This is a genomic window from Candidatus Acididesulfobacter guangdongensis (assembly GCA_004195045.1).
In the GTDB taxonomy this organism is placed as follows: domain Bacteria; phylum SZUA-79; class SZUA-79; order Acidulodesulfobacterales; family Acidulodesulfobacteraceae; genus Acididesulfobacter; species Acididesulfobacter guangdongensis.
Map to the genome: position 1 here is coordinate 230,687 of SGBC01000001.1, position 115,343 is coordinate 346,029.

Here is a 115,343-nt window from a genome sequence, read left to right on the forward strand (position 1 = left end):
ATAGTGCATAATGCAAAAGCAAGTTTCCCCCTTATCTTTAATTTAATGTATCTGAAAGGCTGGGATGTTTACCCTCAGGTTTATCCTAAAAAGACAAACGTTAATTATTCAGAAAATAATTTTAATCATAATAATAATGTAGGCGATATGTCAACGCAGCCTGATAGCAATACTTATAAAAATACGATATTTCCGGGCAATAAATTTATCTCCAAAGATATAAACGGAACAGCGCAAAACAATAACATTCCAGACGGGCATATCCTGCAGACTTTGTTTGAAAAACCCCTTCCCGCCAAATATCATTTTGTTGCCGACGGCTATTCTAATTCGTGGTGGATTAATCTTAACTATATTAAAAAATTAGGTCGGCAGTATTATAAAGTAAACAAAAACGGAACGGTAAATTTTGAACTGATAATTGATTACTGGCCTCAAAGACTGCTGTATATAGGTTTGATTATTTCAGGTTCATCACTATTTATTATAATAGCTTATCTAATTTACGACGCTACAAGAAAAAGAAAAAATAAAAAGGGCATAAAAAATAATATTGAAAGTAGCAATGCAGATGAAGATATAAACGTTAAAAATACAAAAATTTAGCTAATTAATCAGTTAAATAAGATTAAAATATTAAATAATATCTGACACTTAAAAAAATATATTGTTTATTAGGCGATTATGAGCGTAGACAAAAAAATAATTTCAGACGTAAAAACTATACTTTCAGGGCTGTTTAAAACAGGTTTAAACGTATGGAAAAATAAACTTAAAATCGTTAAATGGGTTGCCATTATTCTTATTCTGTTTTTTGCCTACAGAGTTTATAAAATTTTAACGGTTCATAAAACTGTAATTCAAAATCATGTTGTATCTAAAATAATTCATGTAAAAAAAACCGGTTATTACAGGCTGTCGGTTTATATCAAACCAAAAACAGCCTACTTCCGTAAAAGGCAAATACTGGCCCAAATAAAAGGTCTCCATAGAATTTCAGGATTAACCGTCCATAATTATTTATACGCTTATAAATCTAAAATTTTATTAAATAAAGAAAATATTGATAAATTTAAAAAGGACAAATACCGTCATTTAATATTCAAGGCGAAGATAACAGGAAAAGGAAGTTCTCCTTTTATTCTATTTTATGTTTCTTTTTCTAATCCAAATTTGCCGGACAGAATCATTTATACGCCTGTTAATATTCCCGTAAAAAACGTGCTCAGAAATTATACCGCGCTGGGAAGATTCAGAAAAAACGGATATATTAAACTGACCAAAAATCCATATAAGAAAAAACCCGCTGTCGGACTGACAAAATCTCTATACCTTTATCCTAAATTTGCTATAAAAGGTAGAATTAAATACGTTAAAGCCTATATTGAATATGAAATAAAACATAAAAAATATTTTTCAAAATATTTTAGTCTGCCAAACGGCGGCTTAATAAATCTTTACAGCATAATTAAAAACAAAAAAATCAAACATTGGAGAAACGCTAAAATTGTTAAAATTGATTTTGTCGTAAAAAAATATAAAAAAATAAAAGGCGCTGTAAAATTTATTAATCTTGGTTTAATATATCCAAATTATGAACCATTGAAAAAAACGTTTGAAGATTTTATATATAAAAGATATTTAACGCGATTTACGCAAAAAAGCAAGCTGTTTAATAAAATGCTTTTAAAATATATCAGACATGTTAAAAAAAACGGAGCATTTGTTTCTGCGAAAATAATAAAGCAGAATTTAATCCATAAAATATTAGATAAGATATTTTTAATTGATTATAACACTAAAATAAAGCATATCGGTCATATTAAAAATAAAATAGTCAGACATTTTTACAGGTTTGTATATAAAAAATACTTGATAAAACAGAATCTATTAAGTCATTCGTTACCGCATTTTAATAAACCAAAATATTTTTATAAAAATATTTTAATCCCTATTCCTTCAAAGGATGTTTTGGTAATAAAAAGAGAAGGCTATAACGGAAAAAAATCTTATTACAGCAAAAAAATTTATGATGTATATGTATATTTCTACAAATTAAAATTTTATAAATATTGGTCTTCAGATAGACATATTTTAAAAGAAATACTTAGGAATTATCATATTAAAAGCAATAGCTTATTTAAACTTTTCATGCTAAGAGGAAGTAACGATGATTACTGGTACGGCAAATATTATTATGAGCGTTATCCAATATTGAAAAGTTTAAGGTTTTTTACTTTTGATAAAAAAATGAAAAAGATAAGCGGATATTTTTATTATAAAAGTCTCCCAATGAAATATCCTGAATTTTTAAAATTTCCGGCTAATTTATATTCAGGTAAAACAAAAAAAATTAATTTAATAAATTTTTTAAATTTGTCTCCCGAATTTGATTATCAAAATCAATTAACTTTAATAAATTTTTTCAGCACAAATCCGTTCAATTTTTTAAAGAATGTTTTTTTATTAACTAAAAATAAAAAAACGTTAAATATAAAGAGTAGTAGTAGTAGTAGTAGTAGTAGTAGTAGTAGTAGTAAATTTGGCGTGGCAGGCAAAAATCATGGAAAACTGTTTTTTAAAATAATCAAAACTAGCTATCGATTTTATAAAAAAATCTTTATTTTAAAATTTAAAACATACACTGCCCATAACTATAATTATGGATTAATTCGTTTTAGGACTAATATAAATTTAAGAAACATGAAAAAACTGGTAGTTAACGGTTTTTTGGTTAACCATAACGATACTAAAAAAATTAGAGTTCCGTTGACTTATTATTTGAGAAAAGATAAATTAGTTGTTATAATGTCGCATATAAAATCAATTAATTTAAGGAATTATAATAAATTTATCTTAATAATTAATAAAAAAAATATAACTCATTACGGCAGATTTAATTTTAAATTAATTAATAATAAAATCTATTTGATAAAATATTCTTTATCTCATATTGCATTAATGAACCTTTTATTAAATCAAACCTTGTTTAAAATTAATACTAAAAAATTATCTTTAAAAGATTTTAATTTATCTTCAGGACAGATAAATAAATTGTTTAGAAAATATGGTTATTGGTTGCATAAAAAAATATTTCTTGAAAGAGGCGTCTATTTCATTAAAAATATTACCTCTCAAAATTCAAATTTTACAATCTCTCTAATAAGCTTAAACAAAATTAGAAAATGAAAACACTGACAAATAATATTATATTTATCATATTACACATTGTAGGTATAGCTTTTGCCATAGATTTGATTTTTAGGATTGTCCACGGTAAACTGGGTTTCGGATTTCAATGGCTTGGATTAATTGTTGTTATCCTGTACGGGTTATGGGTGCGCTATATATTAAGAGAAAAATATTTTAATAAAATTGAATTTTTTAAAACAAGGCTGTCCGCCCCGTATTCTCTAGGGGCTGTTTTAATGCTTTTTATTGCCATGATTATTGATTTAGCCGGCAATGAAAGGCTTGCGAACGGTTTTGCAATTATTGTTTTTTATCTTTTAATAGCGACTGTGGTTATTGAAGGAACAGACTCTATTAAACAGAGGTTAAAACATCGAATGCAAAACTAATGCATATAAAATAAAATTCATATAAAAGTTAAGTCCATATTTTATTTTAATAAATTAATTATTAAAATTCCCATTAGAATTAATTCTTTTGAGAATAAAATTACATTGGCTGTTATAAATTATTTTAAATTTTCCTTTGTTTATAATGCCGTCAAGATCTTTAATCAGTTTTTTATCTTTTCTATGATACATTTGCCGATATACGCATGTTGAAATAATTATATATCTCACATTTTTATTAATTTGCGGAAATAAATATACCTTCTTTTCCTTAAAATCCCACGGATAAGCGAACATACTGACGGAAGTTACAGAATCTTCGGGTATCTTTTTTAATGCCGTTTTATAACTTTTTATATCAATATTTTTATCTAATTTGTAAATTTTTAAATTAAATATATTATCTAACACGTTGTAATTTAGCTGAGAATAATTCTGAATTATATAAGGAATTACGATAAGCATTGCTAACAGTGTGAAATTAAAAAGTTTACTGTTTTTGTCTAATTTTTTAACTAAAAAACTCTGCTTAAGATTTTTTATACCGTAAATACTTGCTAAAACAAAAAACGGAATAACGTAAAATGAATACTGTAATATAAATTCTGATTGAAACGAATAATTAACCAATAAATTCATCATTAATGCAGGAATGATTATTAGAAAATATCTTCCGGAAAACAATGGCAATAAAAGAAATGCTAAAAAAAGAAATAAAACAAATTTAAAATAGATAGTGATGTTGTTATAAAAAGGTAAAAAAATTGATTTCAAAAGTCCCGAAAAATTAAATTCATATAAATCCTTTAAACCATAACTAATCATAGGGAATCTGTTCGTATCCATATATGACCCACCATTTGTTACAAGTGCTTTATAGGTATCGTAATTCATATGCGGCAACATAATGAAAATTGCAGACAATCCATAAATTATGGAAATAACCGCCAAAACGTAGGCGTGTTTATTTCTATAATCCGTTAAAAACATAAATATACATACCCCGGTTGCATAAATAAAGGAATCTATTTTCGTTATTAAAATTAAAAAAAAGAATATATAAAGCAATAGATTTTGTTTTTTTTTTGCAAAATATAACGCAAAAGATATGAAAGGAACATAAAATACCGAAACATGAAAATCAAACATATTTCCGGTATGAAGCTGAGGATTTAAAAGCAGAAGCAAAGGAGCAAGGTAAGCCCCATTTTTTCCGATTATGTCTTTATAAAGCCAGTAGAAAGGAAAAGCGCTTATTCCAATTAAAAAAGACTGCAGTATAAGAAATAATGAAACATGAGGAATGATTTTGTATAGAAAACCTAAAAAGAAATATAAGGGTTCCAAATATCCGCTTCCATAAAAAATATGGGTTCCGTAACTCATAAAATGTCCGTGAGCAATGCGATAAATATTATGCATTTCAGCTCCAAAATCCATATAAGACGCGTGAAATGTTTCATATCTTAATATAGTTGCTGCTGAAAAAATAATTGTATATATTACGGCAAATACTAAGGGGGGATAATTTTCTTCTATTTTTTTAAAAAAAGTCATTTTGTTTTCAATATTCAATATTATTAAATTTTAATCATAAATAATACTTATTTCTATTTTTGATAATAGCAATATTTGTCATGTGTTTATAATGCAGGGTTTTTAATTCATAATCCCACTTTTGTTTGAATTTTTCTTTATTGCATACATTAACATTATTATTTTCATTTTTAGCATCATCATTAAATCTTATATTATTTCTATTTTTACTAATTGCTTTTTTCTTTCCATAGGTAACATTCTCATAATGTATTACTAACGATTTAGGCTGATAAACGACTTTGTATCCCCTTTTCCTTACTTCAAATGCAAGGTCCGCATCTTCATAATATGCAGGGGCATATCTTTCGTCAAACCCGCCTATATCTTTAAATAACTCTTTTCTGATCATTATACAGGCGCCTGAAATATAATCAGCTTCTTTAATGTAATTATATTCGGGTCTGTTTGGATTGTCTAATCTTCCAAATTGCCATGAATCGCCTTCTTGCCATATTATTCCTCCTGCCTCAAGAAGAACGCCGTTAGGATATATAAATTTAGGACCGACCATTCCTATGCTTTTATCCTTTTCTATCAATAGTAAAAGATTATTAAGCCAGTCTTTTTGGACCTTGGTATCGTTATTTAAAAACAGGATATATTTGCCTGACGCATGTTCAGCCGCATTATTGCAGTTTTTTATAAAACCAAGATTGTTTTTATTTCTGATTATTTTTACATTTTTCACATATTTTTCAATATTTACTGTTTCATCGGATGACTTATCGTCGGCTATTATTATTTCATAACTGCAATTAATATCCCCTATCTCATTATAGTCTTTTGATCTGCAATAATCCTTCGTATTTTCTAAAATGGACTTTAAACACATATAGGTAAAATTCCACTGGTTATAAACAGGAATTACAATAGATACTGAACAAGGGTATTTATGGGCAGACATTTCAAAAGTTGGGAAAATAAGCGGGGTGAAATTTTGTTTTAACTTTTTAAAATTTTTATTATAACTGCTGCTAAAAAATATTAAATTAATAGCGTTTATAAATACATTAAACCTGCACTTTTTTAAATAATACCATACCTTCATTATCCTATTTTTAGAAATTATCATGTTATAGTAAGATGTTAAGTTTTTTATATAATTTTTTTAACTTATTTTATTTGCAATTATATTATAATAGTAATTAATGCAATGTTTATGTACATATTTAGTAAATTAACAACAATAACAATAAGCTGTAACATTAATATTTTATAAAAAAGTTTTTACAATAGTTATGTAATTAATATAATTAATATGGTATCGATAAAAAATTATAACATATAAGTAAGTGAAATAAAAACCATTTTGCCATTAAATAATCTATCAAATAAACAAAGATTTATAAGAAATTTTTCGCTACTGCTAAGCTCCCGCGTTTTAACCGCAGTATTAACGCTTCTTGTCAATATTCTGCTTATTAAGAGACTTGGTACCTCTATCTACGGCGAATTCGCTTTCGCTCTTACTCTGAGCGGATATTTTTTGTCTATCGCCGATACTGGCTTATCGCCTTTCGGAGAGACGGAGGCTGCAAAACATAAAAGCGATATAAATAAAATCGTCGAAGATATATCTTCTGCAAGATTTTTGCTTTCATTAATTTCAACGGTTATTATTATCTTTATAGGACTATTAATGTTTAAAGATAGCCCGCGGCAAAAAAGCATGCTGATAGTTATTGCCTTTCTACCCCTAATATACTCTTCCAATTTTTCATGGGCGTTAAGAGGCATTGAAAAAAACCATGTAATTCTGACAACTAACCTTATAGGAGGATTAATTTATTTTCTTGGAGTTTTATTAATAGTTAAAAATTCAAAATGGTATTTAACCGCTGTTTTGTTATTTTTAGCCAGCAATATTATAACTTCCGCTTTTCAATTCGGTTATATTAAAAAATTAATAAAAAAAATAAAAATTAGTTTTTCATACGTTTCAGTTAAAAAAACCGTTAAGAATTCCCTGCCGTTCGGGATTTTTTCATGGTTCAGTGTTTTATATATAAGCTATCCTATTGTTTTTCTAAAAATTTTCAGCGATAATAAAAATATCGGATTATACTATATAACATACAAGCTTATGGTGTTTATCTTCGTTATATTCAATTTAACGGGCAATGCTTTCATTCCAGTCATTTCGGACGCTATAAAAGCAAAAGACAATGAAAAAGAATCAAAAATTTTAAGCGAACTCATTAAATTTACTTACACTTTTTCAATTCCTGTATGCTTCGGCGGTTTTGTAGTCAGCCACAATTTGATTGCCGAACTCTTCGGGATAAAAATTATTGAGAGCGCACTTCTTTTAAGAATGATGATATGGGCTGTTATTCCGGTTGGAATAAGTTCGGCGCTGATATCCTATCTTATGGCAAAAAACGCAAAAAAATCTCTGGTAAAATCTGCAGCTTTTGCATCAATAACCGGATTTATATTTTCAATTTTTTTAATTAAATATCTTGGAGTAAAAGGCGCGGCGTATTCGTTAAATTTTATTGAACTTATAATGGCAGGCGGTTTAATATATTTTACGTATAAAATTATAAAAATTAAATTTGATATAATAAACTTCATAAAAGTTTTGGCGGCATCCGCGATTATGGCGTATGCCGTTATGCTGACTCATCAGAAATTAATTTTAAGCATTTTTATAGGAATGGCGGTTTACGCCACATTATCGCTGATTTTAAAGACTATAACAAAAAAAGATATTAAAGAGCTTAGAAGTTTAATCGTAAAATAATACCCTCCCACTTCTCTTATATCTCATAAAATATCTTTTTACCTTCTTTTAAAGAGCATTAATTCTGGTTTTATCTCCTCGTCCTCAAAAAAATGAAAAGAATAAATCAAGAATTTAAAACCTTTTATTTTATATTTATATATTTTATTAAACACTCCTTATTCAGAAACTGAATTAATTTTCTGTGCTGAACCGTTTATTATTTTTTTTTAAGCAGTTTTTCTATTTTTTGAATGACGGATTCGACAGTTATCTCTGCAATATCAAACTTATCATCGTAGCCGTGCCCCGTCCTCTTTGTTGTTTTGATGTAATCGTCAATGTTTTTTTCTATTTCAGGATGAAAAACGGCTGCATAATTATTGCTGCCGGCAATTCCGGCGGGATAAGGAACAAAAAGACCGTATGGAGGTCCTCCGGTAGAAATTACAATTACGGCGGATTTTGCAAGAGCCATTGCTATGTGCGGCGCCATAGTTTCGTTTGAAACGACCAATGATGCGCCTTTAATTACGGAAAGAAGTTCTATAAGCGAAATTTTGCCCACGGTGTCCGTAAATGGAAACGGAAAATATTTTTTAAATTCTGAAGTATCGTTCAGTTCGTCTTTGCCGCCGCATAAAACTGTTTCGTAACCGTGTTTGTTCTTTAGATATGATGCAACCTCGGCAAAGTTTTTAGCAGACCACTTTCTATGTTTAACGCTTGCGCCGATAAAAAAGGCGGCGTAAGGAGGACGGGCTTTATCAGTAAAATCCAGATTTATAAAAGGTTTTTCAAGTTTTATTTCCCTGCCCGTCATTTTTTCAAAAAAGTTCCTGTTTTTATAAAATTCAAACCGTAAGCCTTCGGCGTCAGGTATTAAAATATCGTATATTTTTTCAAGTATTATTCTGCGGTACGGTTTTAAAAAACGGGAGCTTCTTATACTGCCTATTTTTTTGTCCGCTTTAATAAGATATGCCAAATCGTTGTCGGCGTTAAAAAATTCTCTGCCGAAAGGATGAATAAGAATATCGTATTTAACGGACGTTATTTCTTTAAATTTTTTATATCTGTAAAAAAAATCTGTTGTAATCCGTTTTTTGTCGAGCCAGATAAATTCATCGACAAATTCTTTGTCTAAAAATTCTGCCAAATCTTTCCATGCGGCATTGCCGAGAAGCGTGATTTTGTAATCCGAAAATGCTGGGGTTTTTTTTAATATTTCTAAAAAGTTTCTAAATAAAATATAATCCCCTATGCCGTCCTGACGAAATATAATGATGCGTTTAGTATTTAAATTGGGATTTGAGTTTGAGTTTTGATTTGGATTTCTATTTCGATTTGAAGGCTGACGTAGCAATATACGGAATAATGTTACGAATGTTAATAGCAATGAACGCAAAAAAATCAGCGCCGCAGCAGGCATGTATATAAAAAGCTTATTGTAAAGCTTATACAAACGCCTTTTTAACGTTTTTGCAATTCGTTTTATGTTAAAATCAGTCATAGTAATGTTATAAACAGTTGAATTATGTCATAAGTTAATTTTTTGTTTTATCTCTTTGATAATATCGGCAGGTTCTATTGAATTCATGCATTCGGGCGTACTTAACCCTTTGGGGCATGCGTTCATCCAGTCGTCGGCGCTCCACCAGCAATTTCCGCAAATACGCGGAGATATGTTTATATTTTCGGAATATGAACAATATTGAGCGTTTGTAGGCCCGAAAATGACGGCACTGACTGTTCCGAGACAGGCTGCTATGTGAACAAGTCCTGAATCTGTATCTATGTGCAGGCTTGCTTCCGAAATAACGGAAGCCGCCTCTTTTAAAGTAGTTTTGCCCCTTAGGTTTAAATCGACGCCTATTATATCTGAGCCGTTGCCGAGTCCCCCAAGCTGAACGATTTTATGGTGCGGAAAATTCAGCTTTAATAATTTGACAAGTTCGTTCCATTTTTCAAGCGGATACGATTTTGTAGAACTTTTGTTTTTGCTGCGTATTTTTGTGTTCTCATCCCATCCGTCGTGAACTGTAATAAATTTAACGTCTTTAAGCTTGAATTTTGAAAGGGCGGATAAATCTGTTTCAATGGGGATTTTGGCAGTTGTTCTGCGAATGTTAGAGATTCTTTCATTAACTCTTAAGGCGGATGCCGCGACATTTGAAAGGTTCTGTAAAGCGGTAGCGGTTGGTTCTAAGCCGATGCCCGCCGCCCAGTTTAAATACGACTCTCTAGAAAGTCCCATGTCCGTCACGGCTTCCGCTAATATCCCCTCGCTGAACGGACGTGTTTTAATATATTTTTCTATAGGTTTTTGGTTTGTTTTAATATTTTCTATAATTTTTAATAACGGCTTAAACTTTTGTGAAAGTTTCTTTTCGTTTCCGTTTGACCAGTTTATTTCCACTTTGATAAAAAAAGTGTTAAGTTTTAAATCTATATCATAAAATTTATGCAGATAAGAATAATCGGTCAAGCCCATTAGCTTTCTTATAAAAGTATGCGGAGATGTTATAAATTTTATAGAATCAGGAGTTCTGTAGAATATGTCGAACACAATTTTGCTTACGCCTTGAGGAAAGCCCGCATAATCAAAGTTCCCAAGCGGTAAGCTATCGCCCTGAAAACCATCCGCATATAAATAATAATCGGCAAGGTCTTTTAAAAATCTTATTGCGACAATAGCATCTCCTATGCCTGCGTTACCTATATTAACCGCTATAAAGCATGTGTCAGAGCCGACGGTATCAGCTTTGCCTGTTCTTCTTGTTCTCGTTTCTGTCTCTGTTTCTGTCTCTGTTTCTGTCTCTGTACCGGTTTTATCGCCACTATTAACTTTGTCTGTTCCTGTTCCTGTTCTTATCTCTGTTTCTGTCTCTGTACCGGTTTTGCCGCCGCTATCAACAATAACCGCCTGCAGACCCAATGCTGCATTGCATCTCTTTATACGCGTTTTTATTTTTTTAAAAGGTATTATAAAAATATATGCGAAAGAATATTTAATAAATTTATCTATCGGCATCCCGCCTTTTAAAAGATAGCAGATTTTTTTTATTTTTATTCTTAGCGGAGAAGCAGCAAGCTTTTCTATTTCATTTTTTTTCTTTAATTTTATTTCTTCCAATTCCATTTGTTTTTGAAAATAGGGAGTAAAAATATCGACAAAGACCGTTTTTTGAGAATAAATAAATCTGACAACTTTTTAAGCAACGAGGTAAAAATTAAGGAAGCGTTAGACATTTCGTGTCAGTCTGATTTTTTATTGGTTAATTTGTAAAAATTATATCATATTTTTTGTTTTTAAATTAAAAATATTTGCCGCCGTAATAAAAGTTGGTCAAGGTTAATCTACAGTTTTTTCAATAACGGTTTTTTGTTGTTGAAGAAATAAGGTCAACTATATTATTTAATCACTGAACCACTTGTCAAATCTGAAAATAAGGGGGGGGGGACAAATTAAAATTAAAAATTAAAGGCAGTAGACTTATTGATTTGTATTGGAAATCTCTTCTATCTGATAAGTCTTGAAGAAATCTATATGAGGATATTTCTCTGTTAAGTAGTCTTCGACTTCCGGAGCGTAAATATACCCTATCATAAAACCTTTGACTTCGGCGTTAAAATGCTTTTCTAATCTTTTAAGCATAAGGTCGAATTTATCGACGTCTTTTTTGCCGGGCTGAGCTTTGGATTCGCCTATGATATAAATCTTTCTGCCGTTTATTTCCCCTTCGAGATGAAGGTTGACCTCGTCATAAGACCCGTTTGCATACTTAACGTTTTTTCTTTCCACTTTATTAATAACGGCATTATATTGATTTAAGGCAAACTTTTTCATAAAAGGCATATATTTGTCTTCTATGCCGTAACCTACAGCCATTGAAAGACCGCCTAACTGTTTTTTAACGTCTGCCATATCTATAACGAGCTGTCTTACGGTTTCTTCCGTCTTCTTCTGCGCCTCAGCAAGCTCTTCGACTCTTACCTCAGTTCTCTTCTGCGCTTCAGCAAGCTCTTCGACTCTTGCCTCAGTTCTCTTCTGCGCTTCAGCAAGCTCTTCGACTCTTGCCTCAGTTCTCTTCTGCGCTTCAGCAAGCTCTTCGACTCTTGCCTCAGTTCTCTTCTGCGCTTCAGCAAGCTCTTCCATTATACGCTCAAGCCTGTTAAATTCAACCTTGGTTACTATGTTCGACTCGTCGATTATCACTTGAGATATAATCTTAGTAAGGGCTCTCGCCTGCTGTTCGCTGAACGAATCTTGAAGATCTTCGTAAATTTTAAATGTATTAGCCATATCGGTTTATGGGGTTGTATCTTTGCCTTTCGGTTTATTTATAAATTATTATTATAAAAAAAATATAATATGCTTTTATTAATAAATTTTAACATTTAAAACTGTTTTTTTCAAATTAAAAATTATGGATTATTAATCCGTAAATTATGAATAATAACTCATTTTAATATAAAAAATTGAATAAAAATTGTGCGATTAAAGGGCGATGATTAAATTCAACTATATTATTTATTCTATTTTTTTTAATTTTATTTCTTCCAATTCCATTTGTTTCTTACTCCAGCGTGCATTTTCAAATTATTTATCATATATTTATTCCGCTGCTGTTACGTTTTATATCGTTTATAACCGCATCTATGTCTATTAAATCCATACATTTTAAATTATATCGGCAGTCGCTTATTTTATAAAAAGAACACGGAGCGCAGTCTGAATGAGACCGGAAATAGCCTATATTGTTAAACGGCAGAGAGTTAGCCGGATTTGAATATCCGAAAAGGCAGTAGGTGTTGGTATTAACTAAAGAGGATAAGTGCATGAGTCCGGAATCGATGCATATGTTTAAAGCCGAATTTTTCAACAAAACCATAGCCTCTTCTATATTTTTGGTTTTTTCTATTGTTATGCCTTCTTTTTTTATGCGGTAGTTTTGTTGATTATTATCTCGTAACTTATCATGCCGGTTACAACGTCCGCCAATGTTACTAATGTTATCAGCAGTGTCGTTACTATTATTATCATAATCGCTGTTATCGCAATAGTAATCACAATCAACCTCTGCGGCATTTTTAATTTCTTCCAGACAAGCGTAATCGTCTGGTCCGCCTAAAAGACTTATATTACAGCCGTTAAATTCATTTCGGAGAAGTTTTATCAGCTTCACGGAACCTGCAAGCGGCAGTTTCCTATGCATAAGTCCTCCGCTGTTGCTTGATAGCACGAGGATTATGTTTTTCTGATTGCCTTTCTGATTGACGGCGGTTTCATTTTTATTTTCATTTTTATTTTTATTTTTATTTTTATTTTCTAATTCAACGGGTTTTAAGGTAAATTCTTTCACTGGCGGCAGATTAAAAATCTTAAATAGTTTAAGATAATTATCAAATATGTGTATATCTGCGTTTAAATCTTCAAGGCGGTCGTATATGCTTTTTTTAATCTTAAGCGTATTAAATCCTATTATATATGTTTTAGAGGTTTTTGCAAAAGCAAGCATCAGCGGTATATTTACCGGCATTCCGGTCGTATCGATAATGACGTCGTAGTTATTTTTGTTTATTGATTTTATCGTTTTTATATAATCCGACAAATTTAGCGGATTAATAAAAATAACGTTTACACGGTTTAAACCTTCAGTGTTTAATTTTTCTTCAGAATTCAAACTTGAAGCGAAAATTCGAAAAACGGGGACTTTAGCGGTAGTTAAAATGTCTATCTTTATTTTGGAATATTTTGTTTTAAGCCTGTTTATAATTTCGGTCAGATAAACTGCATCGCCCATTCCTTCGAGTTTTATTACGAGTATTTTTTCAATAGAATCTGACAAGGGAACGTTTTTGTCGTATTTGTTGCTTTTGCGTTTAAAAAGCGCAAGAATTTTAACAAAAATTAAATTATCTATCAATCTTGCAACAATACGGTTAAGTTTTTTATTATTCATATTTAAACAACAAAAATAAAAAGTGTCAGATTATTGCACAAATGCCAATAAGTCCTGAAATGCAGATTTGACAAGGGTTTAACAAATTAAATAATATAGTTGACTTTTCCTCTTTAGCAGCCTGATATAGTGTCTTGCCGTAACTGAGTTTTTCAATAAAACAATAGCATCTTCTATGCCGATTTATAAATTTCGGTTCCGGATTTTTTCACGGCTTTAATTAAATCTTCGTCTAATGTGGCTAAAGGAATATTTCTGCGCAAAGCTAATTCCAAGTAGGAAGCATCATAGGCGGATAGCCCGTAACGTCTGGCTAAATTCAAAATATCGTTTAATGAGTATAAATAAGTCTGCATATCCGGCTGTATATCAAGGTTGTTAAGCATTTGAATAAATAAGGTACTTCTTGACTCCGCTATTAAGCCTTTTGCTTCGGCTTTAGCAATAACATTAGAAACTTCAAGTCCCCATATTGCCGGCACCGATGCCTCAGCTTCTTTCATTGTTTCAAGAACGGCAATAGCATAATCTAAATCTTCCTTTTTTTCGTCTCCGAAAAGCCATCTCATAGTTATAGAATTATCGAGGACAAATTTCATGCCCTGCCCTCGGAAATAAGGTCTTTTATGTTAATGCCTTGCACCGAATTTTCTAACATAAGTGCTTTAATTTGTTCGATGGCTAGGTCTTTATTTTTTTTATCGAAATTTAAAATCGGTATAAGTTCGGCAATATCTTCTCCTCTGTTTGTTATTGTATAAGACTGTCCTGATTTTACTCTGCGCAGTATTTCCGGAAGTTTAGTCTTTGCTTCGTACGAACCTACTTTAATTTTCATAATGGCAATACCTCTTAATACAATTAAATTATATATAGACCATTATATAGACCGGTCTGTACAATGTCAAGAATTAAAAATTAGTTGGTTGCAGTCAACAAATTTGATATAATTTTGTATAGGTAGAAGTACGATTCAAATTAAAAAAATTAAATATAAATAAACAGAACAAATAATCAATGTTAGATTACCTTAAAGAACTATTTATAACTCTTTTATCCAATTTTAATATTCAATATAAAAGGTATTTGTTCGATTTAGTAAATTTTAACGACAAATTAATAGGAGTATTAGGACCTAGAGGCGCTGGAAAAACAACATTTTTACTCCAATATTTAAAAGACCTTGATCTGCCGTTAGATAAAAAGTTATATTTCAGTGCAGACAGTATAGAGGTCAGTGACGCCACTTTATTTGAAATTGCAAATGACTTTGCAAAAAACGACGGAGCGGTTTTAGTCATAGACGAAATACACAAATATCCTAATTTCGAAAAAGATTTAAAGCAAATTTATGATTTTTTGCCCATAAAAGTTATCTTTTCTGGATCATCTGCCGTTACTCTTGAAAATTCTAAAAGCGATCTAAGCAGAAGGGCAGTTTTATATAGAATAAACGGACTATCTTTTAGGGAATTTTTAGAATTAAAAACAAAAAATAAGTATAAACCATATAAAATAGAAGAAATTTTACATAATCATACAGAAATTGCTTATGAAATCTTACGTGAAATAAGGCCTCTGAAATTATTTAAGGAGTATTTGCAGAAAGGTTTCTACCCGTTTTATTTCGAAAATCCGGATACTTATTTTAAGAAATTAGAAGAAACGATAAATGTAGTAATAGAAACAGATTTGCCTTTCATATTCGGAATCGACATAAAAAATACGATAAAACTTAAAAAACTTGTGAAGCTTATTTGTCAGTCCGAACCTTTTGAAATAAATATAACAAAACTTGCCCAAAAAATGGAAATTGACAGAGCCACGTTATATCAATATATAAGTTATTTAAACAAGGGAAATATTTTTAATATATTAAAATCAAAAACAAGGGGCGATTCTATTTTTGTAAAACCTGAAAAAATATACCTGCATAATACCAATCTTAACTATTGCTATTGTGAAGAGCAAAAGATAGGCAATATAAGAGAAACCTTCATCATATCCCAGCTTATATATTTTCATGACATAGAGTATCCTAAAAAAGGCGATTTGATATTAGATAAAAAATATATATTCGAAATAGGCGGCAAAAATAAAGATTTTTCGCAAATAAAAGATGGCGGCTATCTAATATTAGACGACATCGAAATCGGGAGTAAAAGAAAGATTCCGATTTGGCTGTTCGGTTTTTTGTATTGAAACTCTTTTAAATAAAGGATTCAGATTTATTTAAAATAAAATAAAGAAAATAAAGGCAAATAAAGAAAATAAAGGGGTCTAAATAAAGGGGTCAGATTTATTTAATCTCTTACTCTTTACTGCATTTACAGGTTATTTGAATAAAAATAAAGAATAATTGAATCCGACACCTTTATTTTTGACACCTTTATTTTTCCAAGGATTAAATATCTATTTTTATATTGATAAAATTATTTTAATATCTTATAATACTATTAATAGTACTATTAAACAGGAGATTAAAATTATGATTATAAGCGCTAACGATATAAAAACAAAAGGTCTATCAAATATTGAAAAGATAATAGAAGACGGAGATGAAGTTTTTATATCTAAAAGAGGGAAAACAAAATTTGTATTGCTTTCATTAAAAGAATATGAAAGATTAAAAGAAGCCGATATTTTTAAGGCTATAATAGATGCGGAAACCGATTATAAAAACGGAAAATTTATAACCGAAAGTTCTGAAGAACATTTTAAAAGGCTCGGTATCTGATGTTTAAATTAATTTTCACGGAAAGTTATTTTAAAAAAGAAAAAACTTTTTTAAGAAAGCATGATGAATTAACAGATAAATATAAAAATATTTTAAAATTATTAGAACTTAATCCGAAACATCCATCCTTGAAACTTCACAAATTGCAGGGAAAATTTCAAGATAACTACGCTGTATCTCTAACGTATTCTTACCGAATACTTTTATCTTTTGCCGTGGTTGAAAATAAAATAATACTAATAGATATCGGAAGCCATGGGGATGTTTATTAAAATTAACGCCTTCCCTATATGTTAATTGTTTTATGCTGAAAATTTACACTTTCAAGAATTCTTATTGCAGAATTTTTAAATCTAATTCTTTCATCAGGGTCGTCAAACGTATAATATTTAAAGGATTTACCTATAGTTTTCGGAATAATATTTCTGCAAAGAGTGGTTTTGCCGGTTTGCCTTGCTCCGGTTATTGCAATAACGCGTCTTTGTTTAAATTTTGATATAATTTTATCGGTAATTGACCTTTCTATGTAATCCATAAAAACATTGTATCAACCATATTGCAAAATTACAAGGTATTTCTATTAATATAATGCAATAATCCGATTTATTCTATTAAATCAATTCTTTTTCGTTTTGTTAATTTTGGTAATTTAAATTGATTGCCAAAAGCCGTCTATGGATAAAAATAACGGTCAAAAATAGTGGTCAAAAATAACCCAAGTCCCGCAATTTATCCATTACAGCCTCTTTTTCTTTTGAGCGCCCTGCCCTTTCCGCTTCGTCCGCTGATTTTGCCTTATGCGTACACGGCATACAGTCAATTGACCTGTACCCTTGTTCATAAAGACTGCAATAAGGCAGATTATACAATTTTATATAATCCCAAATATCGTTTTCGGTAAAATGCAATATAGGATGTATCCTGTAATGGTGCGGATGCTCTCTTTTAGAAAAATAAATTTCGCCGGCACGGGATTCCTGCTCATCTTTTCTAATGCCCGTCATTAAACCTTTCAAACCCAATTCCTTTATGGCATTTTTCAGAGGAACGGTTTTCAGCAGATTGCAGCATACTTGCCTGTCTGCTGCAATAGTTACAGTTCTTAAGGCTTCTTTATTAGAATAAACATTCAAATCAAAATTCCAGTCTTTTTTTAATTTATTCATAAACTCTACAATCTCGGGAAATTCGCAGCTGGTATCGACAGTTATTATTTTAAAAGGAATTACTCCGTTATAAGCCCTTCTGACTAAATCAAGCAATACGGTTGAGTCCTTTCCGCCGGTGAACGCAATGCCGATTTTATCTCCGTATCTGTTATGTGCTTCCTTGATAATTTCAGTGCTGAATAGAATTTTTGATTTAAGCAGTTCAATTTTCTTTTTATTATTTATTATATTAATATCATTATTATCATCATTAATGCTGTCTTTATTGCTATCTTTGCCTTGACCGTTGCTATTGCTATTACCGCTGCCGCGTCCGCCCGTGTTCCCCTGTCTTGAGGAAACATTGCCGCTCCTATTGCCGTTACTGCCGTCACTTTTATCCTTTTTATCCTTCACTTTTGTTGAACTATTGTCAAAATATGTAAAAACATCGGCAGTATCAACAGATTTGCTTTTTAATTCATTTAAAAATTTTAGATTTTCATTAACATCCGCCAAATTCATATTTGCAAAAACAAGCGGTTTTTCTTCGAACGGGTCAATCGCTAAATCGTAATAATAATTTAACGGTCTGTTATAATCGACTGACCCCATAACAGTTTTGTAAACATCCGCTCTTGAACCTGCTTTTGTCTTCAGAAGATTTAAAAAATATAAATATTCGGCTTTGACTATCCGTTTTCTCAATACAAAACTGAAGAGCCATATAATATAATCTTCATTGCTGATACTCAAATTTTCTATCATTTTCTGCACTTCTTCCTTCGTCATTCTTTCAGGCATAAAAATATATTTTTTATCTTTAGTTCTTATTGCCTGCTGAGCCAGAAAATATTTATCTCTAATTGAAGCGCCCTGTTTGTTTCTGTCAAATTCATTGGACGCAAACTGCATGACTTCGTTATACATATTCTGAATGAAATATTCGGAATAGCAGCTTTGCCTTTCCTCGAACAGCAGCACTCCGTCTATTTCTGCATTTTTTGATATTGCCTCATCGCTAAAATTTTTATTTTTATCTAATTCCGACAAAGAAATCAATGAAGGATAAATATCGGTTATAGAAACAAGTTTATCATATGTTTTATTTTCTATTCCGGGCGCATGAAAAATCAGAGGAACGTGAATTACTTCATCGAACAATTCACCCATATGCCCAAACACCGGCTTATCGATAAGCGATATCCTGCCTTCTCCGTGATCTGAAAAAATAGCGTATATATTATCTTCGTTAAAATAATTTAATTCTTTCAATGAATCATAAATTAATTTAAATCTCCCTGCGTCAAATTTGTTTACGCCGTAAATATACGGCGGCAGCATAAAACTCTGACCGAAATGCGTTGCGGTACTGAAACTGTTCCATAGAGCGTACGGGTCGTTTTTAGGCATCTGTATATTATACAGATTTGACATATTTTTCATAAATTCAAAATAGTCGTCGTTATAGTGCATATCAGGAGGACATTCTGAAAAAATATAAGGCTCATGTATATCGAATACATGAATAAACGCAAAAACTTTCTCCTCTTTAAAGCTGTCCAAAAGTTTTATAAATTCGGTAAAATTTTTATCAAAAACATAATCAAAGCCTTTCGTCATGCCCATAGGACCGAAAAGCCCGAATACATCGGAATAAAAAACAGTTTTGTATCCGTTGTTTTTATATATTTCGGCAATAGTCAGGCATTCATCGTTTAATCTCTTATAAAAAAAGGGTCTGATGCCGTGTTTTGGCGGGTAGAGTCCGGTAAATAAAGAAGCATGAGCCGGCGGCGTATAGCTGCATGTCGAAAAACAGTTGGTAAAAACAGCTGAATTTGATGCAGCTTCGTCTAAGTTGCGCGTATCGACAAGTTTATCATAGTAATAATGTTTTAAATGAGCTTTATCGCTTACATAGCCGACGCAATCATATCTGAGGTTATCTATCGACATTAGCAAAACTTTATTATTATTGCCATTATTACCATTATTGCTATTACTGATATTATTGCTATTACTGATATTACTGATATTACTGATATTACTGATATTGCTGATATTACAGCTATTGCTGCTATTACTGATATTACTGCCATTACTATTAAAAGTTTTGCGGCTGTTTAAATTATTATCGTCCATGATCTTTACCTTAAGCTAAATCTTTTATAATTTTCAGCAGATATTTTCCATAATTTCCCTTACTATAGGTATCTGCCGCCTTTTTTAAACCTTTAATATCTATATAACCCATTCTATACGCTATTTCTTCTATACATCCTATTTTAAGACCCTGTCTTTTTTCCATCATCGCTATAAATTCCGACGCGTCAAGGAGACTTTCAGGAGTACCGGTGTCCAACCATGCATGACCGCGGCCGAGCTGAAAAGCTTTCAATTTTTTATTTTTCAGGTAAACATTGTTTACGTCGGTTATTTCGAGTTCGCCCCGTTTAGACGGTTTAATATTTTTAGCGATTTCTACTACGCTGTTATCGTAGAAATAAATCCCTGTAACTGCATAATTAGATTTTGGTTCTTGAGGTTTTTCTTCAATGGATGTAACGAAACCGTCTTCGTCTAATTCTATAACGCCGTACCTTTGCGGGTCTTCGACATAGTATGTGAATATCGCGCCGCCTTTTTCATTCTGAACAGTTTTCTTTGCTTTATCAAAAAGCGCCGGCAATCCGTGTCCGTAAAATATATTGTCTCCTAATATAAGACAGACGTCGTCGTTTCCTATAAACTCCTCGCCTATTATAAAAGCCTGGGCAAGACCTCCCGGTTCAGGCTGCTCTTTATAAGAAATGTTTAAGCCTACAGAGGCTCCGTCATTAAATATTGTTTTAAATTTAGGCACATCTTCAGGATTGGATATAACGAGTATATCTGTAATGCCGGAAAGCATAAGAGAAGATAACGGATAATAAATCATAGGTTTATCGTATACAGGAAGAAGCTGTTTGCATACGCTTAAAGTAATAGGATAAAGCCGTGTGCCGCTTCCTCCCGCAAGAATAATACCCTTCATCCGCTAAAGATAATTCTAAAGATAATTAGTAAATTATTGATTAGTGATTAACTATTTGGTTTATCATTATAACTATACAACATACAACTTAACGCTAACTATCCATCAAAAAATAAATTAAATCAAATTCTTAAATTTATATAATCTTATTAACAAAATTACCTGTTGCTGCAGCCGCATTTGGAAACTTAGCCTGATTGTTGTATCTATCGTTATTATTGGCATTATTAGCGCCGTTTGCAGCTTTAGCCGCATTTTGATTTGCATTGTTATTTATGCCTGCCAGCGATACTTTCAATGCGTTAATTAAACCGTTATTTAACGTTTTTTCAGTTTTAAGCGCTGCTGCGACGATAGTATCGCCTGCGTTATTAGCGCCGTTATTTGCAGCATCGGCATTCTGAGCCTTGTTATTCACGGCCGCGCCTGCCTGATTCGCCTGAAATAGATTATCGTTCTGTTGTTGAACCGCACCGATTGCCTGTGTCATAATAAACACCTCCTGCTATATATAATTACCGTTTAATATCAACTGCATCGATAAAATATACCGATGCAAGCTGCTTTAAATTATCATCCGATTCTGTTGCCGCCTAAATCTAACATCTATTATTTGTATTATAACACTTTCATTTATATTATAACACTTTTTTTACTAATATCAATAAAAGCAGTAAATATTTTAAATAAAATTTAACTTATCGTCTGTTTTTCGTCTGTTTTATTATATTTATTATAGCGGTTTTTTGTTAATATCAACAAAGCGGCAAGTATTTTAAATACATCTTAATATAATTTAGCTGTACTATGTTATGTCCTAGTGAATATAGAATGCACCGATTATCCCGCTAATTTATCATTTATATACATATTTAATGGCGGAGAGGGAGGGATTCGAACCCCCGGATGTTTAACCATCAACGGTTTTCAAGACCGCCGCCTTCAACCGCTCGGCCACCTCTCCGTAAAAAATCAAATAGAGCACATTAACACAAAATATATCAGATAGTTATATAAAATATGCCGGATAATTATAGCAAATTTTATACATAAACATAGGCGGCTAATATTAATTAATTCTAATTATGGTATTGTATCATAAATTTATTTAAAAAAAAATATACGATTTTCTACCTATAATGAAATTTATAATTATAAAGTCTTTAAAGCAAAAAATATACGATTTTCAATAAGAAAATTTATAATACCAAAATAATAAATTTTTTAAAGCAAAATTTTGGAAAAAATTTCTGAAGATACAAGCATGCCTTTTAACGTTAATCTCAAATAATGCCGCATATGCAGCCTATCTCCGGTTGCGTATATTTCTGCAAATCCTGCTTTTATAAGTTCGTCTATTATCTTTCTGTCTGCATACTTATATATAATTTTGACATTTATACCTTTGTACGTTCTTAATGATAAAAAAAATTTTTCATTAATTATATTTTTTTTCGTTAAAATTTCCTCGTCGGTCTTGAACTCTTCAATTTTATATTTTATTAATTTATTTTTTTTGTTTTCTGATTGCAGTATTTTTTTTTCAAAATTTGAAATTTTATTGATATATTCAATCAGATTCGGTTTGTTTGTTATTCTGATTTCTAATTTTTTAATATCTCTGTTATTACTGCGATAATAATAATTATTATTATCCATATCGCCTCTATTATCGTCAATATTACGGCTGCTGCTGTTATTATCGGCATTATTATGTACGGAACAATTTACCGTCTGTTTTATAAATGAAGAGGCTGCAGGTCCCAACCCTATATATTCGCCTCTTTCCCAGTAATTTATGTTGTGTTTGCTTTCAAATCCGTTTAATGCAAAATTAGAAATTTCATAATGTTTATATCCGCTACTGCTAAATTCTTCCGAGGCTGTTATATAAAAATCAGCCAGCTCGTCTTCTTTTCTTTCTTTGTATTCATTATGTTCATTTTCATTATATTCATTTTTGCTATGTTCATATTTATTATGTTCATTTTCATTATGTTCATTTTTACTATATTCATTTTTACTATGTTCATATTTATTACGTTCATTTCCATTATGTTCATTTTCATTATTTTCGCGGTTTTCTTCAGACCGCATACGTAATTTTTTTAAATTTTTATAAAATTTAGAACCTTTTTCTATGCTTAAAATGTACGCCGATATGTGTTCCGGTCGGATAGATATTAAATAATCTATATCTTTCTGCAAAATTTCTGCCGTTTGACCCGGAAGTCCAAGCATTAAATCAAGCGATATATTATTAAAACCGCATTTTCTTGAGTCGTTCACGCAACGCAAAATATCGTCTGACGAATGCAGCCTGCCTGCTATTTTTAAAACATTATCGTTGAAACTTTGCGCCCCTATAGACAAACGGTTTATGCCTAAACTGCGCAAACTTTTTAATTTATCGAGGACGGCGCTTTCAGGATTTACTTCTACGGTAATTTCAGGATTATCGGAGACTGCAAATGTTTTATAAATATTATTAATTATTTCGTCAAAAAAATTAATATTCATAACGGACGGCGTACCTCCGCCGAAATAAATAGTTTTAACAATTCTGCTATGCGTGAAGTTGTTGTTTAAATTATATTTTTCCGATATAATTTTTAATTCTTTTATTAAAGATTGTAAGTATATGTCATGTATATTATTATAACTATTATAATGGATATTATCTGGGCTATTATCAGGACTATTATCATGACCATGATGATGATAATAATTATGGCTGCGGTTAGGGCTGCGATGCGTATTATATATTTTCTGCAATTCAGCGCCGTTAATATTTTCTGGATTTATTGAATAAAAATTGCAATAATTACACTTAGACTTGCAAAACGGCGTATGAATATAAATAGATAAATTATTATTATTTTTCATGTCTGTGTTTATTTTTATATTAATTTTTATCCATATCGATTTAATTTATTTTTATTTATATTGATATAAATTTATATTAATTTTATTTATTTTTATTTTTTATTTATGTACTAATTTTCATATATTGATTTTAAAGGAAAAGGTGTCTGACACCTTTTCCGGACATCTTTTCCGATATATAACACTAAAACCGTTAAACGCTATCACATGAAACAGGAAAAACAGATAAAAACTATAAATATACTGCATATTGACAGTTATGACAAATACGGCGGAGCGCAGAAGAGCACTGTAAATACCTTAAAGGCAATAAAATTAACGCTGGAATTATCACGGCAGAATTCAAATTTAAATTCGGCTGCATATAGAAATAACCCCTATTTGACGAAAGAAACCGATTTGTATAATAATTGCGGCGGCAGCACAAAACACAACGGCTGCGCCCGCAGTCAAAATTCAAAATATAATTTTAATTTCTATGTAATACATAATAATAATAAAATTTATGAAGAAGAACTTAATAATCTTAATATTCCAAACTTTTCAATAAAAATGAAAAATTTCGGCGATATCGCCGCAATTATAAAGATATCAAAATTTTTAATAAAATATAAAATAAATATAGTTATTTTTCATTCATCAAGGGACCATATGCTAGGCGGCATAGCATGTTTTTTATCCGGCAGAAAAATAATAAAAATTTTAACAAGACACGTTGCCTATAATGTAAGCTTTTTAAAAGGTTTTCTGATATATCATCTTTTAACTGACCATTATATCGCAATTTCAAAATATATTAAAAATATTTTAATTGACGATCTAAAAATAAATCAGGACAAGATAACCGTCATATACGATATCAGATTTGCAGATGATATAGCAGATACCGCAAATACCGCAGCTATTAATGCCGGTAAATATGCAGATAAAGATATGGATAGAGATAAAATTAAATATGCTGATAAAGATATAAATATGGAAATGGGTATGGATAAGTATAGAGACAAAACAGATACGGTCGGTATTTGTACTGATAAATATAGCGATAAAACAGATGAAATAAAAAATCATGTAAAAAAAGAATTAAATATTCCTAAAGAAATGAAAATTGTTTCAATTATAGGAAGACTATCAAATGAAAAAGGACACATGACTTTTTTAAATGCGGCAAGATTTATAATCAAAAAAAGAAAAGATATAAAATTTATGATTGTCGGCGACGGCGATTTATTTAATGATATTGAAGAATTTATAACGGATAACAAATTAAGCGATTATATTATAATGACCGGATTTAAAAAAAATGTTGAACGGTATATTGAAGCCAGCGACTTGATTATAGTCCCTTCGGGATTAGAAGGATTGGGCGGAATTATAGTAGAATCTTGCATGCGTAAAAAAGCTGTTATAGCTTCAAACGTAGGAGGAATTCCTGAAATCATAGATAACAGATTAACCGGCATCCTGTTTGAAAAAGATAATTTTCAAGAGCTTGCCGATAAAATCCTTAATGTTATAGACGATAAAAAGATGCTTAATAAACTTGGCAATAATTGCTACAAAAAAATAATAGACGAATTTAATCCTTATAGGCTTGCAGAAGAAAATATCGGCCTTTATCTCAGGCTGTTAAAACTCGAAACTTTTAATAGATAGTGGACTGCTCCTGCTTTAAAGGGGTACGCCTTAAAGATGCATTAAAAAAACAGAGTATGTCTCAAAAAGTATTTGATTTTTGATGCATTTATAATTATAATATATAATATATTTTATGCAAAACATAGTAAAACAATGTGCTATTTTTTACCGTAAATTGCCGCAAAGTCCCTTGCTTTAGATATGGTAGGGGTATGTCAATATCGGCACTAATAAAAAAAATAAGTTAATTATGAAAAGTTATTTTTATCTTTTAAAAAAATCGATGCTTTTATTATTTTCATTATTTCTTGTCTATACTATTTTCTTTTCTTTTTCAAAAATTAATTACGCTCAAAAACAGGCAAATAATAAATTGCTGACTTTTCTTAAATATTCGTCCATAAAACCGGAATTCATAAAATTTGTAGATTTAAATTTTAATACATTATTTTCAGACTATTTCTGGACATTATTTGTTCAGGAAGCAAGTTCGGATAAATTAGCATATATGCATTATCCGTATATGTATAAAATTTCGTTAATAACCGTAAAGCTTAATAAAAGATTTAATTATGCATATCAGGCATCAGGGACTCTTCTCGGACTTGCAGGAAAGCCGAAAAGAGCAATTAAAATACTGAAATTGGGACTCAGGCACATGGGAACAAACTGGAACATTCCGTTTCTGATTTCATTTAATTATTTTTATAATCTTGGAAATTATGCTAAAGCCGCGCATTATCTTAAATTTGCGGTTAATACAAAAGGAAGTCCTAAATATCTTGAATTTTTATATATAAAACTTCTCAATAATTCACAAAATTTCAATAAAGCAAAATTATTTCTTGAAACAATGTATAAAAATAATAAAAATCCATTAATAAGGCATATTATAAAAGTCAGGATAGACGCAATTAACAGGGAAATTTATTTAAAATCAAAAAAAATAAAATACAAGATACCTTACAGTTTAAAATTATTCCTGCCGAAAAAGGCATCTAATAAATAATAAATAATTTTTTATAGGGATAACTATTTCAAATGATTGAAATTAATAATATAACTAAATATTTCAGAGTGGGTTTTTTTGGAATAAAGAAAAATGCCGTAGATAACCTATCTCTTTCTATCAATAAAGGAGAGGTAACAGGTTTTTTCGGTCCGAACGGCGCCGGAAAATCTACAACCATTAAAATGATAGTCGGACTCATTAAACCGTCTTCAGGAAATATAAAAATTAACGGGTATAATTCATTAGACTTCAAATCTCGGAACAGATTAGGTTTTTTGCCGGAAAATCCGGCTTTTTCCAGAGGTCTCAGAGGGATTGATATAATAAAATATTATTCTAAGATATTAAATATCAAAAACAGAAATAACGACACGGAAAGAGTGCTGAACTTGACAGGCATATACTATGCAAGAAACACTCAGATACATAAATATTCGAAAGGCATGACGCAGCGGCTTGCTCTCGCCGTGGCTCTTTTGGGCGATCCTGAAATATTAATTTTCGACGAACCGCTTTCCGGTTTAGACCCTATCGGCAGAAAAGAGTTTAAAGATATAATATTGCACCTCAAAGAAAAAAAGAAAACTATATTTTTTTCTTCGCATATTCTTGCCGACAGCAAAGAACTCTGCGACAGAATAGCAGTGCTGGTAAACGGCAAACTGCTGAAAAATGATTCACTGTCTTCTTTAGAAAAAGAGGCAAACAATTTTTATGAAAAAATTGACGACAGCTCTAATCTCGAATATAAAAACCCTTTAGAAAACTATTTATACAGCTTAATGATTAATAACAATAACAATAAGTAAAAAACGAAGCGCAATAAACTATAAATGGACTATAAAATGCCCATAAACTATAGACTATAAACTATAAACTATAAACTATTTAATTCTATATAATCTAAAACTATAAATAATCTAACAATATAAAAATTGCATACAAGACTATAAACTGCATATAAACTAAAAACTATAAACTAAACCTATAATTTTACACACTTTCAAAAAATATGAAAAAAATAATCTATTCGGCATTCTATTCTTTTAATGAAATTAAAAATTCAAAGATATTCTATTCTTTTTTAATTTTTGCTCTAATTCTGATTTCAGGCAGTTATTTTGTTTCGCAGACAAGTTTTATAGACCAGGGCAGGATTATGGTTGATTTTTCAATATTTGCAATCTCAATATTCAATATTTTTATCGGTATTTTTATCGGTTCGTCTATTATTTATGATGATATCGAAAAAAAGAGCATATTCTTAAATTTGACTAAACCTATAAAGCGGAGTTATTATCTAGGAGGCAGGATATTAGGGCTTATATTGGCTATAATTATGTCAACTTTTATTATGACGATTATTTTTTATGCAGTCCTGCTGATTATGAGGAAATATGTCTCACCTGTATATTTTGGCAGTATTAGTTTAGAAATTATGCCGCAGTCTATATTTGTTCAGAGTTTTTTTATAATCATAGAGTCAAGTTTTATTGCAATAATAGCTATTTTATTTTCATTAATTACTTCTAAGGCTCTTGCCTCAATATTCACAATAATAATCTTATTTATTGGGGAAGTTTCAAGCAGGTTAAATGCTTTGGTTAAGCCGCTCAAGATAATAACAGACGGTAAATTAAAAATTGAAAACCATGCAAGTCCGATAACTATTTTTATTGTACATCTTTTATATACTGTTTTGCCGAATTTTTCAATTTTCAATATTTCTGCAGAGACTTCTTATAAAATAAGCATCCCCGCCGATATTATATTTTACCGTTTTATTTACGGACTATCATATTCAATCTTATTATTTATCATAGCATTAGTGATATTTAATAAAAAGGATATCACATGAAACTATCCATATAACTGAATTGCCCTGCAACATTATAAAAAAAAGGCGTCAGACACCTTTTTTTTAATCAGATATCTTTTCTCCTTTTCTTATATCTTTTCTCTAATTATACAGCCCTACATAGTAATTTTTGATATACTGCAAATATTCCCTTATTAATGACCTGTATTTACCGTAATCTTTCTGCTTAACTCTGGATGATTTAGATATAAATCCTGATGTACAGAGCAATTGCTTCTTGCCTTTATTGCCTTTGCTGTTTTCTGTAACAGAACATTTTGAAAATATTTTGCCTGCCGTATTGCTGACATCTAACACGGGCGGCATATAGAATAATCTGAATTTTGCCGGTAAATCAATAATGATTTTAGATTCGTGTTCAAACGGATAGCCTATAACGAGCGGATAAATTCTTTTATTCCGCAAAACAAGATGCATCAAAGAATTATCAATAGGCAGCGGTAAATGAAATATAAACTTGTTTCCAGAACCCTGCATATAATTTTTATCACTGAATTTTAGTGCTAAAACAATATTTTTTTTGACATTTTTGATATAAGAATATTTAAAATATTTTATATTAGCGCCGGGAATAAAAGAATATAGAAAATCCCCCGCCTTAATTAATTTTTTATAATCATTCATATTTTTCAAATCAGAACGTTCAAATTTAGCATAAACGCCTTTATATATATAAGATATTTTGCCGTCAATTTTTCCGTTTTTGTTTATCTTGCCTTTAAATATATAATTCTTTTTATTTTGAATGAAACTTTCTTCAGGCAGCGTGATCATTTTATATTTATCGCGACCTATTATTTCGAGAGCTTTTCTTCCCGCCAGCGAAAAAGGCAGATTAAATGCTTTCACCGAAGAAGAATCAGGAAAAATATAAAATGTTTTGCCTGCAATTTTTGCCGCTACTATTACAGAATCAAATTGCATAGGATTTATAATATGCCTATTGAGATTTGAGGTATTGAGCGATGTTGCAATGACAGGATACGCTTTAATGTGTTCTATTTTTAGCAGGGCAATAAATAAAACTGCCAAAGATTTTGAATCCCCGAAGCCGTCGGAAAATGTTTTTATAGCGCTGACGGGTCTGTAACCGTTTATGCCGTAGCCTAATCCCGTATATTGGAATGATTTTATAAAGTTATAATATAATTTGGATATTTTTCTTAAATCTTTATTGATTTTAACTGTATTGATTTTAGCTGCATTGATTTTAGCTGCATCTCTGTCATGGTCATGTCTATAATTTTTATATTCTGCATCTTTAATATCTTTGGTGTAGCCGGCATTCTTTTTTACGCCTCTATGATTTATATTATGCACATAGCTTACCATGTTTTTATTATATGTTTCGGCAGTATTAAACAAATCATATAGTCTTGAAGAAAGTTTTCCCCATGAGCTGAATGAAGAAATAGAAATATATTTTCTGTAATTTTGCAGGGACGGCATGTAATTTTCTTTTTTTAAAGCAGGCAAATTTGAAAATTTTAAATGTAATACCCTGTATTTTATATTTTTTACTGTTTTAAACGTACGGGTGCAATCAGATGCTGCTATATTATGCAGATAGATATTCAACCGCATATTTGCAGGATAATACACAACCAAAGACGTATTCTTAACAGGAATAGTACGGCTGAAGTTGACGGTGTCAAAAACACTGTTTTTTATTAGCGGTTTAAATGACGTAAGCTGATATGAATAATGCAATATAGCCCCTGTTTCGACCGCCGGCATAGAAATTGTAAAATATTTAATATCCGAATAAATCGGATAATTAACGGCAAAACTTGGCGATACGACATTTATTGCAAGTTTGCCCGGCGCTATTCTGAACACCTTTTTTAATATCGTATATGCGTTTATTAATTTTAGTCTCTGGTATTTTAATGAATATGGAACTACTACTTCAGAATATTTATTAATGCCTCTTTCCGATAAAATTTTAATATCTGTGCTGACATCTTCCGTCAGCTGATAACGTTTATTAATTTTTATTACTATTGTTTTATTAAGAATTTTTGCGCCGTATTTTGCGGCAGTCAGCGCAAAGACATTGCCGCTTTCAAAGAAAATGGCGCTGAATAAAATAATTAGCAAAACAAATCCGGTTATATATTTGTTATTTAATTTTTTTGTAAAAAATTTATCAAAAATAGAATTAAAACTTTTTTGTTCCAAATTTACTAACCGATTATCAATTTTCATAAATTTTCTTTTCCTGTTGTTTTATTTGATTTTGACATACGCTCATACCTAAAGGCAGAGAATAAGCTTCATTATACTTCATTTTCGGCATCAATGGCAAATACCCGTATATTCTTCTTTAACTTAGGTCAATCTAACTTGCATATACTAAAAATAGAACATTTTTCACAATTATCTTTTTTCTTGCTCTTGGTACAGAGATCAAGTATTCCCAGCCTTGTTATTGCAAAATCGTATTTTATAGGGTCAAAATAATCTAATTTTTTCAAATTTTCGGTAATCTGAAGAGCCATCTTAAAAGAAGGGTTTTTAAGATCGGTCAGTCCAATATATTTGCATATTCTTGCAATGTGTGTATCTACCGGCATTATTAACTGGGAAGGCGATATTTTGGACCATATGCCAAAATCAAGATTATCGGTGTTTCTTACCATCCATCTTAAATATAAATTAAGTCTTTTGCATGGACTATTATCAGCCGGTGATGTAAAAAAATACGAAACCATAAATTTATTGAAAAATCTCAAAGGAGCTTTTTCCGTTATATTTTCTGTTCTATCATCGGCTGAATTTTGTTTTAGCGTATGCGAACCGTATGAACCGTGAGAGCCGTATATTTTCTCATAATCGGCTAATTTTAAAGCCCTTTCGGTAAAACTTACAATAGCTTCTTTTAAATTTAAAGCATGAGGAATATATCCTTCCATAAAAAAATTTTCAATAGAACCGTACTGTTTAATAATTTCGCTTAAGATATAAAACAGCGCGACAAAATCATTCTCTTTTATAAATCTATAATAAATGCCCTTAAATTGTTTAAAACCGTCTTCTATTTTAAAATTCAGCGTAAAATCATAAAAGTTATGACCGGCTATTTTATCAATTTTATCTAATATTTTAAGTATCTGGCTGACATTCCCGAACGCAAATCCTGCAGCAATAAAACCGGCTATTTCAATATCCCGTTTTTTGTCAAATTTGTGCACAAACCCTAAGGGGTCGGAATAAAGAAACGATTCTTCGAATTTTTCATATAAATTTTCAAGACATTCCTTTATCTTAATATTATGGTCTAAATTTTCTATAGGTTTTATTTTTCCATTTTTGTATAAAAAAGTTTTACCGTTCGGCAATGTCCAGCAGTCATCGTCTTCTAACGGGTACGGAACGTTTCGCCCTCTTCCGACAAAGGTTTCGGTTCCGTCGATTATCGTGAACCAGTTAAAATTATTGTCCTGCCATAAGATTGGTCTATCTAAAACTTCATTAAAATCAGCCATTTGAAATAATTAACGCTTTATTATTTTATTAGTTTATTTTATTTAATTATTTAATTTGCTACTTATTTAATTTGCTACTCGGTTACTTATTTAATTTGTTACTCAGTTACTTATTTAATTTGTTACTCGGTTAATTTGTTAATTATTGTATTGTTTTTTTCTTGCTATTATTCTTCCGTAATTTTATAAGCGAAATCCATTCCAAATTTTTCACATTTTTCCAAATCTTCTTCAAAAGGAACCATCTGAACTTTAAGCCCTTCAAGCAAAACTTCGAATTTCAAACTTTTTAATATATCTTCTACCATTTTGACAGCTTCTCCGCTCCATCCGTAACAGCCGAACACGGCGGCTTTTTTGTTTTTAACGTTAAGCATAACTAAAGACGCTATCATATCAAAAATAGGTTTGGGAGGCTTTGCGTTAAGCGTGGGAGACCCGACTATAATGCCGTCGGAATTCTCAATTATATCCACAACATCATTAATATCGTCGTTTATGAGATTGCACAGCACTACTTCTGTTAAAGATTCTATCTGCGCGCCTTTTACCACGTGTTTTGCCATCTCTTCCGTATTTCCGTACGCCGAAGCATAGACAACGGCAATTTTTTTTATGCTTTTATCCTTTTTGGTATCTATGCTTCTATTGTAATACCAGTCTATATATTTTTGCAAATTATCTCTCAGTATCGGACCGTGCGAGGGAGCAATTATTTCAAAATCATAATTTTTTAATTTTTCTATTGCGCTGAGTGCATAATTTTTAAATGGACGCATTATATGTTCAAAATAAAATTTGAAAGCGCCAAACGCCGCCTCTTTATCGTCTATTAAATCGTTAAACATTTTCTCATCGCAATAATGCGCACCTAGAAAGTCGCAAGGCATCAAAATTTTATCTTCTTTAATATATGTAAACATAGTATCGGGCCAGTGCAGAAACGGTGCGCTCACAAATTCAAGGGTTTTACCTCCTAAATCTATAGAATCTCCATCCCCTACGGTTATATTTTTATAGTCGGTTTTTATAATATGCTGAACAAAATGATGCGCATTTTTAGAATATACCAAAGTGGCATCTTTAGCTATTTCTTTAATGCTGTGAAGAGCGCCCGAGTGGTCCGGTTCAGTGTGATTTATCACAATATAGTCTATTTTTGAAATATCGGTAATACCGCTTAATTTTTCCAGCAGCTGATCTTTAGTATTTAATTTCACGGTATCTATAAGGGCGGATTTTTCTTTGCCCTGAATAAAATATGAATTATAAGTCGTTCCATGCTTTGTGGGAACAACTATGTCAAAAACTTTCAGTTCAGGATCGAAAGCGCCTACGTAATAGACCCCTTCTTTAATTTTAATGGCTTTATTTATATTTTTCGTGTCTTCCATTTTAACCTCTGATTATATTATGTAATTATTATTTATGTATAAGTATTATGTATAAATTGTCTTAATGTGTCTATATTAAATTAACTTTATGATTAAATTAATCTTACGACTAAATTAACTATATGACTAAATTAATCTTATGACTAAATTAACTATATCACTAAATTAACTTTATGATTAAATTAATCTTATGACTAAATAAACTTTATGGTTAGTTAAATTGTTAACGATTAAATCAGCATTAACGTCAAATAAATATTTGCCGCCTGCAAATAATCGGCAATACTGTTTATTGCTTTAAATAATTTATAATTTTTATTAATTATTGTTTATAACTTCAATTTGTTATATTATATAATTTTTTGATACAAATGTAAAATAATAAAACAACATTATAAAATTTATTTATTCAATTTATCTGTCTATCTTTTAATACCGGCTTTTAACATCGGTTTTTAACGTCGGTCTTTAACGCAGCTTTTAACGGAATACGGAAGATATTATGCAAACTATTATAATAACGTCTGTCTATCACATTTTTCTTGCTTCAATACCTATTCTTGTCGCAATCGATATATTTGGAATCTTGCCTATATATATAGATTTTATCAAGGATTCTGACGACGTTGAAGAAAAGCATATACGCAAAAATTCTCTTATCACCGCGTTTACGGTCGGTTTAGGTTTTTTATTTTTAGGAAAACTTGTTTTCTTAATTATGGGTATTTCAATTTACGACTTTGAAATAGCAGGAGGAATTTTACTTTTCATAATATCCATAAAAAATCTGATATCCGAAAAAGAAGGCTTGAAAAAATCTTTAAATAATGCTGATTTAGGCGTTGTGCCTATCGGAGTTCCGTTAATAGTCGGACCCGGAGTTTTGACAACTCTTTTGATATTGGTTGGGGTTTACGGGTATGTCATTGTAACAATCGCTTTTTTTATTAATATTCTGATAGTTTACTTTGTTTTAAAAAACACGCGCATTTTAATAAAGATACTTGGAAAAAAAGGGTCAAACGCAGCAGGCAAAATAGCAGCGCTGCTTCTTGCCGCGTATGCGATAATGATGGTCAGAAAGGGTATTGCAAATACCGTACTTCATTACTTAAAAATTATTAAGTGAAATATTCCTCCCGTTTAAGCGGCGTGAATATTTTTGCTTTATTTCAAATAAAAAACCGGCGGCTGCCAATTAATATAATTACTTCAATTGCTTTAATTATTCTAATTATAACCGCTTCTAATTACTTAGACATTAAAAAATTATACATTAAATCTGAAGTGCATAATATCGCCGTCTTTAACAACATAATCTTTGCCTTCTAATCTTAAAACGCCCATCTTTGAGGCATTCGCTTCAGAACCGGCTTTGATAAAATCATCGTAAGAAATAACCTCAGCTCTGATAAAACCTTTTTCAAAGTCTGAATGTATTGTTCCTGCAGCCTGCGGAGCTTTAAAGCCGTTTTTAATTTCCCAAGCTCTAACTTCCTGTTTTCCCTGTGTAAAAAATGTAATTAACCCTAATAACTTGAAACTCTCTTTAGCAACAATGTCTAAAGCTGAGCTGTCAAGTCCGAAGTCTGACAGAAAAGCTTTTTTATCGGCGTCATCAAGCTTGGAAAGTTCTTCTTCTAATCTTGCGCATAACTTTATAACCGGTATGTTTCTTGAAGATGCTATTTTTGATATATCGTCAATTTCTTTATTTGAACTTTCAGGATGGATAAATTCTTCGTCAACGTTTAATACATATAAAAAAGGTTTTATAGATATTATTCCAAGAGATTTCAATAAATTTTTTTCTTCTTCTGAAAAATCTTCGCTATTCAGATTTCCGTTATCTGATAAGGTTTTACTGACACTTTGCAAAAAATCCAGATTCAGCTTGGCAGTTTTATCACCGCTTCTGGCAATTTTTTCAAGTTTTTGAAGGTGCTTGCCGATTATCTCAAGGTCGCTCAGAGCAAGTTCAGTATTTATTATTTCTAAATCTCTGACGGGGTCAACGCCTCCTTCAACGTGCACTACGGTTTCTTCTTTAAATACTCTTATCACCTGAATAATCAAATCCACTGTTCTTACGTGCGAAAGAAACCTGTTGCCTAATCCTTCTCCTGAGGACGCTCCTTTAACAAGCCCCGCAATATCAACAAATTCAACGTACGTAGGGGTTATTTTATCAGGTTCGACGACTATATCGGCTAACTTAAAAAGCCTTTCATCGTTCAGGGGTTTAATACCTATATTGGGGTCAATTGTACAGAACGGATAATTGCTTGATTCTGCGTTCCCTGAAGTTATTGCATTAAAAATGGTTGATTTACCTACGTTCGGTAAACCGACGATACCGCATTTTAATCCCATATTATCAATTTTTTAAAATAGAATTGAACTTATTTGCCGTTTTAGTCAATCCGTCGCTAATCAGTGAAATTAAAATATCGCTTAACATATTAAGAATATCCGGCATTTGTTTAATTTCATCTTTTAAAAATCGACCAAGTACATAATCAGCGCCGGTTTTAAATTTATTTCTCATTTCAGAATTAATGCCTAATTTCAATCTTAAGAATTCTTTGCTCTGCAGTGAACTTATTATTGAAATAATACCGTTATGAGATCCTCCGCTTCCGCCGAATTTTATCTTAATTTTGCCGTAATTTAAATCAAGGTCGTCATGAATTACTATTATTAAAGGGGCATCATCGTCGTCCGTCGATTTATTTCCATTTTCTTTTGTTCCATTTTTAAAGCAAAAAATATTATGTTTTTTTAATACTTCTTTTACGGCTGTCCCGCTCAGATTCATAAATGTTAAGGGTTTTATCAGATAAACATTTCTATTATCCGCCACCGAATCTGAAAATGTCCTGCTTGAAACGGCATAATTTTTTTTATGCGCAAAATCAGGAAAAGAATTCGATTCTGCAAAATAATCAACCGCTATAAAACCAAAATTATGGCGCGTATACTTATACTCAATTCCCGGATTCCCAAGTCCAAATATAAATATATCTGATGTCATAGTCTCCCAACAGCGATTGTGCAGTATTTAAGCTTTTATTAGCCGAATCTATTTTAAAATTCCATCTGGATTACACAATAAAACAAACATCAATAAAAAACAGTTAATGAACTTCGCTGCACTCCGTTTAGATATTTATCCGCATCGATAAATTAATGGGCTTTCATAGCGGATGTTTTCGTACAATCTGTTCGTCTATTTTGTTCTATTCTTTTTTTGACTGCGGCTGAGATTTTGCGGCAGCTGGCTGCTCTGCGGCTTTAGGCTGTTCTTCCTCAGTTTTTTGTGTTTCTTCTTCAACAGTCGGCTCGGCGACCATGACGACGGCAGTCTCAGGATCGGTTATCAGTTCAAGTCCATCTCCTATTTTTAAGTCTCCCGCATGAAGTATATCGCCTACTTGCAGCTCCGTCACATCAACATTTATGGTATATACTATATCTTTAGGGAATCCGGATATTACAATATGCCTCATTAGAGGTTCTAATATTCCGCCCATTTTAATTCCCTCGGCTTTTCCGACAAAGTTCAATGCAGCTTCTATTTCTATTTTTTCATTCATTGAAACTTCATGAAAATCAATGTGTATAACATTATCTTTAACGGGGTCTTTTTGAATTTCTTTAATTACTGCGGTTTTTCCGTTTATTTCCGGTTTATCGCTGTTAACGCTAATAAATGATGAAATAGACGTCTTGGCAAATGTTTTATAAAATTCTTTGGAATTTAACGAAATTGACACCGGACTGGAATGTTTACCATATATAATGCCGGGGATAAATCCATTTTTCCTTAAATCTTTCACATTATCTTTCTTTTGTCTTGTATCGATATTTAAATTAATTATTTCCACTTATATCTCCTTTTTACTTATTTATTTGTTATATAGTAATTATATTGCAGCTAACTTATTTTTTTATATTTTTCATTATTTTGTTTTTCATTAATTTACAGAAAAATATATTATACCAGATTTTTAAGTAATATATAATATATATAATTAACTTTAATCCTGCAATAGAAAGTTATCTACTCGGAAAAGGTGTCTGACACCTTTTCCTTACCTTTTCCTTAAAGAAAAAGAGAGCTGACCGAATCTTCGTCGTATATTCTTTTTACCGCTTCGCCCAGAAGAGTGGCTACACTCAATATTTTAATTTTTTCCGAACTTTTTAATTTATCTTTCTGGTCAATGGTATCCGTAATTACCAGCTCTTTAATAGGCGAATCGTTTATTTTATCAATGGCGCTTCCCGATAATACGCCATGCGTTGCCATCGCTATAATCTCTCTAGCGCCGTTTTCTTTCAGCGCGACGGCTCCCTGCGTGATAGTTCCCGCAGTATCTATCATATCGTCCAGCATAAGCGCTACTTTATCTTTCACGTCTCCGATAACATTCATTATTTCTGCAACATTCGCTTTGATTCTCCGTTTGTCAATTATTGCCAAGGTTGCGCCCAGATGTTTTGCAAAAGCTCTTGCCCTTTCTACTGCTCCGGCATCTGGCGCAACAACAACAAGATCAGATATATTGTATTTTTTTTCTTTTACGTATTTGACTATAATCGGCACGGCATAAAGATGGTCTACCGGAATATTAAAAAATCCCTGTATCTGTCCCGCATGCAAATCCATTGCCAGAACGCGGTTTACCCCTGCGGTAGTAATTAAATCGGCAACTAATTTGCTTGTTATAGGCACTCTTGAAGCAGTTTTTCTATCCTGCCTCGCATATCCGTAATACGGAATAACGGCTGTTATTCTTTTTGCCGACGCTCTTTTCATGGCATCTACCATTATCAAGAGTTCCATTAAATTTTTATCCACCGGCGTAGATGTTGATTGAACTATAAATATATCATTGCCCCTAACATTTTCATTGATATTTGTAAAAGTTTCTCCGTCGCTAAAGCTGTACACTTCGGCATCTCCGAGAGGAATGCAGAGATAATCCGCCATTTTTTTAGCTAATTCATAATTAGAATTACCCGTAAATAATTTTAATCTGTCCAGCATGCGATTATTCCCCTCATTTAATTAAGTGAAACAGTTATAATATAGAAAATTGTTAACGACAAACTTACAAGCTTCTAATCTCAATAATTACCGTAAAATGAAAAAAATCTTTAAATAATGGCATTACATATAAAAACTGGCTGGGGCGGGAGGATTCGAACCTCCGAATGCAGGAATCAAAATCCTGTGACTTGCCGCTTGTCGACGCCCCAATAAAACAAAAAATATATATTATAATGTTAAAACTATAAACAAAAATACAAAACAAAACGGACATATATAATTAAATTAAAACAAATAATTAATAAATAATTTAATATATCAATTGTATTTAATATGCTGTTTCTTTTATTTTTATAAGCCGCAAGAAACTTATATAACTTAATAGGTTATATGAATTAATAGTTAAAGTTAATAATCTTCGTCATCGTCATTATTATTACTGCCGCTGCCTGCTATCTTTTCATTATATGCCTTTAACACGGCAGATTCTATTAAATTTCTCGTGTCGTTATTTAATGGATGCGCTATATCTTTAAATATTCCGTCTTTTCTTTTTTTACTCGGCATTGCAACAAAAAGTCCGTCTTTTCCGTTTATAATTTTTAGGTCTCTGACTACAAAGCAGTTGTCAAATGTAATAGCTACATAAGCTTTTAATTTCTCTTCATTAACAGGAAAAACATTAACTTCGGTAATCTGCATACAAGAACCTCCAAATTTAGCCGTTAATCTCAGGCTTTTTATTCAAATTAACTTTTCAATTGATTTAGTTTTTCTTTAAAATCAGTTTCTCCTAAAAATTTAAACTTTATTTGACTGCTGAATGTTTTATTTTCAATATCGGCTATATATGCAGACGCATCTTTTGCAGTTTTGAATACTCCAAACATTGCCGATCCGCTGCCGGACAGCATACCGGCTTCCGCCTTTGCTTTTTTGTCCGTCCTCTGTTGAATTGTAAAATTTTTAATATCTTTCAGCACTGGATACATATCTAATATTACGTCTTCGAAATCATTTTCAAATTCCGAGCCAATGCCTAACTCGCTTAAATCGTTTAAATCCTTTAACTTGACTGCCTCGCAATAATTTTCCGCATTTATGCTGTCGGATTCATTTGCGCTGTTTGTATTTTTTAATATGTCAAGTTTAGAACTAAAGTTCAAATTCAATATATTATAGTAATTTATTTTTTTTGTCAATACCAAATCATCAAAGGCTTCATATGCTGCTTTAGTCGATATTCCAAATTTCGGCACAATCACTGCTATGTAATATTTTTTGAGCGATTTTTCTGCTATAGGTATTATTATTTCGCCGTTTCCAGCAACAAGCGCATCTTTTTCCTTTAAAAAAAAGCTGACATCGGAACCCAATTTTACAGCGATACTGTTTAATTCGTCATAATTCAGAGGATTATTATATATTCTGTTTAAAATATTAAGCATCCCTGCGGCATCGCTTGAACCGCCTCCCAAGCCCGCCTGCATTGGAATATTTTTTTCGACGGCGGCATTGATATATTTATTTTTTAAATTAATTTTATTAAAAAATAGATTAGAAGCTTTAATAATTAAATTATCATCGTCCGACAATTTCTTTTCAAGATTGTCTGCATATTCTTCCAATTCTTTTTTATCTAACTGCTTTAAGATAGTTTTGCCAGGAATAACCTTAAGCTTATTTCCGTCTTCGTTTATTTTGAATGTTATTCTGTCAAAAACAGATACCCTTCTGATTATTGAAAAAATATAGTGTAAATTATTTGCGGGATTTTTTTCGCCTATTTTTAAGACAAAGTTGACCTTTGCGGGAGCCAAATAAGTATAGTTTAAATACTCCACAATGATGTTACCGATCTGGATGCAAAACTGATAAACGGCTGAGGAAATATGCCGAGTATCAAAGTAAAAATTAAACATATAATAACGGCTATAATCAAAGCGGATGTCGTCGATTTCAGCAAAACAGTTTCCGTTAATGCAGTCTTACTGACGATGCCGCCGGATGCGTGCGATTGCAAATCATTATCAGTATTAACGGCATTTATAATTATATTATTTCTGCCGTTTGGTAAATTTAACTGTTCGCCGTTATTGTTATTATCCGACATATACATCTTGACAATTATTTTAAGATAGTAATATGCCGCAAATGCGCTATTTAATAACGCTATAACAACAAGCCAATAATAGCCGGATTTAATTGCGGCTGAAAACACAAAAAATTTTCCCATAAATCCCGCCGTTACGGGTATTCCCGCAAGCGACAGCAGAAAAAAAGAAAATGCGGCGCCTGCAAGCGGATATTTATATCCCAGACCTGAATAGCTTTTTATGTCAACAGATGTTAAATTTAAATTTTCAAACATAATAATAATTGCAAAGGCTCCAGCCGTCATAAAAACATATGCCAGCAGATAGAATAAAGTTCCTGATATCCCATAGTATCCGCCCGCTATAACGCCAATCAATATATAACCTGCCTGAGCAATAGACGAATAAGCTATGAGCCGTTTTAAATCGGTCTGCAGCAGAGCTGCAAAATTTCCGAACGTCATCGTCAATATTGCTAAAATCCATAAAATATTATAGAAATTAAACACGTTGAAATTATATATAGATGTAAAAACTCTAATAAAAACACCGAAAGCGGCAATTTTTATCCCTGTCGCCATAAGATTGGTAACAGGCGTCGGGGCTCCGTCATAACTGTCCGGCGTCCATGCGTGAAATGGGAATAAAGACATTTTAAATGCCAGTCCCACCAGCAGCAAAATCAATCCTATTACCAAAAAAGTATGCACATTATAAGCATGGTATAATAATTTATAATTTTGCCGAGACATAAAATTATGTATTTTATATAAACTTAAATGTCCTGTCGCGGCATATATAAAAACAGAACCGAACAATAAAAAAGCGGAGGCGAAAGTGCCGAGCACAAAGTATTTCATTGCTGCTTCGGTGCTTCTTGATTCACCTTTTAAATAACCGGTTAAAATGTAGGCGCATATAGACATAAATTCAATTGACAGAAAAATCATAATGAGGTTAATCGAAGATACTAAAAGCATCATCGCAGAAACCGAAAACAGAACGAGACTATAATACTCGGGTATTAAAACATTGCGCGTATCAAAATAATTTTTTGACATTAAAATAGTAAGAAAACCGGATAATAATATAGCCGTAAATAAAAATACATCAAATTTATCAAAAACGATTGAGCCGTAAAAACCCTTTATTGTATGGTCTGACAGCATAAAAAGATAAAGAAAAGAAAACGCAATACCTATTAAAGCCAAATAATAAGAATTTACGCTATTCTTAGAAGAGTTATTAAACAATCCTGCCAATAAAATCAAAAAAGCAAAAACTATCAGCACCGCTTCCGGCATTATACTCAGTAAACTTTTCTCAAGATAGTACCCGTTATAAATTTGCGCTAAATCAAGCATTGAACAACCCCATTTTTGCTTTAATTAAATTATAAGCGTATTTATTATGTTCTATTATATTTACAAAATGAACAACGGTCGGATTTATTCTGCTTAAAAATACATCCGGATATAAACCTATGAAAAACATTAAAAAAATTAGCGGCAAAACGGTCATTATCTCTCTAAGCGTCATATCTTTAAAGTCCTCATTTTTTTGATTTGTTATATCCTGAAACATAACTCTTTGAAACATCCATAACAAATAAACCGCGGCAAAAATAATACCGCTTGCTGCAAATACGGTAAATATCGTATATTGTTTGAACGACCCGACTAAAATTAAGAATTCACCGACGAACCCGTTTAATCCCGGCAGTCCGACCGAAGACAAAACAGCTATCATAAATAAGGCGGCAAAAATAGGAGCTTTTTTAGCTAAACCGCCAAAATCTGCAATAAGTCTTGTATGGCGTCTTTCGTAAAGCATTCCTACAAAAAGAAAAAGTGCGCCCGTAGAAATACCGTGATTTATCATCTGCAGAACCGACCCGTCAACGCTGACCGCAGTCATAGCAAACAATCCGAGCATTATAAAACCCATATGGGATACGCTTGAAAAAGCGACTAATCTTTTTAAATCTTTCTGCACTATAGAAACTAATGCCCCGTATATTATGCTGATGACCGCAAGAACAAGTATGACGGGAGTGAGTATAAGCGCCGCCTCAGGCATTAAAGGAATTGCAAATCTGAAAAAACCGTAAACGCCGAACTTCAGCAAAACGCCCGCCAAAATAACGCTCCCTGCGGTAGGTGCTTCGGTATGGGCATCAGGCAGCCATGTATGAAACGGAAACACAGGTACTTTAACCGCAAACCCTAAGAATATAGCTATAAACAGGACTATTTGCAGCGTTAAGGGAATATTAGTGTTATACAGCTTTAATAAATTAAATGTAAAATCGCCTGTTTGATTGTAATGCAATATAAATATCGTAATAAGTCCAAAAAGCATTATCAGCGAACCGGCTAACGTATATAAGACAAATTTTACGGCTGAATAGATTCTTCTTCCCGAGCCCCACATACCTATAATAAAATACATAGGAATAAGCATAAACTCCCAGAACAGGTAAAACAGCAGAACATCTAACGAAGCAAATGTTCCGAGCATAAACGTTTCCAGCACAAGCATTAAAATAACAAATTCTTTAACGTGGTCTTTAATATATTTATAGCTTGATAATAAAGAAACGAACGTCATAAGCGTGGTAAGCAGTATCATAAACAAACTTACACCGTCAATACCGAGAAAATAAGACGCTCCAAATTCCCTTATCCAGCTGAATCTTTCTATAAATTGAAACTCATAAGTATTTGACTTAAAGTATATAAATAAAAATAGAGAAATTACAAATTCTGCTAATGACAAAACAGTAGCAAGGTTTCTCAACAGCCCTTCCGCCTTTTTATTTACGAAAACCAATATAAGGGCGGACAGCAGAGGAAAAAAAATTATTATCGATAAAATATACTTTAAAAAAATACTCATATAATTTCCTGTATAATTTCCTGTTAGATAAATAATATATTTCTTAAGTTAATTAAATTTTCTATAATCACCGATGTAATTAATATAATAAACATAATAAACTAAATGATAAAGATGCTTTCATGCGCTCTATATATGCCATACTAATCTAAAATTAATATTTGTATTCGGCATTGCATATTTTAACTTCATTTCATCACTAATCTAAAATTAATATTTGTATTCGGCATTGCATATTTTAATTTCATTACATTTCATCTTACAAAATAATAAGCCAGCAGCGCTATGACTCCGACTGTCAACGTAAAAACGTAGCTCATTAACATTCCGTTTTGCACCTTTCTTACTTTTGACGAGGTAACGCTTATCCATTGCGCTATGCCGTTCACGGCGCCGTCTATAACAAATGAATCCACCACTCTCCATAAAAAAACAGAAAAATTTTTCATAGGTCTGACAATAGCAAAATCGTATATTTCGTCAATATATAATTTATTGAATGAAAGAGCATATACAGTCTTAAATCTTTTCTTGAGCATTTCTAAATCAAAAGATTTTTTTATATAAAAAACATATGCCACATATATTCCGCTAAGACCTGCGATAACGGAAACTGTACTCAGCAGATACCACGGATAATTATTTACCGCCGGAGAAAAATTAAATGAATTCGCAAAATCTCTGTTTATAAAGTTATAAAATATAGAATGGTCAAACGGAGGCATGCCTATAAAACCAAACACGGCTGCAAAGCAAGCCAATATTATCAGCGGTATAGTCATCACGTTCGGAGATTCATGAACATGCAAATTTTTATCTACATGGGATTCACCGAAAAAAACATTAAAAATAAGCCTGAAAATATAAAATGCGGTCATAAATGCAGCGAGTTCTCCTATAATCCAGAAGAAGTAATCTCCTTTATTAAATAGAGCAGCAAGTATCGCATCTTTGCTGAAAAACCCTGAAAAAGGAGGTATTCCGGACAGGGCAAGACCGCCGACAATGAAAGTAATAGCAGTTTTCTTCATCTTTGAATATAAACCGCCCATTTTTCTTAAATCAAGCTCGCCGCTCATTCCGTGCATTACGCTGCCTGCAGTTAAAAACAAAAGACCTTTGAATATAGCGTGCGATACTAAATGAAATATGCCTGCGGCATAAGAACCTATTCCGACAGCCATGAACATATAGCCCAGCTGACTTATAGTCGAGTATGCGATTATTCGTTTTATATCAAACTGGGTCATAGCAATAAAAGCTGCAATAAAAGCGGTTGTGCCTCCTATTATCAGTACGACATCGGAAGCGTCAGGAGAATAAGAAAATATAATATGGCATCTTGCTATAAGATATACGCCCGCCGTTACCATAGTTGCGGCATGAATAAGCGCGCTGACCGGAGTCGGACCTTCCATAGCATCCGGCAGCCAGACGTGAAGAGGAAATTGCGCTGATTTACCGATTGCTCCGGCAAACAGCAATAAAGCAATAGTTGTAATAAGATAGGGCGGCAATAAATGTATTCCGGAAAAAACGGATGAGTAGCTTAACGTACCCATATTTACAAATATAAGCATCACTCCGAGAGCAAACCCGAAATCGCCTATCCTATTCACAATAAAAGCTTTTTTGCCGGCATTGGATGCAGATTTTTTTTCGTACCAGAAACCGATTAGGATATACGAACAGAATCCGACTGCTTCCCAGAAAACATACAGCAATAAAAAATTATTTGCCATTATCAGCATTATCATTGAAAATACAAATAAATTCAAATAAGAAAAATATCTTGCAAAACCTTTATCGTCTTTCATATATCCAATTGAATAAATATGGACTAAAGAGCTGATGCCGGTTACCATTACCAGCATTATCACAGACAGTCTGTCAATAGTAGTGGATATATTAATTTTAAAATATGAAGCGTCAATCCAGGGATACAGAGTAGAGGTAAAACTGTGCCCGTAAGCTACCATAAAAAAAATTACGGTTGAAAGTATAAATGAAATAACGATGAATACGCTTCCTAAATATCCCGAATAATTTTTAAAATATTTCCCGAAAACTCCCCATAAGATTGCGCCGAGGAGCGGAAAAAAAGGAATCAGCCAAACTATTAAATCTTTTGAATTCATTGTAATATAATATACCTTTTGAATTATATTAATTATATAAATTATTTTAATTATATTAATAAATTATATTAATCTTAAATTTTTTTATATATATGTTTATATAAAAAAATTTATCTGCAGCAAAATTATCTGCAGCAATAAGATATTTACATTTTTAATTCATTTGCTTTGTCTATGTCTATTGTGCCTTTTTCCCTATAAAAAGCAATGGCAATCCCCAGTAAAATTGCCGCTTCGGCAGCAGCTACAACCATAATAAATATAACGAAAATATCGCCGCTTATTAAATTTAAATGCTCAGAAACGGCAACAAAGCCTAAATTTGCAGCGTTAAACATTAATTCTAAACTCAGAAAAATTGTTATAAGATTTTTCCTTATCAAAACGCCTAACGCGCCTATGCAAAAGATAATTGAAGCCACCGCCAGATAATCATTTACGTTCACGTTCATATTATCAAGTCCGTCTTTAAATAATTAAATATAAAAATAAAGTATAAAATAATTGAATATAAAATAATAAAATATATTATTTTTTAGCAAAAATATAAGCGCCTATAACTGCAACCAGCAGTAAAATTGAAGCTACCTCAAACGGAAAAACATACTTGGTAAATAAAAATTGACCTATGATTTGCGTATTTCCTATTTTATTAATTACCGCATTAGTATAAATACCCGTAGGTTTACTCTCGCCGGCAGCATTAAGATATAATATGACCTCTGCAAATAGCAGCAAAACGGCTACGATGCCCACAGCCATCTGGTGAAAATCTTTAATAGTATCTTTAGCCTTAGCCAGATTAAGCAGCATAATGACTAAAACTATAAGAACTATTATTGCTCCTGCATAAACTAAAATCTGCATGGCAGCCAGAAATTGCATATTCAGAAGAATATAAAATCCAGCCAGAGCAAAAAAACATAATATAATGTACAGCGCAGATGTTAAAGGATTTTTTACCAATATCACCATCAGCGCAGAAAAAATTGCAATTATTGAAAATACATAAAAAAGCGCTTCCAAAATTAACCTCGCATATTTGCAATGTTTTAACTTATTTTAACTTGATTGAATCAATTTAATTAATATAGAAAATTACAATTATAGCTTAATTAATTTATCTATTCCAAATATTCCTTTCACTTAACATAAAAATTACAATTATAGCTTAATTAATTTATCTATTCCAAATATTCCTTCATCTCTTGTATAAAATCCAAACTCAAACTTGTCAGACATACTTATGGCTTCTTCCGGACAAATCTCTTCGCAATAGCCGCAGCATATACACCTCAGCAAATCAATTTCAAATGACTCCGGATGCCTTCTTCCGTCATTAACGACGCCGGGGGCTATTTTATCCAAACTATGGTTATGTTTCTGTCTTTCCGTAAGCTCATGTTCTTTTCCATAATCTACAAAGCCCGAATTTATTTTTATAGCTTCTGAAGGACAAACAGTTTGGCACAGCATACATGCAACGCATCTCAACGATTTGTCTTTATTGGTATTGAGTTTCGGAAATCCCCTGAAATTTTCTGCCAATCTCAGACGTTCTTTAGGATATTGAAAGGTAACGGGTTTTTTAAAAAAAGTCCCCATAGTCGTTTTCAATCCTATAAGAAAGTTTTTCGATATTAATATTAGCGAATTTTCTTCTTTTTTAGTATCCATAATATTATAAAAGTAATTTTTATATTATCTATTTTCTATTATTGTGTGTATTTGGCTATTTTCCCAATAGTATCATTATAAATCCGGTAACAACAATATTTGCCAGCGCTAAAGGAAGCAGAATCTTCCATCCCAGATCCATAAGTTCATCATATCTCAACCTCGGATATGTCCATCTGAACCATATATAAATGAGTATTACGGCAAAAACTTTTAATGCGAACCATAAAACCGAAGGAAGAAACGGTCCTTCCCATCCGCCAAGAAAAAGCGTGGTGATGATAGCAGAATTGACTACTATCTGCGCATATTCTCCTATAAAGTAAAATGCAAATTTCATACTTGAATATTCCGTATGAAAACCGGCAACCAACTCGCCTTCCGCCTCGCCAAGATCGAACGGCACCCTGTTCATTTCAGCCGTTGAAGCAATTAAATAAATTAAAAATCCGACGGGCTGATAAACTATAAACCACATATGCGCCTGCGATGAAACAATCTGCGCCAGACTCAAATTTCCCGCTATCATAATTACGCCTATTATTGAAAGAGCGAGAGACAGTTCGTAACTTATCATCTGAGCAGCGGTTCTTATGGCTCCCAGCAATGAATATTTGCTGTTTGATGCCCAGCCTCCTATTACCACGCCGTATATTCCCAGCGACGAAAGCGCCAATATAAACAATATGCCTATATTTACGTTTGTAATCTGCAGAGGAACAACGTGCCCCAATATTGTTATCGGAGCTCCGAAAGGAATAACCGCAAATGTCGTCAATGCAGGAATAACAACAATAATAGGCGCAAGAATAAATAATATTCTATTAGCGTCGGCGGGTATAATATCTTCTTTGAAGAACAGTTTTATACCGTCCGCTATAGGCTGCAGCATTCCGTGGAAACCTGCTTCCATCGGTCCAAGCCTATTTTGTATGCGGGCTGCTACCTTGCGCTCTAAAAGCGTCAGATAGGCTGCCGACAGAAGCAGCACTCCGAATACAAGCAATATTTTTATCAATGTTGTTATTAACCAGAATATCATAATATATTATACCTTAAATATATCTTAAAATAAATTATATCATACCGGAAAAGGTGTCCGGAAAAGGTGTCTGACACCTTTTCTTTAATAAAATAACTTGCCGGCATCATTATAATAAAACTTACTTTTTGGTTTAATTTTATTAAAATGGATTATTTTATTTGCTTTAATCATTTCTAAAAATTGAGCGGATATATCGCCTGTATTAAATGAAATTCCGAGTTTATCGGACAAATCATCTAAAACTGCGGCTATGCCGTATCTATATTCTCCCAAATTAAACTCATTGCTTATATGAATCGTCTTGCCTTCAAAATTTTCAAAATACCCGTCTTTATGTTCTAAAAAATCCTGCACAGGCAAAACAATATCTGCCATGGCGGTTATACTGCTTATTTTTGAAGATAAAGCGGCGACAAAGTTTAAATCGGTAATATATCGCGACAATTTCAAGCCGTGGACATTATGCTCCGGTTCTTCATAATCGCCGATATAAATTAAATTTTTAATCTGCCCGGTTTCTATTCCGCCAATAATATTTTCATAAGATAAATATTCATCTTTGCTATTTATTCCGGCCGCAATAAGACCTCTGTAATTGAAAGGTTTTATAAGAGGAAAAACATAGACTATTTTTTGTTCGTCTCTTGAGAAACCTGTAATTTCCTTAAGTATCAGCATTTCTTTGTCTCTTCCCGCCAAAGACATGAAATTATCGCCTAAAATAATAGATATAGTATTATTTTTAAGAATAGCGTCAACTGATTCGTCGGTTTTTTTAAAATTAAAATCATAAAGATTTTGCCTCAGTTCATTTAGATATTTATGCAAATCACCGTCATAATCTTTATTTATATCAATTTTTAATGATGCTATATCTTCAAATCTTGCAAAATTTTCACTTCTTTTTTTGGCATTGGCATCTGAAATATCTATTAAAATTAATTTGCCGCCGTGTTCTCTATGGCTCTTCATGATATTATAGGAAGCATAAGGTATTTCATCCTCAATTGAACCTATATATAAAACAAAGTCAGAATTTTGAATAGCATTGATTTCAAAATTTTCTTCAGATTTAAATATCTCTTTAAATTTCAAATAATTTTTACGGTAAAAACTTGTTTTGTCTATATCAAAACCCGCAGGTTTCAAAACATCTTTAACAAAATTTGAAATTAAATAGCCGTCATTCGTAGAAACCGATGAAGAAACTATTACGGCAGTTTTGTTCATCTCATTATTTTGTATAATATTTTTCAATCTGTCAGCCAAATGGTTTAACGCACCTGTATAATCGCTATTTGAAAAATCAGATTTTATTTTTACTAAAGGATTTTTAATATAATAATCGTCGTCTTTTAAATTTTTGCCTATAGCGTCGTAAAAAAATCCGCTCCTGCAAAGATATCCGCCGAATGCGGCGGCAGTCCTGACGAGAGATTCGTCTTTAGCATACCTGTAGTATTCAACTCTGCAGGCGGCGGAACATTTGTTGCACACCGAAGAAAACGGCGATTCCTGCCAGTATCTTTCTTTAAATTTTGACTGTTTTGGCAGCAGCGCCCCCACTGGACAAACTTCTATACAATTGCCGCAATAATAACAGTCTAAATAATTCTTATCATTTTTTATCTCTACAAAAGAGCTGCCTATTGGAACCGCTCCTTTTTCTATTTTATCTTCGTGCTTTAATCCTATATAACCGTTATATCCTTTGTCTTTTATTTCTAAAAATGGGTTTCCGTACATATCGGAACAGACTCTTATGCACCTTGAACATAGAACGCATCTCGTTGCGGTATATTCTATAATATCGCTTTTAAAAATTTGCGTCCTGTCCGGATATAATTTTTTATTTTTTTGAACGGTAAGTCCAAATTCAAAAGATAAATCCTGCAGCAGACAGTCGCCTGATTTATCGCAGACGGGACAATCTAAAGGGTGGTCTAATAAGAGATGCGAAAGCGACCCTTTCCTGACTTCCCAAACTTTATCGGTATCGGTAAATATTTCATAACCTTCTTTTACCCGAGCAACACATGCCGGCAATGTATGTTTAATACCTTTAACCTCAACGGAGCATATCCTGCATGAACCGATAGGTCTTAATCTTCTCAGATAACATAAAACAGGTATTCTGATGCCTGCCTGAGAAGCGGCTTCAAGTATCGTAAGCCCCGTCTTCGTCATCACTTTTTTTCCGTTTATAGTTATTTCTATATCCATATTATAATTATAATATTATATTATTCAGCTATTAGTTGTTATTTTAGTTATTATTCTAGTTGTTATTTTTTGAATGTTATAAGCATCATCATGTAACACCTCATGCATCGCGTGGCTTCATACACAACGTCGTCAGCCGTAAATCCTTTTTCCACCTCCGTAAAATTGCTTATACGGTTTTCAATTTTCTCCTGAATCTGTTCCGGCGGAAAATTACCTTCCGGAAAATCAGGATAATCTATTACTTCATTTTTATCATAAACGCCTAATTTCTCAAGAAAATGTTCAAAAACATCGTCGTCTGTTATGTTAAAAGTTCCGGTTCGGACGTACTCGTCTATTCTTTTCGCCGCCGTTTTACCGTCTCTGTTTGAATTTACTATGCTTATAGGTCCCGTCATCGCGTCGCCGCCTGCGAAAACACCCGGCATATCAGTCATATTTGTATATTCGTCAACTACAATTGTCTCCCGCTTAGTCGATTTTATTTCGGGAGTATCTTTCAGAAAATCAAGATCCGGTACCTGACCTACCGCCATAATAAAAGAATCGCAGTCTATATCAAACTCGGAACCTGGTATTTCAACAGGACTTCTCCTTCCGCTGGCATCAGGTTCGCCTAATTTCATGCGGCGGCACTTAACACCGCTGACTGAGCCGTTTTCGTTTATTATAGCTATCGGATTCGTCAAGAATTCAAATTTGACCCCTTCCTCAATTGCGGTATCGACTTCATAAGCAGCGGCCGGCATCTGTTCCCTTGCCCTTCTATAGACTACCACTACTTCCTTAAAACCTAATCTCAAAGCTGTTCTGCAGCAGTCCATAGCAACATTTCCGCCGCCTTCTATTATTACTTTTTTTCCTATTTTTATATGATTTCCTAAGGCAACATCCCTTAAGAACTTAACACCTTCAAAAAAACCTTTCAGATTATCGCTTTCCCCGGGCAGACCTATAGTTTGACCTTTATGCGCGCCTACTGCTAAATAGACCGCTTTAAATCCATCGTTAAACAGATCTTTTATGGAAAAATCCTTTCCCAATCTTTTATCGGTTTTATAATCTATACCTGCAGAAAGTATATAGTTAATTTCTTTGTCTAATAATTCCTGCGTAAGCCTGTATTTTGGTATTCCGACATTCATCATACCGCCTAAAACCGGAAGAGCTTCAAAAATAACCGGCATATAGCCCATCAGCCTGAGATAATATGCGCAGCTCAACCCTGCAGGACCTGAACCTATTACGGCTATTTTAATACCGTTGTCTTTAATATCAAACTTCGGTTTAATATCGGTATAAAATTCATTATCTGCAGCGTAACGCCTTATTAAGCATATCTGAATCGGTTTATCCAAGTTTGCCCTGCGGCAGTTATCCTGACAAGGATGAAAACATGACCTGCCGAGAATAGCTGCTAACGGAGTATTTCTGCGGACAGATTCAAGAGCGTCTTCATACCTTCCGTCCCTGACCCTTTCAATCCAGTTGGGAATATCTAATTTTGAAGGACATCCATTAATGCATGGAGCCGTTATTTTTGTGATGTAATCGCCCTTATGTATTATTTCTTTATTTAATATCGCTTTCTCAAAATCTTCTCTGAAATTTTCTATTAACTCCTTGACGGCGGTCGGTCCCATTGTGCCTACCGTGCATTTAGATGCGGACATTATCCATTCGCATTCTTTTTGTAAATTGTCCAAGTCTTGTATGTCGGCCTTTCCGCTGCAGATTTTTTCAAGAAGCTCCAAAGCTACCGATGTTCCGATTCTGCACGGAATACAGACGCCGCAGGAAAGTTTCTGCAGCTCGGCCATATAGCATCTCGCAAGGTCAATTTTATTATCTTCGTCGCTGAGCAAGGCGATGCCGCTCCAGTTTAACACGGAAGATATTTGACCGCGGCCAGATGGTTTGAAGGCTTCTATATCTATTTTCTTTTCATACTTGTCAACTAAATTCATATAAATATATGCTGATAAATTTTAATATTTTTATGTTAATTAATTAAATTTTTGTAATTTTTCTGTTTATTTAATGAATTTAATAGAACTGATGAAAATAAACTAAATACTAAATTAATAATCAATAACAGTTATTCGGCATTTATCTGTCTATCTCGCCCAGCAGTATATCAATACTTCCTAGTATTGAAACAAGGTCGGCAAGCAAATGTCCTTTCGCCATTTTATTTAACGCGCTGACATTGCAGAAAGACGGCGGTCTAACCCTCATTCTGTAAGGAAAAGCGGAACCGTCGGATATCATATAATACCCTAGCTCGCCGCGCGGATTTTCAATTGATACATAAGCTTCTCCTTTAGGCGGTTTAATACCCTCCATTCCGTATTTAAACAATGAGATCATACCTTCCATAGTAGTCAGCGCTCTTTTTTTTGGCGGTATGACATATAACGGATATGCGTCATAGTTCAGGTATTCGCCATCCGGAATATTTTCTAAAGCCTGGTGCACAATCTTCAAACTTTGCCTCATCTCTTCCATTCTCACAATGTACCGGTCGTAAACATCGCCGACGTCACCTATCGGAATGTCAAAATCGAAATCTTCATAACTTGAATAAGGATTTATTTTTCTTACATCGTATTTTAACCCGCTCCCTCTTAAACAAGGACCCGTAAGAGCAAAATTAACTGCATCCTCTTTAGAAATTATGCCGACATTTTTAGTTCTCTCAAACCAGATTTTGTTATTTGTTAAAAGCGCTTCATACTGGTTTATTTTTTCAGGAAATATTTTTATAAAATCTCGTGTTTTTTCAACAAAATCTTTATGAATATCTTTTGCAAGCCCGCCTACTCTGAAAAAAGACGGCGTCATCCTTGCGCCGGTTAATGTTTCAATCAGGTCTAATACGAGTTCTCTTTCTCTAAAACAATAAAGAAATTCAGTCAGCGCTCCAAGGTCTACGGCGTGTGTTCCAAGCCACACTAAATGCGAACTTATCCTTGTAAGTTCTGCCAGAATAACCCTGACATATTCAGCGCGTTTTGTAGCTTTAACACCGCACAATTTTTCAACGGTCAATATATATCCTAAATTATTAGAAGCGCCGGAGACATAGTCCATTCTGTCCGTAATGGTTTCTGCCTGATGATATGTTCTGAACTCTGCATATTTTTCCATACTTGTATGCAGATAGCCGATAATAGGCTCGGCATGCACGACCGTCTCTCCGTCTAATTGAACGACAATTCTGAGCACCCCGTGCGTACTCGGATGCTGAGGTCCTATATTCACTACAAAATTTTCGACGTCAATAAGAAAATCTTTATATTCAAACATATTTGCTGTTCAATTTTTAAATTTTTAAATTTTTAATTATTTAATTATTTAATTATTTAATTTAAAAAAATTATATGATTAAAACTATTTATTTCCAAATTCTTTTTCTTCAAGAAAGCCCGGAGCGTCGAAATTTAATTCTTCTACAGCCGGTCTTTTTCTTAAAGGATAGTCTTTTAACAGAGGATGTCCATCCCAATCCTCAGGATTAAGAATGCGCTTAAGATGAGGATGTCCTTTGAACTTTAAGCCGAATAAGTCATAAACCTCTCTTTCAAACCAGTTGGCAGACTCATAGATTGAGGTTAAACTCGGATAATCTGGTTCATCTATTTTGCTCTGGCATTTAACAAATATTCTAAAATTATTTTTAGTAGAATATAAATTGTATATAACTTCAATTCTTTCATTTCTTTTTGGATAATCAACTCCGAAAAGGTCAGAAAGCATATCAAAATTAAGCCTTGAATCTTCTTTCATAAATTTGACTAATTCAATCAAATTTTCTTTTGTCGTTGTTATGCGCACGTCATCATTAGAAGTATCGGTTGAAATTATATACTTCTGCATTACATTTTTAATTACGCTTAGCGCAAAAAACGTTTCCATGTCTTCACTGTTCATATATTTGATATATTAAACCCAATCCAAAATTAAAATAAATTAAATTTAATCCATACATATTTAATTAAGACAAATTAAAACTGTTCATTAATAATGAAAATCAAAGAATCGTCTTTAATAAAAATTTAGTGAAAAAACTATCTTTTTAAAGTTCCTTTTTCAATTTTTTCCTGTAATTTAACGATACCGTAAATAAGAGCTTCGGGACGCGGAGGGCACCCCGGCACATAAACATCTACCGGTATAATCTGATCTACGCCCTGAACAACGCTGTAAACATTAAACAATCCGCCTGAACAAGCGCAATCGCCCATTGCGATTACCCATTTAGGATTAGGCATCTGGTCATAAAGTCTTTTTACTACAGGCGCCATTTTGTAAGAAACTCTGCCTGAAACTATCATTAAATCAGATTGTCTCGGAGTTGAGCGGAATATCAGTCCAAGACGGTCAATGTCATACCTGGACGACGCCGTCGTCATCATTTCAATAGCGCAGCAGGCTAAGCCGAAAGTAGCAGGCCATATAGACCATTTTCTTCCCCACGAAACCAATTTGTCTAAAGCGGCGGTAAGAACATTGTCTCCCAGGTTATCTTCTAATCCCATTTAAGCGCTCCTTTTTTCCATACATAGATAAGTCCAAAAACCAAAATGGCAATAAATAGAAACATTTCAACAAAGCCGTACAAGCCGAGACTTGAAAACACGACTGCCCATGGAAATAAAAATAATGCTTCTATATCGAACAATAAAAAAAATATTGCGATTAAATAAAATTTAATATCAAACCTGGCGTGCGGCTCTCCGATAGGTTCAATGCCGCATTCATACGCCTTTAGTTTGCCTTTTTCGTAAGTTTTTTTGCCCAAAAGCGAGGAAAAAACTATCGTAAAAACTGCAAACAATATAGCAATTACAAGCATTATCAAAATAGGCAAAAACGAATTCTGTTCCATAATTACAATTATACCGTAATTTTCAATTTTTTAAATAAAAAATATTTTAATAACCTATTTATAGATATATCTTATTATATTTATTCAAATATATTATTATATTTATATATTATAATATTACTATAATAATATTTTGACAAATCTGCAAGAAAATTTCAAGAACTATTTTATAAAATATTAAATTATTTCAAGTCGTTTAAATAATACAATAACGTTCTTGCTCCAACTCCGGTAGCTCCCTTTGTATTATAGGCGAAGCCGGTTTTAGTAAATGACGGTCCTGCGATATCTATGTGGCACCATTTTATACTATCCAGGACAAATTCTTCCAGAAACATACCCGCCGTTATAGCTCCGCCGTACCTGTTTCCTACATTTTTTAAATCTGCTATAGGGCTTTGCAGCTTCTCCTTCATATTGTCGTCAAAAGGCAGCTCCCACATTCTTTCCCCTGCTGTTTCGGAAGTTGCAAGAATATTTTTAATAATTTCTTTGTTATTGCCCATTATGCCGGAAGTATATTCGCCGAGGGCTACAACGCAAGCTCCGGTTAAGGTCGCCAGATCGATTATCTCATTGACGCCTAAATCGCATGCGTACGACAGCGCATCCGCAAGCGTAAGCCTTCCTTCTGCATCGGTGTTGTCAATTTCTATAGTTTTCCCGTTTAATGCTCTAACCACATCATCCGGCCGCTGAGCTCCTCCTCCGGGCATATTTTCGCAAGCAGCTATAATACCGTGGACTTCGGCATCAGGAGAAATTTTATTTATATATTTCATTACGGCAAGAACACTGCAGGCTCCTGATTTATCCGATTTCATTGTCGTCATATAGTCGGATGGTTTCAGAGAAAGTCCGCCGCTGTCAAAAGTAATGCCTTTTCCTAAAATGGCAATTTTTTTAATTTTATCTTTTTTGCCGGTTTTATTATTTTTGCTTCTTTTATCATCACTACTGCTATTATCATATTGAATATGAATAAATCTGGGAGGATTTTTTGACCCGCGAGCAACCCCGTAAAACGCGTTCATTCCAAGTTCTATTATCTTATTCTCATCAAATATTTTACATTTTAGATTATTATCCTTAGATATTTCTTGAGCGACTGACGCCAGATATTCCGGATTGATTATATTTCCGGGTTCGTTGACTAAATCCCTCGCAAAATTGGTAGCGGAGGATGTAATTTCCCCAAATGCAAATCCTTCTTCTATATCTTTTAAATCTGATTTGCTTAACTTTAAATCTTTAAAGAAAACTTTTACCGCCTTTATGATATTTCCGCTATGAACATTTTCTTTTTTGCTTTTAGCTTCAGATTTATATTTTTTAAATTCATACATTCCAAGTTCTGCACCTTCAACAATAGAAGCGCCTGCATAAAATAAATCATTTTTTTTAAATATATTGTCAGGCACAACAATCAAAATTTTTTCCAAAACACAGCTTTTTGCAGTCTTGCATGCCGAAGACACAAGAATTCTGAGAATATCGGTATTAAAATTGCTCCTTTTCCCTAATCCTGCAACCAGAATATACGACGGATATTCTATTAATAATTTTTTATCTTTTTTAGCCTTAAAATCAACTTTTTTAATTCTTTCGTAAATTAAATCTAATTTCTCAAAAGAACTGTCGTTTAAAAATGTTTTTTCCTCTCCTTCAAAAACTCCGAAAACTAGAATATTATCAATATTCTTTATATTTTTTTCATTCTTTTTAATAACTTCCGATATTGCGTCCTCTGTTTCAATTATCTTAAAATCCAATTTGCCGCCCTCCGTAATTTATATGTAATGTAATAATATTTGCATTAGTCTTCTTCAATTGTCGATAAATCTCCTTCGCTTATACCCATTTCGCGAGCCTTTAAAACTCTTCTCATGATTTTGCCGCTTCTTGTCTTCGGTAAAGAATCGACAAATTCAATCTCGTCCGGTTTTGCAATAGGTCCCAAATGAGTACCCACGTTATTTCTTATATCTTCCATTAAAGAATCGCTTTTTTCAATACCCGGTTTTAATACTACAAACGCTTTAATCGAATTGCCTTTAAGTTCATGAGGCTTTCCTATAGCGGCGGATTCCGCAACCGCTCCGTGGGTTATTATAGCGCTTTCTATTTCAGCAGTTCCAAGCCTGTATCCAGATACTTTAATGACATCGTCAATTCTCCCCATAACGTAAAAATAACCGTCGATGTCACGCTTTGCGGTATCGCCTGCCAGATATATGTTTTTGCCGAACTTAGAAAAATAAGTTTCTTCATATCTTTTATCATCGTTATAAATTGTTCTCATCATTGACGGCCATGGTTTTTTAATAACTAAATAGCCGCCTTTCTCCGATTCGCAGCTGTTCCCGTTCTCATCAAATATATCGGCGTCTATGCCCAAAAACGGCTTACCGCAAGACCCCGGTTTTAAAGGCATAGTAGGTACAGGGGTTATTAAAAAAGCGCCTGATTCGGTTTGCCACCACGTATCCATTATTGGACAACGCTCTTTACCGATATGTTTATAATACCATTTCCAGACTTCCGGGTTAATAGGCTCTCCGACACTGCCCAAAATCCGCAGCGAACTCAAATTATGCCTGTTTGGCCACGCTTCGCCGTATCTCATCGCGCCTCTTACGGCTGTAGGCGAGGTGTAAAAAATATTTACGCCGTATTTTTCAACAATTTTCCACCATCTGTCAGGATAAGGATAAAACGGGGAACCTTCAACCATCAATGTGGTCGCCCCGTTAATCAACGGTCCGTAAATAATATATGAATGTCCCGTTATCCATCCCGGGTCGGCAGCGCACCAGTAAGTATCGGAGTCTTTTATATCAAAAACATATTTGGACGAAATGTAAGTCCCGACGGCATACCCGCCGTGAACGTGCAGTATGCCCTTAGGCTGTCCGGTGGTTCCCGAAGTATATAAAATGAAAAGCGGGTCTTCGGCGTCCGTTTCTTCAGTCTTGCAATAACTGCTTGCAATAGGAAGTTTCATCAGCTCATCGTAATAAAAATCTCTGGATGAGTCCATGCTTACGCTATGCTCCGTTCTTTTGACAACAATGACTGTTTGAACTACAGGAGCCTTCTTAATAGCTTCATCCGCTATTTTTTTTAATTCTATAATCTTCCCTGCTCTATACGCTCCGTCGGATGTAACAAGTATTTTACTTTTAGCATCTAAAATTCTGTCTTTTAACGCATCTACGGAAAAACCCGCGTAAACTACGCTGTGGATTGCGCCTATTTTTGCGCAGGCAAGCATACAGATGGCTATTTCAGGTATATTAGGCAAATAAATAGTAACCCTGTCGCCTTTTTTGACGCCAAAACTTTTTAGGACGTTGCCGAATTTATTTACTTCTCTGTAAAGAGCAAAATAGGTATATGTTCTTTCTTTGCCGTCTTCGCCTTCCCATATAATTGCAAGTTTATTTTTCCTGAATGTATGAATATGCCTGTCTAACGCATTATGAACTATATTTATTTTGCCCCCCGTAAACCATTTTGCAAACGGAGGATTGTAATCAAGAACTTTATCGTAATGCTTAAACCAATCTAATTGCCGTGCGGTTTCATCCCAAAATTTCTCATTTTCATTGATAGAGTATTTATAAAGGTTATCGTAATCCTCTACATAAGAATTTTTTATTATTTCCTTAGACGGACTAAATAGCTCTTTTTCCGATGTAAGCGTATCAAAAGTATCCATTAAGTACATCCTCCTTCATATTGATTAATATTTAAATTTCTTAATTATACCTATTAGTTTTTCTAATTCAGAATACACCGAAGCGGCTTCTTCAGTTGCATTCTTAGCCTTGCCGGAATTTGACGAAGCAAGGGTCGAAACTTTTTCTATATTTTCAGATATTTCCGAGGTAGCTGCGGTCTGCTCTTCTGAAGCTGCCGCGATAGAATCAATCTGGTCGGCTAAACTCAAAATATTTTTTTCTATATTGCTTAACGATTCTCCTGCTTGAGAAGCAAATCCAACCGAAGAATTAACTTCTTTAAGAGTATTATCCATGGAAGATTTGGTAGTTTGCGTATTTTGCTGAATCGTCTGAACCTTAGAAACAATCTCTTTTGTGGCTTTTACAGTCCTTTCCGCCAGTTTTCTTACCTCATCTGCAACAACGGCGAAACCTCTGCCCTGTTCTCCCGCCCTTGCAGCTTCTATGGCAGCATTTAGCGCAAGAAGGTTTGTCTGGTCTGCTATATCGTTAATAACTGAGATAATTTCTCCGATTTCTAATGAACTTTTTTCCAATCCGTTAATCATAGAGCCGAGTTTTTCCGTAAGCACTGCGACATTTTTAATACCCGATATGGCATTTTCTACTACGTTAAAACCTTCTCTTGCATTACCGGACGCTTCCTTAGCGACATTGCTGACTTTTTGCGTATTGCCGGCTATTTCCCTGATAGTCTGCGACATTTCCTCGGATGCGGCAGCCACATGGGTGGAAAGTTCCGACTGTTCTTCCGCTTTTTCGCTGATTTCAGAAACATGCGTTTCTATCGAAGTGCTGACGTCAACGATTGCCATCGCCTGTTCGTTTACCATTTGAACTATCTCTCTTATATCTATAATAAATTTATTAAATTCATTAGTCACGTCCGTTATTTCGTCATAAACGGAATTTCTGTAAACATCGCATTTTATGCAAATCCTTTCACCTTTGTCGCCGTATTTTTCAATCTGGGTATCCCAGCATCTCGGCTGCAATTCGTCCTGAAGAAGCATACAGTCTTTAATCTTTTTTCTTATAATAGTTGTTCTGTCATAGCATTCCATCGGGATAAGTTTGCTAAGGTCGCCTTCCCCTCTGGAAATATCTCTTATTCTGTTGTAAAATTTTTTCATCGGCTTAATAAAACTGTATCTGAAAGCAAGATATATGATAAATATGGCTATAACAAGGAAAATAAATGCAAATATAATAATAGTGCTTAAAAATTCCTTGGAAGAGTTTACCGTATTTTTAAGGGAATAAAGCAATTCAACGCCTCCAAGCGTTGTACCCGGTTTTACGGTATGACATTCTAAGCAGTCTATGCCTCGCTCCAATTTTTCGGCAACAAAAGGAACTCCTACCATAAGATACGGTTTTCCGTTTTTATACAGCTCTTTGACTATTGTCTTCTTGGATGCCAGTATTTTTTTGTCAAAAACAGTAGAAGGCATTTCCTGCTTTAAACCGGGTCCGAATTCTTTGTTTACAGGCGCGCCCCTTACTAGTTTAAAAGCGTCTATTCCGTGTATTTTTCTGTAGATTGCGAATAGCTGTCTTCTATCGGATTTTTTTAAAATAGTTCCGTTAATCATCATAGCATTTAAACTTGACAGCATTGTCGTTGCGGTTATAGTCGCATCGTTTTTGGTCGTGTTAACGGCAAGATTTAACTGGGTTATATAGGCATAATAAGCACCGCCCAGCACTATAATTATAAATACGGCGGAAATTATGACAAGCAATTTTGTTTTTATTGAAATCTTTTTTAATTTTGAAAAATTAAACATCACAGCCCCCTTGATAGCAATTTAATTCATTACAATAATAATTAAGAATTAAGACGACAATATGAAATAAAAAGACGATATATAGTATTCTATAATTTTTGTATTGCACATGAATGTGTACGTATACGTATTTTTATATATATATTAAATAATAAATATTGCAGTTAAACAAGAAAAAAATAAAAAAATAGGGGCGGACACAATTTATTCTGCGCATCCGGCATTGCCGCCGGCGATTTATTGCTGAAAAAAAAGGGGACTGACACCATTTATTTTAATCTTAATAGTATATTGCAGCCGTCTTTATTTGTCTATTTTATTGATGCAATTTTTCTGTAGATATTTCTTTCGCTGATGCCTGTTATATCGGCTATTTCGGACTTGCTTAAATTTTTATGCAATAAATATTTTAAATATTTTTCTTCAATTTCATTTAATGAAATATGCGAATCAAATAAATATGTAAAATCTGCATCGTTTGTTTTTCCACGGTAATTAGTAGCGGCAGTTTCTATCTGAATATGTTCGGGCATTATCGTATCTTTTACGTCCGATAAGACTATAGCCCTTTCAATAACATTTTTAAGCTCCCTTACATTACCGGGCCAGCTATAGTTAAAAAGTTTATCTACGGCATCGGGAGAAATAACTTTTGACGTATTGATTTTATTTTTTTTTGTCATAAAAAAATGGGTCAGGTAGGGAATATCTTCTTTCCTGTCTCTTAATGGGGGAAGTTCTATGATAAAACCGCTTATTCTATAATATAAATCTCCCCTGAATTTATTTTCTTCAATCATCTTTCTTAAATGTTTATTCGTAGCGGTAATAATTCTTGTATCAATTTGAATATTTTTAGACGACCCGACCCTTCTGAAACTCTTAGTGTCTATTATTCTTAATAATTTTGACTGTATAATATTGCTTATTTCTCCAATTTCATCTATAAACAATATACCTTTATCGGCATACTCCAGAAGTCCTTTTTTCAATATATCGGCGCCCGTAAAAGACCCTCTTTCGTGCCCGAACAATTCTGATTCAAACAAATTTTCGGAAAGATTGCAGGAATCCACGATTATAAGAGGATTATCCGCCCTGCCCGACATTCTGTGCAAAAGATTTGCGCTTAACTCTTTGCCCGTACCCGATTCGCCGAGAATCAGCACGTTTATATCCGATTTGGCGGCTAATCCTATATCGTCCACAACTTTTTGCGCAGCTTTAGATTTGCCTATAAAATATTTCTTAGAAATTTCTCTTTTAAAATAATCCGCCATCGTTTTTAAATTTATATTTTCAACCAATCTTTTGATAGTGAGGCTTAGCTCCTCAAGGCTTAACGGTTTGACTAAATAATCATACGCGCCTATTTTTAAAGCCGTTACGGCGCTGTCTATACTTCCGAATCCGGTTAATATTATAACTTCTGATTCTTTTGTTTTAGATTTTATTATTTTTAAGAGATCTATCCCAGACATACCAGGTAGTTTTAAATCTGAAACAACGATGTGAAAATAATAATTTTTAAGGTGTTCCATAGCTTCTTCGCCGGAAGAAACTGCGAGGGTATCATAGCCCTGATTTTTCAGATAACCGGTCATTATATTTCTATAATTTGCGTCATCATCGACTATTAATACGGATATAGTATTATTAGATATTGAATTATTCATAAGGCACTTTAATCGGCACTTTTATAGTAAATTTTGTTCCGATGTTTTCTTTTGACCTTACTTCTATTGAGCCGCCTAATGATTTTATTATACTCAGACTTATTGACAACCCCAGCCCTGAATTATCGGTCCCTTTATTTTTTGAAAAAAACGGGTCAAAAATTCTTTTAATATTTTCTATGGAAATACCTTTTCCGTTATCTATGATAAAAATAGATATGTAATCTTTCATTTTTTTGGTTATAAAATAAACTATTCCCGTGTATTCATTGACGGCTTGAATGGCATTAAGCCCTATGTTTAATATAACCTGTCTCAATCCTGCATCTGAAAAATTGATTACGGGCAGGTCTTCGCAAAATTTCTTCTCAATCATTATATGCTTCTGATTTGCAAGAAACATTAAAAGCGACAATGTTTCATCTATAGAACAATTGACATCGATTATATCCGTGGATTCGGAAACGGGTCTTGAGAAAAGCAGCATCTTTTTCGTTATTGATTTACATCTTTCTATCTCGCTCTGCATCAATCCAAAATATTTTTTAATATCGCAGCTCCCCGGTTCTATTATTATTTCAGAACTGTTTAAATTGCGCTCCAATTCTTCATTTCCGGAGATACAGTTTCTAATCATATCAATTGATGCAAGAATATTATTCAGAGGATTATTAATTTCATGCGCTACTCCTTCTGTAAGATGCGCAACTTCGGCAAGTCTTTGCGATAAATTAAATTTTGTCTCGCCGCCCGAACCTGAGCCGATCTGTCTTACTACTTCAACCGCATATACTTTTCCGGTACTGCCGTCCACTAAAGGAGCAGAACTGATTTCAACGGCTATTTCCTTATTTTTATATCCGAAATGACCGTGAATAACCTTAACGGTGTTCCTTTTTTTAATAACTTCTTCTATGGAACACGATTCCAGCATAGGATCGCATGGGTCGTCTCTCAAATGCGATACTTTATAGCAATAGTTGCCGATAATTTCATCTTTAGATAAATCAGAATTGTCCAAAAACGCCTTATTGGCATAAATAATTCTGAAATTTTCGTCAATAACGATGACACCGTCGCTTATGCTGTTTAATATATCTGAATAATTTAATGCAGCCGGCATGTTTAAATTAACCCTCATCTAAATATTATATATAATATAGAAAGTTATCTCAAAAATATTTTCTATGACAGGATTAAAAAATTAAATTTTTCTTGACTATATAAATTATTTCATATAGAATTATATGTCATTTAATTTATAGATTTTTATGCAGCAATAACTATAACTGCAATAAATGTAATAAATGTAACTATATATAATACTTCATTATAATATAACATTAAATTACATAATATAATTATAATACAATTAAGACTTATAGAATAACAAAAATTCCAATAATATTATAGAGGTATTTTATGAACGATTACGCAGTTATTATTTCAGGTTCTAAACAATACAAAGTGTCTATAGGAGACACAATAAAAACGGAAAAGCTGAACATCGAAAAAGGCGGCGAGGTAATCTTCAGCGCCAGCATGACGAAAAAAGGCGATGCAATTACTATAGGCAGTCCTATTATTGAAAATACAAATGTAAAAGGAATAGTCGTCAAAGAAGAAGGCAAGGCGAAAAAGGTTATAGCTTTTAAAATGAAAAGGCGAAAAGGCGAAAGAAAAAGAATAGGACACAGACAAAGGTTTTCAGAAATTAAAATTACGGAAATTTCATAAAGAATTATTAAAAAATTTTAATAATTTTAACAATAATTAAAATTAAATTAAAAGGGTGTTAAAATGGCTCATAAAAAAGCTGGCGGCAGTTCAAGAAACGGCAGGGACAGTCAAGGACAAAGGCGCGGCGTGAAAAAATTCGGCAGCGAAAAAATAAAAACAGGACAGATTATAGTTAGGCAGGTTGGTTCAACATTTCATCCGGGAAAAAATGTTAAATCCGGAAGAGATTACACATTATTTGCTATAGCGGACGGCTATGTAAAATTTCATTACGGGAAAAATGACAGAAAATTTGTAAGCGTCGTTGAAGAATTATGATATCCGGCGATAGAAAAATAATAATTTTTTATTTTATATGAAATTTATAGATAATGTTTTAATAACCGTTGTTTCTGGAAACGGAGGGAAAGGAGCGGTTAGTTTCAGACGTGAACGGTTTATCCCGAAAGGAGGACCGGACGGCGGCGAAGGAGGGGACGGCGGCGACGCAATAATTACTGCAGACCATAATGTTCTGAGCCTTCTTGACTTCAAGTACAAACCTAAATATCCTGCAGAAAATGGAAAAAATGGACAGGGCGCAAACAAAAAAGGAAGAAATGGAAGCGCTCTTAATATAAAAGTTCCGGTAGGAACTTCGATAATCGATTTCGAAACAAAAGAAATTATAGCAGATCTTACCAAAGACCGCGAACAGTTTATTATATGCAAAGGCGGGCGCGGCGGTAAAGGCAATGCATTTTTTAAATCTTCTACCAATAGAAGACCGCGTTTTTCGCAGCCCGGAATGCCGGGTGAAACAAAAAAAATATATCTGGTTCTAAAAAGCATAGGGGATATCGGGATAATCGGTCTTCCTAACGCAGGCAAATCTACTCTGATTTCTAAACTCTCTCAGAGTCATCCTGAAATATCGTCCTATCCTTTTACTACGAAATCTCCGAATCTTGGCGTGTTTATGGATGAAGAAGCTGGGGATGAAGAAACCCGCAAATCTTTTGTTATAGTCGATATACCGGGTATTATGGAAGGAGCTTCGGATGGTTACGGTCTAGGTTTGATTTTCTTAAAACATATTGAAAGAGCCAAAATTTTACTGCACTTAATAGAAATCGGCAAACCTGACGAAATTATAAATAAATTTAATATAGTAATCGGCGAAATAGATAAATTTAATAGCGATATACTGACAAAAAAACAGATTGTCGTTATAAACAAAATTGATACAATAAAAAATAAAAAGGAATACGCCGACATTAAAAATAAAGTATCCGCACATCTTAAATCTTCAGGCATTGAATTATTATTTATATCTGCAGCCGAAGGTTCAGGGATTGATGAATTAAAAGAAAAATTAAAATTATTAGTCGATTATTAAATAATCAAATTAAGCTTTAAATAAAAAATTTAAAATAATGACTGAAATTATTAATCAAAATAATGATTTCTTTAATTTAAAAAAAAGAATAGTAGTCAAAATAGGCACTCAGGTTTTAATAGACGACGACGGAAAGCTGTCGTCTGCATCATTTAGAAAAATTACTGAATTTGTTGACGCTCTGAGATTTAAAAAAAAAGAGGTTATTTTAGTTTCATCCGGCGCAATTGCTGCAGGAAGAAATGTTCTGAATATCGAAACATCCGCAAAATTTTTGACTATTCCCCAAAAACAGGCTCTGGCTTCTTGCGGGCAGTCTCTTCTTATGAAAACTTATTCATCCCATTTTAAAAAATACAATATAAAAACCGCTCAAATTCTTTTAACCAAAGACGACATATCGTCAAGAAAAAGATTTACCAACGCAAGAAATACTATCTATGAACTGTTAAAAAATAATGTCGTTCCGATTATTAACGAAAACGACACGATATCAACCGAGGAAATTAAATTTTCAGATAATGATTATCTATCCGCGCTTACGGCAAATCTTGCCTGCGCCGACCTTTTGATAATATTATCAAATGTTAACGGGGTATATGATAAAAATCCATATTTGAACAATTCTGCAAACCAGATAAAAATAATAGATAATATCAAAAACTTTATAGACGATTTTAAGGATAATTCTAAAAGCATTCATGGAACAGGCGGTATGAAATCAAAACTTGAGTCTGCTTATATTGCGTCAGAGGCAGGAATAGACACCATAATTGCCTCAGGAAAAGATAAAAAAGTCCTTAAATCTCTATCGGACGGCAAAATCACCGGAACATTTATTTTGTCTTCTTGCGAAGAAATCAGCAAAAAAAAACACTGGCTTATATTCGGTATGGAAAAAAACGGTCTGCTGGTCTGCGATCAGGGCGCTATAGAAGCTATTACAATTAACAATAAAAGTCTGCTTGCAAGCGGCATAATAGATGTCAAAGGAAATTTTAAAAAACATAACGGCATATACATCGCAAACGAACAAAATAAAATTGTCGCCGCCGGAATTTCTAATTTTGATGCCGAAGAAATAAAAAAGATTAAAGGCTTAAAGTCAAGCGAAATTCAAGTGATGCTGAACAGCATGCATGCAAACGGGATAGGAATAGCCGTTCATAAAAATAATATGGTGCTGCTTTAAAGTAAATTAATATAAAATCGGGAATAAATATTATGAAAGAACAAAATCTCAGTATAGAAATTATTGCAAAACAAACATACGAAGCAAGCAGTTTTATCGCAAATGCAAGCAGTTTAACAAAACTTAGCCTGCTAAACGATATTGGAAAATTACTTTTAGAAAACAAGGAATTTTTAATATCAGAAAATTCAAAAGATATACTGCACGCCAAACAAAACTCGCTAAAAGAATCTCTTGTAGACAGATTGACTATCAGTGAAAAAACTATAAATTCGATGATGGCATCCATAGAGGACGTTAAGAAAATAAAAGACCCCATAGGTGAAATAGAAAATATTTCCATAAGACCCAATGGTCTCATGGTCGGTAAAATGCGCATTCCGCTGGGGGTTATAGGAATAATTTACGAATCGAGACCCAATGTAACGCTTGATGCTTCTATACTCTGCCTGCTGTCAGGAAATGCCGCCGTCCTCAGGGGAGGTTCGGAAGCCATTAATTCTAATCTTGCTCTTATTTATATTATAAAAGAAGCTTTGAAAAAAAATGGGCTATCTGAAAATATTATATCTATGGTTCCTTATACCGACCGTTCTGCCGTGTTAGAACTCATATCGCAAAAAAAATATATTGACCTTGTGATACCGAGAGGCGGCGAAGGTTTAATTTCATTCGTAACAGAAAATTCAAAAATTCCCGTAGTAAAACATGACAAAGGTGTTTGCCATATATACATAGATGAAGCCTGCAATATCCAAAAAGCCGTTGAAATCGTTATTAACGCCAAAGTTCAGAGACCTTCCGTGTGTAATGCATTAGAAACTCTTCTTGTCCATGAAAAAATAGCGGATAAATTTATGCCTATTCTGCTGAAAGAATTAAGCGGCAGAAACGTAGAAACAAGATTAGATAATGAGCTTCTGCATATATTTAAAAATCAGTTTAACTTCATTGCCGCCGCTTCTGCTAATGATTGGAGCGAAGAATATTTAGACCTTATTTTATCAATAAAATCTGTAAAAAACATTGACTCTGCCATAGAGCATATAAAAAAATACGGGTCAAACCATACGGAAGCAATAATAACGGAAAATTATACCAATGCAATGGATTTTATTAAAAAAGTCAACTCTTCCTGCGTTTTGATAAATGCATCTACAAGATTTAACGACGGCTTTGAACTTGGACTCGGGGCGGAAATAGGCATATCTACATCAAAAATACATGCGTACGGACCTATGGGAGCGAAAGAACTCACTACAACAAAATTTGTAGTTTTTGGAAATTATCAGACAAGAATATGAAAATAGGTATATTCGGCGGATCATTCAATCCGGTACATTACGGGCATTTAAGAACATGCGAAGAACTTATTGAAAAAGCTTCTCTCGATAAAGTAATATTTATACCGACGAATATTACTTCCAACAAACAGGAAACCGCAATAAATTCCGGCAGCAGATTTGAAATGGTAAAGATGGCTATAGCCTCCAATGCTAAATTTGAAGCATCAGACATTGAAATCAAAAGAGGCGGGGTTTCATTTTCTTACAATACCATAAAAGAATTAAAAGAAATATACAGCTGCGACGAACTTTTTTTTATTATAGGATTTGAAGCCTTTACTGAAATCAGAAATTGGAAAAAAAGCCCTCTGCTTTTTGAAATGACTAATTTTATAATTATTAACAGGGGTATGGATATAAAAACAAAATATGAAAATTTAGTCTCAATCTCAAAATATATTCCTGAACCGGTATGCAATAAGATGACCGTCGATATTAGCCGCGATAGACTAATAATATATCCCGAAAATATATCCGTATTTTTGTTCGAGGTTACCAGGTTAGATATATCTTCGACAAAAATAAGAAATAACTTTAAAAAAAAATTATCCAATCGTTTTTTGTTGCCAAACGATACAATTGAATATATAATAAACAATAATATATATATGTGATGTATTTAATTTACATTAAATAAACCATTTAAACTAAACTATAATAAAAAATACGTGAATTCAATAACAACAGCCAATATAGACGACAGTGCCGCAAACGGCAAAAAAGTACTGAGAAAAAAATTTAAAAGAACCAGTAAAGAAATAAGGGCAGTTATAAATTATCTATCCGACAAAAAGGCAAAAAATATTATCGTTCTCGATATCAGAAAAGTATCTCAGCTTGCAGATTTTATAATTATTGCGACGGGAATCTCCGACCGACAGGTCGCTGCTATAGCCGATAATGTTTTAACATCCGTAAAAAGAAAACCTATAGCGGTCGACGGGACTGACACTTCAAGATGGGTTGCGATGGATTACGGCGATATGATGATACATATTTTTGTCGAGCCTTACAGGTCTTTTTACAATCTTGAAAATTTATGGCCGGATGCTAAAGAACTTGCTATAGAAGACAAATAATGAAATAAGAACATAACATATAATAAAATTCATATGTATTTAATAGTCCTTTTTATATTAATTTTAATACTCGTTGCATTTTTTGAATATCTCTATGTTTTAAATCCGATAAAAATTCCGCTTCACTATCTCCCCGGAAATCATAATGTAGTGGATTATTATTTAATTTTTTACATTTTTGCCGCTTTTTTAATCGGCATTTTATTATTTCTTATTATAACCCTAATAAAAAATATTACCGTTTATCTAAGAAACTGGGTAAAAAACAAAAAACAGTTTATTATCACGGAAATCGACAATTCAATAGACAAAGCCGAAGATTTATATATTAAAGCCCAGTACGACAGGGCAATCGATATCTTAAAAAAATATCTTTCTAAATATGAAAACAGCGTTAAAGCATATATTCTGCTATTTAAAATATACAAACATAAAGGAGATTTTAAATCTGCCGAAAACTTTATTAACAAAGCGCTGGAAGTAGATGTGAACAATGTTAAGGCGCTTAATGAAGCGGGAAATTTGCATAAACTTAATAAAAATTATGAAAAAGCAGCATCTTTTTTTAATAAAGCCGTTGAAATTGCGCCGGACAATCTTTATGCCATACTTCAGCTTAAAGACCTGTATATAAAAAATTCAGAATGGAAAAATGCCTATAAAATGTCAAAACTTTTTTTAAGCCAATCCAAGGACAGAAATATAAATAAAAAAGAAGAAAAGGACATGATAGGACTAAAATATGAATACGGCAAGTATCTATTGGAAAATGAAAATGATTTAGAAAGATCGGCAAAAAGATTTAATCAGGTTATTTCTCAGGATAAATATTTTGCCGGCGCATATATATCGCTGGGAGATATTTTAATAAAAAAAGATAAAACAAATGACGCATTCAAATTATGGGAAAAGGCTTTCCTTAAAACAAACAGTTTTGCAGTAATTATAAAAATGGAAGACGCCGCAATTAAGGCAAACAGTCCTCAAAATATAATAAAATTTTATCAGGAACTTATATATAATAATCCTGAAAAATGGGAGTACAGGCTGTTCCTTGCAAAATTTTACGTGCGCATTGAGATGGTTGACGAAGCCATATCTAATCTTAAAACTATTCCTTCTTCCATATTTAAAGATAATTCATTATACCTGCTTCTCGGGGAATGCTATTTAAAAAGAGGGAAAACAAATGAAGCATCGTCTTCCTTCAGAAAAGCTTTAAAAAACCAGTACCCTGTAAAATTACCTTTCGTATGTTCTAAGTGTAATTACAGTTCGTTAAATTATACAAGCTTATGTCCTTCCTGTCTTTCATGGAATACAATGAACATCAGGTCAAATTCATTATACGAATCTTTTGCAAAGGAAGAACCGCAGAATATTTTTAATTTGACATAGCGTATATCAAAAAATTGAGAGGTTAAAAGTGAAAAAATATAAGAGCGCGGCATTAATAATTTTAGACGGATTTGGTCTGTCGGATAAAATTAAGGGCAATGCAGTAAAAAATGCAAAAGCAGATTTTATTAACGGCATCTTTAAAGAATATCCCTTTACTTCTTTGAAAGCACATGGAAAGGACGTCGGTCTCCCGAACGGCACTATGGGCAACTCGGAAGTCGGACACTCTAACATCGGCGCAGGACGGATATTAATGCAGGACTTAACTAAAATTAACGATGCCATAGAAAATGATACGCTAAAAAACAATCCTGTTTTATTGAATTTTGTTAATTCGATAAAACAGGGCAACGGAAGAGTTCATTTAATGGGCTTGGTTTCAGAAAGCGGAGTTCATGCAGAATTAAGTCATTTAATATATCTGATAAATTTTTTCTATGAAAATAATGCGAAAGAAATTTATATCCACTGTTTTTTAGACGGCAGAGATTCGCCGCCAAAAAGTTCCGGTACTTTTTTAAAAAAACTTACGGACGCCATCGGAAACAGGAAAGATAAAATATCCATCGCAACTGCAATAGGCCGTTTTTACGCAATGGACAGGGATACTAGATGGGATAGGGTCCAACTCGCTTTTAATATGCTCACAAAAGCGGAAGGAAAAATATACGACGATGTTTTTGAAGCAATAAATGATAACTACTCTCACGACATTACAGATGAATTTATAACACCGTCTATAATAAAACAAAATAACGGCAATAGAGACGGCAGAATTCATCCTGAAGACGGAGTACTTTTTATAAACTATAGAGCGGACAGAGCAAAAGAAATAACGAAAGCTCTTTCTTTAGAAACATTTAATTTTTTTGACAGAAATTCATTTAAGCCGGTTAAAAATTTTATAACCATGGCAAAATACGATGATTCTTTTAAGAACAAATATATCGTGGAACCGCAGAATTATAAAAATATATTAGGCGAGGTAATTTCAGACAGCGGATTAAAACAGTTCAGAATAGCTGAAACGGAAAAATATGCGCATGTAACTTATTTTTTTAATTGCGGACGTGAAGAACCTTTTAAAAATGAGGATAGACTACTGATACCTTCACCGAGAGAATATAGGACATATGATTTAATACCTGAAATGAGCGCTTTTAAAATTAAAGACGCTCTTATTGAAAAATTAAAACTTAATGAATATTCTTTATCCGTATGCAATTTCGCAAATTGCGACATGGTCGGACACACAGGAAATTATGATGCTGCCGTTAAAGCCGTGGAAACCGTTAATTCCGCACTCAGTGAAATTATACCGGTAATTTTAAAAAATGACGGCGTATGCATAGTAACGGCAGACCACGGAAACGCCGAAACTATGATTGACGACAATGGCGCTCCTATGACCAATCATACTTTAAATCCCGTTCCGCTTTGTATAGTATCAAATTATAAAAATGAAATACCTCCGCTGAAGCCCGGAAGATTGTCTGACATTGCGCCGACTATACTGAGCCTTTTAGACATAAATATACCGGCTGAAATGACAGGGCGTGTTTTATGGGAGTAAAATATAAAATATTAACATGGGACTAAAATCATTTTATTCTTCTGATGAAAAAATCCGGTTAGATATAGCGCTTACAAATAATTTAAATAATTTTACAAGATCGTTTATCAAAAAATTAATTGAAGCAGGAAACGTATCTGTAAATAATTTAATAACAAGAAAGCCCTCGCTGCTCATCAGAACAGGCGCGCTGGTTTCTGTTGATGAGCCTGAAATAAGGGAAGATACATTAAAACCTTTCGATTTTCCGATAGATATTATTTACGAAGATAATATGCTTGCAGTTATAAATAAACCTGCGGGTATTAGTGTACATCCTTCTAAAGGAGAACACGAAAAAACGCTGGTAAACGCATTAGTCGGTAAAATATCCGACCTGTCCGGCATCGGCGGTATCGAAAGACCGGGTATAGTTCATAGATTAGATAAAGATACATCGGGAATTATGCTGATAGCAAAGAACGATAAATCGCATAATGCGCTTGCTGAGCAATTCAAAAACAGGATTATTAAAAAAACCTATATAGCACTCGTATATGGCATTTTTAAGGAATCTGCCGGAAAGATAGAGGGCTATATTGAAAGGGATCCTAAAAATAAAATTAAAATGAAATTATCGCAAACTAACGGCAAACATGCGCTGACATCGTTTAAAACAATAAAGACAATAGACGGCATTATAAGCCTTTTAGAAATAAGTCCTCTTACCGGCAGAACTCATCAAATCAGGGTTTCTATGCTGGAAACCGGACATCCTATATTGGGCGATAAAATTTACAAAAAAATTGAATTTAAAAACAAAAATGAATTTAAACAGTTTAATTTTATAAGCAGGCAAATGCTGCATGCGTATAAAATATCTTTTATCCATCCCGAGACGGACCGTCTTATGATTTTTACTGCCAGACCGCCTCAGGATATGCTATGGGGATTGGAAAACACCGAATACTGTGCTGCACAACCAACGGTGGTTGATAATTAAACCGCTAAGGAAAAGGGGTCAGATTTTATTTTTTTGCATATAGAGTAGTTCAATTAACAAAGAAAATATTTGCAAAAAAATTAATCTGACACCTTTTCCGAGTAGATAACTTTAGTAGATAACTTTCTATTGCAGGATTAAAGAAATAACTAAATGCAAATACCATATAATATGCTATTTTTAAATAAAACAAATTATACAGACTGCGCCGTAGGCAAACAGAATAATAATCTTGTGCTTGGCTTTGGAGATAAAAACATTGATTTTCAGACAAAAAACATAACGGCAAGATTTGACCTGATAAAGCAGATAAGATTAAATTATCATATCGAAGATGAAAATTATTTCAATATTGCAGAATTAAATCAGGTCCACGGTAATGCCGTGATTTCTGTCGAGGAGCATAATACTGAGAAATTTTCTGAAAAAATAACAGACGCAGACGGTATTTTTACGTCTCTGAAACATTACTTATTGTGCATAAAAACGGCGGATTGCGTACCTTTGCTGTTTTATGATAAAATTTCGGGGACTATAGGAGCCGTTCATTGCGGATGGCGCGGTTTATACAGTGATATCTTAATTAACTCTGCCGATATGCTGAAACGTCACTATAATGCGAATATTGAAAATGTTGCAGTCGTTATAGGTCCCGGGATTTGCAAACATTGCTACACCGTTAAGGAAGATTTATATGAAAAATTTATAAATAAAGATATAAATTATAAAAATTACTTTGCGGCGAAATATGCCGGCACCGGAAACGGCGACTGCGCACACAGCGACAAACAAAATGTAAGTAATTGTGACAGTTTGGCGGAATATTTATTTGATTTAAAAGGATTGATAAAATATGTTCTTTCCGCTTCAGGATTTCGCAAAGAAAATATATGCGATACGGATCTTTGCACTTACGAAAATGAAAATTATTTCAGTTATAGAAAAAATAAAACAGCGCAAAGATTTGTGTCGTTTATCGGAAAATTATGACAATTATGATATTGATATATAAGTTAATAATCGGGAATTTTAAACATTGTTAAAAATCGGCTTAACAGGTTCTATAGGTTCTGGCAAAACTACCGTTTTGTCTTTTCTAAAAGATGCAGGATTTCTTACTATTAATCTTGACGAGTTATCAATATCGCTATTAAAAAAAAATACTGACGAATATAAAAAAACAGTTGATTTTTTTGGCAAAAACATTTTAAATAAAGATAGCGATATTAACAGAAAAGCTCTTGCGCAAATTGTTTTTTCGGATAAAATTAAAAAAAAGAAATTGGAAGATATTATTCACCCTGCATTAAGAAAAAAAACTAAAGATATTTTAGAACTGCATTGCGATTCAAAAATGGTCGTGATTGAAGGAGCCGTAATATTTGAATCGGGCTTTTATTCAGAAATGGATAAAATTATCCTTGTTATATGCGATTATTCCAAAAGATTAAAAAGAGCTATCTTAAGATTTACGTATGAAGATTTTATTAATAGAAATAAATTTCAATTTAATCAATCTTATAAAATTTCTAAATCCCATTTTATAATTAATAATAGTTACGGTTTAAAATTTTTGAACCCTCAAATATGTTTATTAATAAACTTTCTTAATAATATTAATAATAACAATACTAATAATTGATATATCGCCCATAAAATCCTGTTATATATAAAATATATAAATAAGTTATTTATTTTAATATGATTTTTGAATCTGCATGGTTATTGTTTATTGTTTGCAGAATAGAATTGCTATTCAAATTAAATATCGTCTAAATTATAAAAAAATACAAATAATATAAACAATAACGGATGAGTATGATTTTAACTAAATATAATTTGCATAAATAGGAGGTTATTAATATACATGAACAATAACAACAAAATAAAAGACTGCGAATATTCAGGTTTTAAATTTATTAAAGAACTTACAGAAGTGGCAGATCAAAATAAAACGTTAGAAGAAGTTCTGCATTTTGTAAATATTAATTTTGATTTTGTTTTCGGCGCTGCGGCAATCATGTTTTTAAGTATCAAAAATGATAAAGAAATTAAATTAATAAGTTCAAGGGGCATTGCACATGAGTATGCCGTAAAAATTCAATCGGATACTGACGAAAATTATGCCGAACATTTGATTGGTATGTTTAATAATAATAAATCTTTTTATGCAAATCTTAATGATGGTTCCTCAGAATCAAATTACATAAAAACAATAGATTTTGAACATAAAAACATAAAAGAATTATATGCTTACCAATTCGCGTCTGAATACGACAAAAACAATGTTTCTACAATCGCCGTCGTGTATTCCGTACAGGGCTTTAAGAATAGCGCAGATTGCACGGATGTGGATAAAAAACACACTTTTGACATTATTTTTTCAATACTTTCGTACATAATTAAAATAAAAAAATTCGACGAAGAAATTTTAGAATGTTCAAAATTTGATAACATATCCGGTCTTTACAATTTTAAATATTTTCATCAAAGATTATTTGAAGAAACGCTAAAAGCCAACAGCGAGCACGGCATTATGTCAATTACCTTAATGTCTATCAATAAATTAAATGAATTTAATTCTATATCAGGACACAAAGCCGGAGATACCGTCATAGGCTTTATAGGCAGCTTGATACAAAAACATATCAGAACTTACGATGTTGCGGCAAGATACGGAAACAAAATTATTATATGTTTCCCAAATTTAAACAAAACAGATGCAAAAAAAATTATCAGCGCTATATTTTTAGAAGCTCAGGATTATTTTATAAAGCAAAATAATAGCATTATATCTATGAATGCCGGCATCGCACAGTATCCCGATGACGGCGGCACTGAAAGAATTACAATAGATTTAGCGGAATCAAGAAGATTTGAGGCAAGAAGGAATTCAAAATGGAATATAATTTAATTTAATTAATTAATTATTTAAGATTAAGGAAAAAGGAAATTATGAATGTAAAAGAATTAACTACAAAGAAAATATCGGAACTGATGCCTATTGCTAAGGAATACCATATAGAGGGCGCCTCCGGAATGCGCAAGCAAGATTTGATTTATGCGTTATTACAGGCTGAAACCGAAAAAAATCAAACAACTGAAAAAAATGGGCTGATTACCGGCGAGGGCGTGCTTGAAATATTGCCTGACCAGTATGGTTTTTTGAGGTCTTTGGAATCCAATTATTTACACGGACCCGACGATATATATGTATCTCCTTCGCAAATCCGGAGATTTGGGCTTAGAACCGGGGACACCGTAAGCGGAATAATAAGACCGCCTAAAGACAATGAACGATTTTATGCTTTATTAAAAGTCGAAAGCGTAAATTTTGAAGACCCTGAAGTTGCAAAAGAAAAGATTTTATTTGACAATCTAACGCCTCTTTATCCGCAAGAAAAAATAAAATTAGAATTTGACCCTAAAAATATTTCAACAAGGATGATGGACTTGCTCATTCCGATAGGCAAAGGACAGAGAGCGCTTATAGTAGCTCCTCCGAGAACCGGAAAAACTATGCTTCTGAAAGACATCGCCCATGCCATTAACGCTAATCATAAAGAAATATTTTTAATGGTCCTTTTAATTGACGAAAGACCTGAGGAAGTTACGGATATGCAGAGGTCTATCAGCGGAGAAGTTATAAGTTCAACTTTCGACGAGCCGCCGCAAAGACATATCCAAATAGCGGAAATAGTTATCGAAAAAGCAAAAAGACTCGTAGAAGCAGGTAAAGACGTGGTTATTCTATTAGATTCAATAACAAGACTTGCAAGGGCTTATAACGTTACAATACCGTCTTCAGGCAAGGTGCTTTCCGGCGGTGTTGACTCAAACGCGCTGCATAAACCGAAAAGGTTCTTCGGGGCGGCAAGAAATATCGAAGAAGGCGGCAGTTTAACAATTATCGCAACTGCTTTAATAGATACAGGCTCAAGAGCGGATGAAGTCATATTCGAAGAATTTAAGGGCACCGGAAATCTTGAAGCAAATTTAGACAGAAAACTTGCCGAAAAAAGAATATTTCCGGCAATAGATGTTAATAAATCAGGGACAAGAAAAGAAGAACTTCTTATAGACAAAGATCAATTAAAAAAAATATGGGTTTTAAGAAAGGTTTTATCTTCGATGGACACCCCTGAAGCTATGGAATTTTTGATAGAAAAAATAAAAAATACAAAATCAAATGCAGATTTTCTTAATCTTATGAATAAATAGATAGCTATAAAACTATCAAAATTTTGGACTTTGGGCATATCTTATATATATTTATATCGCCTTACTTCGCTTCCATAAAATACAAAACTTTACTTATTTTATTTTGCAATTAAAAATTAATATTTCAATTTATTATAATATATCAATTGCAAAAAACATTAAAACGGCATAACGCTTTTTATGATTTAAGTTATTTTGCAAAAATTCATTAATAAATTTAAATTATTAAGCGATGAACCTTGATTTCTTTCTATAATTTCCAATGCCTTTGCAGATGCTTCAGACGATTTTTTTTCATTGTTAATAAAAGAATACACAGCGGTAAAAAGTTCTTCCGGATTAGCAGCCGCGATACCTGCGCCGGAAGATGCAATTTCATCGGCAATTTGTTGAAAATTTTCAACAAAATTTCCAAAAACAACGGGAACCCCGAAGGACAAAGGCTCAAGCATGTTATGTCCTCCGACCGCCGGGACCATGCTGCCGCCTATAAATGCAATATCTGCAATGCTGTATAATGTGTTTAGTATTCCCATTTTATCTATAAGAACAACGGAACTATTGCTGCAGCTATGCGTACAAGGCTTTATTTTTTTCGAATTTGCAATTATTTCATTTGCAGAATTACCCTCATGGCTACTATCTATTTTATAATTTTTATTATATTTGCTGCCATTAATAATTAAATCGGATACTTTAATGTAATTAAATTTATATTTTTTAATTAATTCATATACATACCGAAATCTTTCAGGATGTCTCGGCGCTATCATAAGATAAAATTTTATCTTATGGTTGTCTTTGCTTTCAACAGCTTCAGTTAATCTTACAAATAAATCCAATATTATCTGTTCTTCTTTTTCATGCGTACTGCCTGCAACAATTATCTTTGCAATACAACTTTCGCTATCCGATTTATTTTTCATTGTCTTAGCAAAAGCGGTATTGGCAGTATCAGTATTGAGTGACTTAATATTGCCGCTATCATAATTATCAGAACTGTCATAACCGCCATCATGCTGTTTGCCGTCTGCAATTCCGCTGTTATTTTGTGTAATGCCGGTAATTTCATCAATAGCCTCTATTATCGCATTCTTATACTTTATGCCCTCTTTTTTAAGTTTTTCTATTTCTTCTTTTTGCGCAATATCAAATTTCATATTGCCTGTTATATGCAATTTATATTCTTCTACACCTAATTTAATAAATTTATTGTAATAATCCTGTGATATGCATGCTGCCAAATCAACGCATTTAAATATATACGAGAAGAAAAATCTAAATTTATAATAATTTTTAAATGACTTCTCAGATAAACGCGCATTTAAAATAAAAACAGGCGTATTATTTTCGTTTAATTTATTAAACAGATTGGGCCATATCTCGGTCTCCATAGATATAAAGCATACCGGATTGAGCATCTTAATAATACTTTTAACTGAAAATAAGAAATCATACGGAAAATAAATCACCGAGACCGGCGTTCCGCTGAATTTTTTCACCGCATGAGCATATCCTGTTCTTGTTACTACCGAAAGATATATTTTTTTGTTATTAATACGCCGCAATAACAAATTAATAAAATAAAACGCAGCATTGACTTCGCCCACGGAAACCGCATGAATCCATATATATTTATTTTTTCCGATATTATTTTTATGATTTTTGGCAAAACTTAAATATGGCGCTAATTTGTAGAAAAAACCGGAAGCATGTTTATTTTTAATTAAATAAAAAACAAGCATAATAACTGAGAAAAAAGGCAGGCTTATATATAAAATAAGATTGTAAATAAAAAAATATAATTTTTTCATCTAAATAAGTTTAAGCTCCATTACTTTGCTTGCCAACTGACTTTTCCAAACGCCGAACATGATGAAACGGTGCATAGTTGCACCGGCGCATAAATGACATATCCTGCAGAACTGTATATTTAGTATATGATTTTATTTTTTTTATATACCCATGCCGGCTATCGGGTATTTACCGCTACTGCATTTGCTTAATTAGAACATTTTTATAGATACCGTCTATTCTAATTAATTCTTCGTGATTACCCTGTTCAACAATTTCTCCGTTTTCTATAACATATATGATATCCGCTTTTTTAACGGTTGAAAGTCTATGCGCTATGACAATCGCAATTTTATCCCTGCAGAGATTAAACAGGGCATCTTGAATATGTTTTTCCGATTCGTTATCCAACGAAGCAGTCGCTTCATCTAAAATCAGTATGGGAGCATTTTTCAAAAAAGCTCTTGCCATTAAAATCCTCTGCTTTTCTCCTCCCGACAATCTCAGTCCCGATTCATCGACTAAAGTATTATATCCTTCAGGGAGGTCAACTATAAAATCATGGGCATACGCAAGCTTAGCGGCGTTAATTATTAAACCGTCGTTAATTTTAATTTCATCTTCTTTTACATTATCGCTGCGCCCGCTATTATTGCGATTATCATCAGCTTCATTAACTGTTTTAAATCTATTTATATTTTCATGCTTTTTCTTATTATCACCAGAACTATCTAAGGAAACATGGGTACCGTATGCGATGTTAAACTTTACGGATTCATTAAACAGGGACACCTGCTGCGATACGTAAGAAATATTATCTCTTAATTCTTTCAAACTGTATGACGTTATGTTTTTGCCGTTAATTAATATTTCTCCCGCATCAGGCTGATAAAATCCGGGGAGCAGCATAGACAGGGTGCTTTTGCCTGCCCCTGAGCGCCCTACTATAGCAGCCATTTTCCCTTTTTCCGCGTTCAGATTGATATTTTTAAGGTCAAAACCGTTTTCTTTATTATAGCTGAAATATAAATTTCTTATTTGCAGATTTTCTATGTTTTTGGGCAAACTCTCGCCTTTATATATATCTTCAAAATTATCTTCCATTATTTCAAATACCCTTGACGACGCGGCAATGCCTTCCTGCAGATTATTATTAAGCCTTGACAGGCTTTTCACAGGCTCATATAGAAGTAAAATGGCTGTTAAAAATGAAAAAAAACTGCCGGGGGAATATCCGTATTTTATAACCTGCAGACCGCCGAGAAATATTATAGACGACACGGCGATTCCCCCGACTAATTCCACGAACGGAACTGTAATACCCTTAATTTTAGTCATTCTTATAAGAAATCTGTACAGCCTGTCGGAAAGTTTTTTAAACCTGCCTATTTCAAATTCTTGCATATTGTACGCTTTGACTACCCTTAAATTTGAAATAGTCTCGTCAAGAAATTTCGTAATATTGCCCATTTCATTTTGTGTATCAATACTGGTTTTTCTAGTTTTTTTTCCAAGAAGGGATACCGGTATTATAGCTATCGGAAAAAGTACAAATACTGCAATCGCAAGCTCAAAATCCATATAGAAAATAACCGCCAGAAGAATTATAATTGTAAGTATATCTTTTGCTATTGCGCTTAGGGCATTTGAAACGGTATGCTGAATAAGATTGATATCGTAAGTTATTCTTGCTATAAAAACGCCGGTGGGAATTTTATTAAGTTTCGATATCGGAAGATTAACAATAGATTTATAAACGTCATTCCTGATATTTTTTATTATATTTTGCCCGACATATCCGGTATAATACGCTTCCATATAATAAAAAATTCCTTTAGCTATAAATATAGCTATAACTAACAGCGGTATCAAAATAAGTTCGGAAAAATTTTTAGAAACAAATATGTCGTTAATAAGCGGTTTAACTATGTACGCAAGTATTCCGGTCAGCAAAGAAACTAAACTCATGCTTATTAAAGCCATAAGCAGGCGATTTTTATAAGGCCGCATATACGGCAGAAGTTTCTTCAGTATTATGTACGACTGCCTTTCGTCTTTATTATTTTTCTTAATATTCGTTTTCTTTTTAAACATAACTTTTATTTTGATTGATTATTTATTTATCATATTCTACTCTGCTATATCCTATCCTAATTTTATCCTGTTTTATTTTATTTTATATTCTGAAAATATTTTTATTTATAATTGCTGCGGTTTCTTTAAAAGGATTTTTTATAGAATCTAAAATTAAAATAGTTTCTTCTATTTTTGAAATTACCATTTTTCTATATTCATCATTTTTTAAATATTTTGCTGTTTCTTTATACACATTTTCGGCAGTAAATTGAGATTCGACTAATTCCGGCACTACCCTTTTTCCGGCTATTATATTTATCAGTCCTATGTCTTTTACTTTAACAATAAGTTTTGCGATTAAATATGTTAAATAATTTAAGTAATAGATTATTATAACAGGTTTTTTAAACATTGCGGCTTCCAATGAAGCAGTCCCTGATGCGACGATTATTACGTCGCTCTGCAGAAGAGAATCTTCAAAATAATTTGATATAAAATAGCTTTCTTTCGGTAATTTTGATTTCTCTAACGCTTTTTCTAAAATAGACGAATCTATTCCTTTCCTGAAAGGAAATATAAATAAAGCGCCGGGGTAGTTAAAAAGTATAAGCTCGGCTGATTTTATAATCCTCGGACTATGATATTTTAATTCTGATTTCCTTGAGCCGGGTAAAAAAGAAATTATAGGATATTTGTTTTTAATATCTTTATTTTTAGAATTTATATTTTTATCTATCTTGTGTATATTTATAGTTTTTTGTAATTCATCTAATCTGTATTTAATGGGGTTTCCGCTATAATACGCCTTTATGCCTTCGTCTTTATATATTTTTACTTCAAATGGAAATATGACTATTACAAATTTTATATATTTTTTTATAAAATATATTCTTTTATACCTTGATGCCCATAATTTTGGAGGAACATAATATACGACGGGAATATTCAACCGATAGGCATATTTGGCAATTTTAAAATTAAATGTAGGAAAATCGACAAGAATTATCAAATCTGGTTTATTTAATTTTATCCATACTAAAATACGTTTTAATATTTTTTTTATAACCGATATTTTCAGAATTACTTCTATAAAACCCATTACTGCAAGTTCATTTATATCTGCTATAATTTCTGCGCCTTCCGATTTTAAGTTTTCGCCGCCCATCGCATAAAAATCGGTATCAGGTCTAAGTTTTTTAAATTCTTTAATTAAACCCGACGCAAGCCAGTCTCCTGAAAGCTCCCCCGATACTATTAATATTTTTCTCACTTAGCAATTTTCTATATTCAAAATTTGTTTGACTATTAACATTTATTTGCGCTAAACTAAATAACATAAACCGCAATACCGTAATCATTGGATTTCTTAATAAATTCCTGTTTATTGATTATTATAGTATTTTTTTCAAAGGCTAAACATACGCAGCCCGAATCATTCATAGCATCCAATGTACCAGACCCTACCGCCGGTATGTCAAATCTCAAATCTTGCTCCGGTTTGTTTACTTTTACGACAACAGCGCCTCCGCAAGCCAATTTACCGCCTCTTAGAATTGTTTCATCCGTTCCTTCAATAGCTTCTAATGCCATTACCGATGAATCTTTGATAACCGCAGTCTGCCCTATATCAGCCCCTGCTATTAATTTAGCTGCATGATATCCGAAATTAATATCCGCCAATTCCTTAGAAGACGGTTTGCGCGCGGATAACTTTCCCTGTTCTGGAAATATCGAATGTAAATATTTAGTTTGCGGTACTATGATTAAACCTTCTTTTTCTAAATATTTACATATAGCATTTAAAATTGTATCGTCTTTTTTATCTTTAAGGGATAAAAAAAGGGTAATAGCTTTAAGGTCAGGCTTTATTTTTTTAAACATCAACGTTTTTTTAACCTTGCCTGCCATAATAATTTCATTAACATTTTCAGATTTAAAAAATTTTATGAGTTTCCCGAGTTCTCCAACGCTTATATATGCAATAGCATCGGCGCAGTCCTTTAAACTTTCTCCTGCTTCTTCCGCAATTGCGCATACGCAGACATAGAAATTTTGCGACTTAAGCTCCTTAATATACAAAAGCGGAAATTCTCCGTAACCTGCAATTAAACCTATTTTTTTTTGTTCCGTCATAAAATTATTTTTAAATGAATATTTTTTAATATTATTAATTATATATTAATGTTCTTTATAACAAGCATATTAATTAATTGATTATTTTGCCGTCTTATCTTGTTATACCGCGCTTAGAAGTCAAAATGAACTCTATAAATTTTTCTATAATCGGGCTGATATCAATTTCGTTTTTAATTTTATCGATAGCATTTTTAATCGTCAATTTAGACCTATATACTATTTTGTATGCCTTCTTAACATTTTCTACTTCTTCTTTTGAAAAACCTCTTCTTTCAAGCCCTATTTTATTTATACCGTAAATTTTGGCTCTGTCGCCGGATGTTATAAGATATGGAGGAATATCCTGCACTACCATAGTTCCGCCTGATATCAAAGCAGATTCGCCTATTTTTGTAAATTGATGTATAGCGCATAAACCGCCGAGTATAGCAAAATCTTGAATCTCCACGTGACCTGCAAGAGTCGCGTGATTAGCTAATATCGCATGATTCCCGATAATGCAATCATGCGCAACGTGCGTTGACATCATAAAAAGATTAAAATCACCGACAACGGTAACATTATTTCCCGTTACGGTGCCCGGATTGAATGTGGCGTATTCTCTGATTATATTATTATTACCTATAAGCAGCTTTGTATCTTCGCCCTTATATTTTAAATCTTGGGGAATAGAACCGATTGACGCAAATTGAAATATTTTGTTATCATCGCCTATTTCGGTATTGCCTTCTATGACAACATGAGAAGCAATTTTATTATTTTTTCCTATTTTTACATTATCTTTGATTATACAATATGGACCTATTTCGGTAGAATCGTCAATAATTACGTTCTCTCCTATTATTGCAGTTTTGTCTATCATAGTCTGACAAATATTTTTAATTTAATTTAATTTAATTGAATTATTTATTTATTTATTTTTGATTACGGACATTTTATTTTTTACGCAATATTTTTAGGGTGCAACAAAAGATGCCATGAGATTTGCCTCGCAGCATAATATATTATCTACCGATGCAGTACCGCGAAACACCCATATCATCTGTTTTTTCTTAATAAGTTCCACGTTTAAAATTATAGTACTGCCCGGAAGTATGGGTTTTCTAAATCTGGCTTTATCTATTCCCATAAAATATGTCAACATATCTTTCATAGCATCGTCTTCGGCAGTTTTATAAGCTAAAATACCGCCTGCCTGAGCTAACGACTCTAAAATTAAAACCCCCGGCATAACAGGATGATTAGGAAAATGACCTTGAAAAAAAGGTTCGTTCATGGTTGTATTTTTTATAGCTTTAATAGACTTTCCTTTCTCAAGACCTATAACTTTATCTATGAGAAGAAACGGAAATCTATGAGGAAGAAGGCTCATTATCTCCTTGATATCCATAATATAAGAAGATGGTTCAGGTGCGGTTTTATTATTCATATTAACAATACCTTATATATAATTTAATATTGCAAGATATAATCAATCGTATCAAGATATAATCCATGTAGCAATGCGGAAATACAACTATTTAAGATAATCTTTATATCTTTTTTATTTTATTAAATAGTTCAGGCAGTTTTTTAAATAATACCATAGAGACGCGCCATTCTTTAATCGGTATTGCCGGAGAACCCGCAACGACTTCATTGTCTTTGATGTCATGCGATATGCCCGATTGCGCAGCTATTATCACGTTATCTCCTACAGTTAAATGTCCTGCTACCCCGACTTGACCGCCCATAATAACATTATTCCCGATGACGGCGCTCCCTGCAATGCCGGTTTGAGAGGCAAGAGCGCAATTTTCACCTATTGAAACATTGTGAGCAATTTGAACAAGATTATCTATTTTTGTTCCTTTTTTTATAATAGTAGAACCTATTGCCCCTCTGTCTATTGAAGTTGAAGCGCCTATCTCTACGTCGTCTTCCAATATAGTATTGCCAAGATGTATTATCTTAACATATTCTTTCCCGTCTTTAGCATACCCGAAGCCGTCGCTTCCAATGACTGAGCCCGCATGTATAATGCAATTATTGCCTATGATAGATTTGCTGTAGACGGTAACATTCGGATAAATAGTAACATTATCCCCTATTATAACATTTTGTCCTATAAATACTCCCGGCAAAATTTTGCAGTTCTCACCTATTCTGGACGCTTTTTCTATATAAACATTAGGATATATAACCGTACCTTCCCCTATGAGTGCTGTTTTATCTATAAAATCATTGTCCAATACAAATCCGTTTGATGATTCAACGTTATCTGCGCTATAAAACAATTGAGTCATTCTGGCGAAAGCCAGATAAGGATTTTTTGTATCTAGAATTGCAAATTTTAAATTAGTCGGAAGTTCATCCTTTAACAGAGAAAAATCCATTATAACTGCGGCAGCATTTGTTGTATTTAAATATTTTATGTATTTCCTGTCCGCAATAAAACTTATTTCATCGCCGTTAGCATCTTTTAAAGAATTAATATTCTTAATTTTATAATCGGCAAAGTTTTCTTTGCCGATTATATTCAGAGATAGTAATTTTGCAATTTCTGCTATGGAATAAGACATTTTAAATATTTATATTATATATAATAATATTAATTACGTTTATATTATAACTCATACTTTTTTTATCGGAAAAGGTGTCAGATTAATTTTTTTGCAAACCTTTTCTTTGTTAAATGAACTATTTCATATGCAAAAAAAATAAAATCTGACACCTTTTCCTTTTAATGAATTTTACAATAAACCTAAATTTTAAACGTATTACTGCAATACTATTCAGATTAACTGATATTTATATCTCAATTTATATTTTAAAATATATACAATACATTTAAGCATTTTACAGCTTAAATTTAATTATTTAGAATTCATCTGATTCAGAACCTGATTTGTAATATCAATAGAATTAACTCTGTAAACTACACCCGGACTGTCAACAACAAGCAGATAGCCTTTTTGTTTCGCAATATTAGTTATTATTGCTTTAACCTTTGCAATAATTCCTCTCAGCAGATTAAATCTTTTTTCAGAAATAACACCCTGTACGTGCCTTTCCTCAGAGGAAAAACTAGTTATATCCGTTTCAAATTCTTTAGTTTTTTTCAGTTTTTCCGCTGAAGACATTATTGACGAATTCTGTTTTAAATCATTATGCAGCGAGGTTATTTTTTGTCTCAGGGCGCTTAATTTTGCCTTATACTTTATTACTAAAGAATGAAGAATAGAATTAGCTTTTTTTCCCTGTTTTGACATTGAAATTACTTTTTGCATATTTACAACTGCAATTTTAGAACCGGCAGCTTCAGCTTTTGAAGTATTGCTTAAAAAAACCATCACAAACATTAAAATTAAAATAGAAAAAATTAAACTTATCCTTTTCATAAAACCTCCGATTGTTTTTTTGTTTTATATAAAATTATTTTAGAATCCGCCAAAACCTTCTCCCATACTGAATTGAATTCTAGTGCTGGAATTGCCGTTAATGGGTGAACCTAATATTTTGCCGTAAGTTATCTCGATAGGTCCGAAGGGCGAATACCAGTTAAATCCGACGCCTGCCGCCTCATCAAGATCAAACAGGTTAACCTTCTGCGATGTTGTCCATGCATTACCTGCATTCCACCATAAAAATCCGTAGAATCCCATTTTTTTCAGAATAGGAATAAGATATTTTGTTCCGACCGTGAACATTTTTGTACCGCCATAGAGCAATCCGTTTTCTGAAGGTCCGACAGAATCGTACATAAATCCAAGAAGAGGATATGTATTCGTTATGCCGCCGACAAAAAATCTTTGATAGATAGGCAGCGGAACACTTGGATTTGTAGTTTCTATATATCCTGCTTGTCCGCTAGCCATAAAAGACGTTCCCCACCATAAAGGGATATAATGGTTTTCTTGAGCGGTTAATTTCACAAAATCGTCGTTTCCGCCTATCGGAGGACCTGCAAAACTTGCCCTGAAACTTGCCATATCTCCTGCCGTAGGAACCATAGGATTGTTAAGAGTATTATAAACGGTAGTAAAAGATAATTCGCTTGTCAACAGACTTCCCTGCGGCAATATATTATCCAATCCCGGAATTATTACAGAGTTGTCCTGTTCGAGCAAATATCTTACGTATTCCGTAATCAATTGTTTATACAAAGGATAACCGACAGTGACGGAACCTCCGAGTGTCCGGTATGCAAATTCATAGTAAAGAGAATTAAACGTGTCGTATAGTGATACATCTAAAGAAAGAGGCTTCCCGTAAAGATATGTAAGATATGGCTGTAATACGTTAAGACTGTACGATTGATAAGGACCTCCAACCTGAGCATTCAGCGAAGCAGATATGCCGGTTCCAAATAAATTTGACTCGGATATCGAAGCTATAGCCATAAATGCAGTAGCCGAACTATAACCGCCTCCGATAGTAAATTTGCCGGTATTTTTTTCTTTTACATGGACCTTAACATTTAATATGCTTTCTCCCGGAACTTTTTCCGTGGTTATGGTAACATGCTTGAAATACTGCAAATTTTTCAGATTGGTTCTGGATATTTTAATAAGCTCCGGATTATATTTTTCGCCGGGGTATAGCGCCAGCGCCCTTAAAATGACATAGCTGTATGTTACATCGTTACCGGTTATAGTAATCTTCCCAAACCTTGCTATTTTACCCTTGTGAATCGTAAGTTTAACAAAAACAGACCTTTTTTTTCTGTTTATTTTTATTGACGGCTCAACATTTGCAAATGCGTATCCCCTGTAGGTCAAATATTTTGTGACCTCTAGAATATCCTTTTCTATCATTTTTCTGTTAAAGATATTGCCTGCTTTAGTCTTTAAAAGTTTGACGATAGCATTATATTCTTTAATATGCTTGTCTTTATTTTTTATTATAACGTCCACGTCCGATATCCGATATTGGGGACCTTGATGCACAGTCAATATTATTTTTACAAATTTTTTATTTTTTGAAAAAATAAATTTAGGTTTTTTTACGCTTACCTCAATATAGCCGTGGTTATAATAAAAACTTAAAAGTTTAATAATCTGATTGTTTAATTTTGCTTTCTCAAATTTTCCGGCGCCCGTTATCCATGTAAGTATATTAACGGTTTTAATATTCATAATTCCTAACAATTTTGACGAAGGATAAGACGTATTTCCCTTTAAGATTACCTGCGATACCATAACAGGAGAATTCTGATTTATGGCAAAATTCAAACCTACGTAATTTCCGGGAAGTTTTGTCTTATTAAGTTTAATTTTGGCATTGTAATATCCTTCTGCAGAATAAAGAAATTTTAATATTTTCAGCGCTTTAAACCCTTCGTAAGCGCTGTATGGAGTGTCAGACTGAATATTTAATATTTTTTTTATTTTTTTAACGGATATAGAACCGTTTCCAGTATATTTGACATATTTTATATACGGCCTTTCGGAAACTATAAAAGTTAAAATCAGCCCTTTATATGAAGGCTTAACATTAACGGTTATATTTCTGAAATATCCGGTTTTGTATAATTTTTTAATGCTTTCGTTTATTTTTTTTATGGAATATGCGCTGCCTTTCTTAAGCAATATATCGTTGAGTATAAAACCTGTACCTACCCTTATATTTCCTTCTACGCGTATCGCGTATATGTCTTTATCTTTAGAAAATTTATGGTGTACTGCAAATACATATTTTTGCTTATTATAATTTACCGCTATAAGCGAAGATACTTTATGAGCCAAAAGTCCGATATTTTTATTTAACGACCTTTCTCCGACGCCGATATATCTTAATGTTTTTGAATGATAAATATTTTTTAAATTAACGAGCATGGCATGCAGTCTATATTGCGAGCCGAATCTTGCAATGCTGCCGGTAATAATATAGTCGGATTTATATAGCCTGCCTAATTTTTTAATTCTTACTAGATTAATTTTTTTATCAAAATTAAAATAAGGAGCTTTCGTAAGATTTGAATAGGCTAATACAAAATATGGTTTGGCAGATTTTATATATTGCAAAAAAGTTCTCTTGAAGGTTTTGTCGATATTTGACGGAACGGGTCTGCCTTTTTGATGAAAAAATCCCGTAAAAACATTTTTGTTATTTATAGATGCATAGGCAATACCGTTAAAACTCAGAAAAATAATAAGAATTAAAAGCGTGTATGTAATAATTTTGTTATATCGCATAATTTAATTAAGTTATCAAATAAAAAAAAACAAGTCAATTAATTTAATATTTTTTTATAGAACCGTTCTCAATAGTAATTTTAATATTCATCATATTGGAAAAATTTGAATCGTGAGTGACTACAATCAATGTTTTATTGTATTTTTCTTTTAAATCTAAAATTATCTTCTGCAAAGATTCTGCCTGCCTCGGGTCTAAGTTTCCTGTCGGCTCGTCCATGAGGATAACTTTAGGATAGGCTACTAAAGCTCTTGCTACCGCCGTCCTCTGCTGTTCTCCGCCGGATAGCATATACGGTTTAAAATATAATCTATGTTCAAGACCAAATTCGCATAAATAATCCTTAGCTTTTTTTAACGCCGATGCTTTAGCTTCTCCTTTTATAAATAAAGGCATAGCAACATTTTCTACACAGTTAAATTCGTTAAGGAGATAATGAAATTGAAAAACAAACCCGATATTTTCATTGCGAAATCTTGCAAGACGGTTATCCGACAAATTATTAACATCTATATCGTCAAAAAAATTTACCGTGCCGGAGTCCGGTTTTAAAAGACATCCCATTATGTGCAGCAGTGTGCTCTTTCCTGTTCCGGATTCTCCCGTTATTGCAATAGAGTCGCCGTATTTTATATCTATTCCGGTATTTTTCAGCACTATTACTTCATCATTGTTTGCTCCGGCTTTAAAAATCTTAGAAATGTTGCTGAGAGAAACTGCATTTTTAAAATTTTCATTCATATCTTACGCCCTCTGCAGGGTCAATTTTACTTGCTTTGTATGACGGATAAATTGTGGCTATAAAACTGAGCAGCAATGCAGAAACGCCTATTACAAGAAATTCATCGACGGTCATTCTTACGGGTAAATCGGTTATATAATAGACAGACGACGGCAGTTTGATTATATGATAAACTTCCTCAATATAACTGATTAGAAAACCTGCGCTTAAACCTATAAATGTTCCGATTAATCCGATTACGACACCCTGAATTATAAAAATTTGCATTATATTTTTTGAACTTGCCCCTATAGATTTTAATATTGCTATATCCTTTCTTTTTTCCATTACAACCATTATCAGCGTAGATATAATATTAAATGCCGCAACCAGCACTATTAACGAAAGAATAACAAACATCGTAAGCTTTTCAAGTTTTAATGCGGCAAACAGGTTTTTATTGAGCTGCTCCCAGCTTAGAGCATAATAAGGAGAATGTAAAGTTTTGTCGATAGCGGCAGCAACCGGCATTGCGTTATTGATATTATAAAGCTCTACTTCCATGCCTGTCACTTCATTATGACTTAATCCGATAAAATTTTGCGCATTTTTTAAAGAAATAAAAGAGAATGTGGAATCATAGTTATACATACCGCTATTCATAATGCCGCCGACAATAAATGTTTCCGATTTTGGCATTATACCGAAAGGAGTAATTTCTCCCTGCGGAGAGATAACGCTTATTTTGCTGCCTATTTCAACCCCAAGCCTTTGGGCTAAAACTTTCCCGAGAATTATTTCGTTATGTTTCTTATTGTTTAAAGATTGCAGACTGCCTTTTATAATATATTTGCCAATATTGGTAGCTTTTGATTCGCTTCCGATATCTACTCCTCTAAGCACGCTTCCGGCAGATGTTGTGTCGGATGACAGCATAACATCTGTATATATAAAAGGGGCAACCTCTTTGACGCCTTTTATTTTACGTATCTTTTTAGTAATCTGTCTGTAATCCGGTATTAATCCGCCATAATTTAAAACGACTACCTGGGATTCTATGCCTACAATTTTTTCTTCCAGCGCATGGTCAAAACCGTTCATGACTGAAATTACTACAATAAGAGCCATAACACCTATCGCTATTCCGGCTATTGAAATAAAACTCAGAAGGGATATGAAAGAATTCCCCTTCGGTTTCAGATAATGCAATGCAACTTTTGTTTGAAAATTCATAAATTTATTTTATTTTATTTGACGGGTTTAAGCAACGGAAATAAAATAACATCCCTTATAGAATAAGAATTAGTTAAAAGCATAACAAGTCTGTCTATGCCTATGCCGCATCCTGCGGCAGGAGGAAGACCGTATTTTAACGCTTCTATATAATCTTCGTCTATTTCTGCCGGCAACCCTTCTTTCAGTTTAACGTCAACCTGAGACTTAAATCTTTCTTCCTGGTCGAATGGATCGTTTAGTTCTGAAAAAGCATTTGCCAATTCTCTTCCTGCGACAAAAAATTCAAATCTGTCTACAACCCTCTGATTAGTGTCATTTCTCCTTGCCAGAGGGGAACTTTCTACAGGATAATGCGTCACAAAAGTAGGATTCAGCAGTTTAGATTCTACCGTTTCTTCAAATAAAACCGTCAATAACTCACCATAGGTCATATTATTATCGGCCGGCAAATTTAAATTTTGTAAGATTTTAATAATTTTGTCCGCAGAATCTATATCTTCAATTGAAAAACCGGCAACTTCATACAAACTATCCTGCAATTTAATCTTTTTAAAGGGAGGAGTAAAATTAATCTCCGTTCCTATATAATTTATTTCAAATTTTCCGCAGATGTTTTCAACTAAGCCGGAGAGCATCGTTTCTACAAATTTCATCATATCTTCGTAATTGCTGTAAGCCATATAAAATTCAAGCATTGTAAATTCGGGATTATGCTTAACGGAAATTCCTTCATTTCTAAAATTTCTGCCGATTTCATATACTCTGTCAAATCCGCCGACCAACAATCTTTTTAAATAAAGTTCGGGGGCAACCCTCATGTAAAGTTCTAAATCTAATGCATTATGATGCGTTTTAAAAGGCCTTGCCGTAGCGCCTCCAGGATTTGCATGCATTATGGGAGTTTCAACCTCTAAAAATCTGCTGTTGTTCAAAAAAGTTCTTATATAATTAATAGTATCGGCTCTTTTTTTAAAAATATCCCGAACATCATTGTTTGCAATCAAATCAACATATCTTTTCCTGAAGCGGATTTCTATATCTTTAAGTCCGTGCCATTTTTCAGGCAGCGGCAAGACAGATTTAGTTAAAAGTTTTATGTTTTCGGTTTTGATAGTAAGCTCGTTTGTTTTTGTTCTGAATAAATGACCGGTTATACCGCAAATATCACCGGCATCCAAAAATTTGTCAAAAAGCTCGAAATCCTCGTCGGAAACCGAACCTTTTTGTATATAGCATTGTATTTCACCATAGCCGTCTCTTAACCTGAAAAAAGAAGCCTTTCCGAAATTTCTTATTATAAGAATCCTTCCTGATGTTTTAATATGTATATGGTTTTCTTCCAGAAATTCTTTAGAAGCGTCATTATATTCAGATAAAATATCATCAATAATATTTTCTTTTATAAATTTGTTGTCAAACGGGTTTATACCTTTTTCTTTTAATATATTTATTGTGCCTATTCTATTTTTTTCTATAATATTTAATTCTTCATCTACCATTTTAGCCGCCTTCTGTTTATAAATATTAAGATTATGAAACGCAATAAAAGTAAAATAAATAATAAAAACTGCCGTAATCAAAAAACTTTACTATACCGGCTAAGAAATCCGGCTTATAAGATAACCGTTAATAAATTCATCTATATTGCCGTCAAAAACACTTTCGGTATCATATACAGTGACACCTGTTCTATGGTCTTTAATAACTCTGTTGGGATTAAGCGTGTATGACCTTATCTGAGAGCCCCACGATATTTCTTTTTTATCGCTTTGCAGTTTATTTTCTTCTTCCTCTTTCTGTTTTTTATAATAATCATAAAGCCTGGCTCTTAAAATTTTCATAGCGGTATCCTTGTTCTTATACTGTGACCTTTCGTTCTGACATGCAACTACCACACCGGTCGGCAAATGGGTGATCCTGACCGCCGAATCTGTGGTGTTAACATGCTGTCCTCCGGCGCCGCTTGACCTGTACGTGTCGATTCTTAAATCTTTTTCATCTATAATTATTTCCGAAGTATCTTCTATTTCAGGATAAACAAACACTGACGCAAACGATGTGTGCCTGCGTTTGTTGGCATCAAAAGGAGATATCCTGACAAGCCTGTGAACTCCTGTTTCTGATTTAAGATAGCCAAACGCATAAAGCCCTGAAACAATAAATGTGACGCTTTTTACGCCTGCTTCGTCCCCTGCGTTAAACTCCATAATATTCACCGGAAACTTTTTTTTATCTGCCCATCTTAAATACATCCTTAAAAGCATGGACGCAAAATCCATAGATTCTGTGCCGCCTGAACCTGCATGTATTTCAACAATCGCATTTAATTTATCGTCTTTTCCGGAAAGAGTTAATTCGATTTCTAATCTTAGAACTGTTTTTTCTAACGTTTTTAAATTTTGTTCAATTTCCGCCAGCAGTCCTAAATCGTTTTCCTGTATTGCTAAACCTGCCAATTCTTTCAAATTACTAAATTCTTCATAAACAGCCATGAAAGGATTTAATCTATTTTCTAAATATGCTTTTTCTTTTAAAACGGAAGCTGATAAAGACTGATTACTGAAAAAATTTTCGCCCGCCGAGATTTTATCAATTTCCTCTATCCTTTGATTGATTTTATCCGGGTCAAAGCCTCCTCCGTATTTTAGATAATTTATCGTCTAAAATCTCAACATTTTTCTTTATAAAATCTATGTTAATTACGGCATCCTCATTAGGCGCATTCAGCGCCGTCTTATTATCTGTTTTGTTCTCTTTCATCTTTTGTTTGTATTTCTCCTCTTAAAATAAATATAAAGTATTATTGATGTTATAAAAATATAAATAATTATATGAGCAAATATATTACCATATATAGCAAAAAAAGTCTTATGATTAATTAATTTTATGTTTCCTATTAAAAATGTTCTTTTAAAAATTCCCGTTTCGGCAATTATGTTTCCGGTGGGCGATATTATTCCGCTTATGCCGGAATTGCCGGCTCTTGCAACATATCTGTCGTTTTCTACCGCGGAAAAAACGGTCATTGACATATCCTGATATGGAGCTGCAGTTTTGCCGTACCATGTATCGTCCGTAATGCTTATATAAAGATTTGCTCCGTCTTTTGAAAAATGCCTCACTAAAGAATCAAAATAGGCTTCATAGCAAATCATAGAGCCAGCTTTAATTTTCCCGCCTTTCAAAATCCTGAATTTTTTCCCGGGCGTAAAATTGCCGATACCCGCGCCTTTTAATATATGGGCAAGGAATGGCAGCTGATGCCTTAAAGGAATATATTCGCCGAAAGGCACAAGATGATGCTTATCGTAATATGAATATTGTCCTGTTTTTGTAAACATATAGTCGCGATTATAATAGTGCTCTTTATAGTTATAAAATCTTGCGCCTATTGCGCCGAAAATCAGGTCTATTTTATTTTTTTCGGCAAAATTCATTACCTTATTCCAGTATGCAGGATAGGCTGAAATTATATAAGGCAAAGACGTTTCCGGCCATAAGACAAGGTAAGGTTTGTAAAGCATTGCCTTTTTAGTCAGATTTAAATATATACGCGTAGTCCTTTTTTTAGTTATTTTCCATTTCTGAAACATTCCGATATTGCCTTGAATAGCTGCAACTCTGTAAGATTTTCGACCGGATAGAGACTTTTTAACACTGTAAATATTAAAATATCCGTATGCAACAACAAGCAGGACAACGGATAAAGCAAACAAAAATTCAACGGCAGCCTGTTTTTTTGCAATATTTTTATAAAATATAAAGTGAAAAATCACGAAATTAATCAGCACAATAATAAATGACAGCCCAAAAACGCCGACTATATTAGATATCTGAATAAAAGGGATGTTGAGATACTGCGAAAAACCGAGATTTTCCCAGGGAAAACCGGTTAACAGAGTCGATTTAAGATATTCAAAAAAAACCCAGCAGGATGGAACCAAAATAAAACTTAAACTTGCAAAATACTTATTTATCTTAGTGTTTTTTATAGCAGGATTAATCGCTATTTTGGCAAAACCTGCAAAAAAGCCTATATACAGGGCTAAATAAGACGACAGAAGGAGCAATGCAAAAATGGAAATATAATACGGCAAATTACCGAATACATGTACCGTGTAAACTATCCAGTACAATATACCCGCATAAAAAATAAGACCTGAAATAAATCCGTAAAAAAAAGATTCTTTGAAACTCTTTGATTTATTTATTGAAATAAATAAGGGAACTAAAGCAACCCATGCAATAAATTCAAGATTGAATTCAGGAAATATTAAAATCAGCAATATTCCCGACAGAATAGAAAGCAGAAAATTGCCGAACCTGCCGTTTAAATTTATTTTAAAGCTCATTTTTACTTAATCAAATAATTAAAACAATTAATAATGACACATTGATAATTATTTTACATAACAACTAAAAAATTAAATTAAATTAAGTTAAGTTAAGTTAAAGAAAAAATTCCGATAAAAGTTTTCGATTTTGTATCTTTTTTTATAAATGCTGTCAGTCAAGCTGCTCCGAATGCGGATGGTCGTCCATTTTAGAAAAATAGCGTTTGGCTTCTTCCCATAACTTATCCAGAACGGCGGCGTCCGCAGATTTAATATCTGAATTTTGAATTAATGACAGCTTATTTTCAATATAGTTAAATCTCTTGATAAATTTATCGGATGCATTATTTAAAGCATCGCATGGGTGTAAATCTAACAATCGCCCTACATTTACTATAGAAAACAATAAGTCTCCGTATTCTTCTTTTATTTTGTCTGCATCGTTTCCATTAGCGCATAGAACGGCGTTATGGTCTTTTGTATTTTTTATTTTTATGGAATCATTCCTGCAGTTTTCAATTTCTTGCCTGAGTTCGTTTGCCTCTTCATTAATTTTTTCTAACGCCCCGCCAATACTTGAAAAATCAAATCCCTGCCGTGATGCTTTCTCTTGCACCATATAAGCTCTATGAAGCGCCGGCATATTTTTTACGACGTAAACAGAAGAATCGGATATGGCATTTTCTTCTTTGTATTTTTCTTTGTATTTTTTTTCTTTTTTTTCCTGTTTTTTTATTTTTTCCCAGTTTTCTAAAATAACGTCATTTAAACACTCACCTTCTTTCAGACTGAATGTTTTATCAAAAACATGGGGATGCCTGCGCAATAATTTATTATTTATTTTTGTTATAACATCTTCAATTGAAAATATTTTCTTTTCTGCGTATATCTGCGATAGAAACACAACCTGCAGTAAAAGGTCTCCTAATTCTTCGGAAATTTCATCAGTATCTTTCGAATCCAACGCTTCTGCAACTTCATACGCCTCTTCTAAAACATATGGTTTTAGAGTTTCTTCGGTTTGCTTTTTATCCCACGGGCAGCCGTTTTCCGACCTCAGCTGCTTTAAGATGTCAACTAATCCATTGAATCCTTTATAATTATAATCTGAATTATTTTCGTTGTTTTGGTTCATAAATAAAATAATAAATGAAATTTAAAAATAAAAAAATTTAAAAGCTAAAGCAGTTATTATAATGCCTATCAAACTGCCCGCAACGACCTCGGCGGCGGTATGTATACCTGTTTTTTTTCTTGATGACGCCACGAGAAAAGCTAAAATGAAAGTTAGCAAAGAAACTATAGGATTTAATGTTATAAGAGATACCATAAGCCAAACCGAAAATGCAATAGCGGAATGTCCGCTTGGCATACCTCCTCTCAAAGGCTTTCCGCTGTTAAAGATGGCTTTAATTATAATAACTATAACAAATATAATAGATATTACCGCAATTATCATATTTGATTCATCCGTCTTTATCATGATAAGCAAATAGTATAACACACTGTATATATATTTTGAAAATATTTCATATCCTACTATAAAAGCTCCAAATGAAGCAATTAAAACGGAGCCTGCGGCAATGTTTTTTATTGCGGCTGTTTTCTCTGAATAGCCTTCAAAAAATAAATCCAGAAAATATTCAATTGATGTATTAAATAATTCTGCCGATAAAACTATTATGGCGCTGATGAATATCAACAGGAAATCAATTTTCGACAATTTTAAAAATATAGCGGCTAAAATGACGGCAACTGCCGCCAAAAAATGAATCTTCATATTGCGTTCCGTTTTTGTAGCTAAAATTATACCTTCAATCGCCACATTAAACGCTTCAATCCAATTCTTAGGCGTATATTGTTTTTTATATGAAAATTCGTTCTTGTTTTCTTTATCAGTGCTCATTCATTAATTAAAATTAAATCAACCGATATTAAACCAATATTAAACCAATCAAAAATTTAATAAAACAATCAGGTAATCAATCTGGAAACCGCATTCCGATATAAGATATTCTGCAATTCTTTCATTTCTTGTGCATTTTCTGCGTTATCCTCATGGTCATATCCAAACAAATGTAAAATACCGTGAATTAGAAGCAGCGCAATTTCTTTATCAAAATCGCTATATTCGGCATCTTTATCTATATCCATTAAATATTCTGATTTATTTATTTGCGCCGATTTATTTACTTGCGTCCACCCTTCTTTATCCCAAAAATCTTTAAAATCTAAAGAATTTTTTTTTGCAACGGCAGGGCAGATAAATAATTCTCCTATAAAATATGTCTCTCCATCGTATTCTTTAAATTCAAAAGAAAGAATATCCGTAGTTTTATCTTTATCTCTGTATATTTTATTTAAATTTTTTATATAAGCGGGAGAACAAAAAATTATATCCAGGTGAAAAGAACCGCAGAACATATGAAATACGGTCTTTTCAACGATATAACGGACTAACTTTTGATTTATTTTCTCCTTTCTTTGGATATTCGCTATATTTATTATTGCTTTTTGTACTATTTGCTTCTGCTTCTTCAATATTAGTTCTCCCTGCATATGGAATTCTTTGATGAAAAATGCTGTTTAAAACTTTAACAAAAGCTTTTTTTATATTATACAGATCCTTTAATGTAAGCTCACATTCATCAAGCTGTCCGTCGTTATAAATCCTATTAACCGTTTTTTCAACCATAAGTTCGAGTCTAGACGGAGATATATTATCCAATGTTCTCGATATAGCTTCCACCGAATCAGCCAGCATTATAATACCTGCTTCTTTTGTTTGCGGTTTTTTACCTATATATCTGAAACTTTCTTTAGATAAATTATCATCCTTGCTTTCTTTCACAGCCTTTTCATAAAAAGCTCCTATCATGGAATTTCCGTGATGCTGGGCTATTATATCCGCTACTTTATCTCCAAGATCGTATTTTTTGGCAAGCTCATAACCGTCTTTCACGTGCGATGCTATTATTAAACTGCTCATTGTAGGTGACAGCTTATCATGAGGATTGTCTTTGTTGTTAATATTTTCTATAAAATAATTAGGTTTATTTATTTTGCCTATGTCGTGGTAAAGACTTGCTACCCTCGCAAGCAGAGGGTTAGCCACTATTGCGTCGGCGGCGGATTCTGCTAAAGTAGCTACCATTATAGAATGCTGGTATGTTCCAGGGGCTATCAGAGAAAGCTGCCTCAGCAGCGGATGATTTGAACTGGACAATTCTAACAGTTTAAAATCCGTAGTATATTTAAAAATCCTTTCAAATATAGGTATTAATCCTATAACAATTATAGAGGAAAGAATCCCCGATAAAAACGCAAAAAAAATACTATAAATATTTTGAATATTTAACAGATTAAGGCTTACTAAAGAAAACGCTATAACCATAAAAATATTTGCAATACCTGTTGCAACACCGGATCTTATAACCCTTCCCCACGACGAAAAATCAAATACTTCATACGACGCTATAAAACTTCCTCCAAATGCGTATATCATAAAAAAAATATTATTCTTAAAAATAATCGCCGTCAATATTGAAAATATTGCTATAAAAACAACTGAGACTTCAGAATTCAAGATTATTCTGATAAGCATAGGTCCAAAAACAAAGGGAATTAGATAATAGATATCCTGCTTATTTATAAACGGAAAATAATTAGAAAAAGCATCGGCAAATATCATACCTATCTTTATTGCTAAAACGGAAAGGATTAAAATTATCATCGAAAAAATAATATTTTTAAAATCTAAGGATGTTCTGAATTTCCGTATAAATTTATACGGAAAAAGATACGAAACGGATAATATAATAGCGACTACTAAGAAAAGCCCTATCAGCGACGGTATATTATTTTTTAATATAAATTTATCTTCATAAGTATTAAGCTCTAATGCTTTTGATTTTGTAATCAGCTGTCCTGCGCTTATTAAAAGCATACCTTTTACTACATGTTTATATATGGGATGAATTTCTTTTTTTGCATATTCAATTTTTCTTATAGTCAAAGATTTTGAATATACTATATTAGGCTTAACAATTGAAGATACTACGGCATATATATCGTTTCTCATGTAGGAAGGCAGAAAATTTAAATATTTTTGCGTGTAATAATAAGAAAAATTTTTAACCTTTTTTAGCGTGAAAAAAAATTGCGGATATTTTATTAATTTTGAATTATTTGTTACTATATTTTTAATTTCAATCTTTTTATTCTGTAAGGAAGGTCCTGAAATTACACCTTTTTTATATATGTCGTCTGTTATTTTTAAAATATAATTTTCTATATTGCTATTATAATTTAAAAAATAAAATTCATTTATTAAACTATTGTTTAATTTAGTTCCCAGTTCTGAATTAAATATATTGCCTGAAATTTCCTCGTTCACATTATTTTTGGCATGCGTTCTATCGAAAGACCCTGCCTTTTTAAATGCATTTCTTATTTTTCTTTCCAGAACAACTTTAACTTCAGGATAATAAATATAAACACCTGGAATATTTTTAATTTTTAATTTAAGCGTGTCATTAGTTTTTTTAACATTGATATATCTGAACCCCTTTCTTGCAATTATGGTTTTTTTTGATATCTCTCCGGCTTTATATTTGTTTTTTATATATTCTACCCCGCTGTAAAGCATAAAAGTGAGCAGAATCGAGGATATGATTAAAATTGCTACTAATTTATATTGATGATTTTTTATTCCAAATTGCTTACTTTTTAGAATTTCTATGAATTTCGTTCGTTTCATATGCTTTTATAATATTTTGAACAAGTTTATGTCTTAAAATATCAGTTTTATTGAAATTAACAATTTTGATGCCTTCTATTCCCGTTAAGATATTACTTGCGGTAATGAGTCCGGATTCTTTATCGGCAGGCAAATCTGTCTGAGTAATGTCTCCGTTAACAACGATTTTTGAACCTGAGCCTATTCTTGTCAGCATCATTTTCATCTGTTCGTTTGTAGTATTTTGAGCTTCATCTAGTATAATAAATGAATTATTCAAGGTTCTTCCTCTCATAAATGCGAGAGGCGCTACTTCGATAATATCCTGTTCTATAAGTTTAACAACTTTCTCAAATTCAAGCATTTCATGCAGCGCATCATATAAAGGACGCAAATACGGATTGATTTTCTCAGAAATATCTCCGGGTAAAAAACCTAATTTTTCTCCGGCTTCTACGGCCGGTCTTGTTAATACAATCCTGTCAAATATATTTTTTTGAAAAAGATTTACCGCGCAAGCCATTGAAAGGTAAGTCTTTCCGGTACCAGCCGGACCTATGCCTATTACTATATCGTTTTCAAAAATGGCATCGACATATTTCTTCTGATTGAGCGTTTTCGGCGAAATTACCTTTTTCTTATGAGTAATAAGAACGGCTTTGTAAAACTGTTCGTGTAAATTTATTGCGGGGTTAGATATCTTTGCCTTAGACATCTTGACAATTTCGTCATCGCTTATTCTAATATTTAATCGATATAAATTTACCAAATCATAAATAAACGAACTTGATAATTTAACATTTTCAGTTAAGCCGGTAATCATTATGATATTGCCTCTTATTGCGGCATTAACCGCAAACTCTTTTTCCACTATAGGCAAAGTGTTCAGAGAAATATCCGCGAATCTGTTAAATAGTTCGATATCGTCTAATTCAATTTTTTCGGTATATAGTTTTGTCTTTATCGTCATTTCTACAATTATAGCATAATTGCAAATAAAGTAAAATTTTATAAATTTCTAATAATACCGCAATAGCGGAAAAGGCACGGAAAAGGTGTCAGATCTATTTTTTTTGCTAATATTTTCTTTGTTAATTAAACTATTTCGTATGCAAAAAAATAAGATCTGACACCTTTTTCTATTTCCACGACACCTTTTCCTTTGACTTAACTTTACTAAATTTGATTAGTTTTATTTTTTTTTAAAATATTATTGTATAAAAATTCCAGCATTTCATTTTTAACGGCGGCAGATGCTCCCAAGTACGACAAAATACCTGTAAATAATGCTAATATTATAATAAAAAGCAGATCTAATCCGAAGCGCATACTTTCAATAATCACAAATTCAACTAAAGCCCCCATAACAATTCCTGCGAAAATCGTTTTCAAAAAAGATATAAAAAATTCTTTATTAAATTTAAATTTATTTTTTTTGTTTATTTTATTAAGAAGAAAGAAATAATTAAATATTAAAGAAATACTTGATGCGAGAGCTAACCCGTCTACGCCCATAATTTTCATTAAAATGACCGCAAGTATAATGTTAATTATTAAAGCATATATAGCTGCATTAACCGGTGTTTTTGTATCTTTCATTGAATAGAACACGGGAACTACCGTTTTTAATAATGCAGATGCCCATAATCCTACTATGAAAAATAATAATACGGAAACCGTCTGCCTTGCGTCGAAACCGTTGAACAATCCGTGCATATATATTATATCTACTAACTGGCTTCTAAGAAGTATTAAACCGATGCTTGAAGGAATAATTATAAAAAACATAAGCGATGTTGCAAAATTAAAGGAATGTCTTATTTCTTCGCTGTTCTGTCTTGCAAAAGAAGCCGACATGATCGGAAAAATGGCGGTTTGCAGAGCAATAGCAAATACTCCAAGAGGAAATTGATAAAGTCTATCGGCATAATACAGATAGGAAATGCTTCCGACAGGCAAAAATGACGCCAGCAGCGTATCAAACAGCAAATTTAATTGTATGACAGCCATGCCCAGAAGAGAAGGCGTTAAAAGCTTAAATACCGTTTTAACATCTTTATTTTTAATATGGAATCTAAATCCTAATTTTATTTTTTTACGCTTTATATAATAAATTTGAGACGATAATTGCAGGACGCCTCCGATTATCACGCCGATAGCCAAAGATATAATCTTAAAATGAAAAAAAGACCTTAAGAATAGTGCGCTGAGTATTAGCACTATGTTTAAAATTATAGGATAAAAAGCGCCCGGACCATACGATCCGTGCACATTTAAAATTCCTGCGAAAAAAGCTGTAAGACCTATTAAAATTATGTATGGGAACATAATCCTAGTTAAAAAAACCGTAAGATCATATTCTAAATGTTTGCCGATAAAACCCGGAGCGGTTATTGTAACAAAAAAAGAGGAAAAAATAACTCCCAATAGCGACAATATCAGGAGTATAACAAACAGAATCGTAAAAACCGTCATCAAAAGGTCTTCAGACTGTTCTTTAGATTTATTAACAATATTGTCTGAATAGACAGGAATAAAGGCGGCAGAAATTCCGCCTTCGCCAAAAAGCCTTCTAAGAAGATTCGGAATTCTAAAGGCTACAAAAAACGCATCCGTAAAATAGCCCGCGCCGAAAAAATACGCTATGGCGACATCGCGCAGCAAACCCAAAATTCTGCTGATAAACGTATAAAAAGAAACTACCGATAAATTTTTTAGAATTTCTTTATTTTGTGTTCCGGCAGCCATTCAATGTTTAAATATATATTTATATATAATTATTTATCAATATCTCGGCTATCTGGACGGCGTTTAATGCAGCGCCCTTCCTTACATTATCAGCTACGACCCATAAATTGATACCGTTTTTAATTGATAAATCCCGCCTTATTCTGCCGACGTACACATCATCGCTCCCGCTCACCATGGTTTGATAGGGATATCTTTCATCTGCATTATCGCTAAAAATATCATCAATAATTTTTACGCCTTTAGTGTTAGACAATAATAATTGTACATCTTTAATATCAAAAGCATTTTCAGTTTCAATATTGATAGACTCTCCATGACAGAACATTACCGGAACTCTCACTGCCGTGGCGCATACCCCGATATTTTCGTCATGAAATATTTTGTGTGTTTCTTTCACCATTTTAATTTCTTCTTTGGTATACCCATCTTCGCTAAAAACATCTATTTGCGGAATGCAGTTAAATGCAATTTGTACCGGAAATTTATCAGGAGGGGCTGCTTCGCCTTTAGAATTTATTATATCTACCGTTTCGTAAAATAATTCGTCTATAGCTTTCTTACCGGCACCAGAAGTGGACTGATATGTTGAAACCACAATTCTTTTAATTTTATATTTATCGTGAATAGGTTTTAGAGGAACAAGCATCTGTATTGTAGAGCAATTGGGGTTTGCAATTATATTTTTCTTACTGAAATATTTAATATCTTCAGGATTTACCTCAGGAACGATTAGAGGAACGTCTTGATCCATCCTGAAGAAGGACGTGTTATCTATAACAACTGCACCTTCTTTGGCAGCTATAGGACTGTATTTTGAACTTGCCGCCGCACCGGGACTTGAAAGCACAATATCTATATTGTGTAATTTAAAATAATCTTCGGACACCGGTTCGACCGCATAATCCGTTCCGCTGAATTGAATAAGTTCTCCGGCAGAATGTTCTGAAGCCAGCAAAAAAAGATTATTTACCGGAAACTTTCTTTCCTGTAAAATTTCTATCATCTCTCTGCCGACAAGACCGGTTGCGCCCAATACCGCAATATTGTATTTATCTTTTTTCATTATTATATTTTATAAATAAATAATAAGGGTTATAATTTTATAAGCTACGCTCGTACTGCATTTTTTAATTCAGATAAAACAGCTTCTCCCATTTGGGATGTGCCTACCAATTTTAGACCTGCCGCTCCGGAGTAAATATCCGGCGTTCTGTAACCATTTTTTATAACATTTTCAACGGATTTTTCAATATAATCGGCAAGATTATCCTCGTCAAAACTATATCTGAGCATCATGGCGACAGAAAGAATAGTTGCTAACGGATTTGCTTTATTTTGTCCCGCAATATCGGGAGCGCTCCCGTGAATAGGTTCGTACATACCTTTTTTTCCGTTTAAACTTGCAGAAGGAAGCATTCCTATAGAGCCGGACACCATTGAAGCTTCATCGCTCAATATATCTCCAAACATATTGGTAGTCACTATGACATCAAACGATGCAGGCTGCTTAATAAGCTGCATGGAACAATTATCGACGTACATATTGGACAGTTCAACTTCAGGATAGCTCTTTGACACATCCGCCACAACATTTCTCCATAACTCGGTAGATTCCAAAACGTTTGCCTTGTCAACCGATAAAACTTTTTTCCTTCTTTTCATAGAAATATCAAAAGCTATCTTTGCGATTCTTTCAATTTCTTTAGTAGTATAAACAAGCGTATTAAATCCTTTCTTTGAACCGTCGGGCATATCTTCAACGCCGCGGGGCTGTCCAAAATATATCCCGCCGGTAAGTTCTCTAACGATAAGCATATCCGTGCCGCTTACAATATTTTTTTTCAGCGGCGACGCATCTATTAAATCATCATACACCTTTGCCGGACGCAAATTTGCGTACAAATCTAATTCATATCTTAACCCTAAAAGGGCTTTTTCCGGTCTCAGTTCTATTGGAAGAGGCTCCCATTTAGTACCTCCTACCGCTCCGAATATAACGGCGTCTGAATCTTTTGCTATTTTAAGGGTTTCATCGGTTAAAGGCTTTCCGTACGCTTCAAAAGAAGCGCCGCCTACAAGCCCTTCTTCAATTTCATAATTTATTGAGTTTAAATCTAACAGATATTTTAAGACCTTTACCGCCTCTTTTGTGACTTCGATCCCAATGCCGTCACCGGCAAATAACGCAAGCTTCATCATTTTTTAAGTTCCCCTTCTTTTTTTACCCTTTTTCTGGCATGCTCCATTAATCCTCCTGCGCTGACTAACTCAGCCATAAATTTAGGTATAGGTTTTGCGTGTACTGTAATATTTTTAGTTAGGTTTTTAATCTCTCCTTTGTCCGTATCTACTTCAAGAACATCTTCCGAATCAATAGAATCGGTATCCGCTTCTAAAATCAAAAGTCCGATATTAAACGAATTTCTATAAAATATCCTTGCGAAACTTTTTGCAATTACTAAAGGAACACCTGATGCTTTTATAGCAATAGGCGCATGCTCTCTTGAAGAACCGCACCCGAAATTGACGCCTGCAGCAATAAAATCTCCTTTATTGACTTTGGACGCAAACGAAGGGTCGGCGTCTTCCATGCAATGCTTTCTTAAATTTTCGGGGTCGGAATCATTTAAATATCTTGCAGGGATTATAGCGTCAGTGTCTATATTATCCGCGAACTTAAATACTTTGCCTTTTAATAACATAGGAATACCTCTAATATTCTATTTAATTTATTTAGAGCCAAATACTTTATTCCTCAGCAGTTTAGAATACAGATTCATCAGCTGCACAACATATTTCCGCAGTATGCAGAATAATCAATATAGCATACAAAACTATACTGAAAAAAGATGCTAACAATTTTCCTTTAAACAATTATGCTTACACAACTTCATCCGGCGACGATATCTTGCCGGCTATAGCCGAAGCAGCGCATACGGCAGGATTTGCAAGGTACACTTCACTCGTTATGTCGCCCATTCTTCCTTTGAAATTTCTATTCGTCGAAGATATAGCTCTTTCTCCGTCTGCAAGGATACCCATATAGCCGCCTAAACACGGTCCGCAGGTCGGAGTGCTTACAACCCCTCCTGCATTCATAAATATGTCTATAAGTCCTTCTTTCTCAGCCATCAGGTATATCTCCGGCGTTGCGGGTATTACTATCAATCTGGTGTATTTTGCTATTTTTTTGCCTTTTAAGATTGAAGCGGCAATTCTTAAATCTTCTATTCTGCCGTTGGTGCATGAGCCAATGACGGACTGGTCTATTTTAATATTTTTAGCGGATGCTTCTTTAACATCCACGCTGTTTTCAGGAAGATGAGGAAATGCTACCTGAGGATTTATTTCAGCAGTATCATATTTTAGCGTTTTTAAATATTGCGCATCAGGATCGCTCTTATATATTATGTAATCTCTTTTAGCCCTACCGGAAACGTACTCTTCGGTAATCTCGTCGGGTTCAAATATTCCGCTTTTAGCACCGGCTTCTATTGCCATATTTGAAATAGAAAATCTGTCTGCCATAGTAAGATGTTTGAATGTTGTGCCGGAAAATTCCAACGCCATATAATTGGCTCCTTCAACCCCTATCTTGCCTATAAGAAACAGTATTAAGTCTTTACCTGACACCCATTTATTGGGTTTTCCGTCAAAGACAACTTTTATGGAATACGGAATTTTAAGCCATGCTTCTCCGAACGCCATCGCATAAGCTAAATCTGTCGAACCCACTCCGGTTGAAAAAGCCCCTAATGCCCCGTAGGTGCATGTATGAGAATCTGCGCCTATGACTAGGTCGCCGGGGAGCACTATTCCCTGCTCCGGTAAAAGAGCATGCTCAATGCCGACCTCGCCGCTTTCAAAATAATATTTTATATTATATTTTTTTGCAAATTCTCTTAATGTTTTTGCCTGTTTAGCGCTTGCTATATCTTTATTTGGAACAAAATGGTCTGGAACGAGCGCTATTTTTTCCCTGTCAAAAACATCGCATACTCCTATCGTATCGAATTCTCTTATCGCTATGGGAGCCGTTATGTCATTTCCTAATGCAATATCCACTCTTGCGCTTACAATATCTCCCGGAGAACATGATTCTAAATCGGTATGGGCAAGAATTATTTTTTCTGTAATCGTAAGCGGATTAGACATAAAATTTACCTCGTTAATAATAAAATTTTATTATATTTTTTTCAGTATTTTTTCAGCTATATTTTTAATATTTATTTGCTGCGCATTATTTTATGCGCGATAAACAGAATCGCATTCCTTTTCCGAAATATTTTCTAAATTTTTATTATATACATAATGTTTGTTTAAGCAGTTAATGTATGCTTTGGCGCTTGCAACGACAATGTCGGTGTGGGCGCTTCTTCCTGTAAAATGAATATTTGCATCTTCAATAGTAACACTGACATCACCCTGAGCCTGAGTAGTTCCCCTGATAGATTTTACTTCATAACCTATGACTGCACAGTTTGAACCGGTGATTTTTCTTATTGAATTATAAACGGCATCCACCGGTCCGTTGCCCCATTCGGAAGATGTTTTTAAATCTCCGTCTACCGCAACTTTAACCATAGCAAGCGGGGTAACCGTATCCCCGCATACAACATTAACATATTTCAGTTCATATTTCTCAAAATGTTTAGAATTTTTTGCAACTAACGAATCTATGTCCTCGTCGTATATATCCTTTTTTCTGTCCGCTAACGCCTTAAATTTTATAAAGGCCTTGTCTATTTCGTCTTCGCTCAGCAAATATCCCAGTGATTCAAGTCTTTCTTTAAACGCGTGTTTGCCTGAATGTTTTCCGAGCACCAATTCATTGGACTGTCTGCCGACTAATTCCGGGGTCATTATTTCATAAGTGGTTTTTTCTTTTAAAATACCGTCCTGATGAATGCCTGCTTCATGAGCAAATGCATTTTTTCCGACAATGGCTTTATTAGGCTGAACAGAAATACCGGTAGTATAAGTGAGCAGCTGCGAAGTTCTGTATAATTCCGAAGTCTTAATATTTGTTTCTGCATTATATATATCTTTTCTGACATTCAGCGCCATAACAATCTCTTCCAATGCCGCATTTCCGGCTCTTTCTCCTATGCCGTTAATAGTACATTCGATTTGATTGGCTCCCGCAAGTATAGCAGATAGAGAATTAGCGGTTCCGAGTCCGAGATCGTTATGACAGTGTACGCTTAAAATAATATTTTCAATCCCTTTAACTTTAGTTTTTAGGTCTTTTATGAAATTATAAAATTCAAAAGGCGTTGCATAACCTACCGTATCTGGAATATTCAGCCTAGTAGCCCCTGCTTTTATAACTTCTTCTAATACTATCTTTAAAAAATCTAATTCGGTCCGTGAAGCATCTTCGGCAGAAAATTCAACTTCTTCAACGAAAGACTTCGCGTATCTGACCATATTAGCGGCTTTTTCAAGCAGAGTTTCGCGCGTCATTTTTAATTTGTATTTTAAATGCACGTCGGATGTGGCAATAAATGTATGTATTACCGGTTTTTCCGCAAATTTTACGGCGGAATAAGCCCTATATATATCTTTTTCATTAGCTCTTGCAAGTCCGGCTATTTCAACATTTTTTATTTCCTGCGCAATAGCTTTTACAGCCTCAAAATCACCGTCGGAAGCTATAGGAAAACCTGCCTCAATTGTATCAACTCCAAGTCTTGCAAGTTGGCGGGCAAGATTAAGTTTTTCCTCAATATTCATGCTTGCACCGGGAGACTGTTCCCCGTCTCTGAGTGTAGTATCAAATATTCTTATAGCTCTTTTATTTTTATCGTAAGCCATATATTAAACCTCTCTTATGCAAAATAGTATGCAATAAATATATTGCAGCAAAGAAAATATTTAATTTTTATATTATATATATGATATGTGATTTGTTCTAATTTATACTATTCTGCTATTATGAAACTTTTATATATCTTTGTCTTCATTTTTGACTTTTATCTTACCATTATTAAGATAAAAATACAATAGCGGCGAAATAAAACAATAGACAAAAAAAATTAAAAAAAACATAATGACCGGTTTGATTATTATGATTATTACCATTAATGACGCAAGAGCGAGGATTTCGAAAGGCCTTTTCTTAAAAAAACTTAAATCTTTCATTGCATAATAGCTTATATTGCTTATCATTAAAAGCCCGAGCAGGGGCATAATAACCATCATTGCTATATGCTCATTTACGGCAACTTTAAAATACGCAATAACGAAAATAGAGAAAACCGCCATTCCTGCTGCCGCAGGGGAAGGCAATCCTGTAAATTTTTTGTTTTCTACTGAATTTACCTGAATATTAAATCTGGCAAGCCTTAACGCTGCGCCGATAAAATATACAAATATGAGCGCCCAACCTATTTTCCCGAAATTTTTTAATTGCCATATATATACTAATATTGACGGAGCAGCGCCAAATGCTATCAAATCCGACAGAGAATCATATTCTATCCCGAATTTTGAACTTGTATTAGTTATTCTTGCAACCTTTCCGTCTAAGCCGTCTAGTAAAATTGAAATTACTATAAGCCATCCCGCAATATAAAATTTACCGTCAATAGAATTTATTATTGAATAGAATCCTGAAAATAGCGATAAACTCGTAATGAGGTTTGGGAAAAAATATATGCCTTTATTTCTGCTGAGCACAAAAAACTCATCAGCCGTCTTAGTCAATTTATTTTTATAATGCTTAAAATGAATGTTGTATTTCTGCTTATTCTTCAACTTATTCTGCCTATTAAAGTTTCACCGGCATACACTTTGTCATTGACTTTCACATAGGCAATAAAATCTGACGGCAGATATAAATCCATTCTTGAACCGTATTTAATAAGTCCAAACCTGTCACCTGCAACAACTCTGTCGCCTTTATTAATTTTACAGACTATTCTTCTTGCGACAAGTCCGGCTATTTGCACAAATGCTATAATTGTTTTGCCGTTTTTATGATATGCATTTTTACTCATGCCTGCTGCATTATCGGGAGCGTCTATTTCTAAAATTACCGCATTATATTCATTTTCCGATGAAGCTTTATCTAAATTTGCAGAAAAAAATTTTCCTTTGTTATACTTTATTTCTATCACATTGCCGGATATAGGAATTCTGTTTACATGGACATTAAACAGCGACATAAAAATACTTATTTTGAAAACATCTTTTTTAAGATATCTTTCGTCGTAAATTTTTTCTGCATAAATAATTTTACCGTCGGCAGGCGATATTATTTCATTTTTATCTGCCGATGCTTTTCTTTCCGGGTCTCTAAAAAAATAAATGCTAAAGAGGAACAAAATAAAAAATATTGCCGAAAAACCTGCAAAAATATACTGCAGACCGTTTGCGCTAATATTCAATATTAAATATAAAGATGTAAAAATAACAAAACACACTAAAGGAAATATTATTAGCTTTATACCCTCTTTAGCAATCAATTTCATAAGTATCAACAGTATTAAGATCGAAAAAGGTGTCAGATTAATTTTTTTGCAAATATTTTCTTTGTTAATTGAACTATGCCATACGCAAAAAAATAAGATCTGACACCTTTTTCTTTAGCAATCAATTTCATAAATATAAATATTATTTTAATCCTGCAATAGAAAGTTATCTTTTGCTTAACAGAGCAAAGAAATGCATAACGATTTTCTACTGCAGGATTAAGATATTAATTTGTTCAGTATAGTTAAATACGGATAAGGCTATTTTGAATTAATGCCTGCCGCCGTTATTAATTTCCGTTGTTAATTCTTAGTCTGATCTACTATTTTGTTTTTGGTAATAAAAGGCATCAGCGACCTCAATTTTTTACCTACTTTTTCAAGCGGATGGTCTTCTCCTCTTTTTGTTAAGCCGTTAAAAGTGGGTCTGTTTACCTCGTTTTCTACCATCCATTCCGATGCGAATTTGCCTGACCTTATTTCGTCGAGAATCTTCTTCATTTCTGCTTTAATATTTTCGTTAATTATTCTCGGACCTCTTGTTAAATCGCCGTATTGAGCGGTATTGCTTATTGAATACCTCATGTTGCTGATTCCGCCTTCATAAATAAGGTCTACTATTAATTTCATTTCATGAATGCATTCAAAATAAGCGCTTTCTTCTTCGTATCCAGCTTCAACAAGTGTTTCAAATCCGGCAGTCATTAGCGCGCTCAAACCTCCGCAAAGCACCGCCTGTTCTCCGAACAGATCGGTTTCAGTTTCTTCCCTGAAGGTACTCTCGAGAATTCCTGCTCTGCCTCCGCCGATACCGGAAGCATAGGCTAATGCCATGTTTTTTGTATTTCCGGAAAAATCATTCTCGACCGCAATTAAATCCGGCACTCCTCCGCCATTTTCAAATTCGCGTCTCACTAAATGACCGGGTCCTTTTGGCGCAACCATAAAAATATTTATATTTTTGGGAGGGGTTATCTGACCAAAATGTATGCTGAATCCGTGAGCGAAAACTAAATATTTTCCCTCTTTCAAATTTGGCTCTATTTCACTTTTATAAACTTTGCCATGGAGTTCGTCAGGCAAAAGAATCATGATAATGTCCGCTAATTTAGATGCTTCTGCAACGGTGAAGACTTCAAAACCCGCGTTTTTAGCCTTCATATAGGAAGGACCATCGGCTCTTAAACCTAAAATAACTTTAACGCCTGAATCTCTGAGATTTAGCGCATGCGCATGACCCTGGGAACCATATCCTATAATTGCAACGGTTTTTGATTGAATTAATCTTAAATCAGCATCTTTATCATAATAAATATTCATACATCCTCCATTAATAATTAATATTAAAGCTGTTCTATTAATATTTTTATGTTATTGTTATATTTATATTAAGTTTTTTAATATTAGAATATTAAAATGTATATATCTGTGCAAAAAACTGAATAAATTTAAAAAGATATTTATTTTTTAGACCTTGTTATCGCTATCGTTCCTGTTTTAACAATATCTTTAATACCTATAGGTCTTATCAGTTCAATAAATGCTTCCATTTTTTTAGCTGACCCGCTAAATTCCAGAACGTAGGCGTTGCGGCTTACATCAACAATTCTTGCCTCAAATATTTCCTTGATACGAAATATTTCATTTTTAGTAGAATCGTCGGCATTTACTTTCACAAGAACTGTCTGCCTCATCACTGATTCATCATCAGTAAGCTCCTGAACTTTAATGACATTGATAAGTCTGTTCAGCTGTTTTGTAATTTGCTCTAATATTTGCTCATCGCCGTAAGTCGATATTATCATCTTTGATTCATCTTTTTCAAGCGTGCCTGCGACGCTTATTCCGTCTATATTAAACCCCCTAGCAGAAAAAAGTCCTGCTACCCTTGCCAGCACGCCGGACTCATTCTCAACAAGTATAGATAAAATATGGTTTTTTTCCATCATATTTTCCCTTTAATTATTGTAAAAATTTAATTAACAAAAATAAATAATTACATTCCGTTAAGTAACCGCAATATAAATCTTAGCAAAAAATTGCAGCGTATAATCATTGTAATTGCAAAAAAATACTTCATTACGTTTAAGACGGTTACACAAGCAGCATTCCCGTAATCGGATAACCTGGCGCAACTATAGGATAAACCCCTTCTTCTTGAGCGACGACGAAATCCATAATAACAGGTTTTCTTATCGATAATGCCGTTTTCAAAACATCTTCCACCTGTTCTGGTTTGTTCGCTCTTAAGCCGACGGCGCCGTAACTTTCTGCCAGTTTAACAAAATCCGGGTTTACGTTTAATTTAGAAAATGAATATCTCTTCTCATAAAATAATTCCTGCCACTGCCTTATCATACCAAGAAAATTATTATTTATTATTGCTATTTTCACAGGCAGATTATACTGGACGGCTGTGGCTAATTCCTGTATATTCATTTGAATACTGCCGTCTCCCGCAATATCAAATACTGTTCTGTTCGGAAATGCTACCTGGGCGCCGATGGCTGCAGGAAATCCATATCCCATAGTGCCTAATCCTCCGGACGTTAATAACGATCTCGGATTTTTAAATTTATAAAATTGCGCAGCCCACATTTGATTTTGCCCGACTTCTGTTGCTATAATAGCCTCTCCGTCGGTTAATTCATATATTTTTTCAACAACAAACTGAGGTTTTATGATATCAGTCATTTTATATGAAAGAGGATGCTCATATTTATACATATTAAGTTCTTCTAACCATTTCATTCTTTTATATTGCGTTGATTCAATTTCTTTTGATTTTAACGATAAAATTTCCAGCATACTGTTTAAAACAGATTTAACATCTCCTACGACCGGAATATCTATTTTAACATTTTTACCTATAGAAGACGGGTCTATATCAATATGTGCAAACTTCGCCTTTCCGGCGAATTCGTCTACTTTGCCGGTCACTCTGTCATCAAATCTTGAACCTACCGCCACGATAAAATCGGCATTTGATATACCGGTGTTAGCTGCATAAGTCCCATGCATCCCGAGCATTCCAAAAAACAAAGCATGTTCCGACGGAAATCCCCCAAGCCCCATGAGGGTGGAAACAATAGGCAGATCTAACATTTCTGCAATTTCTTTAAGCTCATTCGCGGCATTTGAACTTATTACTCCTCCTCCTATATAAAACATAGGCTTTTCAGCCTTCAGAAGTTCATCAACAACCTTTAATATTTGAACGTGATGACCAAAATAAGTAGGATTATAGCTTCGCATTTCAATACTCTCAGGATAATCAAATTCAGCAACGTTCGAAGAAATATCTTTAGGAATGTCTATAAGCACCGGACCTGGTCTGCCCGTTGAAGCAATGTAAAATGCCTCTTTAACAATCCTTGCAAGATCTTCGACATCTCTTACTAAATAATTATGCTTCGTACAGGGTCTTGTTATGCCTACTGTATCGGCTTCCTGAAAAGCGTCATTTCCGATTAGGCTTGTCGGAACCTGTCCGGTAATAATTACCATAGGAACTGAATCCATATATGCTGTAGCAATACCGGTTATCGTGTTAGTAGCGCCCGGTCCTGAAGTTACCAATACGACACCGACTTTGCCGGTAGCTCTGGCATAACCGTCTGCAGCATGCGCAGCGCCCTGTTCATGACGCACCAGAATATGATTTAGTTTATCTCTATAATTAAAAAGCTCATCATAAATATTGAGTACTGCACCTCCGGGATACCCGAAAATAGTATCTACGCCTTCTTTTATTAGACTTTCAATAAGAATTTTAGAGCCGGTCATTAATTGTTTTTTATTTTCTTTAATCATTTTCTCACCTTTCTATTTACGATTGCCCCCTCGTCAGCTGATGAAACAATATCGGAATATCTTGCTAAATAACCATAATCTATTTTTTTCTCTTTTTTCTTCCAGTTTAATTTCCTAAGACTTAATTCGTTATCGCTGAGGAGCACATTAAGTTTTCTTTCGTTTATATCGATTTCAATTCTATCGCCTTCGTTAACAAGAGCTATAGGACCGCCTTCCTGAGCTTCAGGGGAAATATGCCCGATACATGGACCTCTTGTGCCCCCTGAAAACCGCCCGTCTGTTATAAGAGCAACTTTATCTCCTAATCCCATACCGACTATTTGAGAGGTAGGCGCCAACATTTCTCTCATGCCAGGACCTCCTTTAGGTCCTTCGTATCTTATAACTACAATATCCCCAGGTTTTATTTCTCCTGAGGATATACTCTTCATAGAATCTTCCTCGCTCTCAAAAACTCTGGCATTTCCTGTAAATTTCATCATAGACGGACCGACGCCGCTTGATTTGATGATAGCCCCCTTTGGAGCTAAATTACCGTATAATACAGCAATTCCGCCTTCAGTTCTGTAAGGATTGTCAATTTTTCTAATTATTTCGTTGTTTACATATCTGACCCCGTCAATTATTTCTTTAACTGAAAGCCCGCTTACATTCGTTGAATCTTTCACAAGCGACCTGAGTTCATATAAAAGTGCAGGAATACCGCCGGCAAAATCTAAATCTTCCAGAAAATATTCTCCTGCCGGTCTTAAACTTGATAATTGCGGAGTTTTTCTAGAAATTTCGTCGAAAAGTTTTAAATCTAATTTGATTCCGGCTTCATTAGCTATTGCAAGCAAATGCAAAAC

At 33.2% G+C, this 115,343-nt stretch carries 98 protein-coding genes and 2 tRNA genes (2 of these 100 running past the window's edge); 27 read left to right on the forward strand and 73 right to left on the reverse strand.

Annotated elements, in window-relative coordinates; genetic code table 11:
• From EVJ46_01125 to EVJ46_01135, 3 genes are all read left to right on the forward strand, one after another.
• Positions 1-606: the 3' end of a hypothetical protein gene (locus EVJ46_01125; GenBank protein RZD16869.1), read on the forward strand. Its footprint begins 1,248 nt before the window's first position; the window shows 606 of its 1,854 coding nt (coding positions 1,249-1,854); the start codon falls outside the window, past its left edge; it ends in the stop codon at positions 604-606.
• 78 nt (positions 607-684) lie between these two features.
• Complete coding sequence (locus tag EVJ46_01130; GenBank protein ID RZD16870.1) at positions 685-3,189, forward strand: hypothetical protein; 2,505 nt, start codon at positions 685-687, stop codon at positions 3,187-3,189.
• On the forward strand, positions 3,186-3,581 hold the full coding sequence (locus EVJ46_01135; GenBank protein ID RZD16871.1) for a hypothetical protein: 396 nt from the start codon (positions 3,186-3,188) through the stop codon (positions 3,579-3,581). Before EVJ46_01130 ends, EVJ46_01135 begins: the two co-directional genes overlap by 4 nt.
• A 54-nt stretch (positions 3,582-3,635) precedes the next feature.
• Here the strand turns inward: EVJ46_01135 and EVJ46_01140 are convergent, their stop codons facing one another.
• Positions 3,636-5,138 (reverse strand): DUF2079 domain-containing protein, encoded by a 1,503-nt coding sequence (locus tag EVJ46_01140; protein ID RZD16872.1) that lies wholly within the window; start codon positions 5,136-5,138, stop codon positions 3,636-3,638.
• 34 nt (positions 5,139-5,172) lie between these two features.
• Positions 5,173-6,252, reverse strand: coding sequence for a glycosyltransferase family 2 protein (locus EVJ46_01145; protein RZD16873.1), 1,080 nt, complete (start codon positions 6,250-6,252; stop codon positions 5,173-5,175).
• A 237-nt stretch (positions 6,253-6,489) separates the two neighbouring features.
• On the opposite strand from EVJ46_01145, the gene EVJ46_01150 reads away from it, so the two are divergent.
• Positions 6,490-7,926: a hypothetical protein gene (locus tag EVJ46_01150; GenBank protein RZD16874.1), complete on the forward strand. Its 1,437-nt coding sequence runs from the start codon at positions 6,490-6,492 to the stop codon at positions 7,924-7,926.
• A 199-nt stretch (positions 7,927-8,125) separates the two neighbouring features.
• Here the strand turns inward: EVJ46_01150 and EVJ46_01155 are convergent, their stop codons facing one another.
• The 6 genes from EVJ46_01155 to EVJ46_01180 all read right to left on the reverse strand — a co-directional run bounded on the left by EVJ46_01155 (position 8,126) and on the right by EVJ46_01180 (position 14,709).
• Positions 8,126-9,418, reverse strand: a complete 1,293-nt coding sequence (locus EVJ46_01155) for a lipopolysaccharide heptosyltransferase family protein (GenBank protein RZD16875.1) — start codon at positions 9,416-9,418, stop codon at positions 8,126-8,128.
• Between the two features lie 27 nt (positions 9,419-9,445).
• Positions 9,446-11,047, reverse strand: coding sequence for a lipopolysaccharide heptosyltransferase family protein (locus EVJ46_01160; protein RZD16876.1), 1,602 nt, complete (start codon positions 11,045-11,047; stop codon positions 9,446-9,448).
• Between the two features lie 354 nt (positions 11,048-11,401).
• The gene (locus EVJ46_01165) at positions 11,402-12,211 is read right to left on the reverse strand and encodes a hypothetical protein (GenBank protein RZD16877.1); all 810 of its coding nucleotides are present in this window, start codon (positions 12,209-12,211) and stop codon (positions 11,402-11,404) included.
• A 304-nt stretch (positions 12,212-12,515) separates the two neighbouring features.
• The gene (locus EVJ46_01170) at positions 12,516-13,871 is read right to left on the reverse strand and encodes a lipopolysaccharide heptosyltransferase family protein (GenBank protein RZD16878.1); all 1,356 of its coding nucleotides are present in this window, start codon (positions 13,869-13,871) and stop codon (positions 12,516-12,518) included.
• Between the two features lie 173 nt (positions 13,872-14,044).
• Positions 14,045-14,470 carry a PIN domain-containing protein gene (locus EVJ46_01175; protein ID RZD16879.1) on the reverse strand — a complete coding sequence of 142 codons (426 nt, stop codon included), beginning with the start codon at positions 14,468-14,470 and terminating at the stop codon, positions 14,045-14,047.
• Entirely contained in the window at positions 14,467-14,709 is a 243-nt protein-coding gene (locus EVJ46_01180) for a type II toxin-antitoxin system prevent-host-death family antitoxin (protein ID RZD16880.1), read from the reverse strand. Before EVJ46_01180 ends, EVJ46_01175 begins: the two co-directional genes overlap by 4 nt.
• Before the next feature lie 179 nt (positions 14,710-14,888).
• On the opposite strand from EVJ46_01180, the gene EVJ46_01185 reads away from it, so the two are divergent.
• From EVJ46_01185 to EVJ46_01195, 3 genes are all read left to right on the forward strand, one after another.
• On the forward strand, positions 14,889-16,073 hold the full coding sequence (locus tag EVJ46_01185; protein RZD16881.1) for an ATP-binding protein: 1,185 nt from the start codon (positions 14,889-14,891) through the stop codon (positions 16,071-16,073).
• A 286-nt stretch (positions 16,074-16,359) separates the two neighbouring features.
• Positions 16,360-16,608 carry a type II toxin-antitoxin system prevent-host-death family antitoxin gene (locus EVJ46_01190; GenBank protein RZD16882.1) on the forward strand — a complete coding sequence of 83 codons (249 nt, stop codon included), beginning with the start codon at positions 16,360-16,362 and terminating at the stop codon, positions 16,606-16,608.
• Positions 16,608-16,880: a plasmid stabilization protein gene (locus EVJ46_01195; protein ID RZD16883.1), complete on the forward strand. Its 273-nt coding sequence runs from the start codon at positions 16,608-16,610 to the stop codon at positions 16,878-16,880. Before EVJ46_01190 ends, EVJ46_01195 begins: the two co-directional genes overlap by 1 nt.
• 14 nt (positions 16,881-16,894) lie before the next feature.
• On the opposite strand, the gene EVJ46_01200 is transcribed toward EVJ46_01195, so the two are convergent.
• Both EVJ46_01200 and EVJ46_01205 read right to left on the reverse strand, forming a co-directional pair.
• Complete coding sequence (locus tag EVJ46_01200) at positions 16,895-17,143, reverse strand: hypothetical protein (protein ID RZD16884.1); 249 nt, start codon at positions 17,141-17,143, stop codon at positions 16,895-16,897.
• 169 nt (positions 17,144-17,312) lie between these two features.
• Positions 17,313-19,715 carry a hypothetical protein gene (locus EVJ46_01205; protein RZD16885.1) on the reverse strand — a complete coding sequence of 801 codons (2,403 nt, stop codon included), beginning with the start codon at positions 19,713-19,715 and terminating at the stop codon, positions 17,313-17,315.
• Positions 19,716-19,734: 19 nt separating this feature from the next.
• On the opposite strand from EVJ46_01205, the gene EVJ46_01210 reads away from it, so the two are divergent.
• Positions 19,735-19,920, forward strand: coding sequence for a hypothetical protein (locus EVJ46_01210; GenBank protein RZD16886.1), 186 nt, complete (start codon positions 19,735-19,737; stop codon positions 19,918-19,920).
• Here EVJ46_01210 and rfbA read toward each other — a convergent pair.
• The 4 genes from rfbA to EVJ46_01230 all read right to left on the reverse strand — a co-directional run bounded on the left by rfbA (position 19,912) and on the right by EVJ46_01230 (position 23,679).
• Positions 19,912-20,793 (reverse strand): glucose-1-phosphate thymidylyltransferase, encoded by an 882-nt coding sequence (rfbA, locus tag EVJ46_01215; GenBank protein ID RZD16887.1) that lies wholly within the window; start codon positions 20,791-20,793, stop codon positions 19,912-19,914. The genes EVJ46_01210 and rfbA overlap by 9 nt on opposite strands.
• 136 nt (positions 20,794-20,929) lie before the next feature.
• Entirely contained in the window at positions 20,930-21,283 is a 354-nt protein-coding gene (locus EVJ46_01220) for a hypothetical protein (GenBank protein RZD16888.1), read from the reverse strand.
• A gap of 386 nt (positions 21,284-21,669) precedes the next feature.
• A tRNA-Ser gene (locus tag EVJ46_01225) sits at positions 21,670-21,757 on the reverse strand.
• 260 nt (positions 21,758-22,017) lie between these two features.
• On the reverse strand, positions 22,018-23,679 hold the full coding sequence (locus EVJ46_01230; protein RZD16889.1) for a coproporphyrinogen III oxidase family protein: 1,662 nt from the start codon (positions 23,677-23,679) through the stop codon (positions 22,018-22,020).
• Between the two features lie 207 nt (positions 23,680-23,886).
• Between EVJ46_01230 and EVJ46_01235 the strand changes: the two genes are divergently transcribed.
• The 4 genes from EVJ46_01235 to EVJ46_01250 all read left to right on the forward strand — a co-directional run bounded on the left by EVJ46_01235 (position 23,887) and on the right by EVJ46_01250 (position 28,187).
• A complete protein-coding gene (locus tag EVJ46_01235; protein ID RZD16890.1) occupies positions 23,887-25,335 on the forward strand; it encodes a glycosyltransferase family 1 protein in 1,449 nt (482 codons plus the stop codon).
• Positions 25,336-25,567: 232 nt separating this feature from the next.
• Positions 25,568-26,326, forward strand: a complete 759-nt coding sequence (locus EVJ46_01240) for a hypothetical protein (protein ID RZD16891.1) — start codon at positions 25,568-25,570, stop codon at positions 26,324-26,326.
• A 32-nt stretch (positions 26,327-26,358) separates the two neighbouring features.
• On the forward strand, positions 26,359-27,138 hold the full coding sequence (locus tag EVJ46_01245; GenBank protein RZD16892.1) for an ABC transporter ATP-binding protein: 780 nt from the start codon (positions 26,359-26,361) through the stop codon (positions 27,136-27,138).
• Positions 27,139-27,341: 203 nt separating this feature from the next.
• Entirely contained in the window at positions 27,342-28,187 is an 846-nt protein-coding gene (locus EVJ46_01250; protein ID RZD16893.1) for a hypothetical protein, read from the forward strand.
• A 102-nt stretch (positions 28,188-28,289) separates the two neighbouring features.
• Here the strand turns inward: EVJ46_01250 and EVJ46_01255 are convergent, their stop codons facing one another.
• The 3 genes from EVJ46_01255 to EVJ46_01265 form a co-directional block, all read right to left on the reverse strand.
• Positions 28,290-30,416 (reverse strand): DUF3857 domain-containing protein, encoded by a 2,127-nt coding sequence (locus EVJ46_01255; protein RZD16894.1) that lies wholly within the window; start codon positions 30,414-30,416, stop codon positions 28,290-28,292.
• Between the two features lie 128 nt (positions 30,417-30,544).
• Positions 30,545-31,696 (reverse strand): TIGR02757 family protein, encoded by a 1,152-nt coding sequence (locus EVJ46_01260; GenBank protein RZD16895.1) that lies wholly within the window; start codon positions 31,694-31,696, stop codon positions 30,545-30,547.
• Positions 31,697-31,863: 167 nt separating this feature from the next.
• Positions 31,864-33,090 (reverse strand): FprA family A-type flavoprotein, encoded by a 1,227-nt coding sequence (locus EVJ46_01265; protein RZD16896.1) that lies wholly within the window; start codon positions 33,088-33,090, stop codon positions 31,864-31,866.
• A 502-nt stretch (positions 33,091-33,592) separates the two neighbouring features.
• On the opposite strand from EVJ46_01265, the gene EVJ46_01270 reads away from it, so the two are divergent.
• The gene (locus EVJ46_01270; protein ID RZD16897.1) at positions 33,593-34,219 is read left to right on the forward strand and encodes a MarC family protein; all 627 of its coding nucleotides are present in this window, start codon (positions 33,593-33,595) and stop codon (positions 34,217-34,219) included.
• Positions 34,220-34,359: 140 nt separating this feature from the next.
• On the opposite strand, the gene ychF is transcribed toward EVJ46_01270, so the two are convergent.
• From ychF to EVJ46_01395, 25 genes are all read right to left on the reverse strand, one after another.
• Entirely contained in the window at positions 34,360-35,463 is a 1,104-nt protein-coding gene (gene ychF / locus EVJ46_01275; GenBank protein ID RZD16898.1) for a redox-regulated ATPase YchF, read from the reverse strand.
• A 4-nt stretch (positions 35,464-35,467) separates the two neighbouring features.
• Positions 35,468-36,124 carry a peptidyl-tRNA hydrolase gene (locus EVJ46_01280; protein ID RZD16899.1) on the reverse strand — a complete coding sequence of 219 codons (657 nt, stop codon included), beginning with the start codon at positions 36,122-36,124 and terminating at the stop codon, positions 35,468-35,470.
• A gap of 205 nt (positions 36,125-36,329) precedes the next feature.
• Positions 36,330-36,977: a 50S ribosomal protein L25 gene (locus EVJ46_01285; GenBank protein RZD16900.1), complete on the reverse strand. Its 648-nt coding sequence runs from the start codon at positions 36,975-36,977 to the stop codon at positions 36,330-36,332.
• A gap of 218 nt (positions 36,978-37,195) precedes the next feature.
• Complete coding sequence (locus tag EVJ46_01290; GenBank protein ID RZD16901.1) at positions 37,196-38,143, reverse strand: ribose-phosphate pyrophosphokinase; 948 nt, start codon at positions 38,141-38,143, stop codon at positions 37,196-37,198.
• Between the two features lie 137 nt (positions 38,144-38,280).
• Positions 38,281-38,355 (reverse strand) — tRNA-Gln (locus EVJ46_01295).
• Positions 38,356-38,554: 199 nt separating this feature from the next.
• Positions 38,555-38,848 (reverse strand): septation regulator SpoVG, encoded by a 294-nt coding sequence (gene spoVG, locus EVJ46_01300; GenBank protein ID RZD16902.1) that lies wholly within the window; start codon positions 38,846-38,848, stop codon positions 38,555-38,557.
• 47 nt (positions 38,849-38,895) lie between these two features.
• The gene (gene ispE / locus EVJ46_01305) at positions 38,896-40,068 is read right to left on the reverse strand and encodes a 4-(cytidine 5'-diphospho)-2-C-methyl-D-erythritol kinase (protein RZD16903.1); all 1,173 of its coding nucleotides are present in this window, start codon (positions 40,066-40,068) and stop codon (positions 38,896-38,898) included.
• Positions 39,978-41,606: an NADH-quinone oxidoreductase subunit N gene (locus EVJ46_01310; GenBank protein ID RZD16904.1), complete on the reverse strand. Its 1,629-nt coding sequence runs from the start codon at positions 41,604-41,606 to the stop codon at positions 39,978-39,980. The genes ispE and EVJ46_01310 overlap by 91 nt, the downstream gene beginning before the upstream one ends.
• Positions 41,599-43,140: an NADH-quinone oxidoreductase subunit M gene (locus tag EVJ46_01315; GenBank protein ID RZD16905.1), complete on the reverse strand. Its 1,542-nt coding sequence runs from the start codon at positions 43,138-43,140 to the stop codon at positions 41,599-41,601. The genes EVJ46_01310 and EVJ46_01315 overlap by 8 nt, the downstream gene beginning before the upstream one ends.
• A 254-nt stretch (positions 43,141-43,394) precedes the next feature.
• Positions 43,395-45,278: an NADH-quinone oxidoreductase subunit L gene (locus EVJ46_01320; GenBank protein ID RZD16906.1), complete on the reverse strand. Its 1,884-nt coding sequence runs from the start codon at positions 45,276-45,278 to the stop codon at positions 43,395-43,397.
• Positions 45,279-45,424: 146 nt separating this feature from the next.
• Entirely contained in the window at positions 45,425-45,730 is a 306-nt protein-coding gene (gene nuoK, locus EVJ46_01325) for an NADH-quinone oxidoreductase subunit NuoK (GenBank protein ID RZD16907.1), read from the reverse strand.
• A gap of 76 nt (positions 45,731-45,806) precedes the next feature.
• Positions 45,807-46,253 (reverse strand): NADH-quinone oxidoreductase subunit J, encoded by a 447-nt coding sequence (locus EVJ46_01330; protein RZD17438.1) that lies wholly within the window; start codon positions 46,251-46,253, stop codon positions 45,807-45,809.
• A 189-nt stretch (positions 46,254-46,442) separates the two neighbouring features.
• Positions 46,443-46,955: an NADH-quinone oxidoreductase subunit I gene (locus EVJ46_01335; GenBank protein RZD16908.1), complete on the reverse strand. Its 513-nt coding sequence runs from the start codon at positions 46,953-46,955 to the stop codon at positions 46,443-46,445.
• A 55-nt stretch (positions 46,956-47,010) separates the two neighbouring features.
• A complete protein-coding gene (nuoH, locus tag EVJ46_01340) occupies positions 47,011-47,997 on the reverse strand; it encodes an NADH-quinone oxidoreductase subunit NuoH (GenBank protein RZD16909.1) in 987 nt (328 codons plus the stop codon).
• An 84-nt stretch (positions 47,998-48,081) separates the two neighbouring features.
• Positions 48,082-50,223 carry a 2Fe-2S iron-sulfur cluster binding domain-containing protein gene (locus tag EVJ46_01345; GenBank protein RZD16910.1) on the reverse strand — a complete coding sequence of 714 codons (2,142 nt, stop codon included), beginning with the start codon at positions 50,221-50,223 and terminating at the stop codon, positions 48,082-48,084.
• Between the two features lie 62 nt (positions 50,224-50,285).
• Positions 50,286-52,193 carry a dihydropyrimidine dehydrogenase subunit A gene (locus EVJ46_01350; GenBank protein RZD16911.1) on the reverse strand — a complete coding sequence of 636 codons (1,908 nt, stop codon included), beginning with the start codon at positions 52,191-52,193 and terminating at the stop codon, positions 50,286-50,288.
• Between the two features lie 142 nt (positions 52,194-52,335).
• The gene (locus EVJ46_01355) at positions 52,336-53,535 is read right to left on the reverse strand and encodes an NADH-quinone oxidoreductase subunit D (protein ID RZD16912.1); all 1,200 of its coding nucleotides are present in this window, start codon (positions 53,533-53,535) and stop codon (positions 52,336-52,338) included.
• 84 nt (positions 53,536-53,619) lie between these two features.
• Positions 53,620-54,159, reverse strand: a complete 540-nt coding sequence (locus EVJ46_01360) for an NADH-quinone oxidoreductase subunit C (GenBank protein ID RZD16913.1) — start codon at positions 54,157-54,159, stop codon at positions 53,620-53,622.
• A 137-nt stretch (positions 54,160-54,296) separates the two neighbouring features.
• Positions 54,297-54,767, reverse strand: coding sequence for an NADH-quinone oxidoreductase subunit B (locus EVJ46_01365; protein ID RZD16914.1), 471 nt, complete (start codon positions 54,765-54,767; stop codon positions 54,297-54,299).
• Positions 54,758-55,117, reverse strand: a complete 360-nt coding sequence (locus tag EVJ46_01370) for an NADH-quinone oxidoreductase subunit A (GenBank protein RZD16915.1) — start codon at positions 55,115-55,117, stop codon at positions 54,758-54,760. Before EVJ46_01370 ends, EVJ46_01365 begins: the two co-directional genes overlap by 10 nt.
• Before the next feature lie 182 nt (positions 55,118-55,299).
• Positions 55,300-56,907 (reverse strand): leucyl aminopeptidase, encoded by a 1,608-nt coding sequence (locus tag EVJ46_01375; GenBank protein RZD16916.1) that lies wholly within the window; start codon positions 56,905-56,907, stop codon positions 55,300-55,302.
• A 26-nt stretch (positions 56,908-56,933) separates the two neighbouring features.
• Positions 56,934-58,838, reverse strand: a complete 1,905-nt coding sequence (gene acs, locus EVJ46_01380; protein ID RZD16917.1) for an acetate--CoA ligase — start codon at positions 58,836-58,838, stop codon at positions 56,934-56,936.
• Between the two features lie 24 nt (positions 58,839-58,862).
• Positions 58,863-60,653 (reverse strand): methyl-accepting chemotaxis protein, encoded by a 1,791-nt coding sequence (locus EVJ46_01385; protein RZD16918.1) that lies wholly within the window; start codon positions 60,651-60,653, stop codon positions 58,863-58,865.
• A 311-nt stretch (positions 60,654-60,964) separates the two neighbouring features.
• Positions 60,965-62,329: a sigma-54-dependent Fis family transcriptional regulator gene (locus tag EVJ46_01390; GenBank protein ID RZD16919.1), complete on the reverse strand. Its 1,365-nt coding sequence runs from the start codon at positions 62,327-62,329 to the stop codon at positions 60,965-60,967.
• Positions 62,322-63,470, reverse strand: a complete 1,149-nt coding sequence (locus EVJ46_01395; protein RZD16920.1) for a PAS domain-containing protein — start codon at positions 63,468-63,470, stop codon at positions 62,322-62,324. The genes EVJ46_01390 and EVJ46_01395 overlap by 8 nt, the downstream gene beginning before the upstream one ends.
• 281 nt (positions 63,471-63,751) lie before the next feature.
• Between EVJ46_01395 and rplU the strand changes: the two genes are divergently transcribed.
• The 14 genes from rplU to rho all read left to right on the forward strand — a co-directional run bounded on the left by rplU (position 63,752) and on the right by rho (position 77,241).
• On the forward strand, positions 63,752-64,066 hold the full coding sequence (rplU, locus tag EVJ46_01400; protein RZD16921.1) for a 50S ribosomal protein L21: 315 nt from the start codon (positions 63,752-63,754) through the stop codon (positions 64,064-64,066).
• 63 nt (positions 64,067-64,129) lie between these two features.
• Complete coding sequence (locus EVJ46_01405; protein RZD16922.1) at positions 64,130-64,387, forward strand: 50S ribosomal protein L27; 258 nt, start codon at positions 64,130-64,132, stop codon at positions 64,385-64,387.
• A gap of 37 nt (positions 64,388-64,424) precedes the next feature.
• Entirely contained in the window at positions 64,425-65,447 is a 1,023-nt protein-coding gene (gene obgE / locus EVJ46_01410) for a GTPase ObgE (GenBank protein RZD16923.1), read from the forward strand.
• A gap of 37 nt (positions 65,448-65,484) precedes the next feature.
• Positions 65,485-66,639, forward strand: a complete 1,155-nt coding sequence (proB, locus tag EVJ46_01415; protein RZD16924.1) for a glutamate 5-kinase — start codon at positions 65,485-65,487, stop codon at positions 66,637-66,639.
• A 32-nt stretch (positions 66,640-66,671) separates the two neighbouring features.
• Complete coding sequence (locus EVJ46_01420) at positions 66,672-67,943, forward strand: glutamate-5-semialdehyde dehydrogenase (GenBank protein RZD16925.1); 1,272 nt, start codon at positions 66,672-66,674, stop codon at positions 67,941-67,943.
• Positions 67,940-68,599, forward strand: a complete 660-nt coding sequence (gene nadD, locus EVJ46_01425) for a nicotinate (nicotinamide) nucleotide adenylyltransferase (protein RZD16926.1) — start codon at positions 67,940-67,942, stop codon at positions 68,597-68,599. The genes EVJ46_01420 and nadD overlap by 4 nt, the downstream gene beginning before the upstream one ends.
• 54 nt (positions 68,600-68,653) lie before the next feature.
• Positions 68,654-69,064, forward strand: a complete 411-nt coding sequence (gene rsfS / locus EVJ46_01430) for a ribosome silencing factor (protein RZD16927.1) — start codon at positions 68,654-68,656, stop codon at positions 69,062-69,064.
• Between the two features lie 33 nt (positions 69,065-69,097).
• Entirely contained in the window at positions 69,098-70,462 is a 1,365-nt protein-coding gene (locus EVJ46_01435; protein ID RZD16928.1) for a tetratricopeptide repeat protein, read from the forward strand.
• Positions 70,463-70,490: 28 nt separating this feature from the next.
• Positions 70,491-72,038: a 2,3-bisphosphoglycerate-independent phosphoglycerate mutase gene (locus EVJ46_01440; GenBank protein RZD16929.1), complete on the forward strand. Its 1,548-nt coding sequence runs from the start codon at positions 70,491-70,493 to the stop codon at positions 72,036-72,038.
• Positions 72,039-72,054: 16 nt separating this feature from the next.
• Positions 72,055-73,020 (forward strand): RluA family pseudouridine synthase, encoded by a 966-nt coding sequence (locus tag EVJ46_01445; protein ID RZD16930.1) that lies wholly within the window; start codon positions 72,055-72,057, stop codon positions 73,018-73,020.
• 153 nt (positions 73,021-73,173) lie between these two features.
• Positions 73,174-74,010 carry a peptidoglycan editing factor PgeF gene (gene pgeF / locus EVJ46_01450; protein RZD16931.1) on the forward strand — a complete coding sequence of 279 codons (837 nt, stop codon included), beginning with the start codon at positions 73,174-73,176 and terminating at the stop codon, positions 74,008-74,010.
• A gap of 46 nt (positions 74,011-74,056) precedes the next feature.
• Positions 74,057-74,662 carry a dephospho-CoA kinase gene (locus tag EVJ46_01455; protein RZD16932.1) on the forward strand — a complete coding sequence of 202 codons (606 nt, stop codon included), beginning with the start codon at positions 74,057-74,059 and terminating at the stop codon, positions 74,660-74,662.
• 225 nt (positions 74,663-74,887) lie between these two features.
• Complete coding sequence (locus EVJ46_01460; protein RZD16933.1) at positions 74,888-75,934, forward strand: GGDEF domain-containing protein; 1,047 nt, start codon at positions 74,888-74,890, stop codon at positions 75,932-75,934.
• A 41-nt stretch (positions 75,935-75,975) separates the two neighbouring features.
• Positions 75,976-77,241, forward strand: coding sequence for a transcription termination factor Rho (gene rho, locus EVJ46_01465; GenBank protein ID RZD16934.1), 1,266 nt, complete (start codon positions 75,976-75,978; stop codon positions 77,239-77,241).
• A 185-nt stretch (positions 77,242-77,426) separates the two neighbouring features.
• On the opposite strand, the gene EVJ46_01470 is transcribed toward rho, so the two are convergent.
• From EVJ46_01470 to ilvD, 31 genes are all read right to left on the reverse strand, one after another.
• The gene (locus tag EVJ46_01470) at positions 77,427-79,055 is read right to left on the reverse strand and encodes a hypothetical protein (GenBank protein ID RZD16935.1); all 1,629 of its coding nucleotides are present in this window, start codon (positions 79,053-79,055) and stop codon (positions 77,427-77,429) included.
• A gap of 175 nt (positions 79,056-79,230) precedes the next feature.
• Positions 79,231-81,129, reverse strand: coding sequence for an ATP-binding cassette domain-containing protein (locus tag EVJ46_01475; protein RZD16936.1), 1,899 nt, complete (start codon positions 81,127-81,129; stop codon positions 79,231-79,233).
• Positions 81,130-81,211: 82 nt separating this feature from the next.
• Positions 81,212-82,381, reverse strand: a complete 1,170-nt coding sequence (gene lpxB / locus EVJ46_01480; protein ID RZD16937.1) for a lipid-A-disaccharide synthase — start codon at positions 82,379-82,381, stop codon at positions 81,212-81,214.
• A 56-nt stretch (positions 82,382-82,437) separates the two neighbouring features.
• A complete protein-coding gene (locus EVJ46_01485; protein RZD16938.1) occupies positions 82,438-83,244 on the reverse strand; it encodes an LpxI family protein in 807 nt (268 codons plus the stop codon).
• Positions 83,245-83,338: 94 nt separating this feature from the next.
• Positions 83,339-84,109, reverse strand: coding sequence for an acyl-ACP--UDP-N-acetylglucosamine O-acyltransferase (locus EVJ46_01490; protein ID RZD16939.1), 771 nt, complete (start codon positions 84,107-84,109; stop codon positions 83,339-83,341).
• A 93-nt stretch (positions 84,110-84,202) separates the two neighbouring features.
• Positions 84,203-84,676, reverse strand: coding sequence for a 3-hydroxyacyl-ACP dehydratase FabZ (gene fabZ, locus EVJ46_01495; GenBank protein ID RZD16940.1), 474 nt, complete (start codon positions 84,674-84,676; stop codon positions 84,203-84,205).
• 103 nt (positions 84,677-84,779) lie between these two features.
• Positions 84,780-85,808: a UDP-3-O-(3-hydroxymyristoyl)glucosamine N-acyltransferase gene (lpxD, locus tag EVJ46_01500; protein RZD16941.1), complete on the reverse strand. Its 1,029-nt coding sequence runs from the start codon at positions 85,806-85,808 to the stop codon at positions 84,780-84,782.
• Positions 85,809-86,102: 294 nt separating this feature from the next.
• Complete coding sequence (locus EVJ46_01505; GenBank protein RZD16942.1) at positions 86,103-86,627, reverse strand: OmpH family outer membrane protein; 525 nt, start codon at positions 86,625-86,627, stop codon at positions 86,103-86,105.
• Between the two features lie 39 nt (positions 86,628-86,666).
• The gene (gene bamA, locus EVJ46_01510) at positions 86,667-89,423 is read right to left on the reverse strand and encodes an outer membrane protein assembly factor BamA (protein RZD16943.1); all 2,757 of its coding nucleotides are present in this window, start codon (positions 89,421-89,423) and stop codon (positions 86,667-86,669) included.
• A 43-nt stretch (positions 89,424-89,466) separates the two neighbouring features.
• On the reverse strand, positions 89,467-90,165 hold the full coding sequence (locus EVJ46_01515) for an ABC transporter ATP-binding protein (protein ID RZD16944.1): 699 nt from the start codon (positions 90,163-90,165) through the stop codon (positions 89,467-89,469).
• Positions 90,158-91,378, reverse strand: a complete 1,221-nt coding sequence (locus tag EVJ46_01520) for a lipoprotein-releasing ABC transporter permease subunit (protein RZD16945.1) — start codon at positions 91,376-91,378, stop codon at positions 90,158-90,160. The genes EVJ46_01515 and EVJ46_01520 overlap by 8 nt, the downstream gene beginning before the upstream one ends.
• A gap of 14 nt (positions 91,379-91,392) precedes the next feature.
• Positions 91,393-92,880, reverse strand: a complete 1,488-nt coding sequence (lysS, locus tag EVJ46_01525; GenBank protein ID RZD16946.1) for a lysine--tRNA ligase — start codon at positions 92,878-92,880, stop codon at positions 91,393-91,395.
• A gap of 99 nt (positions 92,881-92,979) precedes the next feature.
• Positions 92,980-94,141 (reverse strand): peptide chain release factor 2 gene (locus EVJ46_01530; protein ID RZD16947.1). Its coding sequence is split into 2 segments (ribosomal slippage): positions 92,980-94,008 and positions 94,010-94,141, totalling 1,161 coding nucleotides; the frame shifts between segments, so codons are not numbered across the junction.
• Complete coding sequence (lnt, locus tag EVJ46_01535; protein RZD16948.1) at positions 94,138-95,733, reverse strand: apolipoprotein N-acyltransferase; 1,596 nt, start codon at positions 95,731-95,733, stop codon at positions 94,138-94,140. Before lnt ends, EVJ46_01530 begins: the two co-directional genes overlap by 4 nt.
• A gap of 154 nt (positions 95,734-95,887) precedes the next feature.
• A complete protein-coding gene (locus EVJ46_01540) occupies positions 95,888-96,850 on the reverse strand; it encodes a nucleoside triphosphate pyrophosphohydrolase (GenBank protein ID RZD16949.1) in 963 nt (320 codons plus the stop codon).
• A 21-nt stretch (positions 96,851-96,871) separates the two neighbouring features.
• The gene (locus EVJ46_01545) at positions 96,872-97,621 is read right to left on the reverse strand and encodes a phosphatase PAP2 family protein (protein ID RZD16950.1); all 750 of its coding nucleotides are present in this window, start codon (positions 97,619-97,621) and stop codon (positions 96,872-96,874) included.
• Between the two features lie 68 nt (positions 97,622-97,689).
• Entirely contained in the window at positions 97,690-98,274 is a 585-nt protein-coding gene (gene ybeY / locus EVJ46_01550; protein RZD16951.1) for an rRNA maturation RNase YbeY, read from the reverse strand.
• Entirely contained in the window at positions 98,156-100,474 is a 2,319-nt protein-coding gene (locus EVJ46_01555) for an HDIG domain-containing protein (GenBank protein RZD16952.1), read from the reverse strand. The genes ybeY and EVJ46_01555 overlap by 119 nt, the downstream gene beginning before the upstream one ends.
• Positions 100,437-101,276, reverse strand: coding sequence for a PhoH family protein (locus EVJ46_01560; protein RZD17439.1), 840 nt, complete (start codon positions 101,274-101,276; stop codon positions 100,437-100,439). The genes EVJ46_01555 and EVJ46_01560 overlap by 38 nt, the downstream gene beginning before the upstream one ends.
• A 353-nt stretch (positions 101,277-101,629) precedes the next feature.
• Complete coding sequence (murJ, locus tag EVJ46_01565) at positions 101,630-103,201, reverse strand: murein biosynthesis integral membrane protein MurJ (protein ID RZD16953.1); 1,572 nt, start codon at positions 103,199-103,201, stop codon at positions 101,630-101,632.
• 19 nt (positions 103,202-103,220) lie between these two features.
• On the reverse strand, positions 103,221-104,267 hold the full coding sequence (locus EVJ46_01570) for an aspartate-semialdehyde dehydrogenase (protein ID RZD16954.1): 1,047 nt from the start codon (positions 104,265-104,267) through the stop codon (positions 103,221-103,223).
• Between the two features lie 44 nt (positions 104,268-104,311).
• Entirely contained in the window at positions 104,312-105,403 is a 1,092-nt protein-coding gene (gene leuB / locus EVJ46_01575; GenBank protein ID RZD16955.1) for a 3-isopropylmalate dehydrogenase, read from the reverse strand.
• Positions 105,400-105,906: a 3-isopropylmalate dehydratase small subunit gene (locus EVJ46_01580; protein RZD16956.1), complete on the reverse strand. Its 507-nt coding sequence runs from the start codon at positions 105,904-105,906 to the stop codon at positions 105,400-105,402. The genes leuB and EVJ46_01580 overlap by 4 nt, the downstream gene beginning before the upstream one ends.
• A gap of 178 nt (positions 105,907-106,084) precedes the next feature.
• Positions 106,085-107,359, reverse strand: a complete 1,275-nt coding sequence (gene leuC, locus EVJ46_01585) for a 3-isopropylmalate dehydratase large subunit (protein ID RZD16957.1) — start codon at positions 107,357-107,359, stop codon at positions 106,085-106,087.
• Positions 107,360-107,449: 90 nt separating this feature from the next.
• A complete protein-coding gene (locus EVJ46_01590) occupies positions 107,450-109,021 on the reverse strand; it encodes a 2-isopropylmalate synthase (protein RZD16958.1) in 1,572 nt (523 codons plus the stop codon).
• 129 nt (positions 109,022-109,150) lie between these two features.
• Positions 109,151-109,885: a CDP-diacylglycerol--serine O-phosphatidyltransferase gene (gene pssA / locus EVJ46_01595; protein RZD17440.1), complete on the reverse strand. Its 735-nt coding sequence runs from the start codon at positions 109,883-109,885 to the stop codon at positions 109,151-109,153.
• A 74-nt stretch (positions 109,886-109,959) separates the two neighbouring features.
• Complete coding sequence (locus EVJ46_01600; GenBank protein ID RZD16959.1) at positions 109,960-110,679, reverse strand: phosphatidylserine decarboxylase family protein; 720 nt, start codon at positions 110,677-110,679, stop codon at positions 109,960-109,962.
• Positions 110,680-110,982: 303 nt separating this feature from the next.
• Entirely contained in the window at positions 110,983-111,999 is a 1,017-nt protein-coding gene (gene ilvC, locus EVJ46_01605) for a ketol-acid reductoisomerase (GenBank protein RZD16960.1), read from the reverse strand.
• A 140-nt stretch (positions 112,000-112,139) separates the two neighbouring features.
• A complete protein-coding gene (ilvN, locus tag EVJ46_01610; GenBank protein ID RZD17441.1) occupies positions 112,140-112,625 on the reverse strand; it encodes an acetolactate synthase small subunit in 486 nt (161 codons plus the stop codon).
• A 148-nt stretch (positions 112,626-112,773) separates the two neighbouring features.
• A complete protein-coding gene (gene ilvB, locus EVJ46_01615) occupies positions 112,774-114,465 on the reverse strand; it encodes a biosynthetic-type acetolactate synthase large subunit (protein ID RZD17442.1) in 1,692 nt (563 codons plus the stop codon).
• A 23-nt stretch (positions 114,466-114,488) separates the two neighbouring features.
• A protein-coding gene (ilvD, locus tag EVJ46_01620) for a dihydroxy-acid dehydratase (protein ID RZD16961.1) crosses the window boundary here: on the reverse strand, positions 114,489-115,343 show its 3' portion. It continues 813 nt past the right edge of the window; the window shows 855 of its 1,668 coding nt (coding positions 814-1,668); its start codon lies off the right edge, out of view — the gene reads right to left on this strand; its stop codon occupies positions 114,489-114,491.

Coding starts and splice junctions, on each gene's coding strand:
- EVJ46_01130 (RZD16870.1), top strand. CDS start 685: ATGAGCGTAGACAAAAAAATAATTTCAGACGTAAAAACTATACTTTCA.
- EVJ46_01135 (RZD16871.1), top strand. CDS start 3,186: ATGAAAACACTGACAAATAATATTATATTTATCATATTACACATTGTA.
- EVJ46_01140 (RZD16872.1), bottom strand. CDS start 5,138: ATGACTTTTTTTAAAAAAATAGAAGAAAATTATCCCCCCTTAGTATTT.
- EVJ46_01145 (RZD16873.1), bottom strand. CDS start 6,252: ATGATAATTTCTAAAAATAGGATAATGAAGGTATGGTATTATTTAAAA.
- EVJ46_01155 (RZD16875.1), bottom strand. CDS start 9,418: ATGACTGATTTTAACATAAAACGAATTGCAAAAACGTTAAAAAGGCGT.
- EVJ46_01160 (RZD16876.1), bottom strand. CDS start 11,047: ATGGAATTGGAAGAAATAAAATTAAAGAAAAAAAATGAAATAGAAAAG.
- EVJ46_01165 (RZD16877.1), bottom strand. CDS start 12,211: ATGGCTAATACATTTAAAATTTACGAAGATCTTCAAGATTCGTTCAGC.
- EVJ46_01170 (RZD16878.1), bottom strand. CDS start 13,871: ATGAATAATAAAAAACTTAACCGTATTGTTGCAAGATTGATAGATAAT.
- EVJ46_01175 (RZD16879.1), bottom strand. CDS start 14,470: ATGAAATTTGTCCTCGATAATTCTATAACTATGAGATGGCTTTTCGGA.
- EVJ46_01180 (RZD16880.1), bottom strand. CDS start 14,709: ATGAAAATTAAAGTAGGTTCGTACGAAGCAAAGACTAAACTTCCGGAA.
- EVJ46_01185 (RZD16881.1), top strand. CDS start 14,889: ATGTTAGATTACCTTAAAGAACTATTTATAACTCTTTTATCCAATTTT.
- EVJ46_01190 (RZD16882.1), top strand. CDS start 16,360: ATGATTATAAGCGCTAACGATATAAAAACAAAAGGTCTATCAAATATT.
- EVJ46_01195 (RZD16883.1), top strand. CDS start 16,608: ATGTTTAAATTAATTTTCACGGAAAGTTATTTTAAAAAAGAAAAAACT.
- EVJ46_01200 (RZD16884.1), bottom strand. CDS start 17,143: ATGGATTACATAGAAAGGTCAATTACCGATAAAATTATATCAAAATTT.
- EVJ46_01205 (RZD16885.1), bottom strand. CDS start 19,715: ATGTCGATAGATAACCTCAGATATGATTGCGTCGGCTATGTAAGCGAT.
- rfbA (RZD16887.1), bottom strand. CDS start 20,793: ATGAAGGGTATTATTCTTGCGGGAGGAAGCGGCACACGGCTTTATCCT.
- EVJ46_01220 (RZD16888.1), bottom strand. CDS start 21,283: ATGACACAGGCAATCGGTGCGGTTCAACAACAGAACGATAATCTATTT.
- EVJ46_01230 (RZD16889.1), bottom strand. CDS start 23,679: ATGAAAAATAATAATAATTTATCTATTTATATTCATACGCCGTTTTGC.
- EVJ46_01235 (RZD16890.1), top strand. CDS start 23,887: ATGAAACAGGAAAAACAGATAAAAACTATAAATATACTGCATATTGAC.
- EVJ46_01240 (RZD16891.1), top strand. CDS start 25,568: ATGAAAAGTTATTTTTATCTTTTAAAAAAATCGATGCTTTTATTATTT.
- EVJ46_01245 (RZD16892.1), top strand. CDS start 26,359: ATGATTGAAATTAATAATATAACTAAATATTTCAGAGTGGGTTTTTTT.
- EVJ46_01250 (RZD16893.1), top strand. CDS start 27,342: ATGAAAAAAATAATCTATTCGGCATTCTATTCTTTTAATGAAATTAAA.
- EVJ46_01255 (RZD16894.1), bottom strand. CDS start 30,416: ATGAAAATTGATAATCGGTTAGTAAATTTGGAACAAAAAAGTTTTAAT.
- EVJ46_01260 (RZD16895.1), bottom strand. CDS start 31,696: ATGGCTGATTTTAATGAAGTTTTAGATAGACCAATCTTATGGCAGGAC.
- EVJ46_01265 (RZD16896.1), bottom strand. CDS start 33,090: ATGGAAGACACGAAAAATATAAATAAAGCCATTAAAATTAAAGAAGGG.
- EVJ46_01270 (RZD16897.1), top strand. CDS start 33,593: ATGCAAACTATTATAATAACGTCTGTCTATCACATTTTTCTTGCTTCA.
- ychF (RZD16898.1), bottom strand. CDS start 35,463: ATGGGATTAAAATGCGGTATCGTCGGTTTACCGAACGTAGGTAAATCA.
- EVJ46_01280 (RZD16899.1), bottom strand. CDS start 36,124: ATGACATCAGATATATTTATATTTGGACTTGGGAATCCGGGAATTGAG.
- EVJ46_01290 (RZD16901.1), bottom strand. CDS start 38,143: ATGCTGGACAGATTAAAATTATTTACGGGTAATTCTAATTATGAATTA.
- spoVG (RZD16902.1), bottom strand. CDS start 38,848: ATGCAGATTACCGAAGTTAATGTTTTTCCTGTTAATGAAGAGAAATTA.
- ispE (RZD16903.1), bottom strand. CDS start 40,068: ATGTTTAATTTTTACTTTGATACTCGGCATATTTCCTCAGCCGTTTAT.
- EVJ46_01310 (RZD16904.1), bottom strand. CDS start 41,606: ATGCTTGATTTAGCGCAAATTTATAACGGGTACTATCTTGAGAAAAGT.
- EVJ46_01315 (RZD16905.1), bottom strand. CDS start 43,140: ATGAGTATTTTTTTAAAGTATATTTTATCGATAATAATTTTTTTTCCT.
- EVJ46_01320 (RZD16906.1), bottom strand. CDS start 45,278: ATGAATTCAAAAGATTTAATAGTTTGGCTGATTCCTTTTTTTCCGCTC.
- nuoK (RZD16907.1), bottom strand. CDS start 45,730: ATGAACGTGAACGTAAATGATTATCTGGCGGTGGCTTCAATTATCTTT.
- EVJ46_01330 (RZD17438.1), bottom strand. CDS start 46,253: ATGGTGATATTGGTAAAAAATCCTTTAACATCTGCGCTGTACATTATA.
- EVJ46_01335 (RZD16908.1), bottom strand. CDS start 46,955: ATGGATACTAAAAAAGAAGAAAATTCGCTAATATTAATATCGAAAAAC.
- nuoH (RZD16909.1), bottom strand. CDS start 47,997: ATGATATTCTGGTTAATAACAACATTGATAAAAATATTGCTTGTATTC.
- EVJ46_01345 (RZD16910.1), bottom strand. CDS start 50,223: ATGGATATAGAAATAACTATAAACGGAAAAAAAGTGATGACGAAGACG.
- EVJ46_01350 (RZD16911.1), bottom strand. CDS start 52,193: ATGAATTTAGTTGACAAGTATGAAAAGAAAATAGATATAGAAGCCTTC.
- EVJ46_01355 (RZD16912.1), bottom strand. CDS start 53,535: ATGTTTGAATATAAAGATTTTCTTATTGACGTCGAAAATTTTGTAGTG.
- EVJ46_01360 (RZD16913.1), bottom strand. CDS start 54,159: ATGAACAGTGAAGACATGGAAACGTTTTTTGCGCTAAGCGTAATTAAA.
- EVJ46_01365 (RZD16914.1), bottom strand. CDS start 54,767: ATGGGATTAGAAGATAACCTGGGAGACAATGTTCTTACCGCCGCTTTA.
- EVJ46_01370 (RZD16915.1), bottom strand. CDS start 55,117: ATGGAACAGAATTCGTTTTTGCCTATTTTGATAATGCTTGTAATTGCT.
- acs (RZD16917.1), bottom strand. CDS start 58,838: ATGGATACTTTTGATACGCTTACATCGGAAAAAGAGCTATTTAGTCCG.
- EVJ46_01385 (RZD16918.1), bottom strand. CDS start 60,653: ATGTTTAATTTTTCAAAATTAAAAAAGATTTCAATAAAAACAAAATTG.
- EVJ46_01390 (RZD16919.1), bottom strand. CDS start 62,329: ATGAATAATTCAATATCTAATAATACTATATCCGTATTAATAGTCGAT.
- EVJ46_01395 (RZD16920.1), bottom strand. CDS start 63,470: ATGAGGGTTAATTTAAACATGCCGGCTGCATTAAATTATTCAGATATA.
- rplU (RZD16921.1), top strand. CDS start 63,752: ATGAACGATTACGCAGTTATTATTTCAGGTTCTAAACAATACAAAGTG.
- EVJ46_01405 (RZD16922.1), top strand. CDS start 64,130: ATGGCTCATAAAAAAGCTGGCGGCAGTTCAAGAAACGGCAGGGACAGT.
- obgE (RZD16923.1), top strand. CDS start 64,425: ATGAAATTTATAGATAATGTTTTAATAACCGTTGTTTCTGGAAACGGA.
- proB (RZD16924.1), top strand. CDS start 65,485: ATGACTGAAATTATTAATCAAAATAATGATTTCTTTAATTTAAAAAAA.
- EVJ46_01420 (RZD16925.1), top strand. CDS start 66,672: ATGAAAGAACAAAATCTCAGTATAGAAATTATTGCAAAACAAACATAC.
- nadD (RZD16926.1), top strand. CDS start 67,940: ATGAAAATAGGTATATTCGGCGGATCATTCAATCCGGTACATTACGGG.
- EVJ46_01435 (RZD16928.1), top strand. CDS start 69,098: ATGTATTTAATAGTCCTTTTTATATTAATTTTAATACTCGTTGCATTT.
- EVJ46_01445 (RZD16930.1), top strand. CDS start 72,055: ATGGGACTAAAATCATTTTATTCTTCTGATGAAAAAATCCGGTTAGAT.
- pgeF (RZD16931.1), top strand. CDS start 73,174: ATGCAAATACCATATAATATGCTATTTTTAAATAAAACAAATTATACA.
- EVJ46_01460 (RZD16933.1), top strand. CDS start 74,888: ATGAACAATAACAACAAAATAAAAGACTGCGAATATTCAGGTTTTAAA.
- rho (RZD16934.1), top strand. CDS start 75,976: ATGAATGTAAAAGAATTAACTACAAAGAAAATATCGGAACTGATGCCT.
- EVJ46_01470 (RZD16935.1), bottom strand. CDS start 79,055: ATGAAAAAATTATATTTTTTTATTTACAATCTTATTTTATATATAAGC.
- EVJ46_01475 (RZD16936.1), bottom strand. CDS start 81,129: ATGTTTAAAAAGAAAACGAATATTAAGAAAAATAATAAAGACGAAAGG.
- EVJ46_01485 (RZD16938.1), bottom strand. CDS start 83,244: ATGACGGAACAAAAAAAAATAGGTTTAATTGCAGGTTACGGAGAATTT.
- EVJ46_01490 (RZD16939.1), bottom strand. CDS start 84,109: ATGATAGACAAAACTGCAATAATAGGAGAGAACGTAATTATTGACGAT.
- fabZ (RZD16940.1), bottom strand. CDS start 84,676: ATGAATAATAAAACCGCACCTGAACCATCTTCTTATATTATGGATATC.
- lpxD (RZD16941.1), bottom strand. CDS start 85,808: ATGTCTTATTCCATAGCAGAAATTGCAAAATTACTATCTCTGAATATA.
- EVJ46_01505 (RZD16942.1), bottom strand. CDS start 86,627: ATGAAAAGGATAAGTTTAATTTTTTCTATTTTAATTTTAATGTTTGTG.
- bamA (RZD16943.1), bottom strand. CDS start 89,423: ATGCGATATAACAAAATTATTACATACACGCTTTTAATTCTTATTATT.
- EVJ46_01515 (RZD16944.1), bottom strand. CDS start 90,165: ATGAATGAAAATTTTAAAAATGCAGTTTCTCTCAGCAACATTTCTAAG.
- EVJ46_01520 (RZD16945.1), bottom strand. CDS start 91,378: ATGAATTTTCAAACAAAAGTTGCATTGCATTATCTGAAACCGAAGGGG.
- lysS (RZD16946.1), bottom strand. CDS start 92,880: ATGGTAGATGAAGAATTAAATATTATAGAAAAAAATAGAATAGGCACA.
- lnt (RZD16948.1), bottom strand. CDS start 95,733: ATGAGCTTTAAAATAAATTTAAACGGCAGGTTCGGCAATTTTCTGCTT.
- EVJ46_01540 (RZD16949.1), bottom strand. CDS start 96,850: ATGAACCAAAACAACGAAAATAATTCAGATTATAATTATAAAGGATTC.
- EVJ46_01545 (RZD16950.1), bottom strand. CDS start 97,621: ATGAGCACTGATAAAGAAAACAAGAACGAATTTTCATATAAAAAACAA.
- ybeY (RZD16951.1), bottom strand. CDS start 98,274: ATGCAGGGAGAACTAATATTGAAGAAGCAGAAGCAAATAGTACAAAAA.
- EVJ46_01555 (RZD16952.1), bottom strand. CDS start 100,474: ATGAAACGAACGAAATTCATAGAAATTCTAAAAAGTAAGCAATTTGGA.
- EVJ46_01560 (RZD17439.1), bottom strand. CDS start 101,276: ATGATTACCGGCTTAACTGAAAATGTTAAATTATCAAGTTCGTTTATT.
- murJ (RZD16953.1), bottom strand. CDS start 103,201: ATGGCTGCCGGAACACAAAATAAAGAAATTCTAAAAAATTTATCGGTA.
- EVJ46_01570 (RZD16954.1), bottom strand. CDS start 104,267: ATGAAAAAAGATAAATACAATATTGCGGTATTGGGCGCAACCGGTCTT.
- leuB (RZD16955.1), bottom strand. CDS start 105,403: ATGATGAAGCTTGCGTTATTTGCCGGTGACGGCATTGGGATCGAAGTC.
- EVJ46_01580 (RZD16956.1), bottom strand. CDS start 105,906: ATGTTATTAAAAGGCAAAGTATTTAAGTTCGCGGATAATATAGACACT.
- leuC (RZD16957.1), bottom strand. CDS start 107,359: ATGTCTAATCCGCTTACGATTACAGAAAAAATAATTCTTGCCCATACC.
- EVJ46_01590 (RZD16958.1), bottom strand. CDS start 109,021: ATGGCTTACGATAAAAATAAAAGAGCTATAAGAATATTTGATACTACA.
- EVJ46_01600 (RZD16959.1), bottom strand. CDS start 110,679: ATGAAATTGATTGCTAAAGAGGGTATAAAGCTAATAATATTTCCTTTA.
- ilvC (RZD16960.1), bottom strand. CDS start 111,999: ATGAATATTTATTATGATAAAGATGCTGATTTAAGATTAATTCAATCA.
- ilvN (RZD17441.1), bottom strand. CDS start 112,625: ATGGAAAAAAACCATATTTTATCTATACTTGTTGAGAATGAGTCCGGC.
- ilvB (RZD17442.1), bottom strand. CDS start 114,465: ATGACCGGCTCTAAAATTCTTATTGAAAGTCTAATAAAAGAAGGCGTA.